Here is a 115,343-nt window from a genome sequence, read left to right on the forward strand (position 1 = left end):
ACGAATGGAACGACTTCCTCGACTGCTTTGTCGACGACGAGGAGCTGGTCGCCCGCTTCAAAGCGAAATCTCCGCGGTAACAATCGGTCGGTTACGTCGAACCCTGTCTCATCTGCCCCATCCTTGACGCACATGATCTTGAACGGCTCTTCGGGAAGATCCCCCTGAACGGATGCTTGATGGATTGATTCTCCAGTGATAATCGCCTCGCGCTCGCTCAGAGGTGTTTTTCGATCCGTGAAGATGCCATCGGCGGTATACCACATTGCGGAAAGACCTAGCCTCCTCGCTTCCGACATTGCCATCAACGCTATCTGCCGCGGGATTGTCTGCGAGGCCAGGGTTTCGCCATGAAGAGGACGACCGACCCAGCCCCCGTTGAAGCAAACGGCATATTCGACGGACAAAGCGCTACATACTGCGGCGACCCCCTTGGGAGAACGGGCCGTCGCTACAACCGGCCGGATAGATTTCCTACGCAGCAGCGCAAATGCCTCGACAATAGTTTGCGGCAATGCGTAATCGCCCGTAAGTAGGGTTCCGTCGACGTCGGAGAATAAGGCAGACATCGTTGTCAACGCGTTCGCTCCAGATTAGAAGAGGACTGAACCTCATTCGAGCAAGCGGGTCAAGAAAACGTTTACTTTCCCCCCGACGAGCTTAAAACCGTTTGCCTGAAAGGGTAACATTGCCCTGGCTAACACCGCAATGGACCCGCGTCATGCAAGTCGCAGATCAGCATGAAACCGCTTTAGCTCGTCTAGCGGCGTACCTCGGAATTGAGCGTGCCTGGCGGGACGTCAATGGCGAGATGAATGAGGTCACCGACGCAACTTTGATTGCGATCGCGACGGCTTTGGGATATCCGTGCAGCACTGACAGGGAAACGGCCAACAGTGTCGAGAGGTGTCAGCGGGAAGCCGCCGTAGCGCCTGTCCTTGTCACGACGGAAGTGGGAATTCCGACGCGTGTGGTGCTTCCGCGTCATGGGACTCTGAGAGGGGAGGGTGGAGGCCACCGGGATTTTCCCGTAGAGATCAACCTCCCACCGGTCCCGGCACCAGGCTACTACGATGTCGTCGTTGACGGTCATGAATTCAGGTTGGCGGTCTCTCCGGCGAGCTTCAAGAAGAACATTGACCTCGCACTTGGGCGGTGTTGGGGAGTGTGCGTGCAGATTCCGGCTCTTCGCAGCGCCACGTCGCGGTCTTTCGGCAATTTTGGTGATCTGTACGACTGTGTAGAGCGGTTTTCGGGTGCCGGTATGGACGCCATCTTGATCAGCCCCGTGCACTCGATCTTTTCGAAAGATGGCAAAGGCTTCAGCCCATACTCCCCTTCGAGCAGACTGAACGTTAACTCCTATCTGGCTGAGCCCAATCTTAACCCCGCGGCGGATGTCTCTACCATTCACGAGCCTTCCGAATTAATCGATTGGGAGTTTGGCCTTCCATATCGCATGCAAGAGCTGCACAAAGCTTTCAAAGCTTGTCAGCGAGATAGGTTGAGCGAGCAGGATGTCGCAAAGCGGAACGAGACAACGCATCACCATGCGGTTTTCGAAGTTCTGGATTCCCATTTTCGGCAACAGGGCTTGGTGGGATGGAGGAACTGGCCACTGGAGTATCAGCGGCCGACGAGTGAGGAGGTGCAGCGTTTCGCGCGGGAACGTCGCGACGAGGTCGATTTTCACGTCTTCCTTCAGACGCTTGCAACCCAGAATCTCAGCAGCATCCAGGAGCTCGCAGTCCATACGGGCATGCGAGTCGGCATAATCAACGATCTCGCAATCGGAGTTCATCCACAGGGAAGCGACACATGGCTCCTCGGTGATCAAATGTTGCGCGACCTTACGATAGGAGCGCCACCTGATCCACTAGGGCCGGTTGGACAGAATTGGTCGTTGACAACTTTCTCACCGCAGGGACTCCGTCGAAGCGGGTTTAAAGGCTTCATCGAGATGCTCCGCGCAAGCCTTCGAGGGGCTGGCGGATTGCGGATCGACCACGTGTTCGGGCTCGCCAGGCTTTGGGTTATTCCCGAAGGTCGCAAGTCGACTGAGGGAGCATATCTTAAATACCCGTATGCCGACCTTGTTCGGTTGGTTTGCCTGGAAGCGTATCTCGCAGATGCCGTTGTGATCGGTGAAGATCTCGGCACGAAGCCGATCGACTTTTCTCTGGATGCCGCGGCGCGGGGTCTGATGGGTATGCAGGTGATGTGGTTCGAGCGAGCGCTGGACAACGGCTTTGTTGGCCCTGAGCGCTACGACTCACTTAGCATGGCAACGACAAGCACTCACGATACCCCGACAGTGGCTGGCTGGTGGCGCGGGGACGACATTGCTTTGTCGGAAGATCTGCACCGCTTCCCATCCGGCACCGACAGGACCGCCGAGGAACACGCCCGTGCCTGGGACCGTGGGCTGCTGTGGTCCACTTTTGGCAAGCCAGACCCGAGACCATCACCCGCGGATACTGACATCGTTGTTGATGCCGCTCTTGCCCATGTAGCCCGATCGAACTCGGCGCTCTGCGTTTTTCCGTTCGAGGACCTAGCGGGACTGCGCGAGCAGACAAATGTGCCCGGCACTATCGACGAACATCCGAACTGGCGGCGTCGCTATCCGGCTGATACGCAGGACCTGTTGGATTGTGGGCGCGTGAAAGCACGTCTGGAAAAGATCAACGGACTGCGTAAAGGCGGTCATCGTTGAACGCCGGCTTGGACGCGTGGCTCTGGAGCGAGCGGCGCCGTCGTTTCTCCTAGAATAAGATCGGGCCTGAGGAGAAGCGGCACCTGGCGCACCGCGGCACGTTCAGCGATCCGCTCTTTTAGGAACTCCAGTAGGCTCCTCGCTGAACTATCGAGGTTAAGTTTGAGAGTTGTTATTACCGGCACCTCAGCATCCGCGGATGGCGCGCCATTGTCGTAGGCAATAACTGAAATGTCCTTTCCGGCCACTAGGCCGGCGGTCTCCGCATCTCGCAAGAATGTGCGTGCGTAGTGGTGGTCGCTGCAGAGTATACCCGACGGCCGCGCCTTGACTGAGTTGGCCAAGAGGTCTCCAAAATCCCTTGCTTCGACGACAGACACATCTGCGCTTTTCCCGTTGGTTCCCGACCAAGATAGGCGGGCTTCCATTACGCCTTGCAGGATCTCGCGATGCATCGTCTCCCTTCCCCTGCTGATTACGCCGAGGCGCGTATGGCCAAGCTGCAAGAGGAACCTCGCTGCTTTCAACGCGGACGCGCGATAGTCGATGTCTGCCAAGCAAACACCTACTGTTGAGCCTACGTGTCGGCCGAAAACCAGAATAGGGAACGAACAGTCCCCCACAAACGCTGGGAAATTGACTGGATTGATGAAAAACGCGGCGGCGATCGCTCCTGACGCATGTAGACGTCTCACGCGCGTCAGCCCGTTATCGGACCCGGGGGGAACCGATACGAGATGCAAGTCGCATCTTCCGGAGGCTTCCGTCAGCGCTCGGAAGAGCACCATTTCAAAGTTGCGTTCCGAGGCGTCGCGCGAGTATGTCCAAACCACGGCGATTGAATTCGAGCGACCGGCCGCCAGACGTTGCGCGTTTTGGCTGGGCTGATAACCGGTTTCGGCAGCTGCGGCCAGTACCTTTCGTCGTGTCGCCGCCGCTACCTCCGGGTAGCCATTCAGCGCCCTGCTCACCGTTGTTGCGGATAGACCGAGAAGCGAGGAGAGCTCTTTCAGGTTCATGGCGTTCCAAGGTCGAGGCGGCGAAGGAACCTGACGTAGCGTGCGGGATTAGAGCCGCAATTGCGCACCCACGATTTTAGTGAAGCGCTTCGACGCAACGTTTCAGCTCAGCTGTGGACGGTCAGCCGGGGCGAAAGCGGCTGGGCTTGGTCAATGACTTGACGTCCAGAACCAACTCAAGCAGATCTGCTGAGATCGAGCCCTGGTCGTTCAGGAGCTCGCGTAAACCGCGCCCAGTTGCAAGTATCTCTTTCGCAAGCTGCGCGGCCAGCTCGTAGCCGATGATCGGCGTAAGTGCCGTGGCAAATGCCGTGCTAGCCTCCAGGTGTTGGCGGCAGCGCTCCTCATTCGCGGTGATGCCGACGACGCACTTCTCGGTGAGTGCCCGGATCGCGTTGGTCATTAAGGTCATGGATTGCAATATGCTGAAGACGATAACGGGCTCCATCGCGTTCAGCTGAAGCTGCCCTGCTTCCGCTGCTAGCGTGACCACGAGATCCGCGCCAATGACCTGGAACGCGACTTGGTTGACGACCTCAGGTATGACCGGATTGACTTTTCCCGGCATGATGGATGAGCCGGCTTGTACCGCGGGGAGCGATATCTCCCCCAAGCCGCCGCGGGGCCCACTACAAAGAAGCCGCAGATCGTTGGAGATTTTGGACAGCTTCACGGCCGTGCGCTTCAACGTTCCTGAGAAGAGCACGAAGGCGCCTGTGTCCCAGCAAGCCTCTACAAGGTCCGAAGCGGGTACGACCCGCACCCCGGACACCTCGGCCAGTTTGGCAATGGCCAGGGCTGAATACGAAGGATCGGCCGTTATTCCAGTTCCGATTGCGGTGCCCCCCAGATTCATCTCCCGAAGCAAATCCGCTGAGTCCTTTAGGCGAAGAACGTCCTCGCGGAGTGTAACGGCGAAAGCTTTGAACTCTTGGCCAAGCGTCATCGGCACGGCATCTTGCAACTGCGTCCGGCCGAGCTTGAGAACGTCGGCAAACTCAACAGCTTTGGCCTCGAAGGCTGCCGCTAGGCCTTCTATGGCATCTGACAGTGCCTCGTAGCTTAGAAGAATGGATAGCCTGATCGCTGTCGGATAAACGTCATTGGTTGACTGCGAGAGATTGACGTCGTTGTTTGGGTGGATGACGTGAAACGCTCCCTTGCGTTCGCCCAGCTTCTCCAGTGCCACATTCGCCACGACCTCGTTCATATTCATGTTGGTCGATGTTCCAGCGCCACCCTGGAACACGTCCAATAAAAACTGTTCGATGTATTTTCCTTCGGAGATTTGATCACATGCCCAAATAATTGCCGCGGCCTTTTGTGGACTGAGATCGCCGATTTCCTGGTTCGCCAACGCGGCCGCCTTCTTGACGTACGCGAGCGCTTGGATAAGGGCGGGATAATGCCCGATTTGGATTCCTGAGATCTGGAAGTTTTCGAGTGCTCGAGCAGTCTGCGAGCCGTAGTAGGCTTCCCCTCGGACGTCTACAGATCCAAGCGCGTCGGTGTAGCGGTTAAACGCCACTTCAATGATCCCGTCTTCCAAAATATCCTCCTCCAAAACAATTCAGATCCGGGCGGCCGCTTTCCGCCAGCTCGCGCAGTTAGGCGGAACCCATTCTAGCGACGCTTCCGGCGCTTGCGTTCTTGCTGTCCTCGAGGATCAAATCGGCGCCCTTCATGGCAATCATGGCCGTGGGAGTATTGGTGTTCCCTGAAACGATGAGGGGCATGATCGAAGCGTCGACGACCCGCAAACCATCTATGCCGATAAACCTCAAGCGCTCGTCGACCACTGCATCCGGGTCATCACGCAGACCCATTTTCGCCGTGCTTGTTGGGTGGAAAATCGTGGTGCCGATGTCGCCCGCGGCTTTCGCAAGAGATGCATCGTCGTCTCCGACGGAGGGACCCGGCAAATATTCCTCGGGTCGAAGAGATGCCAACGCAGGCTGGCGCATCAGTCGGCGAGTGACGCGGATCGCATCCGCGGCGACTTGTCGATCGTCTTCGGTCGAAAGGTAGTTCGGCTTGATGATTGGGGGCTTGTCGAGCTCGGTCGTCGTTGTCTTGACATACCCGCGGGACGACGGTCTGAGGTTGCACGCCGCAACGGTGATCGCCGAGAAACGGTGGAGTGGATCGCCGAACTTGTCGAGCGAAAGCGGCTGAACGTGGAACTCGATATTAGCCCGCTCCTGAGAGGGGTCCGATTTTGTAAAGATACCGAGCTGCGATGGTGCCATGGTGAGTGGGCCGCGGCGTCGGAGTATGTAATCCAGCCCCATCATACCTTTCGATACGAGGTTGTGGTAGCTGTCGTTAAGCGTCTTTGCGCCGTGCACCTTGTAGATGGCTCGCTGCTGCAGATGATCTTGCAGATTACGGCCAACGCCCCGGCGGTTCAGCAACGTCGTCACGCCGATTTCGGAGAGCCACTCCGCGGGACCGATCCCGGTCCGATGAAGTATTTGAACTGAGCCGATGGCACCCGCGCTTAGGACGACTTCCGCGTCGGCGCCGGCGATCGCAGAGGAACCGTCCGCGCGGCGATAGCGCACGCCGACTGCGCGACCATCCTTTATCTCAAGCTTGTCTACCAGGACGTTGGTCTCGAGCGTGAGATTCTTGCGGTGCAGGACGGGTTTGAGGAAACCTCGTGCCGAGGACCAACGGCGTCCTCGCTTTTGATTGACATGGAAGTATCCAGCCCCGTCGTTTTGGCCGAGATTGAAATCGGATGTGGGCGGAACCCCGATTTCTCCTGCAGCCTTCTGAACCGCGTCCAGGATTGGCCAGGAAATGCGGGGTGCTTCTACTCGCCAACCCCCTCCCGCTCCGTGATACTCGCCATCCCCAAGGAAGTGGTCTTCAAGACGCTTGAAAACGGGAAGCACATCCTTCCATCCCCAGCCGGCAAGGCCCAGGTCGCGCCACGCGTCGTAGTCGGCTGATTGTCCTCGCATCGCAATCATGGCATTGATCGCGGAGCAGCCGCCGATCACTTTTCCTCGCGGATAGGCGAGCGATCTTCCATTGAGCCCCTCTTCGACTTCGGTGCGGAACATCCAGTCTGCTCTAGGGTTGCCAATCGCGAACAGGTAGCCCACAGGAATATGGAACCAGATCCAGTTGTCCTTGCCGCCGGCTTCAAGGAGCAGTACGCGGTTTCGGGGATCTTCTGACAGACGATTGGCAAGGATGCAGCCCGCTGTGCCAGCGCCCACTATGACGTAGCTGTAGGATGTCATGAGGCTTCCTCCGTTTTGCTCTACGGCCTGAATGATCCTTTTTGGAATTCGAGACAATCCGAATAAACGCAGATAAAATGTGCGGAAAAAGGTGTTGGAATGGACTGGGACGATCTGAGGGTATTTTTGCACATCGCCAGGACGGGACAAGTCAACGAGGCTGCCCGACTGTTGGATCTCGACCATTCGACCGTCAGCCGTCGTTTGACACGGCTAGAGGACGCGGTCGGTGCCAAGCTCTTTAACCGCGCGGGACGAAGGTTGAAAATCAACGCGTCAGGAACCGCTTTGCTTTCGATTGCGTCGCGTATGGAAGCGATACTATTCAGGGAGGTGGGCAGCGTCGCTGACGACGCAGGAGAGCTTTCCGGCTTCGTCCGAGTGGGCGCGCCAGAGGGATTTGGAGCGTCTTACCTGAGCGCGAGGCTAGATGAACTTCGCTCTGGCTACGATTCACTCGAAATCGAGCTTGTGGCCCTGCCGCAGAATTATTCGCTTGCGTCACGCGAAGTGGATGTAGCAATCACGCTCGATCGACCTAGAAGCGGCAACATTGCGACGCGCAGACTGACAAACTACTCCCTCGGTTTTTTTGCCTCATCATCATACATCGAGGAAATCGGTCGGCCCGACGCGTTGGCTGAACTGGCAAACCACCGCATCTGCGGGTACATCCCTTCACTCCTGCACACGCGAGAACTCGACTACCTCGACGCCGTAGGTTACGAACTGCGAGCGTCACTGAGGAGCACGAGCATCATCGCGCAGAAATCCATCATAGAAACGGGCCAAGCAATCGGCATCCTTCCGTTTTTCATGGTGGAGGATGAAAGCCGTCTTGAACGGCTTCTTCAAGATAGTTTCCAGCTAACCCGAAGCTACTGGCTTTCGGTGCACGACGACCTGAGACAACAAGCCCGCGTCCGCGTGGCCGTGGACGCGCTGGTATCGATCGTTCGTCGGGACGCAGTTCTGTTCAACGGTCCGAAACCCTGATCTGGCGCAATTGGTTGTAACATCGTGCGCAAGACTGCGCCACAAACACCTACGACTGCGAAATTGTTGGGAACGAACGCACTCATCAATATCACGCCTGGAAGCGCGATCCTGGTTTGCGTGGGCGGCGAAATATGCGCCAGACGCCCTGCGGGCGAGAGGCTCGGCTGCCAATAAATAATGGTGGGGTTCATGTTCGACTTCGTGATCGTTGGAGGTGGTTCAGCCGGCTGCGTGCTTGCGGCTCGCTTGACGGAAGATCCCTCTGTATCAGTTCTGCTGGTGGAGGAGGGACCGCGTGACTGGAGTCCGTGGATCCATCTTCCCGTGACATACTATAAGACGGGACAGGGAAAACTGGTTTCTCGATACCCCTGGAAGACATCGCCGGAGTATGTGGGTGCACCTAATCCCACCATGGTTCAGGCCCGAGTACTCGGCGGCGGAAGCTCCGTGAACGCAATGGTCTATCTGCGCGGTCAGCCGCGCGATTATGATCAGTGGGTCGAGGCCGGCGCGGAGGGGTGGGGCTGGGATGAGGTGCTTCCCTATTACAAGCGGTGTGAGTCGAACGATCGGTTCGCTAACGAGCTTCACGGGACAGACGGTCCGCTTCCCGTTTCAGACCAGACGTTTACTCATCCCATGAGCAAAATTTGGGTTCAGGCGTGCCAGCAGGCTGGCCTGGACTACAACCCGGACTTCAATTCCGGAGACCAGGAGGGCTGCGGTCTTTACCAGATCAACGCCCGTAACGGCAGGCGCGGAAGCACCTCCGTGAGCTACCTTGCTCCGGCGAGAAGAAGACCCAACCTGAAGCTGATGACGGGAACCAGGGTTGTACGAATCCTATTCGAAGGAACGCGCGCGGTAGGGGTGGAAGTTCAGCGGAAAGCTGGCCGCGCCACGATCCGGGCTTCGCGGGAAGTGATTGTTTCGTCTGGAGCAATCAATACCCCGCGGCTCTTGATGATATCGGGGGTAGGCGATGCGGAAATGATGCGGCGGGCCGGTATTCCGGTAGTGCAGCACCTGCCCGGCGTTGGCCAAAATCTTCAAGACCATATCGAGGTCTCGATCATCCACGAAGTGAATGGCCCCTTCAGCTACGACAAATACAAACAACCACACTGGCAAATTGCTGCTGGCCTTGAATACCTGTTCTTCAAAAAAGGTCCTTGCACAGCGAATGTTGTGGAAGGAGGAGCCTTCTTCCGCTCATCGCTAAATGAAGACAGGCCTGACCTCCAATGCTGCTTCATGCCGGGCGCCGGCGTCGAAGAAGGTGTTGACACCGTTCCGGGGGGCAATGGCACGACACTCAATATATGCCAGACGCGGCCAAGATCCGTTGGCCGGATCACGGTTTCCAGTGCTGATCCATTCGCAGCCCCCGTCATTCAACCTAACTACCTCCAACAGGACTACGACGTCCGCGTGATGTGCGAGGGCATCGAGTTCGGACGCGAAATCATGTCGCAGCCTGTAATCGCCAAACACCTTAGACGGGAATATGCACCGGCGTGCGGGAAGAGCAAGGATGACGTCCTCGCGTATGTTCGAAAGCAGGCGCACGCGGCGCTCCATCCTATGGGAACCTGCAAGATCGGAAAAGACGAGCTTGCTGTCGTCGATACACATCTGAGGGTACACGGAGTGCAAGGACTGCGCGTCTGTGACAACTCGGTCGGACCAAACCTTGTCTCGTCGAACACAAACGCGGTCGCTATCATGATCGGGGAAAAGGGCGCTGATCATATCCGACACGACAACGGCATGCGTCCCTTCCAGAACCGAGCTGGATAGCACCTTTAACCAAAACGGAGCGCTAAGATGAGCCTACCGCCTATCGACTTCCTGCATCGTCTGGCCGACTTGGCGGATAAGGAGACAATGAGCCGGTTCCGGGCCGATCTAGTCGCCGACAGCAAACCAAAAGAAGGTTTCGGTTTCGATCCGGTCACCGATGCAGATCGGGAAGCGGAGCGTGTCATGCGCGACCTCATATCGCAGAAATACCCCGACCACGCGATAATGGGAGAAGAGTTCGGCAGGCTCGGCTCGGGTCTATACGAATGGGTACTCGACCCGATTGACGGGACGAGACCCTACCTGCTCGGGTTGCCGGTCTGGGGTACGCTTATCGGACTACTCGTGGATGGCCGTGCACAACTCGGGTTGATGAGCCAACCGCTGACCGGTGAGCGATTTTATGCGGACGAGTCCGGAGCCTGGCTGAGATCACCGCAATCACTCCACCAACTGCGGGCAAGCGATTGCACAAGGTTGGCCGATGCTAAGCTGCACACTAACTCGCCGGAGAACGTTCGAAATTACCCGGCAATAGATTTCACGCTGCTCGAGTCACGCGTAAGGATGACCCGATACGGCGGGGAGTGCTACGCGTTTGCAATGGTCGCGGGAGGACGTATCGATCTCGCGCTCGAATACAATCTGCAGCCGTACGACATTGCAGCCATCATTCCGCTCATAGAAAAAGCAGGTGGTGTGATCACGACGTTGAGCGGTGGTCGTCCTGAAGCAGGCGGCGCTGTCCTTGCTTCAGGAAATCCAAAATTGCACGAAACGGCCCTTCGCGTCTTGATGACGGGCTAGTGTCGCGCGGAAAACAGGGATTTAATCCACTGAACGATTCCGATTTTGGTCGCGGAGGCCCCCTCATCATCCTGAATGCGGGGAGGGAGGGATTGCGAATAGGGCTCGCGTGTAAAGTAGGTCGGGGAAATGTAACCCAACGCCAACTGCATCCTATACATCGCTCGCTCCTCCGTCACGCGTTATACGTATTCACGAATGATGCTGAGCTCCTCTTGAGTGGTCAATTTCGCAGTATAGCGCTTGTTGACGCAGTATGACGCAGACCGCTCAGCCGGCAAGCTGGACCGAGTAGCCCGCCTTGATCAAATCGTTCTTTCTTGCGTCTGGAATATCTTCCTCCGCGATCACAAGATCAATGTCTGTGGCATCTGCGACCCGGAAAGGCGCGTGCATGTCGAGCTTGTCAGACAGCACCAAAACGATCTTGAGGAGGCTTCTTTTAATGAGGGTGCGTTTAAAAATTGCGTCGTCTTGGCGGTCCACAGAGATGCCAGTTTTCGCTGAAACACTGCATACGCCAAGAAAGCACCGGTCGATATTCATATTCTCAATCGACGCGACGGCACCGGCGTCGACAGAGCCACCCACATCCAAATCTACCAATCCGCCTATTTGCAATAGCGTGAGGCTCTTGGAGTAGAGCGCCGCGGCAATTGGAATCGAGTTTGTCGCGAAGGTGACCCGTACGCCGGGATCGATGTACTCAATCATCCGCAAATTGGTGCTGCTGCTGTCGAGGAAGACTAACTCCGCCGGCCTTATCAGTCTTGCCGCGCTTTTGGCTAACGCTGACTTGGCGACCCCTTGAACCAAGTTACGCTGATCAAAACTTTTGAATGCGGGGGTAACTGGAACTGCACCGCCATAGACGCGCGTACAAACACCAGCGGCGGCGAGCTGCCGTAAATCTCGGCGGATGGCGTCCTCGGACGTCTCCAATTCGGCAGCTAGTTCCGCGGCAATCACAGCGTTTCCGGATTTCAATCTTCCTTCAATAACGGCGCGCCGCTGATTTGGAAACAAGGTCCGCATTCTGCCTCTCGCAAAAAAACTCACTGCGATTTAAATTAGAATACGTATTCACAGCTCTTTCAAGTCGCGCTAGAAGTCGGACAACAATTTTTGAGGTAGCATGACTCAACATTCAGCTCACCGGCGCGCGCTTTTTATCATTTTCGGTCTGCCAGGGTTGGTGATATCAACGTGGGCATCCAGGACGCCGGGAATACGGGACGCCTTGACTGCGTCAACCCAGGAAATGGGCATCGTTCTGTTCGGCATGTCGGTAGGGGCGTTTGCAGGCGTCTTTTTCTCACCTCGATTTGTCAGAAGTTTTGGAACGACGCCCATCATCGGCTTTGGGGGATGGGGCTCTCTGGCTGGTCTCTGTGTCATCGCTCTCGCTTCGCACGTGGGGTACGCTTGGTTAGCCTTCTCTGGATTTGTGCTTGTCGGCGCTGGAATGGGGACGCTGGAAATCGGAGCGAATCTGCAGGCCGCGGCGCTCGAGGCAATCTTGAAGAAGTCTATCCTCACGACGATGCACGGCTATTACAGCCTCGGGATGGTTGTCGGCGCGGTCACGGGCATCGCATTTAACGCGATGCATATCCCGGTCGAGATGCACCTCTGGATGATAACCGTCATCTGCATACCGATGTGCATCTTTGCTCTGCGCCGAATACCTGCAAAAGGTTTTGACAAGTCTTCGGATGAGCCGCATCAATCCCTGCCATTCAAGTCCTTGCTGCGAGACGGACGTTTGATCGCGCTCGGCCTTGTTGTCTTGGCTGCCGCGCTAGCGGAAGGTGCCGCGAACGACTGGCTCCCTCTCATCCTCGTCGATGGTCACGGGTTTGACCAGACATTAAGCGCGGCGAGCTTCGCTGGCTTCGCCTCGGCGATGGCGATAGGGCGCTTCCTCGGTCCGGTGGTTCTAAGGTACGCGAAGAAGGAAACTGCGCTGCGTCTAAGTGTTTTCGTCAGTGCCATCGGTCTCGCGATTGTCGTCCTAGCGCCCTGGCCAGAGCTTGCGGGATTCGCAGTCATCCTGTGGGGCGCGGGTGCGGCGCTTGCCTTTCCGCTGACACTTTCGATTGCTGGCGAGGAAACGAATGGGGACGTAAAAGTGGGGGTAGTAGCCCAGCTAGGATATATCGCTTTCCTGGTCGGGCCGCCGATGCTCGGGTTTCTCGGCGAGCACTACGGATTGCGAAACGGGATGACCGTCGTTTTCGTCGCGCTCTTCGCTGCCTCAGCGGTCACTCCGAAGGCGATGAGATATCAGCCTGCACGCGATCTTTCCAGGCGTTTGCCGTAAAAATGCGCTGCTCGGGCAATTGTGCATAGCAGCAATTCGATAAATTGCATTCAAAATAGCCTCACGAGTGCGTATTTTATGGGCATCGAACAAGGAGATTTGAGATGTCCATCAGAAAGAAAATCTACGACTTCGCCGCCCGCGAACGAGCAATCCGCCAGCTGAGAGCTCTTGATGACAGGTCTTTGAGCGATATCGGATTGTCCCGTGGAGAAATCCGCTCGGCGATGAAAAATGGCAAAATCTAGAAAGCAATAGCTGATCGTCAGAGCCGCTATCTTGTCATAGCGGCTTGAAAGAGCTCCTGACGATCAGGGTTCCAGGTATCCTTACCTCGAAATTCCCGGCCCGGTCTTCGCTCTCAAGGATTTTCAGAGTCTGTTCGATCATGTCGTCGACGGGCTGCTTGATCGTCGTGATCGAATAGGCGGCCCAGCCCGCGCTGGGGATATCGTCGAACCCTACTACCGAGACGTCCTGAGGGACCGAGAGGCCGTGTTCCTTGAGGCTGTCTATCACTCCCATGGCAATGACGTCGTCGGCGCAGAAAACTGCCTCGACGCCTTGGTAGTGGCGTAGCATTCGTCCGGCGTTGTAACCCCATTCATGATTGAATTCGCCGTCTAGTGCGACGACTGGCTGTGCGCCATCCTCGGCTAGCCGCTGGAGAAATCCGTTGCGCCTGTCCAGGTTAGTAGACGATCCCGCGGCACCTCCCACGTATGCGACGCTCTTGAAACCACGCTTAAGGAATTCATCTGCTACCAGCCGGCCCCCCGCCAGGTTGTCGCATGCCACAGAGTTGCCTGAACTGATCGTCGAATACCGGTTGAGCATGACCGTAGGAATCTTGTGCTCTTCGAGTTTCTTCGCCATCCTTGATGACAGCGATGAGGTCATGATGATAGCAGACCGAACTTTGTACTGCAGGACGATCGGGACCAGTTCATCGATATCGCGGCCTCCGGACGCGTTCAAGAGGAGGACCTCGAACCCGCCGCTCTGAATCCGCAGGGTAAGCTTGTCCAAGATATACGGATAGAATGGATTCATAATGTTGGCGACCACTACGGCCACCATGTTTGAGGAGCCGCGCACTAAGGCTCTCGCTCCTAGATCAACGACGTAGCCAAGCTTCTCACATGCATCGATAACCTTTTTGCGCAGCGGTTCGGAAACTGAGCCGCCCGACAAGACACGCGATACAGCCGATTGTGAAACGTTGGCGAACTTTGCAACGTCGTGCTGGGTGGGTGAGCCAGCAGCAGCAACCTGCGCCGAAGTGGAAGCACTCCCGGCCTGTTTGTCCGCTTTCAATAGAATACCCCCACGAGAAAACGCTCGATTCGATTCGCAATTCGAGGTCGCCCGCGCGAGCGGCTCTCAAATCGTCGCCGGTCCTTCCTGCCAGCCCGATCCTGAATATGCAAGATGATTATCCGCATATTCGGGAAGGTGCCGTCGCTCCGTCAAGCCGCCTCACTTGCACTCCGGATGCCGAACTCGCTCTTCGCGATGTGCTCGCCCACCCTAATTGACTGCGCCGCGATCGTCAGCGCGGGGTTCACCGCTCCGGAGGATGGAAAGAATGAAGCGTCTACTACGAACAGGTTTGAGTGATCGTAAGAGCGACAATGGCCATCGAGTGCCGCAGTCTGAGGTGAAGAACCCATTCTAATGGTACCGCATTGCGCCGCCGTGAAGTTGACCGGAAGCGTCTTTGAAAGAACGAGGGGAAAACCAATCTCGCGAAGCAGCTTCGTCAGCTTCTTGTTGAGTCTCTTGTGGCCGGTCATATTGTTGGCAGTGACCGATATCTGAACCGTGCTGCCGTTCAACGAAACCTTATTCGCAGCATGCGGGAGATCCTCGGAGGTAACGAGCAGATCGAGGCTCCGCTTCGTCAACTCCCGGCCAATGAACTGGGGAAGATATTTCGCGCCAGCTACAAGCATGCCAGCCTGAAGCTTCCCGAGTGTCTGCACATTGCCCATCGGGAAACGAAATTCTTCGTCGCCGTCGTAGTAGTCGTTGAACGCCAATGTTTTCTGAAAGCGTGTTGGGTTCTTCTCCGACGATACGGCCATGAAGGTTGTCAGGTTGTGGGTCATGTAGTTCTTACCCACCACTCCCGAGGAGTTCGCCAGCCCATTGGGCATCGCGCCGTTAGCAGATCGAAGAAGAAGTAGGGCTGAATTGACCGCGCCAGCTGAGAGCACAATTACCTTAGCGGAAACACTCTTGATCATACCTTCGTGCTCGATCTCGACAGCGTGGATACGTCTGGTTTCAGTATCCATTATCAGGCGCGTAGCTTGGGCTTTCGTCCAGAGCGTCACACGTCCGGTTTTCAATGCTGGTTCGACGCACCTTGTCTCAGCGTCGTTCTTGCCGCCGGTGGCGCAGGGAAACCCGTCGCATGTGCCGCAGCGGATACATTTCCCCCCAGGATGTAGATCGACGGCCACGGGCAGGGGGAACGGGTGTAGGCCTCTTGCTTTCAGTTTCTCCGTTACCCGCGCGACGAATGGTTCCGATCCCACGGGACCGTAAGGGAGGGCGGTGGTTCGGAAGGGCTCGCTAGGATCCAGAGCGGGGTCGCCGTGGACGCCGAAGAGAAATTCGGCCTTGCCGTAAAACGGTTCCAACTCGTCGTAGCGGAATGGCCAAGCCGGCGACGTGCCTTCGGCGTGCTCGACTTCCTCGAAATCCCTTGCCCTCAATCTGGTCATCACCGTTCCGAAGAACTTCGTCGATCCACCTACATTGTACCATGCCGACGGCCGGAAAGTGTTGCCCCCACGATCAAGCCATGTCTCGAAGGGGCTGTATTTCTTCTTGTTGAAGACCGTATCAACTTGCCAGTTTTCGAACTCTCTCGGCACAGGTCCGCCCCGTTCCACCAGCAGAACACTAACGCCGAGATCAGCGAGCGTTTTCGTGAGAGTTCCTCCTCCCGCGCCGCTCCCAATGACGATTACATCTGGCCGTAGGTTCACATCACTCATCATTTTTGCGTCCGAACTCGCTCAGATAACCACGGAGGTGGCTGTCGCCCTGATATTCGCGGCAGCACTCTGTAGCTTCGAGGGTTCAAGGCGTCCCTGTTCCACCGCGTCAGCTATCGCGCGCGCTGTCACGTCGACCTGGGCTCCTCCCGCGAGGAGCAGCAGATCTATCCCGGCATTTAGTGACGCCACGGCGACCTCGGGGACTGAACGACCTCTCAAGGTCCCCGGCAGATCAATGTCGTCGCTGACGATCAGCCCACCGAAGCCAAGGGTGCCACGGAGAATCCGGACAACTGCCGCCGAGGTGGATGAAGGTTCGAGCGGATCGTACTGCGGAACTGGAATCGGCCCTGTCATGACAGATTTAACGCCCGACGCGATGGCTAGCTTGAACGGCTCCAGCGCAAACGCGAGTTGTCCATGGGACGCCTCCACGATGACGTCCGCGCTATCGAAAGGATCGACCACGACTTTCGGGTGCCCTGGAAAGTGCTTGGCGGTCGCGGCGATGCCTTCAGACTGCGCTCCCTTTATGAAGGCGCTGGTTATCTCGGAGACGCGTTTGGGATCTGCAGCAAGCGTCCTGTCCCGAAGCCAGGGATTTGGTCCGGAAAGCATATCGAGGACAGGCGAAAGTATGTAGTTGACGCCGAGCTCTCTAGCGGCCTTGCCTGCCGAAATTCCAAAAGCTTCGACTTCCGGCAAGGTCATCGCCAAAGCAACCTCTGGCTTATCCAATTGCGGAGCAAGCTTATGGAGCCGGTGGACGCCGCCGATCTCGTAATCGATGGCGATAAGCGCGTTTGGCACCAGATTACGCACTTCTTCGCCGAACTTGCGGAACAGAGCTGCATCTTCGCGTTCCTGGCGCTCAGAGCTCATTCTTCGGGCGACGTACTCTCGCCTGCTGCAACCGAGCAGTATGGAGGAGCCGCCTTGGTCCAGAAAATGGCGGACATCTTCGACATCCACACGATCATAGGCTGGCAACAGAACCGAGTACGCGTCACGCAAAATGCTTGCCGAACAATATGCTGCGTTGGAATCCTGATACATTCTTGAAGTCCTAGTTTGCGTAGTGGATGGCAGTGCTGGATACCTCTGGGTGCTTTTGTGGGACACGGTTGCCGAGAAGCATGTCTGACGCTTTCTCGCCTATCATGATGACCACTGAATTGAGGTTGCCCGAAACCACGTTGGGCATGACTGAAGCGTCGATGACTCTGAGGCCGTCGATACCGTGCACCTTAAGGTCGGGGCTGACCACGGACATGCCATCCACGCCCATTCGGCAGGTCCCGCAGGGATGGAGACCGGGATGGGCTTCGGACCTCACGAACGCCTCGAACTCCTCCTGCGTGCGGAGCGGTCGCTCAGGTGCATGGCCGCCTGCGATGTAAGGAGAAAGCGCTCGCTGATGCATGATTTCCTGACCGAGGCGCGCGCCCTCTGCCATACAGGCCAGGTCTTCAGGCTCCTTGAGATAGTTTGGCACGATTACGGGAGGGAGTTCGGGATCTGCGCCGGAAAGCTCTACATACCCACGCGACTTTGGTCTCGTCTGGGTGATGCTCAACGTGCAGCCGTTGCCGCCTGGAACCGTATCGACGCCTTCCTCCACTCCGGCTCCGGCAAGAAAGAACAGTTGAAGATCGGGATGAGGCAGACTGGGTTTGCTGCGCCAGAACGCACCGCCCTCCGCGACGTTTGAGGTTACAGGACCACTGCCGAATAGGGCGTACTGCATTCCCGCCAGTGCCTTCCAGCCCAGCTTCTTGTATTTGTCATAACTGTGAGGGCCGCTAAGGCGATAAACCAGCGACATCTCCATGTGGTCCTGATAGTTCTTGCCGACTCCTGGCAGATCCTGAACAAGGGGAATGCCATGTCTCCGAAGATGCTCGCCGGGGCCGATGCCGGACAACATCAACAGTTTCGCGGAATTGAACGACCCTGCGGAAATGATGACTTCACGGTCGGCAAACATCTTCTTGATCTTGCCCCCCTGCTTATATTCCACACCGATTGCGCGGCCCCGTTCGACAATCACGCGCGCGACGGTGCAGCCCGTCATAACGGTGAGGTTAGGTTTTCCACGCGCTGGCTTTAAGTAAGCAACAGCGGCGCTCGAGCGGCGGCCGTTTTTGGTGGTGATCTGATAAAGCCCGCAGCCGGTCTGGTCGCCGCTGTTAAAGTCATCGTTGTAGGGAAGCCCTGCTTGCTGGCATGCCTGCAACCAAACCTTCGTAAGTGGGTGGGTGTAGTCCTGGTCCGATACTCCGAGAGGCCCGCCGACTCCGTGTGTGTCGTTGCAGAACCTGTTATTGTCCTCGGCCTTCTTAAAATACGGCAGCACATCCCGGTAGCTCCAGCCGGTAGCACCCAAGGACTCCCACTCGTCATAGTCGGCTGGAACGCCACGCACATAGAGCATAGCGTTAACCGAACTGCCTCCGCCGAGAACACGAGCTTGGACCATGGTCGGAGACTGCTGGAAGGCTTGAACGTCACTCCGTACGTACTCGTAGCGCTTGAGCAATGGGCCTTTAGCGGTTTTATAATAAGTGACCGGAAAATGGATGTACGGATTCCAGTCTTTGGGGCCTTCCTCGAGAAGAGTAACCCTCACATCGGGGTTTTCCGTTAGTCGGCCGGCGAGCGTCGAACCCGTTGATCCGCCACCGATTATGATGAAATCCGGTTTCTCTTTGCTGCTCATGATCTTTCTGAATGCTCCCTGCGATATTAAACGTTGTGGGGCGCGGTTCAGCTTTAGACAGAGAATGCACACGGCCTGCCGAGCCCTTGGAAAGGCTTCGGCCTCAGCTGCAATTCGGAGAATTTGAGCTTGCATAGGGCATCGCTTCTCCTCCCGATAGATCTATGAATACGTACCCACACAATAGACGGCTTACGCGCGAATGCAAGGTTATTTCTCGACTTCAGCTCAGATGGCGTGAAATTATGCCGGAATTACCGCAATGCGAGGCTCACGGGCATGAATATGGGCGAAATATTTGAGGCGAGGGCGAGCCTGGGCCTTCTAATTAATTGGAAACTGCGGTAATTAGTACATGTGCCGAGGGAGCTAAGCCGAGAAAAGAAATCGGCCGCCAGTGTGCCTGGAGTTCGCCTCAACGATATCGACACGTCCTCCCAGGGACACCGAGCCGGGCGCTAATGCCCGGAACGGTCTTAAAGTGGAATAGCCGCATGAGTAGCAATATTGAGAGAGAGCTCGCGTTCGCGGGAAAGTTTGTCGAGGCCAAGCTCATCGAAAACGTCGAAGATTACGAAGCGACGGGATCTGTTACAAATCTTTCCAACAGGCCGATGTACATCGGCGGTGATATTCCGGGCGTCGTGCCGCCGTGGAAGTCGACAATCCTCAAGGGAGGACGCATCGCGAGGGCCGAGAGGGTCTCGATCGTCAATGTGCCAGACGAAACGAATCTCGGCGGGGTCGTTCTCGATGGATGGGACTGGTTCGGAAACCGGTACGATGCTTTTCCGCGCACCAATCCACTATACATCTCGCCGTATGATGTGGTTGGCGAGGTCGAGGTCAATCCTTACCGCTTTGCCAACATGCCTTCCGATTCAAAGTTCGTCGACAGATACGATATCAGGCTGAATCTCTGGTGGGCACCCGCCAAAACCGACGCGTTTCTGCATAACGAGCATACTTTCCTCGAAATACACACGCAGATCTTCGGGTTCGGCCGAATTCAGATCTATCGAGAGAGAGACCTCAACACGAAATATCGCGAAATCACGGTCGCGCCTGGTGAGACGCATGATCCAATCGTCAGAGTGTTAGGCGATCGCGATTTCCGATATCCGTGGCACCGCGGTTGGACAGATACCGATGCCATCTGGATGGCAATTGAACTCCATCCTAAGGGGTGAACGAGAAGAGGCCACAACGAAAGTTGCGGCCTTTTGCTTTCGGGGGAGTGCCAATGCAGCCTTCTCCCAAAAAATACCCGGCGGGAAGCCGGGCCAGTTGGGGAATTCGGTTGCCACTAAATAATGCGGTTTTCCGTCGCCGGGTCGAACAAGATAGTCTTCGTCGCGTCCACCGTGAGAAGCGCGGTCTGCTCGGCCTTGACGCTTCGCGGCGGCAAGCGTGCAATGACCTCCTTATCGCCCAGATTGAAAAACACCAGCGCGTCCGGCCCTGTCGGCTCGACGACTTCAACACGCACGTCGAAGCCGGCCGTCGGATCGACAGCCGTCCTGAAGTGTTCCGGTCGCATACCAACGAGGACCTGCTTCCCAACGTGTTTCTCGACGCTCTCAGCGGACAGCTCGATTGGTCCGACATCGACGGGGGAAGCGCCGGATCGGTTCAGTCGCACTGCGGCCGATCCGTTTTGTGTCCGAACGAGCGTCCCGTTGAGAATGTTCATGGCAGGCGAGCCAACAAATCGTGCGACGTAAACTGTCGAAGGATAGTTGTAGATCGTCTCTGGATCCGCCAACTGCTGGACCATGCCGCCCTTCATAACAGCGACCTTGGTGCCAAGCGTCATTGCTTCGATTTGATCGTGGGTAACGTAGACGATCGTCGTCTTCAGTCGTTGATGAAGCTTCTTGATCTCAGTCCGCATGTCGTCGCGGAGTTTTGCATCCAGGTTGGACAGCGGTTCATCAAAGAGAAAAAGCTTAGGATTGCGAACCAAGGCGCGTCCGATAGCTACGCGCTGTCGCTGACCTCCCGAGAGCTGCGAAGACTTTCTGTCGAGGAGCGCCTGGATCTGAAGAAGGGATGCAACGCGATCAAGGGCTTCTTTCCTTGCGGGCTTCGGCACCTTCCGCACCTTCATGCCGAACTCGATATTTTCCCGCACCGTCATCGTGGGGTAGAGTGCGTAAGATTGGAAAACCATTGCGATATCGCGATCACGGGCCGGCCGATCGTTAATGCGCTGGTTGTCGATCCTAATTTCTCCCTCGGAAATGTTGTCTAGCCCGGCGATTAGATTCAGCAATGTTGATTTGCCGCACCCGGACGGTCCCAGCAGGATCAGGAAGTCGCCGTCGTCGATTTTGATGTTCACGTCGTCAAGCACCGAAACCTGACCGTAGGACTTACCTACGCCGTCGATCTGCAAGGTTGCCATTGTATTATCCTTTCACTGCGCCGGCTGTCAGGCCGCGGACGAAGTAGCGCCCGCCAAAAACATAAACGAGAAGGGTAGGCAGCGCGGCTATCATCGCGGCTGCCATGTCGGTGTTGTATTGCTTCCGCCCCAGGACGACGTTCACCATGTTGTTCAACGCCACGGTGACGGGCGTCTGGGAGCCGGATGAGAATGAGTTTCCGAATAGGAAGTCATTCCATACCCCAGTGAACTGCCAGATGCAGGACACGACGATGATCGGCAAGGCGGCAGGCAGCATGATCGAAAAGAAGATCCTGAAGAAGCCGGCCCCATCAATGGTGGCGGCTTTTACGAGTTCCGTAGGTATCGTGACGAAATAGTTCCGGAAGAACAATGTCGTGAACGCGATCCCGTACACGGAGTGTACGAGGATCAGTCCGTACACGGAACCAGCAAGACCCAGTGACCCGAGAACGAAAGCGATGGGAAGGATGACGGCTTGCAGGGGAAGGAAACACCCGAACAACACGAAGCCGAAAAGCAACTCGGAACCTTTGAAGCGCCACTTCGTCAGAATGTAGCCGTTGAGCGCGCCGAGCATTGTCGAAATCAGCACGGCGGGAATGACCATCCGAATACTGTTTAGGAAATATGGTTCCAGGCCGACGCAAGCGGTGCCGATACAGCCTTCCGACCATGCAACCCTCCATGCATTGAACGAAGGATTAGGAGGTGGGCTTATGAATGTGCCGGCGTAAACCTCGTCGAGTGATTTCAAGGACGTGAAGATCATTACCACGAGCGGCATTAGGTAGAAGGCCGCGAAAAGGAGCAGGATCGCGTAGAGAAACACGCGGCGCCAGTGAAATTTGTTAGCCATCGCGTCGGTTCCTCAGTTCTGAATAAAGATAAGGCACGATGATCGCCGCCACGGTCATAAGCATCATCATCGCGCTAGCTGCGCCTATCCCCAGTTGGTTTCTCTGGAAAGTCGCCCCGTACATGAACGTGGAGGGCATCTCCGTGGCCACGCCGGGGCCACCATTGGTGAGCGCCAAAACGAGCTCGAAGCACTTGATGGCAATGTGTCCGAGCAGGACGAGGACGCTTAGGAGAGCCGGACGGAGCATTGGCAGGATAATGCTTGTGTAAATACGGAAGGGCCCTGCACCTTCAATCTGCGCAGCTTTGATCAATGATCCGTCGATCCCGCGAAGTCCCGCTAGGAAGACTGCCATTGCAAAGCCCGAAGACTGCCAGACCGAAGCGAGTACAACGGTGAAGATTGCGTACTCCGGGCGCACGATCCAGTCGAACGTGAAAGACGTCCAGCCAAGGTCGTTGACAACTCGCTGGATTCCGAAGCCAGGATTGAGAATCCATTTCCACGCAGTGCCCGTCACCACAAACGAAATCGCCATCGGGTAGAGGTAGATGTTCCGAATGAAACCCTCGCCCCGGACGTTTTGGTCGAGCAGGATTGCCAGGAACAACCCAAGCGACGTTGTGATCACCAGAAACAGACAGGTGAAGATGCCGAGGTTGTACACGGCCGTGTGCCAGCGGGGCGTGGTCCAAAGCCTTACGTACTGCTCGAAACCCACGAAATTGTACACGGGCATCATTTTCGACCCGGTGAAGGAAACAACCCCGGTCCAAAGGGAAAATCCGTACACGGCGATCAGAACGAGGGCCAGCGTCGGCGCCAGCACGAGCTTAGGGAGATGCCGCTCGAACGCCGAGTTGAAGCTGTTTTTTTGTTTCATTGGTTCTTCCAGACAATAGGGGTGGGCAGTAGGCGTCGCCTACTGCCCTGTCAGGTGAGCCGTCACCCCAAGACGGGCTCAGCGCGCATTTTCGATGCCAGATACAAGCAGATCCACGGCTTCTTGTGAGGTCATGTTGCCGACGAAAAACTTCGCCCCGACTTCCGAGAAGACTGCCGTGAACTCGGCCGATGTCGCCGAGGTGTTCGACAGGTTGCCGACGAGAGTATTGTTCTTTGATGCTTCCTCGAGCGCAGCCTTCTCGTCGAGAGAGCATTTGTCGAAGCCATTCATATCGACGTCTGAGCGAGAAGGAATAGAGCCCTTAACGATATTGAAGTCATGCTGAACCTTTGGGTCCATAATGACGTCTGCGAGCGTGAGGGATGCTGCTTTCTGCTTTTCGTCGTCGTTCTTAAAGTAAACGAACACGTCAGAGACAAACTGGTAGATGGTTTGTGGAGCTGGCGTGCCGATGCAAAGATAGTCTTCCTCGGCCTTGAGCCCTTTGCCGGCGAACTCACCCTTCGCCCAGTCACCCATCAGCTGCATCGCCGCCTGGCCGTTCGCCACGAGCGCCGTGCCATCGGCCCAGTTCCGACCCACGAAGTTGTCGTCGACGATGCCGCGGACCTTCCGCAAAGAATCGAAGACCTTGAGCATTTCCGGGCTCTTGATTGCGTCTTCATCCAGATCGATAGCGACCTTCTTGTAGAAGTCCGGTCCGTTCAAGTCGGCAAGTAGGGAGTCGAAGATGAGGGCAACCTGCCAGGGCTCATCGCTGGCAGCGAGAGGAATGATACCAGCGGCCTTGAACTTCTCGCCTGCCGCGATCACGTCGTCCCAGGTCTTGGGCGGCTCGATTCCCTTTTCCTTGAAAAGCTTTGCGTTTAGCCAAAGCATGTTGGTGCGCTGCATGTTCACGGGCGTGGCGATCCAGTGACCGTCATATTTGGACAGGGCTTGGAGCGCGGGGGGCACTGTCTCGTCCCATTTTCCTTTCGCCGCCAGGTCGTCCAGATTGAGCACTTCATCTTGCTGAGCCCACGTGATCGGCTCGAAGCCATACATCTGCATTGCGGTGGGCGGATTCTTTGCGATGATACGCGCGCGGAGCGCTTGCGACGCATTTACGCCTGATAGGCCGCCGATGGCCGAATCCTTGAAACCAACTCCCTTGGCAGCGAGAGCGTCTTTGATCTTGCCCAAAGCTGCGGACTCGCTGCCCGACACCCAGTGGCTGATCACTTCCGCAGATGGTTCTTCTGCACGCGTGACTGCAGCCGACGACATCAGGGCAGTAGCGAGCATCAGTACAGACTTCACTCTCATCATAATCTCCTCATTTTGCGCTGCTAGGCGCGGTTCCCCAGATGACCGCCTGCCCAAGGCGGGCGGCTGGTTCTTTTCACGGCTTGAAACGCCGTTGAATAGCTATTCATAAAAACAAAATTCACGGCAATTTCGCAGCTGCGGCGAAATTGACGCATCATGAAGCAGTCAACCCAGCGCTTCGTCGCCCTTGTCTGTGCTTTACGGGGAAAAGTTCAATTTTATTACATGAAATCAATTGCAGTCCGGAGTGCCGGTTCGCAGGAACGATATTGGCAACCAGCAACTGCGAGATAAGCGATCGTGTAATTTCCTCTTTGCTTTTTTGCATTCGTATGCAACGTTCGCGACATCTGGGAGGAACGAGATGGATAACACCTTGCTCAACGAGGGCCGCCAAGTCACGCGGGCTGCAGCGGCAACGCGAATCGTGTTTCTCATAGCAGGCACGGCGATCGCGGCTTGGTCGCCTCTGGTCCCCTTCGTCAAGTCAGGCCTCGCGCTCGATGAAGCTCAACTTGGATTGTTTCTGGGGCTGCTAGGCTGCGGCTCGCTACTCGGTATGCCCGTAGGAAGCGCTGTCGCTTCTAAGTATGGATGCACGAAGCCGATCGCGGTGTGCGTCCTGCTGCTTGCGGCATCGCTCCCCCTCTTGGTCGTCAGCCGGAATATCGAGATCTCGGCTGCGTTGCTGTTTGTCTTCGGGGCTGCGCTTGGCGGCCTCGACTGTGTGATGAATATCCACGGCCTCGAAGTGGAAAGGCGAGCGGCTAGGACTTTGATGCCAGGGTTTCATGGAATGTATAGCCTCGGCGGAATTTGTGGGTCAATTGCGTCAGTAGGTATGCTCGCCGGAAACGTCTCCCCGTCGGTTATCGGCATGATCATAGGGATCGTGTTGCTAGTGGTTTACGCGCCAATCTCGAACAGGTTTTTGAAATCGAGGAGCTCAAGAGGGCTTAGCTTTTCCGTACCGACGAGATTCATCATTATTGTCGCCTTTATCTGCTTCTCGCTTTTCCTGATTGATGGCGTCCTGCTGAACTGGAGCGCACTCCTGACCGTAGCGAGTTGGGCGGTCGATCCTCGGTACGCGGGCTATGCCTATGTTATCTTTGCTGTCTCGATGACGTGTACCCGTCTAACGGGAGACGCGATCGTAACGAAGCTGGGAGCCAGAACAACGGTAACGTTGGGTGCATTGTTCGCCGCGTCCGGTCTGCTTGTGATCGTCTTCGCGCCTCAGCAGTGGCTCTGCGCTATCGGCTATGCAATTGTTGGGATAGGTTCGGCGAACATAGTTCCTGTGGCGTTTTCATCGATCGGCACGCAGCACGATGTTCCGCACGGTTCGGCTGTCTCCCTCGTCACGATGTGCGGATATTCGGGAGCGCTCACGGGACCTGCCGTAATAGGAGTGATTGCCGCTAAAACGGACCTGCGAACCGCATTTCTCTATCTCATTTTGCTGCTGCTTTGCGTAGCGGGTTTGGGGATCGCGCAGCGATGGGTCCGTCGCGCCTAAGGCGTCGGCGTGGAGCCATATCGCGCTTACATTGGATAACCGGCTCATGACGCTGGTTGGAATAAACTGGAGATCGACCAATGGCAGGCACTAACACCCTGGTATTCAATACCACGGTTGCGAAACATTCGAACCTGGTGATGGAACTCGACATCGCTAGACAGAGCAACTACGGCGCGATTGAAATCACAGCCAACAAAGTCCGTGAATTTCTTGCATCAGGACGCTCAAGAGAGGAATTGGCGCGCGCTCTCGATGGCCTGTCAGTGTACGGGGTTGGGACCATAATTGACATCGAAAGACACGGTCCGGATCACGCCGCGTTGTTGACACAAGCAAAAGAGGTATTGGATATCGCGGCCATGGTCGGCGCGAGGGGCGTTCAGGTCATAAACGGTCCGCTAGACTACAAGGCGGTCGAGGCTCACCGAGCAGGTCGCCCGATGAAGGGGTACTCCGGGGTACTCGCTTATGACCGGGAGGAGCAAGTCTCGATTACCGCGCGGAATCTAGCGCTGCTTGCTGATATGGCTAGAGAGCGTAACATCGTCATCTATTTGGAGGCACTTGCGTGGTCGCCCCTGAACACATTGAAAGATCAGATTGAACTCCTGGACAAGGCCGACCGCGAGAACCTAAAAATGGTGATCGACTATTGGCATTGCTATACGTCCGGAGACACCCCAGAGGACGTCACACGTATCGCTCGAGAGCGGATTTTTGGAGTGCATGTGTGCGACGCGCTTAAGTTTGAAGGCGGGGTGCCCAACGAAGTTTTGCTTCGTGACGTCCCTACAGGCCAGGGCGTGCTTGATCTGAAGGAATGGACCGATGCTGTCAAAGCTACTGGGTACAATGACTGGTGGTCTTCGGAGACCTTTTGCAAAAAGCAGCAGCAAGACGATTGCTACGCAGTGTCGAAGCAACTCCACGCCCAGCTTGAGAACTTGGTCCTAGCGTAGATCGGGTCCTTCGTTCGAAAGGACGGCGGAATTTCCGGCACGAGCACCGAGTGTTCTTAACGAATATTATACTTGCATACGTATTAATGTCCCTGCCGATGGACTAGCAGGCAGGGAGGGGTCGGCGATGACCTGCCACAGCGCGGAAGCAATTATATGAAGAACGTGAGGATTGTAGGTAAATTCAGCCTGCTGCTCGTCATTGCAGGTGCGGTCTCGTTAGTCGCTGGTTTGTCGGTGGGGATGCAGATGTCCCACATCGTCACGAGCTATACCGGTTTGATCGACAAGGAGATGGGCGCCAGCGTTGCATTGGGTCAGGCAAATAGATCGCTGCAAGGGGCGAGAGCAACCATCGGCGAACTGGTGGTTGCTAGGAACGCCGTAACGGCAGCCGCAGCTTTGAAAGAGATTGGCGAAAACAAAGAAGAGTTCGTGGGCTTTATGGATGCCGCAGCGGCCGCCCTGCCTGAGAATCTGCGGATACAGGATCTCAAGGCCGAGGGCCTGAAGATAATCGACAATTTCTGTTCCGAGACGATTGCGCAGGCCGGACAGGCCACCGATGGAAAATCGCGTTCCGCAACGCAGGCGCTTTTTTCCAAGGACTGCCAGCCACGGTTCAAGGCGGTTACGCCGCAAATCAACACCCTGCTCGCGGAAGTTTCGAACGGGGCATCTGCGCAAAGTCAGAGCCTTTCCGCTCGATCGCACAAGGCGACGGTCCTCACGATTGGCGGAATGTTGACTGGCTTAGCGACCGTTCTTGTCTTCGGCTTCTACGCCATGCGGTACTGGCTCGCCCAACCGATCCAGAGACTTGCACTCGATATGGAAATGCTTGCGAACGGCAACTTCGACCTGGAAATTAGCGGTACGGACCGGCGCGACGAAGTTGGCGGGATGGCGAAGGCCGTGCGGGTATTTCGCGACAACGGGCTTAGGACGGCCGAACTTGAGCGCGACGCAGCGCAAGCACGAAGGTCTGCCGACGAAAAGGAAAGCTTCCAAGCAGCGATCGAGAAGCGGCGAGCTATGGACATGGTGGAAGCCACCGACACTCTGGCTGCGGCGCTTAAGCGCCTGTCGGTTGGCGACCTAAGCCGATCCCTGGAAGATAGACTGGCCGATGATTTCGAGCCACTAAGGCAAGACTTCAACGAGACAACCGAGCGGCTCAATAGCGCTTTCGGCGACGTCGCGTCCGCCGCTATATCGATCGACACTCGCGCCCGGGAGGTCAGTCGCAGCGCGAACGACCTGTCGCGTCGAACAGAGACGCAGGCGGTCTCGCTCGAAGAAAGCGCCGCAGCCCTGGATGAAATCACCAAGAACTTGTTCGATTCGGCCAAGCGCGTTGATGAAGTGAGGCTTACAGCGAGCGATGCCAACAAGCGCGCTCAGAAATCAAGTGTCGTTGTCGGCGAAGCGATCAAGGCGATGTCTCAGATCGAAGAGTCGTCAAATCTGATCTCCACAGCGGTTGCCGTGATAGATGACATTGCTTTCCAAACCAATTTGCTGGCTCTGAACGCTGGCGTCGAAGCATCTAGAGCCGGACAGGCTGGTAAAGGCTTTGCGGTCGTCGCACAGGAGGTCAGGTCGCTCGCGCAACGCTGTGCAGCTTCGGCAAAAGAGGTCAAGGGTCTGATCCATCAGTCACATCAAGACGTGGCGAACGGGGTGGCGCTGGTAACGGAGGCGGCAACCGCGCTAACGCTTATCGATCAGAGCATAGGGGAAATCGGATCGCATATCGAGGTGCTTGTAGTCTCTTCCAGAGAGCAGTCGGCGAGGTTGTCAGAAGTCAACGCGGCGATCACCGAGATGGATATCGCCACCCAGAGAAACGCCACCATGGTGGAAGAGGTGAGCACGGTGGGAGAAACGCTCGCGATGGACGCGAAGCTGCTGCGAGACAGGATCTCACAATTCAGCTTGCGCGGGGTGGACCATAGTGACGGCAAATTTGACCGTGATCGGTCGGCGGCATGACCATTGAGGCTTACTGCGGGTCAGCGGGTCCGATCTTGATGCTCTGAGAGGCTAAGAAGGGTGAAACGGGCCGACGGGAGCGGGAATGAGTTTGTCTTTAATACATCGGTCAGTTTGACGGCTTCCAGAGCGACCGGCAGGATTGGCGCAGCGCGGCCACCGCGGCGGTATTCGTGGCAACGTCGGCCAGCTCGAAGAACCTGCGCCTCGCACACGACCAGCAGAGGGCCTGCGTCAAGGGCCCCGATCGTTTACCTCAACGCACTTGTGATCTGCTTCTGCCTAAGCCGTCGTAATCTGAGTTCAGCGGGTCGGGAGCAAGCCGCTCGATCCACAGAGAGAAGCTGTTCAGAAATCCGGAGAGAAAGCCCTTGGTCGCTTCGTTTTCTATCCCGCCAGATGAATCGAAGTCGTCGTCGCGTAGGCTGAGATAGACTTCCGGCAGGGCGAGCACTGCCATGCCTACCGTCAAAGCTACATACTTGAGGTGTGCTTGGCCAACGGACGTTCCGATGTTGCCGGGGCTTGCGCCGGCCACCGCCGCGGGCTTGCCCTCCCATATGCTGGATCCTTTAGGACGGCTTCCCCAGTCGATTGCATTCTTGATGGCAGGGGAGATCGACCGATTGTATTCGGGGCCGACGAAGAGCACAGCATCCGCCGCAGCGATCGCGGACTTGAAACGAACAATGGATACGGGTGGATCTGCCCATAGGTCGTCGTTGTAGAGCGGCAGATCTCCTATGGGGACGAAGCGGACTGTCATGGGCGAGGGTGCGAGGCTTTCGAGCGCGAGCGCAAGCTTCATGTTTAAGGAGCCTCTGCGAAGGCTGCCGACGATGACCGCAATGTTCATGATTTGACCCAGCATTCACTCATGTGAAGAAGCTGCCGTTGTCCAGCGAGAAATACTGCCCAGTAATCGGATCGCTCGCACGGGAGCAGAGGAAGAGGAGCGTGCCGATCAGATCCTCGGCGGAGATGTCCCGCTGGATCGACCGAGCCTCGAGGACTTGCTTGTGTAGCCCCGGGCGTTCGGACATCGCTCTCTCCACGGCGCGGCTCATGACGAAGCCGGGAGCAAGGGTATTTACACGGATACCGTCCTTGCCCAGCTCTTTTGCGAGCGCCCGTGTCATCGCCTCAATCGCGCCCTTGGCTACGACGTAGTGAAGTCGCTGGTCCAGGCCCTGACGCGAGACGGTCGACCCGATGTTGACGATCTTGCCGTATCCTGCCTCAGCCATGAGCCCCGATGCGACCTTCGAACACAGGAAGGATCCGCGGACGTTCACATTCATCGCCTGATCCCATGTCCACTCTGCCAGCGCAGACACCGGCACGGGCGGAATGTTAGAGCCGACCGCGGCGTTATTAACGAGAATAGTCGGTTGCCCGATCGCGGCTCGGAGTTCGTTGAACGCCCGGGCGACTTCCTCCTCGGAACTCACATCGGCGCAAACCGCCACGGCTTTTCCGCCCGAGGCGTTAATTTGGTCCACAACGGATGCGCAGCTATTGATGTCGACCAGCCCCACCTGGGCGCCTGCCGCTGCAAGGCTGCGGGCGAAGGTCGCTCCCAGCGAGGCCTTGGGGCCGTCGGCAGCGCCCGTGATGTAAGCCACCGACCCTTCCAGGTCGAACAATGACGGGTGCTTCATGTCAGGCCCTCGTGCCGTAGAGACCGTGGGAGTTGTCCTTGACTGTGAAGAAAACGAGGTCGCTGTCTGGTCCCGCCTTTCCACCGTGCAGGATGTTGGCTGGCTGATAGACCACGCTACCCGGTCCGACCGCGAATTTCTCGTCGCCGATCTCGGCGAGGAATATCCCCTCGACGACGAAGGTCCATTGCTCGTTCGGATGGGAGTGGGTTTCGGTGGCCTGTCCGGCGGCGAGACGCATCAGCCCCACCATCATCCGGTCGCCCTTCACCACCCGCCCCGCCGCGGAAGTGTATCCGGGTCCTGCGGCGATGGCATCGCCTTTGGACAGATCGAAAACGTACTCACCTGGAGCCGGGACAATCAGTTCAGGCTTCGCTGCCACTTGGTCTGCCATTAAACTCCTCCTAACGCGTTTACACGACTGGTTGCGATAGCAGAGCGGGTACGACGAACGAGCCCGCGAAATAGCCGAGGGCGGTATCCCCGCGAGACTTCGATACCGTCCGGACGCGCCCGATGAATATACGGTGCGAGCCGCTGTCGATCTCCTCGGTGACCTCGCAGTCGAAGCTCGCCGCGCTGCCCCGAAGGACCGGAACACCCGTCTCCAGAACGGTCCACTCACCGGCCGAGAAGCGATCTTGCTGATCCGCAGCTGCACTGGAAAAGGCACCTGCCAGATCGACATTTTCAGGATTGAGCAGGTTCACTGAGAACAAACCGCTTTCGCTGACTGCCGCGCAGGTGCTGCCGTTCCTGTTCAGGCACACGAGAAGGGTCGGCGGATCCGCAGAGACTGAGCAGACGGCCGTCGCCGTCATGCCATAGGAACGGTCGCCGCTCCTCGTGCAAATCAGCGTCACGCCGCCGAGAAGCTTCCGCATTGCCATGCGAAAGTCGTCGCGGCTGCAGGAAGGCAGCTCATCCGAAATCTCCATGGTTTTCATCGTCGCCTCCTCAGAGCAACAGGTCGTCGGGCTGACGGCCCAGCATGACGCGTGAGAAAGATTTCCCGGCTGCATCAAAGTTAAGGACGATCTGGCCCGCGACGGCATGCATGTCGCGGAAAGCCTGCTGCATGCTGTTGCCTTCGTAGAGAGCGTATGCGCCTGCGGCAGTGTAGAGACGGTCAACCGCCGACGTGCTGAGACGGGTGGCGAACGCCTGATCTCGGCGGCAGCGCGCACGGGTCTCGAGCGTGAGAGTTCCTGTTGCAGCGACCTCGGCCATAGCTTCCGCCGTGTTACCCTTAAGGGCGCGCAGGGCGGCTTCGGCTTCTGCAGCCGACTCCGAAATCTTCAGCTGGATCGTGTCGAGATCGGCCATCGACGCACCGGTCAAGATTTTACGCTCGCGAACGTATTCAGCGAACTTGTCCACGAAGCCGAGTGCGATGCCCGCGCCTACGGCAGCTAGGCCTGACGGAGCCCATGCATGGCGCGGTGAGCGATAGTAGGGCGTCTCGTAATCCAATGCGCCGACGGCATTGCCGTCCATGATCTGCTTGAACGGAAGCGTGCGGTGCTCTGGAACGAAAACGTCGGCCGCGTGCAGGGACTTGCTGCCCGTGCCCCGGAGCCCGAGAACCCGCCAATCGTCCTCGATCCTTAGCTCCTTGAAGGAGATGAGCGTGAAGATCATGCCTGGGGGCTTGCCTTCGCCGTTGTTGACGCGGGCTCCGGCCAGAGCCCACTGGGCGTAGTCGCAACCGCTGGAGAAGCTCCACTTGCCGCTGACGATATAGCCGCCTTCAACCGTACGGGCGGTTGCCGTGGGCGCGACCGCGGAAGATGCTACTGCAAGTGGATTTTCATTCCAAATCTCGGCTTGGGCTTCACGAGGGAAACAGGCGATGGCCGTGGCGTGGGCGGTTAGGACGCTGTAAACCCAAGCCGACGAGCCACACTCCCGGGCGAGCTCGACGATAAGATCGAGCCAATCGGTGTTCACGATCTCGGCTCCGCCCCAGCGCGCGGGCTGCAAGGCCCTTAGCAAGCCAGCCTTTTCAAGCTCTGCGATCGTGTCCGGAGAGATGACTCGCTCCTGATCCGTCTGGGCGGATCTATCGCCCACCCGTTTTGCGATGGCCTTCATCGAGGCCTTCAGTTCTGCTGCTCGCGACTGGGCGAGCGATGAAATCGATATGGTCTGGTTCATGGGTATCCTCCTGATGAAAGGACCCTATCAGGTCTCTCACGAACTCGATTATGCTCCTTTGCGATAGCGTTATGCAGAGCGGCTACGGCCCGCATAACTCGCAGTCGAGCTATTCGCTCGCTCCCGCATCGGCGACAAAGCCGGCTGTCTGCACTCCGTGTATTGCAGCGGCTTCGTCTCGATCCCCCCTGTCTCCGGAAATCCCGACAGCGCCAAGAAGCTGGCCGTCGGCGTTTCTGATAAGCACTCCGCCGAGGTGCGGGACGATGCCACCCCGGATCGTTGTTGAAAGGGACTGAATGAAGTGCGGCGCGTTGATCGCCGCCTTCGCGAGGTCGCGAGAACCCATTCCCATCGAGAGCGCGCCATTGGCCTTGGCCAGTGCAATATCAGGACGGGCCAGGCTCGCCCCGTCCTGGGTCCCGGCGACTTTGAGCACGCCGCGCTGGTCAAGAACAACGACGCTTAGCGGCATGAGCTGCCGGGAGGTTGCATAGGTGAGGGCGGCGGACGCAATTTCCTGCGCATCCTTGAGTGCGAGCATATCAGGCCGCCCGGACGGCCACGTTCATCTCGCCGATGCCGTCGATCCGGCAGTTGAGGATGTCACCCGGTTCTACGGGCGCAACTCCTTCCGGCGTTCCCGTCATGAACACGTCGCCGGGTTCTAGCGTATACGCCTCGGAGGCGTACGCGATCAGCTTCCTGCAATCGAATATCAGATCGCGGGTGTTGGCTTTCTGACGCGTCTGTCCTGCAATTTTCAACTCGAAGTCGACCGCGGAGGGGTCGCCAAACTCGTCGGCGGTCACGAGCCACGGCCCGAATACCGTGAACGTGTCGCGCGACTTGCGATAACTGCGCTCCTCCGGGCCTCGGATCGTCATGTCGAGACCGATCATGAATCCTGCCACGTAGTCGAGAGCGTTGTCCTCGCGGACATGCCGCGCCTTCTTGCCGATGACAAAGCACAGTTCGATCTCGTGATCCGTGCGTCTGTCGGAGCGGTCGGAAACGACGGGATCGGCCGGGCCGATCATGGAGCTGGTCGCCTTCAAGAATACTCCGCATTCCTCGATCGTCTTTACGTGCGAGCCGAAGTGGATGCCCTGGTCGGCACGTGCCTCTTCGAGGTGAAGTTTGTAGTTCACAGGTGCGGCAACGATCTTGCCAGGCTGCGCCACAGGACTGAGAAGCTTGACCTCAGCGAGCTTGAGGCGGCGGCCATCGGCAGCGATCTTCCGCATCTCTGGCATCAGGTCCGGAAGATTGGCGATAAACGCGTCGCCACGGGGGTAGGGCCATTTCACGGGCGGGAGCCTATCCAAGATCGCGGAGACATCGACGATTTCATCGCCCTCCACAACGCCAACCCGATTGTCATCAAAACGGCAAATGCGCATTTTCGATCCCTATCTTTATTCGGTAATTTTGAGTGCTGGTCTCATTCCGGCGTGAGGGTCGAAACCATCGAGGTGCGCCTTGAGAAGGTCGCCCGTGTGCCGATAGTGTTCCACGAGAAGGCTTCCTGCGAGGTCGCCGTCGCGCTTCAGCGCCGCGTCCGCGATCCGCTTATGCTCTTCGATTGCTCCAGACCTCGATCCGCGGCCAAGGCGAGCGATGTAACGATACCGGTTGCTCTCGTTGTAGAGCTGCTCGCAGAAGCGCAACAGGGGTTTCGACGGGCATGCTGAAATCAGGACGGTGTGAAATTCCTCGTGGGCGCGTTCCCACTGTTTAAGCGCATCGTCGTCAGCAGCCTCAAGGCGGTTGGATTCGCGCTGCAGATGGTACTGTGCGAGCACGACCTTCTCTTCCCATTCGCGTCCGCCATGGAGCACGGCTTCGCGGATCGCACGTTCCTCGACGAAACAGCGTGTCCACAGAATTTCTGCATAATGCTCGGCGCTGACGACCGCTACCCGGAAACCGCGGTTCTCCATCCGCTCAACGAGCCCTGTAGTGGAAAGGATCGATAGCGCCTCTCGCACGGGCGTAGCCCCGGTGTCGTATTTTTCAATGAGCAATTCGATCTTCAGCTTTGAGCCGGGTTCGAGCGCGCCATGGAGGATGTCGCTGCGAATTTGCTCGAAGACGGTCGTCGTCTGAGAAACTGGGGAGTTCTTGTCCCGGGGTGGTTTCGGAATTCCTGACACGAATGTCCCTTCCCATCAAATTGATTGCGCCATTTCATCCAGAATTTTTGTCCTGTCAAGAAAATATCGACAAAATAATTTTTATCGATATATCTTGCGGACACAAAAAATATCGATATAGATGGCGCTGCAGATGAGGAGTGGCCTTTCCATGACCGTACCGATTACCAACATGTCGCCAGCGTTCTCCATCCGGCGCGCTAGCCACGTTTCGGTTGCTGTTTCCGATCTTAAAGCGAGCGTTGCCTTTTACACGGGCGTAATCGGACTCGTCGTTTCAGCCGAGGGAGAGGGCGTTGTTTACCTTCGCGGCGTCGAGGAAAGCGCCCATCATAGTTTGACGCTGGTGCAGAAGAAGGACCAGCCCGCGTGTCAGCGGCTCGGTTTCCGAGTGGACAGCGACGCGGATCTCGACCGGGCATTCGATTACTTCTCAGAAACGGGCCGCAGTCCGGCGTTTGTAGATGTGGCTCACCAAGGACGTACGCTGCATGTAGCCGACAGCATCGGCGTGCCGCTCGAGTTCTGCGCGACCATGCCTGCGCAGCACAGGCTTCATGACAACTTCCATGTCCAGAAGGGAGCGGCCGCACTCCGTTACGATCACGTCCAACTGCTCACGCCGAACGTCGCAAAGGCAAGCGAGTTCTACACTGATCTTGGGTTCCGGATCTCCGACTATTTCGTCGACGGCGAACACGACGAGACACCGCTCGGCATCTTCATGTACCGGAAGAACAATCCTCATGACATCGTCTTTCTGGCCCGCCCCGGTCCGGTTCTCCATCACTTCGCTTACATCGTCGCCGACTCGACCTACCTCTTCCGCGCACTCGATACTGCTAGCTCTCTGGGTTACGCCTCGAATTTAGAGCGTGGCCCGGCGCGGCACGGCGAGGGCCATGCCCTCTATGTCTACTTCAGGGATCCGGACGGCCATCGAGTGGAAATCATGTCGCCGCCGATTCAGATGGGCGATGCGGAAGATGTCCCCATGCGCTGGCATCGAGGGAACAGGCATTCGTGGGAATACCCTGCTCCGAAGAGCTGGCTCTATGAGGCGTCGAGGTTCGAAGGTGTAGAGATCCAGGGGAAGGGAACGGCCTCGAAACTTCGAAGCCTCGAGGATTTCTTGGCGAATCGTCCGCTTAACGTCCCGGAGTGATCATGTCGGAGCGGCAATCCCTTCAGGGGTTCGAATATCACGTCTTTGGAAAGCTTAACGAGGGCAGTCGTCCGATCCTGGCCTTCCACAAGACAGGCGGTGACGAGAACGAGCTTGTGCCGCTGGCAAGGATCGCGGATCCAGATGCCCCCATCGTTGGTCTGAGAGGCCAGGTCGTTGAGGATGGGAAGCTGCGCTTCTTCAAGCGGCTCGGGACAGGGCAGTTAGACGAGGCCGACCTCGAGCGGAGGGCGGACAATCTAAACGCATTCATTTTGGAGTTCGTCGCGAATTACCGAGTGAAACCACCCGTGGCTATCGGTCTCTCGAATGGTGCGAATATCATCGTGGCTGCGCTGTACCGCGGCGCTCCGCCTCTTAGTGCGGCGCTGCTCCTGCGTCCGGCGGTTCCTTTCAAAGAAGCCCGTCCTGTGCCGATCAGCGGCACCAGGGTGTTCGTCGTAGGCGGAATGTCGGATGAGGTCGTAACACCCGCGGAAACCATGAAGCTCACGAACGCACTGAGGGCCGCGGGCGCTCATGTGGACCTTTCGATGGTTGCCGCCGGGCATCGGCCTTCCGTGGGAGATGAAGCCGCCATCCGGGGATGGCTGAAAAGGATTTAGTCGACCATGTCGGCAAGAGGAGGTTCAATGCAGGCGCAAATGCTCGATATTTCCAGTGGCCGGAACACTGGTGTCACGACGCTGATATCCCTTTCCGATGTGAACGTCAGCCTGGGCCGCCGCCCGGTCCTCACGGGAATAAACCTGGACATCGCAAAAGGCGAGTTCCTGTGCATCGTCGGAGGCTCCGGATGCGGCAAGACGACCTTACTCCGCACAGTTGCCGGGCTGGTCCAGCCAAGCGGTGGGTCTGTGAGGATCGATGGCAATGCCGTCGTCGAGCCGCGTCAGGATGTGGCTGTCGTGTTTCAAGACTATGGAAAAGCGCTGCTGCCGTGGCGCACCGCCTACGGAAATGTCGAGCTCGCCCTTGAGGCAAACAAGACGCCGAAGGAGCAGCGAAAGGCCATCATTGAGGATCTCCTGACGAAAGTCGGGCTAGGCGGGCAGGGGGCGAAGTACCCGTCTGAGCTGTCAGGCGGCATGCAGCAGCGGCTTCAGATTGCGCGCTGCCTCGCGCAGTCCCCGACGGTGCTGTTGATGGACGAGCCTTTCGGTGCCCTCGACGCTATGACGAGGCAGGCGTTGCAGGACGAAATCCTGCAACTGGTAGCGAGTACGGGAATGACGGTTTTCTTTGTCACCCACGACCTCGAAGAGGCCGTCTATCTCGGCGACCGTGTTATCGGCCTACGGCCCAATCCAGGCCGCATCGGCATCGAAAAGGACGTCTCGCTCGCTCGACCGCGCAATCAGCTCGCCTCCCGCGAGGACGCGGAGTTCTTGCACCTTCGCCGGAAGCTCTTCGACTTCATCCAGGAAACCGAGGCATGAACCAGCTTACGATGGCGATAGAGGAAGAGGCTCCTGCGGCTCGCTTCACCTTCCCGCGGGGGCTTGTCATACCCGTCCTGCTGGTGGCGGCTTGGGAGCTGGTCTTCAGCGTTGGTGGGTTCCAGAGTGACAGTCTCGCTCCGCCGAGCAGGGTTGCGTTGGCGTTGGCTCGCGGCCTGGCAAACGGAGAGATTCTCCGGGCGACCGGTCAGACCCTCTCCGCAGCCATGATAGGGCTCGCCATTGCGGGCGTGATCGGTCTCATCATGGGGATCTTCCGGGGCCTGTTCTGGCGGCTCGACTATGTTCTCGACGTTACGACCGAAGCGCTGCGGCCGATCCCGTCGTCAGCGTTGATTCCCGTGATGATCCTGATCTTCGGCTTCGGCTACCGGCTCGAGAGCGCCTGCGTGGCATTCAGTTGCACCTGGACGATCTTCATCCTTGCGCGCACGGCCGTGATGGGCGTGGAGCCGCGGCTGTTGGAAGTGGCGAAGGTCCTGCAGCTCGGTCTCATGGACCGGACCTTCAAAATCATCCTTCCAGCCGCGCTGCCTCGTATTTTCGTCGCCTTCCGACTAGCGGCGGGTCTGTCCCTCATCGTCGCCGTCACATGCGAGGTCACGGCGAACCCTCTAGGCATGGGCTTCGAGATGATGTCGGCAAGCCAGTCGCTGCGGCCGGAACTCACGCTCGCCTACCTCGTCTGGATCGGCTTCATCGGCTGGTTTCTCAACGCAATCCTCGTATACGCTCAGCACCGCTTCTTCGGTCCGGCTGCTTCTGTGGGAGCAGTTAGATGACCGACACCCGTTTCGTCTGGCGCGTTGGCGGCTTCGTCTTTACCGCTCTGGTCATCGCCTTATGGCAGATCCAGGCCAATCTCGGCCTGATCTCGCCGATTTACCTGCCAAGCCCGCAGCGAGCCATGAATGCGCTCATCAACGGCTTCTCAGGCGGCCTTCTGCTTGATCGGCTCATCGCCACCATGGAGCGGATGATCTTTGGGTGGGTGCTTGCGTCCCTTCTTGGGGTGGTGCTCGGTTCGATCATCGGCATCTCCAAAGTGGCGCGGTCATATCTTGAGCCGATGCTCGACTACCTTCGGCCAATGCCTGCGTCCGCCATCATTCCGGTAATGATCCCAATCCTCGGCCTGACGGAGACGATGGTCCTGACCGTGATCGGCTTTTCGGCTCTCTGGCCGACACTGCTCGCCACGATCCACGGGTTCTCGTCTATCGAGCCCCGTCTGAACGAAGTGGCGCGCATCCTCAAGTTGGGCCGCACGGCGTTTATCTGGAAGATCGCGCTGCCGAATGCCCTGCCTGACATAATCGCCGGATCACGCATCAGCCTGACCTACGCGCTGATCCTGTCGGTCGTCGGCGAGATGCTTTCCGGACGCGAAGGTCTCGGACAGTTCATCCTGTCGTCGGCGCGACTGTTCAAGGCACCGGACCTGTTCGCGGGCGTGCTCCTACTCGGTCTGCTCGGCTACCTGTCCGCACTGCTCGTCGCCCAGTTGGAGAAGCGTCTCCTGACCTGGCGAAAGCCGTAATCGGCCAAAAAACACGAAAGTCTTTGAGGAGGAAGAAAGATGAAGAAAACAGTTCTCGCATTTGTAATGGCCTTAGGCCTGGCAACCCCCGCGTTATCGCAGGCGGTAAAGGTGAACGTGGGCTTCACACCCGTCATCGACTACCTTGGCGCCTTCGTCGCGAAGGACCAGGGGTTCTTCGAAAAGCGCGGCCTGGATGTGACCATCACCCAGATGCCAAACAGTCAGTCCATGCCGCCGGCGCTCTTGGCTGATAGTCTTCAGGTAGGTGCGGTGACTGCGCCGAGCCTCATCCAGTCGAAGGCGGGCGGCTTCCCCATCAAGATTATTTCCGGCGGCACGTTTGTCACCAAGACGAATCCCAACGGAGCTATCGTCGTGCGCAACGGCGTGATCATCAACTCCCCGGCTGACTTCATCGGCAAACGGGTCGCATCCGGTGCACTCGGAAGCTACTTCAACGTGCTCTTCCGGCAGTGGCTGTCCGACGGCAACGTCGACCCCGAAAAAGTGACCTTTGTCGAGGTGGGATTTCCGCAGATTGGAGACGTGATGCGCAATGGTCAGATCGACGCAGCCACCATCGGTCAACCCTTCGTCTCACGCATCGAGGCAGCAGGCATCGGGAAGGCATATAGCTGGTTTGTAGGTGATTTCCCCGAAGGCCTGCTTTCCAACGTTTACACGGCAACCGAGGACTGGGTCGCAAACAACCCGAAGGCCGCCAAGGACTTCAAGGAAGCGTTGGTCGAGGCAAATGCCTTCATCAAGAGCAACCCGGACAAGTCGCATGAAATCGCCGCCAAGTACCTCAAGCTGCCGCCTGAAGCGATGAAGAACGTGCCGTTCTCCAACTATTCGGTCGACATCACCGACGCTCAGGTCAAGGCGTGGAATGACATCATGAAAAAGAACAAGTTCACAGATGTCGATGTTGAGGCTGCATCCGTGATTGTGAAATGAGCATGCTCTTTTCCGGAGGATCGGCTGCCGCATGCATTGGGTAACCCTCAACGGCCTCATGACCTTCCATGCGATCGTTGAGCTGGGCAGCATCAATCGTGCTGCCCATGCTCTCAACGTCTCGCAGTCTTCGCTGACCAGGACGCTGCGGCACCTCGAAGCGAGACTCGGTGGAATCCTGGTGACCAGAAGTCCTAAGGGGATCGAGCTCACTGCCTTCGGCGAACTGGTCTTCGCACACGCCAACGACATCAAGAAACAGGTCGGCCGGGCAGAAAGCTTCATCAAGTCTCACCATGACGCTTCGGCACAGCTTCTCAGGGTGGGAGTCGTCATGGTCCATCCTCTTATTCCGTTCTGCAAAAGTATTGTCAGCCTAGTCGAGAAACATCCGGAATTCCGTGCTGAACTTCGGTTCGGGTCGGCTACGGAGATGCTGCAAGCTTTGCAGCAAGATAATCTCGACATCGTTCTCTACTACACGCTGACCGGGCCGGAGGCGGAAGGCCTGGTTCAGGACGTCCTCGCCGAGGAGGAAATAGCGATCTTCGCTAGTCCGTCGCACCCGCTTGCCGACAATCCCAGTCCATCGGTCGAAGACCTTGCCAACGCTCGTTGGACGCTCGGGCCAGCCGACGTGTCCATTACACGGATGATTGCGGCGGTGTTCGACGACTCTGGAATTCCTGGACCCAATGTCGCGATAGAGGTCGACATGATCCCCTTGCGACGCGCGATCACCCAGAATTCGCGTTTCCTCTCAGCATTCCAGACCCATCATGTCAGCCCCGAGCTTGCGAACGGCAAGCTGGTCAGGATCCGTTATCCGCTGGAGCAGGAGCGGCGGTCGATCGGGACTATCCGAGTCGGCCCGCATTCGAGCCTAACACGCACGTTCGTGTCCATACTCAAGGACCGCTACCAGCGCGAACTGGGGCGCTCGGACGAAGGCGAGTAGCGTGGACATCACCAAAGCCACAAGGCCGACGGCGTTTCTGCCTGCTTTTGAAAAGCATCGGGCGACGCTGTTTCAATGTCGCTTCGTCATTCACTGTACCGTACGACGACCATCAGCAATCAGGCCGCTTGCTTCGCCTGCTGGTCATCCTTAGCTGCGCCTTCGATACGGAATTGTTGCAGAAGGCTCATAAGAATTTCCGCTTCCTCGGCCAATCCACGGCTTGCTTCCGTCGCGTCCTCCACCATCGCTGCATTCTTTTGGGTCATCTGATCCATCGAGTTGACGGAGCTGTTGACTTCCTGCAAGGCCGTAGCCTGATCGCGGCTAACTGTAGCGATAGCCTCAACATGCTTGCTGATCGCAACAATTTCCTGGCTGATCGAAGCCAGCATGCCACCTGTTTTCTGCACGAGTTCGGAGCCTGTCGTAACTTCCCGACTTGATTGTTCAATGAGGCCTTTGATCTCGCTCGCGGCCACCGCGGAGCGCTGTGCCAGTTCACGCACTTCTTGCGCGACGACGGCAAAGCCCTTGCCTGCCTCTCCAGCGCGTGCTGCTTCGATCCCAGCATTGAGTGCCAGCAAGTTTGTCTGAAATGCGATATCGTCGATCAGCTCGATGATTTGTTCGATTTTCTTGGACGCCTGTTCGATACGGTTCATCGCGGCAACGGCATCGCCTACGACTTTGTCGGAGCTGTCGGCCGTTTTTTTGGTCAACGCCACGGCATTGTTTGCCTCGCGGGCGCGGTCAGCCGAGGATCGGACCGCAATGGTGATTTCCTCCACGGCCGCAGCTGCCTCTTCCAGATTGGCAGCCTGTGCCTCAGCGCGTTTCGAAAGTTCGCCGGCCGAGAAGCGCATCGCGTTGCTATCGTGCTGGATTGCCGTTGCGCTGTCGCGGATAAAGGTGAGGGTATTCTGCAGGCGGACAAGCGAGGCATTGAAATCGATGCGAAGCTGCTCAAGACGGCCGACAAATGGAGTTTCGATCGTCTGAGAGACGTCACCTTGTGCCAGGCGACCAAGGCCAACTGCTATTTGGTTCACCGCGAACTCGATCTGTTCGTCAAGCGTGCGCTTGTCAGTGTCGTTGCGGCTGCGTTCGACCTCGGCGAGAACGCGTTGTTCGGCTGCCTGCGCCTCTAGATCATGGCGCGCGCGGGCGTTGTCGCGAAAGGCCTCCAACGCGCGGCCAATCTTTCCGAATTCATTATTCTTTTTCAGGCAGGGAATGTTGCCGTTGAGATCGCCTGCTGAGATAGCATGAACCGTCGCAGTCAAAGCCTGCAGCGGCTTTATTGTCTGGCGGGCCGCAAAGAAGGCGAAGAAGCCGACGAGTGCCATCACCACTCCGCCGGCCGTCAGAACAAGCAGCTGCAGATGGTTTAGTCGAGCGAAATAAACCTCCATTGGAATGCCAATGAACAGAATGCCGACAGTGGTCCCCGCAGAATTCTTTACGGGGTAGTAACCCGTCATGAACTCACGTCCGAACAGCTGAGCCGGACCATAATAGGCTTCGCCCTTGGCAAGGACGGATTGAGCGGGATGATCGGCGGCGAGCTTGGTACCGACCGCCCGGCTGCCATCCTGCTTCCTTACATTTGTCGAGAGGCGGACATAGTCGCTTCCCTGCTTTTCGAAGATCGTTGCTACCCCGGCAATCGACTGCGCGACCCGATCCACAAGACCATGATCGTTGAAGGCCGGAATTTTCTCCTCGGTGACAGAAGCAAGCTCGGCATCCTGGAAAGCTACTTTCGCACCATCTTCGTTCTCAGTGTAGAGAATTGCCATCGCCCGACTGGCATCTTTCGCGTCGGCCACTGCACTGTCCATGACGTCTCGGCTGAGATTGTAGTAGGTCACAGCAACGATTGCTGCGGTGCTGATGACAAGGAAGCCGAGGGTGAGCGCGACGACTTGGCGTGCGATTGATGTCGATAGCAGACGCAGCATGAATGTCTCCGGTCATAACAGGCGGATTGAGAATGGTCGGAAGTCATCGGGATTCCGGACAGGTCCATGGAAATAGGTTCAGCAACGCTAGGTGACCGAGCCGTCTGAACGGGCGATAAGGCACGCGCGTAGCGCTTCGAGATAATTGGTGATTTCGATCAACTCCAGGCGGCCTTGCTCCAGGCGCTGCAGATCTGCATTTTTGGAGCAATCTACGCCGGCATCCGTCTCAGCCTTTCGACCGAAATTGATTGCGATAACTTTAGACATTTGCGAACTCTCATTGAAATCATGAAATGCTCCGCGGCCCTCAGGAGAGGCCGCAGAGCAAAAGTGGCAAAATTCTGCTAGGCAACTGCGATCCGGTTATCGATGCTGGCAAGCATGTGATCGAGATTAAGGAAGCAGACCATGCCCGATTCGAGTGGGATGATGCCGTAGGAGAAGGCGGGATCGAAGGTTGCGCCCAAGTCGGGAACCGGTTGGATGCGCTCGCCGCTGATCGACAAGATATCTGAGACTTGATCAACAACCAGGCCGATGATGCCATCTCCCACTTCCACGACGACAATGGCGCTGCGGCTGGTGTCGAGGGTGCTCGTTACCCTGAGCTTGGCCGCAAGGTCGATCACCGGAATGACAGAACCGCGCAGATTCATAACGCCCAGCACATGCGGTGGGGCGTGGGGCAGCGGTGTTGCCGCTGCCCATCCCCGGATTTCCCGGATCGACGTCGTCTTAAGGCAGAACTGTTGGTGGCCAAGATGGAAGGCGATGATTTCCTGCGTTGCACTGTTGATCGCGCCGTCCATCAAAACTCTTCCCATTCACTGGTTGCGACAGCGGCTGCAGTGCGTCCGCCGAAGGCGCCGGCAAGCTTTTGGGTCAGGGCGCGCGCTGGCGAGGCGACCGGCTTACCGTCGCGGTGGGCAACACGCGGTGCAGAAGCCGGACCGCCGAGCCTGAAGCGCGCAATGAGCTGCGCCAGATTGGAAGCCTCATCCGCCAACCGGTTGGTGGCCGCCGTCGATTCTTCCACCATCGCCGCATTCTGCTGGGTTGTCTGATCCATCTGGTTGACCGCGGTGCTAACTTCCGCCAGCCCGGTCGACTGCTCACGTGCTGCCGTCGCAATCGAGTGCACGTGCTCATTCACCTTAATGACATGGTCCTGGATCAGCCCGAGGGCGTCGCCCGTCGCTGTTACCAGCTTGACGCCGGTGTTAACCTCATCACCTGACCTGTTGATTAGCGCCTTGATGTCCTTGGCTGCGGTGGCCGAGCGTTGTGCCAGTTCACGCACCTCTTGTGCGACAACGGCAAATCCTTTTCCGGCGTCGCCGGCACGAGCCGCCTCGACACCCGCGTTGAGCGCCAGAAGGTTGGTCTGGAAGGCGATCTCGTCGATGACGTTGATGATCTGGCCGATTTCACCTGATGCCTGCTCGATCCGCCCCATGGCAGCCACGGCGTCCTTGACGACGGCACTGGACTGCTCGGTGCTTCTGCGGGCTTCATCGACCATATGGCTGGCTTCCGTCGCCCGTTCGGTCGAGCTCTTTACCGCAACAGTGATTTCCTCAAGTGCGGAAGAGGTCTCCTCCAGAGCCGCGGCTTGCTGTTCCGTGCGCTTCGACAGATCGCCGGAGGCGATACGCATCTCGCCAGCCCCGCCATTGATCGTGTCAATCGCCGAACGAACCTCGCCCAATAGGGACCGAAGATTGGCCATGGTGGCGTTGACGTTATTCTTCAGCTCGCCAAAGACTCCCTGGAATTCGCCGCGCATGTTTTCCGTCAGATCACCATCGGCAAGCGCTGAGATAACGCGGCGAGTTTCCGCAATACCGCGGTCGACGGAGGTCACCAGCTCGTTGACGCTTGCTGCAAACCGGTCGAGATCAGCATTGTCGTAGCGTTTGGTGATGCGCCGTGTGAAATCGCCGGCGACCGCCGCCGATACTACTTCGCCGATGCTCGACTGCAGGTCGACACTCTTGGCCTGCAACGCCGCTTCCTCGGCGTTCATGTCGCGAACCTTGATGGCGTTCTGCTTGAACACTTCCACGGCCCGAGCCATCTCACCGATCTCATCACGACGATCAGCAAAAGGGACTTTCGTGTCGAGATTCCCCTGCGCAAGAACGGTCATGCTCGCCCCGATTTGGCCGATCGGTCTTGCGATCGCGCGAGCACCGAAAATTGCAGCAGCGATCAGCGCGATAATCGTGACCAGACCGGCGCCGAGATTGAGGCGCAAAGCCAACGCCGAGGCAGTGGTCGCATCTTTCTCCGCCTGGACCGTTGTCGATTTCAACGATTCCACGCCTTCGTCGAGCAGATTTGCTGCTTCGGTCGCGGCGACGAGCAGTTTCTCCATAACTGACGCTTCGCTTGCCTTCAGAGCAGGATCTTCGGCGCTAGCTTGCACCTTAGCTGCCATGATCTTCGTCATTTCCTGGCTCAGGGAGAAGTAGGTCTCGACCAAAGTCTTGACGTTGGCTAGCCGCTCTCTCTCATCATGGGATTGCATCCCGTTTAAGGTTACGTCCAGAAACTTGCTCGCAGTCTCATGACGTTCCGCGATGCTCGAGCTGGCTTTTGCAATGCCCTCTGCGGACGTACTCAGGCGTAAGTCACGTACACCGATCTGCATCCCGCGCACTGCTGCTTTAGCCTCGACCATCTCACGTGATATGAGCAGCATGTCTCTTTGATATGCCGTACGCTCATGAACGTAGGCGCTGCCTTGCCAGACAGTGACGATCATGACAGTTACGAGGAGAATGCCGAGCACAGAAAGCATTGCTAGTTTAGTACTGATGCGCGAGAAGATGCTTGGAGGCATTAATCAATGTCCTAGATTATTGCGCATGGGGTCTTCATTACCCAATTGCGCGTTTTAATAGTCGGGTCACTGTCATCTGACCGCCAATTCATGCGCCCCGCGTCTTTGCTCGTCTTCGATTCTCAAAAATAAGAGAGCTAGCGCAGTACGTATGGTCGACTAGCGCGGTATTAACTTAACAAAGTACTTACCGCTCCGAAGCTGCAGTTTTTAATCGCGCATCTTGGACGAAGAGGCACTTAAAACGGATGAGAGAAACTCGCTTTGACAAAAAAGGGGGCCGCGAATTCAACGTCGCACACGCACTTGTCGAGGGCGTATCAGGGCCAAAAAGGTTCTGGCCGACAGCGGTTTCGATGCCTCTACAGACGATACCGGATGAAAAATATGTTCGTCAGTATCAAGGACTGGAGCCGTGTCGCGACCTGATACGATCGATGCGCCCCACCTTGCTTCTCCGCAATCCTGTCGCCGCCACAGGCTGCTTCTATTTCAATTGGTGAGCTCAGCACCAAGCAAGCTCGCAGTGGGATTTGCTCGTGCGTGTAATCGCGGCTTGTCGTGACATCGGCTTTCGTCAGAGCATGAAAGTTGCTATGTCAGTGGAAATATATGGTGGAGGAAAAATGGACGGATTTCGACTCCTTACATCGCCTGAGCGCGCTCGGGCGCTCAACGAGATCCACGCTAGGCCGTATCTGCTGGTCGAAACCCCACGAGTCATTATTCAGCTCGCATTCCGAAGAGACAAAGGTGATGCGGTGGATCGCGCGTGCATCGCCTCCGTTAGTCATTCCTTCGACGAAACCGCACCCGGACCCGATGCAAACCACTATGCTGCAACAAATGGCAAAGGCTCTTTACGGTGGGAGAGGCATACTGAATTTTCCACTTACTTCTGGGATACGCTGACGACGGAAACCTTTGGGGGACATATATCGTATCTGCCGTTTGACGAGGGGGCCATGCCGGGAGTCTTCATTTCCGGAATTCGGCTAGAGTTACGGGCAGGGGACCTGCCCATCGAGGAAGCGCTTACCTACTTCGATCCTCAGAGTTTGTGCTACAGCCAGGTCAAGGCGAACCAGGCGACGATCCTGACTGATTTTCGTCAGGATGAAGATGGGCTCACCCGGATTCTCGTGATTGATCATTGTCTCACGAGCGCGGGCCGAGGGGCTCTGGTTCAGCGTCTCCTTGACATCGAGACATATCGCACCTTCGCCATGCTCGGTTTACCTGTCGCACTTGCGGCTTCTCCGGCAATTGCAAAGATCGAGGACCGTTTCACAGCAATCACACAACGCATGAACAGCCATGCCAGAGACGAGGCCGATGAACTCCTTGTGGAGATGACGCACCTCGCCGCAGAATTGGAGGCAAGTGCCGCTTCCTGCCTCTATCGCTTCGGCGCAAGCCGCGCCTATTACGACATTGTCCAAGAACGAATCAAGGTGTTGGGCGAGGCGCCGATTTCGGGATACGAAACATTTGGCTCGTTTCTAGAGCGCAGGCTTGCCCCGGCCATGAGGACGTGCAGATCGGTGGAGAGCCGCCAAGCGGAGTTGTCGCGAAAGCTGGCGCGCGCGACAGGACTTCTTCGCAGTTGGATTGAGGTCGAACTCGAACGGCTGAACACAACCCTTCTCAATTCGATGGACCAGCGAGCGCGACTACAACTTCGCTTGCAACAAACCGTGGAGGGTCTCTCCGTAGCGGCGATTTCCTATTACGTAGTCGGCCTCTTCGGCTATGTCGCGAAGGCAACACATGAGGTCTTCCACATCGAGGCGGAAACAATGACCGCGTCTGCCGTGCCAGTAGCCTTAACAGGCGTTTGGATGATTGTTCGCAGCATTCGTCGCTCCCATTCAGATCACGAGATCGCTGAGAAAAATAGGTAGCGCGGTGGTAATTGACCCATCATTTCTAGACGCGCCACGTGAAAAATTCACGGTTCTGCCATTGAAAGTTCCCTTAGGGAATTGCATCAGCGGCCATGAGGTCTCCGAAAGCCAGTCGCGGCGGGGCATAGGCGTTTGGGCTAGACTGCTAGCGCCTCAACGTATGTGACGGCGGGCAACCGAAGCGCTTTCTGTATTCGGCTGCAAAACGACCCAGATGCCGAAAACCCCAGTTTGTAGCGATTTCTGCAACTCTTCGTTCGGTCGGACCGTCGAGCAGATCATGATGAACCGCGGCCATCCGCATTTCCTGCAGATAGGCCATTGGGCTAGTGTTTCTAAAATGGCGGAACCCCTGTTGCAGGGTTCGGACGCTGACCTTGGCCGCGTTCGCAATATCGATAAGCGATATTGGCTCGGCAATATGCTCCTGCATGTACTCGATAGCCCACCTTATCTGACGTGGAGCCGGGGCAGGAGCAGATTGCGCTAGCTCGTTTGAATAGCGATGCTGACAATTTTCGAGGATGAGGTAGGTCACCGCGTCACAAAGAGAGGCCAGTGCCAACGGCGATTGGCGTAACGAGGCGCCCTCGCGAAGACCGCGATACAGCTGACCGCTCAGATCCACTACGGAACGCCCCAGATCCGACGTCAAATCGAAATGGGGACGGATGTCGATCCTTCCCGTGATGCTCCGACCAAGCATATGGCTAAGGTGACCGGCAATTTTCGCCTTATCGATGAGCAAACTCAGGTGACGCCGCATGCCGGATATGCGGCCACCGTTGCTGGGGTCCCCTTCCAGAATGGTACCCTGCCCAGGTGCAGAATGTATGGGATTCCGAGGGAAGTCGAAGACTAGATCGCCTTGCCGCGGCAGAAAAATGATCATCTTGTCGCCGGGCGCCTCCCGCTGAACGAGAAGCGATCCATCATAAGCGCAATCGGCTATGGATATTGGCCCAGCTGATAGAAAGTTGCAGCGGAATGCAACGGGGCTGCGATCGAGCGGCTCGACCTTGATGGGCGAATTAGGCGTCGACAGTAGTCCCGAGAGTTCATCCGGATCTGTTCCTATCAGCATAGCTTCTCCTCCATTATATCCATCCTTCTGTGACGGCATCTCCAAGGAATTCTTCTTGGCCGCGCGAACTAATGATATTTTCACACCTCGTGATCTCCCACGCTCAGACGGGCGATTGCAGCGTACTGATGCCCACGCAAGGAGAGTTCCATGAGTTCGATCCGGTTCCCTTCGGGGTCTCTGACCCAGGACTGTCGGTTGCCGTCGCGTCCACGCGTGATTGCAGCTCCTTGGACTTCGAAGATACCTGAGAGATCCTCCCGCCAGAGGCACATGGTAGCTCCTCGGCAACGAAGACTTTCCACTGTCTGGTCGAGGTCTGCCACGTCCAGGCAAAGATGCTGCCAACCTCTGGCATCGGGAGACGGAGTTTCTAAGCCCAGAGCGCCTGGAAAGAGTTCGAGATACTGTCTGTCGTTAATCCTCATGTAGACAAGAAAAACGCTTCCGTTGTCGTTGTGCAGCCGGAACATTTCCTTGAAACCCATTATGCCGCTGTAGAAGTCCAGCTGTGCCTGGAGGTCAACGACTTTGAGTGCAAAATGAGTGACGCCTTCGAACATGAAGCCGTGTCGCAGGGAGGCAACGCGATCGTAGCCGATTTTCCAACGCGCCAGTGAAAGCGCACTATCAGCGGCTGCGACCCGGGTCGACAACCGCGGCATCTTGTTGATGTACCTGAACATCTTGGACAGATCGGTATTGCCCCAGCCCAGCACTTCCAACTTCCCCGTGCCTTGATCGAAGTCACTTATATGAGCCGAAACTATTCTTCCGCGGTGAGCGCACAGCCATTGTTCGGGATCATGGCCACTTCGTAGGATCTCTCCCAGGTCGATCTGCCAGTCCACCCCGGTCGCATGGCTAAGTAAAATTTCCATCGGCGTCGGGCCGTAAGCCCAAGCCGTTGTTTCGCCGCTTTGATTCCTCCACGCGATCCTCAGGCCAAGTCGCCTTACGTCGGCCTCGATCTTGTTCAGACGATAGGCAAGCTTTCGCCAACCCTGAATGGTTGTCGGTCTTTCCTCATCACGTGGCCGCGAAACGATGATCGTATGAATGCCAAGGGTCGCACAGATCTCTTTGAGCGAGCCTGGATTCGATTGGACCTCAGACATCTCGAAGTGCGCTTGCGGCATGTGCAAACCCGACCTTCTGAGTTCATTCGTGAGCATGGATGGATTGACAAAGGATTCGGCCTGTCCTTCGACACCATCGAAACCTGCGGCAGCAATCTTGTCGAGGGTCGAAGCCAGAGATTGCTGGTCTTCAGTCGAGGTGAGTGTAGCAAGAACAGACACAGTTAGGTCCTGAAAAGGTTCCAATCCAACGCCGCATGCGCAAAAGTGAGGCCCTGGCGTGAGGTAGGCAGCGCGATCTCACCGGCATGCCGAAAGCAGACCTCGTCCTCGATGAGGACCTTGGCGGCGACACTGCAGACGATAGAAAACGGACGCCCGCCGGATACGCGGACGCCCTTCACATGTTTGGAGAGAGGTCGCTCAGACCACGCCTCGTGAGATGCGGCCTGATTAGAAGCCGCGGCCCTTCACGTATTTGGCGCGGAGGTCGCCGAGGTACGCAGGCACGGTTATGTCCCACCAGCCAGTGACGTGCATGTTCGAGTACGGGCGTTCGATCGCGCAGATCGCATCGATCAAGTACGGCTTGCCAGATGCGAGTGCTCGTTTGATTGCCGGACCGATTTCGGCCGGATCGGTGACCCGTTCTGCCTCACATCCGAGAGACTTTGCAACGCCTGCCGCATCGGCCATCCAAGGTTCGCCGTCTGGCGTCTTGAAGTGCGTGATGATCTCGCGATCTTCACCGAACATGTTGAGCTGCAGGTTGCGGATCGCGCCCCAACCGCCGTTGTTGATAACGAGGAAGATCGCTGCCGTACCCAGCATTGCGGCGGTGGCGAGTTCTGTACCGGTCTGAAGGAAAGCGCCGTCACCGAAGATCGCGCACACCGGCACCTCCGGTTTCCCGAGCTTCGCGCCGATGGCCGCTGGCAAGGCAAAGCCGATGCCGGACATGCCGCCGGGCGTGATGTGCTGCCGCGGGCCGTAGACCGGAAACTCGTTGAACACTTGGTTCTGCGGGTTCGAGCTGTCGGTCACCACGATCGTGTTTCTTGGAAGGGCCTTGCGGGCCTCGACAAGGACCTGCGACGCAGTCATCGGCTGGACGTTGGCGGTGCGAAGCGGGCGGAGGAACTCTTCCCACTCTACCTTGCGTTCGAGTAGCTCCTTGAACTGTGCGGTCTCCTTGTACGCGCGCGGCTTGCCCTTCTGCTTGAGGGCCGCGAGGATTTCCGTCAGGACCGCCTTTGCGTCGCCGATAATACCTACTTCCACCGGATAGTTCTTGCCGATTTCGAAGCCATCGAGATCGACCTGGATAAGCTTCGTCTTAGGAATGTCGAACGTTACGCCGGGTTGGTAGGACGACGTGATGCGGTCCGAGAAACGGCACCCGATCGCGAGGATCACATCGGCAGAACGTGTCATCGCATTTCCCGGGATCGATCCAAGGTCACCGCAAGCACATGCAAACAGCTCATGATCCTCAGGGAACGAACCCTTGCCCATGAAGGATGTCGTAACCGGAGATCCGAGGAACTCGGCGATTTCCTTGAGGAGGTCGGTTGCTTCGGACGTGATCACGCCGCCGCCAGCGAGAATAACCGGACGCTCAGCCGAGAGCAGGAGGCTCACCGCTTCAGAGATGTATGCCGGATCACCGTATGCCTTAGCGGCAGTGCGGCGCTTCTTTCCGTCCTTGATTACAACCTTGCCGGATTCGGCCTGGACGTCCTGTGGAACGTTCACGAGAACCGGACCCATGCGGCCTTCAAGCATCGAATTGAATGCCTGCTCCATCATGTTCGGAATCTGCTCGACATGGCTTGGGTTAAACCAGCGCTTTACAACCGGCTCTGCCATGCGCGGGAAATTGTCGGAGTGGGGACGGTCGATTTCCTGCAGGACACCGCGGCCCATCATATACGTATGGACGCCGCCGGTGATAATCAGCTGGGGGAGGGAGTCGGCATAAGCCGTCGCGATGCCAGTGAGGGTGTTTGTGGCACCCGGTCCAATTGAAGTGACGACCGCGGCGACCTTGCCCGAGGAGCGGTAGTAACCGTCGGCCATATGCGAAGCGTTCTGCTCGTGCATAGCCGGAAGAAGGTTGATCTCATCTGTGCGATCAACGAACGCATCCATAAGGGCGGTATCGCCGTGACCCGGAATACCGAACACATGGGTAACGCCTTCCCGGATGAGGTGATCAACGATGATCTGTCCCCCGGTCATTTCCTGGGCGATTTGATCCCCTTCGACTTTCTTATCGATTTTCATTTCGTTACCTCCAGTGCTTTCTCTGCTAGGCCGGGCTCAACGGCGGTTGCATATTCTACATTTCGCTTGCCGTAGCGACGAACGCGAACATTCGCTTGCTCGGCATGACCTACAAATCCCTCCATCATGCACAGGCGGGAAGCGTATTCTCCGACTAATGCGGAAGCTTCGTCGGTCAGTATCCTCTGATAGGTGCAGGTTTTGAGGAATTTCCCTACCCATAGTCCACCAGTATAACGCGCCGCACGCATCGTGGGCAGCGTATGGTTCGTGCCGATTACCTTGTCGCCATAGGCGACAGTCGTCCTCGCTCCGAGGAAGAGCGCGCCGTAGTTCTTGAGGTTGTCAAGGAACCACTGGTCGTCACTCGTCATCACCTGGACGTGCTCGGAAGCCACACGATCGGCTTCGGAAAGCATCTCCTCACGGGTCTCGCACAGGATGATCTCGCCGTAGTTCTGCCAAGCCTCTCCGGCGATCTTCGCCGTGGGGAGGATCTTCAGCAGGCGCTCGATCTCTGCGAGCGTATCGTTGGCGACCTTTTCGGAGTTCGTGATGAGTACCGCAGGCGAGTTCGTGCCGTGCTCGGCTTGACCAAGGAGGTCGGTCGCCACAAGCTCACCGTCTACGGTGTCGTCGGCCACTATCAATACCTCGGTCGGACCTGCGAAGAGGTCGATGCCGACACGACCAAAGAGGAGGCGCTTGGCTTCGGCGACGTATGCATTGCCTGGACCGGCGAGGATGCTAACAGGCTGGATGGTCTCCGTACCAACCGCCATAGCGGCAACAGCCTGCACTCCGCCGAGTGCGTAGATCTCATCAGCACCCGCGAGGTGCTGCGCGGCAACGATGAGCGGCGCGGGAGTGCCCTTGAACGGCGGCGCACAGGTGATGACGCGGTCGCACCCGGCTACCTTCGCGGTCAGCACGGTCATATGGGCCGAGGCAAGAAGGGGATACTTGCCGCCGGGGACATAGCATCCGACGCTGTCAACTGGCACTTGCTTGTGACCCAGAATCACGCCTGGAAGCGTCTCGACTTCCAAGTCAGTCATGGTGTTGAGCTGTGCTCTTGCAAAGTTGCGAACCTGTTCTTGGGCAAACTCTATATCATCGCGCTCTTGTCGCGAGATGCCGTTCACGCAGGCATCGATTTCCGCCTTGGTTAGGCGATAGTTCTCGCGATCAAGACCGTCGAATCGCACCGCGAGCTTTCGGATAGCTTCATCGCCTCCGGACTCGATCTCGGCGATCAGTTCCTGGACGGTTTTCGTTATGGCTTCGTCGTGGAAGTTGGCCGCCTCGGCTAGCGGGCGTTTAATATGTCTGATCATCGCATAATCCTGCTCTTCATCCGAGTTTCCCGCCGTTTTCGGCAGAACCGCCCTGGCGCCTCGTGATCGCAAAACACTGGTGCAAGGACGTGGCGCGGGCAATTTCGCAAGGACTTGATACTTGGCGCAAACTGACGCATGTTGCATAGAGCATGAGGCATTAGGTGCAATCTTGAGCAATGACGTAAATGAGCCTGCTCAGGCTCACAATTTTGGATCAAATCTGCGTTTCCTGTGTGAACGGCAGGGCACGGTCTCCAACATCTGTCGCAAGATCAAAATCAACCGGCAGCAGTTCAATAAATACCTGTCGGGCCTTCACCTTCCATCGGTTCAGAACCAAAGGCTAATCGCCAACTTCTTCGGGCTGAGCAAAGCTATAATGTTCGCGGATCCCGAAGAATTCAGGACGTTGATGGAAGGCAATTACTTCTACGCGATCGACGCTCTCCGGAACTCCAAGAGGATGATACCGTTCCTCGATACGCTCCTGATCGACGAGAAGGCGTCGGGCGACCAGTACGTTGGGGTATATGACCGCTATCAATATTCCAGCATCTACAAGGGCAAGATCCTGCGGTCGGCTTACTGTATTTATCGAAACCGCGATTTTCTCCAGCACTATTACATAGAACGGTTTCCGAGCTTGGAGAATTCAGACAAAATTGAGTACGTTTTTAAATATCACGGTTTTACGGTGCCTCTCGGTGGGCGGCTTTTCTCGCTCGACTTCGAAGCAGTCCAGAAGAACGAGATGACGTTTGGCATTTACGCGCCAGTTCAGCGCAGTTCCAGGAGCTTCTTGATGGGGATCACCAGCGGTATCGCGGAGACAATGCTGCGCCCCCCATACTCGACGAAAGTCGCCATGCACTTTCGTGGCCCAGGCCTCCTCAAGAAGGAGAACCTAGAACGGGTGACGACGCTGGAGACGGGGGATCGATCGATTCCCACTGAGGTCCAGCAATATTTTAATAGTGTTGACTAGCCCGCCTTTAGATCTGTCGCCAGAATATGCTCCGACGCTCGAATGGCTTGCGCCGCGATTGTCAGTGCGGGATTGACGGCTGCTGAAGACGGGAAGAACGAAGCGTCGATCACAAAAAGATTGCTGTGGTCCCAAGAGCGACAGTACTGATCCAGAGCCGACGCTGCCGGATCGCTTCCCATCCGCACTGTACCACATTGGTGGCCGGTTGCGTGTGCTACGAGCGACTTCGTCACTACTATGGGGTAGCCTGACCGCTGCAAGGCCTTCTTCATTCGTTTTACCAGCTGGAGATGGCCTTCCATATTATTTAACGTTACCGAAAGCTTTATTGTGTCGCCGTCCAAGGTGACGCGATTATTCGGATCGGGGAGATCCTCCGAAAGCGCGATCCAGTCCATTCCGTGACGCGCCATTTCATTGCCGATAAATCCGGGCAGGTATTTGACGTTAGCCGTTAGCATGCCGCCTTGTAGCTTACCTAGCATCTGCATGTGTCCCATCGGCCATCCGAATTTGTCGTCGCCGAAGTACCAGTCGTTGATCGCCAGCGTCTTTTGAAATCGCGTGGGATTCACCCTGTGCGACAATCCCATAAGTGCCGTCTGATTGTGCACCATGTAGTGTCTGCCGACTACTCCAGAGCTGTTCGCGACACCGTTCGGCGCAGCGCTGTTAGCTGACCGAAGTAGTAGGGCGGAACTGTTTACGGCGTTGCACGACACGATGAAGAGCGGAGCCGAGTAACGGACAGTCTCCCCGCGGTGCTCGACCTCGACAGCTTCGATGCGCTTTCCATCCGCCGAAAGAAGCAGACGCCTTGCTAGCGCGTTAGTCTTGAGGTCGACGCGCCCCGTCGCCAACGCAGGGTTCATGCCACAGGTTTCAGCGTCGTTTTTCTGCCCGATCTTGCAGGGGAAGCCGTCGCAAGTATTGCAAAGAATGCACGAGCCAGCGGCTCCGGAATTAACGCCGTTCGGCATTGCGGATGCTATGATGCCCTGTTCGGACAATTTTTCCGCTAACCTGGCGACGATCTTTTCAGAGGGCACTGGCGGGTAGGGGTATGGGGCGCTTCTGCGGGGCGCTGTCTTGTCGGCGCTGTCGTCTCCGTGGACCCTGAACAAGGCCTCGGCCTTTACATAGTAGGGTTCGAAGTCGTTGTAAGAGAGCGGCCAAGCTGGCGACAGACCGCCATGGTGTTGCAGCTCCTCGAAATCCCGCTCTCTCAATCTGAAAAGAGCCGCCCCGTAGAACTTGGTGGCTCCCCCAACGTTATAATACATGCCGGGATCAAAGGGCCGCCCGTTCTTGTCCAGCCAAGTGTCCCTGGCCTTGTATTTCTTTTGGAAGAAAACGGCGTCGACGCTCCAGTTATCCGCCTCGCGTGGAATGAAATCTCCCCGTTCCAAAACAAGAACCCGAACGCCCGCCTCTGCTAGCTTTCTCGCCGTGATGCTGCCGCCGACACCGCTGCCGATGATTATTGCGTCGTATTCCATTGCCATTCCGAATTTTTGATTGATTGCACTGCGTACGCGGCAACTCTATTTTGCGTTTCTAACACCGAGTTTGCGCCCCGAGAAGCGGGTTCAAGCGGGTATGCGTCAGAGTGCTTCATATATCGAATGTCTGCTGAAATAGTTCTGGGATGTGTTTCTGTCACCGTTGCCTTCCGTCATACTCCTAAAGCTCTGGGGAACACGCAGATTGCGTCAGACTGCGTCTCAAATCCGAGAGCATGCGAAGTTGACCCTGCCCCGGCGGGCGGTTGACCACTGAAACAATCGACGTCAGTGCGAGTTCGTTTGGAGGCGAAGCCTGACCAATTTCTACTGCTTGGAGGAAGACAGATGACAAGACTTCTTGATGATCTTGTAAAAAGAAAGAAGCTCAGGGCCGGTATGGTTGGCGGCGGGGCAGGCGCCTTCTTCGCCTCGATACATCGTGCGGCAATGCGCTTGTCAAACCGCTTCGAGCTCGTGGCTGGAGCTTTCTCCTCGAATCCGGAGCGCTGCCGGGAGGCGGGAGACGCGTTGGATATATCTTCCGACCGCGTGTACGCCTCTTTCCAGGAGATGGCGGAGAAAGAAGCTGCTCGGAGCGATCGGATCGACGCGGCTATCGTGGTGACGCCCAACCACCTCCACTTCAAGCCGTGCCGTCTGTTCCTCGAGGCAGGTATTCCGGTGATCTGCGACAAACCGCTCGTCAATTCATCTTGGGAAGCGCGCGAGCTTCAGCGCATCGCCGAGGAAACCGGGGTCTTCCTCGGCGTGACCTACACGTATACGGGATATCCAATGGTACGAGATGCAAGAGCCAGGATTTCTCGTGGAGAACTCGGCGACATCAAGTTCATGCACGTTGAATATCTACTTGAATGGCTCGCGGATCCCAATGCGCATATCGGCGCCGGTCGCGCTTGGCGCGGGGATCCAGCGAAGGCGGGCCCGACGGGAGCGTTGGGTGACATCGGAACACACGCGTTCAATATCCTCGAGTTTGTGTCCGGTCTCCGGTGCACTGCCTTGTCGGCGAAGTTGACCAGCCGGATCGCAGGGTGGGAACTCGATGATACCGATGTGCTTCAACTGGAGTTCGGCGACAAGGTCGATGGGCTTCTTTGGTCGAGCTTGGCATCGCCGGGTCATCGCAATGGTTTGCGTTTCAAGATCGTTGGCTCGCTGGGGACTATGGAGTGGCGGCAAGAGGCTCCCGAAACCCTCCACGTCTCGAGACTTGCTCACAGCGATCTCATCTACAGGCGAGGCCAGAAGGACATGACCCTTGAAGGCCTTGCAAGCGTCAGCCTCCCTGCGGGCAATCCCGAGGCATACCTCGAGGCCTTGGCTGTTTTATACACCGACTACGCACAAGCAATCGAAGCAGGTGCCGATTGGAAAAACGCTGCGCTAGCTCCTATTGCCGGGATCGAAGAGGGGCTGCGCGGCGTCCTACTTTCTGAGGTCAGTGTTGAATCAAACGCCCGCAGGTGCTGGCTTCCGTTTCCAACTTCATGATGACATTCGGTGGCCAGGGCCATCGGCAGCGGGAACGTTTGGCACTACGTGGTTAATGCCGCGGCTGGCCGTCTGACCCTAGCTTGGGAAACAGGCAACGCCTGGACGTCTCGGCGGGATGCTGATCAGCATCCCTGACGCGCCATCGGTGCCTGAATATCGACCTCACCGTTGGCCCTTGTCGATCGTGCCCGTTCTCCGGTCGTTACAGCTGGTTGAAACCTGGGCGAAAGTGATGCCACTCCAGTCAGTGTCTTCCGGGATCGCATGATGGACGGCCTCTTCGATCCGTCGCTTATGAACTTGACCCGTCCGGTCCTTGTAGCCCGGATCGTCGCTCGGCATGGCGAGAACGTGGAGATCGCCGGTGTGAGAGTCACCGCGGCATGCGTTGCTGCAAGGTTCCCTTCTACGTGGCCTCGGTGAAGCCGGATAAAAGGCCTTCCTCTCCATCTCCGCTGACGTTCGAAAGCCTTGCCTGAAGCTCTGAAGTTAGCCATCTCGCCGCCGGCCCCGGCGGGTTGGCGACGTTGCGGATCGCGTGGATCGGATATGCACCTTGGTCGAAAGGAGGAAACTGGAGACGGACGAGACGGTTGCCGGCGAGGTCATCCCTGACGAGGGCCGCCGGAAGTCCGCCCCAGCCCAGTCCGCCGCGGATAAACAGATGCTTCGTCGCATTGTCGCTGACCCGCCATGTCCTCAAAGAGAACACGTTAAAATCCCGGCCCTTCGTCAGTCCGGAGGCGTCGTACACCACAAGCTGGGTTTCGTCTCGCACATCGGCGAGAGTCAGTGGCCGGCGCAGCAACGCCAAGGGGTGGTCCGGTGCTGCGACCGGAACCATCATCGACTGGCCGATCCGTTCGAAAACGATCTGGTCATTTCGCGTCGTCATGGCGCCCCCGAAACCGACGACGGCCTTGCCGTTGATAACCGCATCCATGACTATCCCGAGCGTGCCGACCGTCACGTTCAGGGAGACCAAGGGATAGTGACTGCGGAAGGCATGCAAAACGTCGACAACGATATCAGACGGTACGATGGCGCTCATCGCGACATTGAGCTCTGCTTCCAGGCCGTCGCTCAGGGCCCGCACGCGAGCCCGCATTAGGTCGAGATCCCCCAGTAATCGGCGTGCATCCTCGAGGACTGATCGGCCGGCCTGCGTTAGCTGCGGCCGCTTGGTGCCGGAGCGGCTAAAGAGAACTACCTGCAACTGCGCTTCGAGATTGGCGATCGTATAGCTGATGACCGACTGCGTTCGGTTGAGCGTGCGGGAGGCGGCTGAAAAACTGCCTTTCTCTACCACGGTCAGAAATACCTCGAGTTGATCCAAGGTAGGACGGGGCTGCATGTCTCATCGATCCTATCGATAACTTTTCGCGAAGATATAACGGTTCACGCGATGAGTCTCCACCTTTATCTATTCGCATAGTCGCGACCGCGCGTCGCTATTGTTCAGGAGGTTCGAATGTCCAACACGACGACAATTTTGCCCGCATCCCGTCCAGGGAAACTGCTTCAAATCGGATTATGGACAGCCCAGATGTTGATCTTTGCCGCCTTCACCGCGTTCGGTGTCATGAAGTTTTTCATGCCGATCGATCAGCTGGCGGCGATGTGGGCATGGCCCGGTGAAGTTCCGGCGTGGTTTCTTCGTCTGATGGGCATAATCGATTTTGCGGGCGGGGTGGGCGTGCTGTTGCCGGCATTGACCCGCATCCAACCCCGTTTGACCGTGCTTGCCGCGCTTGGATGCGTTCTGCTGCAAATCTCCGCGATGATCTTTCATCTTTCCCGCGGGGAAGCGCCGGTCCTGCCGCTCAATGTCATCCTGCTTGCTCTGTCGGCGTTCATCCTATGGGGCCGCGGCAAGCGTGCGCCAATCGCACCGCGCGGATAGAGCGGCACCGGACCGATTCATGGCAGCCCGGAAACTGCAATCTGCAACTATGAAAGCAGGGTTCGGATCGTCTGCAAATGCCGGGGTCACAATGGTCGGGTTCACCCGTCGGTCCTTTGGCGCGGCAAAGCCGTAAAGAGAGCGGCTCGCGCGCGCCAAAGGGACTTTGTAAAGTCGGCGGCTGTGATCAATGCACCAACAAGCGCAACTCACTGATGGATGCGATGTTGATCCGACCGATCGGCGTATGATTAAAGTCGCATCCCCAGAGCAGGGAATATGGAAACACGTCTCCGGTCCTCCCACGAAAATAATGAAGGCTCGCGTCTGACATCACCGCGTTTCCCAATTCAGTCTCCGACACCTCGATCGGCCAGCACGATCGGGATATCGCAGGCGGCCGGTCTGGCGCTTCACGCATTCATCTCGGCCGTGAGACGACCGGCTTCCTCGCGGGGCCTGATGAAGCCGACCAGCAGCAGGGCTGGGTGCTCAGCGGTGCGCTCGGATCTGCTGCGTCTCATTCGGCGTGCCCCAGCAGCGAAGTAGCTTCGTCATTACGCCCTAAGCCTCTGACAAATCACGCAAAATCATAACATGCTTCAGTCTGCGTCACGAGTCGAGCTGTTGCGAAATTGTCATATTGTCGCATCTCGGCGATTCTGTGCAAATCCAACAGCATCCATGGCTGGGTGCACTTCAAAGTAAAACAGGGGAGGTGGATATGACAGTTGTCACCACAGTTCGGCCGGTAGCCGACAAATCGGGAGCCCTCCGTCGGTTCTTTTCGCCGCAGCACCCTGCTGTAGTCGTCCAGCGCGTGATGCTGCTAGTCTTGCTCGTCAGCATCATAGGGTTGGCGGTCGCTAATCCGAGCTTCCGTAATCCCGCGAACCTGCTTAACATCGTTCAGCAAGCTTCGATGGTTGGAATTGTCGCCTGCGGCATGCAGCTGATGATCATATCCGGCGGGTTCGACTTGTCGGTGGGAGCCACCGCGGCTGCGGCCGGGTGCCTTGCCGCAACGGTTTCACTGGCATTTGGCGTTCCCGCTGGGCTGCTTGCTGGTATGCTCCTCGGCCTCGCCATCGGCATCGGAAACGGCTGGCTTATAGCTAAAGTGGGTATGAATCCGTTCGTGTCCACCTTTGGTACTCAAGCCATCATTCTCGGGACGATGTACGCCTTGACCGAAGCTCGTCCTATCGCCCCGCTGCCGCGCGAGTGGCGAGAGCTTGGGTTCTTCCACATTGGTGGCCTCACCTTCCCAAGCATGGTCTTCATTGCAGTTGTTGTCGTCCTGGCAGCTGTGCTCCACTTCACCCGTTACGGCCAGCACGTCTATGCCGTGGGCAGCAATAAGGTCGGGACAAGCCGCGCTGGCGTGAACGTCGACCGCGTCCTCATCGCAACGTACGCCATCGGCGGTGTCACGGCTGCGATCGCTGGTCTTCTTCTAACCTCGATCGCGGGCATCGGCAGCCCTCAGGCGGGAACGACTTGGGCGCTCCTCTCGATCGCGGCGGTCGTTATCGGCGGCACCCCCCTGTCCGGCGGTCTGGGCGGCATCACGTCTGCCGTGATCGGTATCTTTGCCCTCACCATTTTGAACAATGCGATGACCCTCTACAGCATCTCCGCTTTCTGGCAGCCCGCCTTTATGGGAACGGGCGTGCTGCTAGCCGTAGGCTACGAAGCGGTGCGACGGGGACATAAATCCTAAGGCTTCACAACCGGCGAGAAAATCGCCTCAACTGGGAGAAACTGAGATGAAAATGACAAGACGCGTTCTAGGAGCAGCGGCGTTGTCCTTCCTGGCGGCAACAGCATTGACGGCTCCGGCTAATGCCGAAGGAAAGAAAATCGGCGTTATGGTTTACAACGTCGGTGTTGACCCATGGATGAACGTCGCCGTCAAGGCCATGGAAGACAACGCGAAGAAGCTCGGTTACGACATCACGATTACCGATGGGCACAATGACATCGGGCAGATGAGTTCGGCAATCGACCAGTTCGTCCTTCAGGGCTACAACGCCATCATCGTGGCGCCGGCCGATCCCGACAGTCTCGTAGGCAGCATCTCCAAGGCGGTAGAGGCGAAGATCCCCGTTATCGCGTACTCTCTTGCTGTCTCTCCTGATGCAAATGCGACATCGTTCGTCGGCTCCAACGAAGAGCATATCGGCAAGCTGCATGCCGATTACGCAATCAAGGAACTCAACGGCAAAGGCAATGTTGCAATCATGACGGGGATCCTGGGAACCGCGCCGCAACTCGGCCGGGCCAAGGGAGAACACGACGCGCTGGCCGCTGCACCTGGGATCAAGATCGTCGAAGAGCAGGCTAACGACTGGGCTCCGGATAAAACCGTTGCTCTGATCCAGGATTGGTTTTCCAAATACCCCAAGGGTGAACTCAACGCCGTTTTCGCTCACGGCCCCGAACTTGTCGCCGCAGCTGAATATGCCAAGTCGCAGGGTCGCGACGAGGTAAAGTTCTTTGCAGTTGACTACCCCGAAGATGCGCGTCGTGCTATCAAGGAAGGAACGCTGACGGCGACCGTTTCGCAGAGTCCGGCGAAACTCTCCGAGCTGGCGGTACAGGCCGCTGACAAGGCGATCCGCGGTGAGAAGGTCGAGCCAAAGATTATCATCGACAACACGCTTATCACCAAAGACAACGTCGAACAAATCCAGGCCGATTATTAAACTTGGGGGATGTCTGCGTCTCAGGGTGCGGCATCCCACTGTTTTGTGGGAGGAGAATAACAATGCATATGTCTGTCGTGAAGCGGGACGAAGAAACCACTAGCCCGAGCGCTGTCGTACCGATAGTCGAGGCCGTTGGCATTGCGAAACATTACGGCGGGGTCACAGCTCTGTCAGACGCAAACCTAAAGGTATTACCAGGAGAAGTCGTCGCGATCGTAGGCGATAATGGCGCAGGGAAATCCACGTTCGTCAAAATCCTTTCGGGCGCACAGCCAAGTTCAGAGGGGAAGGTGCTCGTCTCTGGGCGGGAGATTACTTTCCATCGTCCTAGTGACGCGCGTGAAGCAGGGATCGAGACGGTCTACCAGGACCTTTCTCTTGCCGAGCACCTGGACGTTTTGTCGAACCTGTTCCTGGGCCGCGAGGAATTCTACTTCAAGTTCGGCGGCCTCAGCATACTTAACCGAAAGAAGATGACGGCTCGGGCACAAAAGCTGCTAAGCGAGATTGGGGTCAATGTTCCTGGTGTCCGCGATCTCGTTGGTGGTCTCTCTGGTGGCCAACGTCAGGGTGTTGCGATCGCCCGTGCCGCCGGATGGGGTTCGCAGCTAATCATCATGGATGAGCCGACCGCCGCTCTTGGTGTGCAGGAAACCGCTCATGTCCACGACATTATCAGGGGCCTTCAATCGCGTGGGGTGGCCGTACTCCTCGTAAGCCACAACATGAAGCAGGTCATGGAGCTTAGCAACCGTGTGTATGTCTTCCGGCGGGGGAGGATTTCCGCGGAACTTCAGACTGCCAACACAACGACCGACGAGATCATCTCATACATAACCGGGGCGCGTGGCTAGGTTATGCTCCACCGGAATATTGCCTGAAAGGCTAGAATGGAAAGCTGATGCCGATTGCTCACGTAGCGCTTTGGACGACCGATCTTGAGGGTACCGCTTCGTTCATGCGGGAATATTTCGACGCTGACGTAGGTGAGCTGTATGAGAGCAGGCGCCGGGCCGGATTTGCCTCTCGGTTCGTCGCGTTGCCCTCCGACCCCGTCAGGATCGAGCTGATGTCGGGACCGTGGGTCGAAGAAGTGGATTATGCAGAGAGAAGGGGTTGGGATCATATCGCCATTTCTCTCGGCAGCGCATTAAACGTTGATGAGTTGGCGGCTCGTTGTGAAGCGGAGGGGATGCTTATCTCTGCCCCACGCACCACTGGCGATGGGTTCTACGAAGCCGTGATCGAAATGCCTGGCGGAATCAGAATAGAAGTCACTTCGTAGTGGAGTGGTAGGTTTCCAGGGACGTCACGGCGACGCACAGCCGTTCCCCGACAAACGTTTAGCGAACGGCGCCAACCGACGGATGTTCTCGTTGATTTCCCGACTATCAAGTCGAGCTGAAGAGCTTGGAAAACCGCCAATCAACCTGGAGAGACACGTTGTTCGGATTGGTTTGCGGTGGCCTGCTCTAATACAATCTCTTTGACGAGCGGCTTGGATATGAAGTATTTTCCATCATCGGAAACGGAAGCCCAGGAAATTCTCGAGGAGAGGCTTGCAGCGCGCGACCCAATCCGAATTGTCGGCGGCGGCACCCGAGGGAATTACGATTTCACAGCGTGCGACACGATATCGGCATCTCTGATGACCGGAATTGTTAAGTACGACCCAGCCGACGGTATAATGACTGCGAAGGCGGGCACACCGCTCCGGCACATCAACGAAGTTCTGGCGAAAAACGGGCAGTGCCTCGCCTTCGAGCCTATGGACCATCGTCCTCTTTTGGGAACTCGTGGTGAGCCGACAATTGGCGGCACTTTCCTTAGTAATAGCTCCGGACCTGCTGCCTTCACAGCGGGATCTGCGCGTGACCATTTGGTGGGAATGCGCTTTGTGGACGGTAGGAGCCGTATAATCACCTTCGACGGTCCGCGTATGAGCGAAATGGATCGAAACTTCCGCCTAAAGTCTATGGCAGGCTCGCGCGGTGAGCTGGGCTTCGTGACAGAACTAACGTTCAGGGTGACGCCGCGTCAAGCCTTCAGCAGCACCGTTGCAGTAGTATGCGCTAATGATGAGCGCGCGGCGGAGATCATGGCTCACGCTGTGAGATTGCCCCTGGCGATCGACGGCGCGGCTTTCGTTCCGCCCGCAACCTCGGAGGTCCTACCATCGGCGGTGGGTTACCGCGGAGCGGTCTTGCTAAGGATCCGGGGAGCAACAGGAGAGATCAAGGCTCAGCGCTCGCTAGCGCTCAGAGATAATCTGAAGCCGTATGGCGATTTACATATTTTTGAAGGTGAAGGATCCGACCGATTGTGGGAGGCAGTCGGGAACGTCCGCGCTTTCGCCAGAGATCCATCCACTCATCTTTGGCGAATAGAGGTTAATTCGGCAGCCGGACACAAGTTCTGCTTGGCTATGAAACGTATTGCTAAAGTTGAGGTGATTTACGACTGGCAGGGCGGACTTGTCTGGCTGCAGGCCGCTCCGAACCTCGACGGTTTGACTATTGGTTGCGAAGTCGCGGCCGCCGGGGGGGGACACACAGCCTTGGTCAGAGGGCGGGCTCATATGCCGCGTTTCGACGATCTTACTGGTCAGGCTGGCGATGTGTTCAGCAGAATGAAGGCGGAGTTTGATCCGCATCGCCTCCTCGTTCCCGCGTATGATTAGCTCTCCGCTAGCGTGTGCCCCGAGAGTGAGGCCTTGACCACCCGTTTGAGGGCGGCCGAATGCATTCAAAGCCTTTCCGAAGCAGCGGCCGCGGTGGCGCCCTTTGGGTGATGTCCTCTCGCAATAAGATGATCCTCAGCATGTGATCTGGACGAGGCTTGCATACGGGCAGCAATTTTAACAAGGCTCGCTACATTGCTCGCAGTGTGTGAGGTGGTATCGAAGCGGCTCGCGAGCTGGTTTAGCCTTCGGGCTTCTTCGTCGAGTGCCCCACTGGCCGCGGTAGTCTCCTCGACCATTGCCGCATTCTGTTGGGTAACCTGATCCATGTGATTGATGGCCTGGTTTATTTCCTTCAAGCCGTGAGCTTGCTCGTTGGTCGACGTCGATATCTGATTGATTAGCGTGTTGATCGACATCACTTGGTCGGAAATATCCTTTAGCGCGCTTCCTGCCTTGCCGACTAGGTCCACCCCATACTTTACCTGGGCGGCGGACTTCCCGATCAATTCCTTGATCTCCTTAGCCGCCATTGCCGATCTCTGTGCCAGCTCCCGTACTTCTTGTGCCACCACAGCGAAACCTTTACCGGCTTCGCCTGCACGAGCAGCTTCGACCCCGGCGTTCAAAGCGAGCAGATTCGTCTGGAAGGCGATCTCGTCGATGACACCGATAATTCTCGAAACTTCGACTGAAGACTGTTCGATCCCGTGCATAGACGAGATCGCTCGACTTACGACGCCGCCGGACGTCTCCGCTTCCTGGCAGGCCAGATTAACGCTTTCGGCCGCCTTTTTGGCATTTCCCGCGCTCGATGTGACCTGCGTGGTGAGTTCGTCAAGCGCTGCGGCGGTTTGTTCCAAGCTTGCAGCCTGCTGTTCAGTACGTCTCGCAAGATCTGAAGCGCCGGTGGTTATTTCAGCTGTACCGGAAGCAATTTTGGACGCGCTTTGAGAGAGAGTTCCTATCGTTTCATCTAAACTTTGGAGCGCACTGTTGAAATCAAGTTTCAGTCTCCCGTACTCTCCCGGGAAATCCTCGTTGATGCGGTAGGAAAGGTCGCCGGCGGAAAGCGCTGCCAGACCGTCGGCGACTGCCGAAACGATACGACGTTGCAGAGCTACGGAGCTTGCTCTGTCCTCTTCCGATCTTTTCCGCTCGTATTCCGCCGCCGCTCGGTGGGTGCTCGCTTCCGTTTCGAGGCGGCGACCATCGGCAAGCCCGAAGCGAAAACGTTCAAGTGCTTTAGCAACCGAACCGATTTCGTCCTCTCGACCGACACCGCGTATATCCTCGTCGTATTTGCCCGATTCGAGACGCTGAATGTCTGCCATCAAAGTGGTCAGAGGAGTTTTTACAAATGCTCTGGCAGCCGCATAGAGCACTGCAACAGCGGCAAAAAGAACGAGCAAGCCACCGAGTGCCAGTATCAACGTCTGTTGGTTAACCGCAGACGCCACTATCGCGTTTGGGACATCCACGATGACCACCCAATTGGTCTCAAGACCGGAGATCGTGAACGGATAAAGGATGCGCGTGTAGCTGGCGTTTTCCACCTGCTGCATTACCGCTGGTTCGAGTGTACGAAGAGCCGCTCTGACTTCCTCGGTTCCCTCGCCGGAATATGGTGTTAGCGACTCCGCTCCTGACGGCGCGACCAGCCAGTTGTTGTTTTGAGCCACCAACAACACTCGGCCTTCACCGAATGGCCGCTTTTTGCCAACGTGCTTCATCAAGGCATCGAGAGAAATATCGATTCCTGTGATGCCCAGAAGTTTTCCGTTTGCTTCAATGGGAAATGAAATGGTTGAAAGTGGCAGTTTCAAATCCAGAGCCATATAAGGTGCCGTCATCAATGGCTTCATCGTCGATGTAGCTTTGGTCCACGATTCCTCGCCATAGAAGTCATCAAGCGCCAGCTGCGAAATAGTGCCGTCTTGACCCTTCAGCCACCCAGTAGCAAAGGTGCCCTTGGCGTTCGAGCCCTTTTGTAGATTGCCAGCATACTCTTGCGCCTTGCCGTCAAAAGCTCCAGGTGCTTCCATAAACCAGCTCTCGAGCGCGAGGGAATTATTCGCGGCTACTGGTTTCAACATCGCGATCAGCGCTTCTCGCTGCAGTGTCCCGCCAGAATATATCGACGATATTGTGCTCGCGGCTGACCTAGCGCTCGCAGAAAGAACGCCCAGCTCCGAGTTAACCTCGAAAGCTATCGCTTTTGCCTCCGACTCGGCCTTCGCGATGGCGTTAGCCTTTGTCTCGGACCGCGTCTTTTCGACAAGCACGTAGTCGGACGCACCGAGGAGGACCGCGATAGCTGCACCCGTCACGAACAATAATTTGCTTGATATTGATCTCGTGATCAATCTTCCCGTTTTCATTTGCTTGCTCCAAAAACCCGCGACTGACCGACGCTGGATCAAACATTAGAATACAATACATAAATTACAGTAAACGTTTACTTGTTTGCGACAGGCGAAGTGGCGATGGCTCAAAGCCACGACCGAGAAGCCTCGACGGCGGCGTTGTCAAGCGCCGTAGTCGTCCACCGGGATCCCGGTAGTGGGGAATACGCATTCCCTTTGAGGCTACTTCGCCTTCAAAATCTCCGCTTGGCGAAGAAAAGCTTTGAACTGTTCCTCCGGAACGAAGGACCCCCCTGTGGTCCAAAGAACGTGTGTCGCGCGGTTCATTTTATCGGTAATGTGCTGTTCGCTCTGAAAACGTTTACCCTCCGGGTGATGAACAAGAAACTCCGGACCGAGCAGCGCGGCGGCCGCGGACGGTTCAAGTTTCTGGTGCTGCGCAGTCCAAGCCATGCGCAGGAGCTTGAAAAGGTCGTCGTCCGCCACGGTGAAAACACCGGCCAGCATCTCCCGCATAACGGTCGCAACAAAGGCGGACATGCGCGCAACAGCCATGCCGTCCGCTTCCGTCTTGTTTGTGAGGCCGACATCGTAGACCGAGACCAGTTTCTGCGAGCCGGACATCATGTGGACCAGCGCGCACGGCGATTGGACAGGCTCTACGAAGAATGCATGCACGTTGTCACCGAAAATCGCCTTGGCTCCGAAGGCTACGCCACCGGGTGCGCCACCGATGCCGCAGGGCAGATAGAGGAACAGCGGCCTCTTGCCATCAACGATGATTCCGCGCTCATTAAGCTGCGCCGCCAGCTCGGAAGCTGCCGCGCTGTAACCCAGGAAGAGGTGCCGGGACTGCTCGTCATCCACGAAGTAGATCGTTGGATCGGCATCGGCGACCTCTCGGGCGTTCTCCACGGCAGTCGTGTAGTCTGCTTCATGCTGCACAACCTCGACACCAAGCTTGCGAAGACGCTCGACCTTCCACGGCTTCGCATCTGAGGACATGTGGACGGTGGACTTGAAGCCGAGGGAGCGCGAGGCGATGCCGACGCTAAGGCCCAGATTGCCCGTGCTGCCGACCGCGACCGTGTATCTCGAAAAGAACGCCCGGGCTTCTTCGGAAGCCAGCTTCCGGATGTCTTCGCCTTCGGCGAGAAGTCCGTTGTCCCGCGCCAGACCTTCCGCGAACAGGAACACCTCGTACACGCCTCCGCGGGCTTTGACCGAGCCCGCAACGGGAAGGTGGCTGTCAGCCTTGATGAAAACGTTCCCGAATTCCCGACCGCGATAACCAAGTGCGTCGCGGAGTTGCTGGAGCTCGACCAACTCGGAACGGATTTCGCCGTGTGTGGCCCGTAGTTCGGGGAAGCAGGTGGCGAGGAGCGGCGCGAGGCGCTGCCAGTTTACCCGGGCGCGCTGGACGTCCGCAGGTCCGATCGGCAATTGCGCGGACTCGATCGCTTTCGGACGATATTGCGGATTGAGCCAAAGTGTTGGACGGGCGGCTAGCACGTCGTCGAGGACAGGTTCGGCAGGCAGTGTCGCGTTCATTTGCATCTTATTTGCTTCCGTAGTGGGACCGATGTCTCTGCGATCAGTGCTTCAGCACCCGCGCTAAGAAGGAGCGCGCTCGGTCGTTCTTAGGATCGTTGAAAAACGCGTCAGGCTTGCCGATCTCAAGAATCGATCCCTGGTCGATGTAGACGACGCGGTCGGCTACTTCCCTCGCAAAGCCCATCTCGTGCGTCACGACCATCATGGTCATGCCGGAGGCCGCAAGCTCGCGCATTACATCGAGGACTTCGCCCACCATTTCGGGATCAAGGGCGCTGGTCGGCTCATCGAATAGCATGAGGTGCGGTTCCATTGCCAAGGACCGGGCGATTGCCACGCGCTGCTGCTGGCCGCCAGATAGTTGGGCAGGGTATTTGTGAGCCTGCGATCTCAGGCCGACGCGGTCGAGAAGCTTAATCGCTGTCGCCTCCGCTTCCTCGCGGCTTTTCTTGCGAACCCGCATAGGGGCGATGGTAATGTTCTCCAGCACCGTCTTATGCGGGAAAAGCCCGAACTGCTGGAATACCATGCCGACGCCCTTGCGAATCGCGGCCAGCTCGCGCTCGCCGCCAAGCTTCCGATCCGCTTCCACGGGCATCTCGAAACCATCCACGACCAGGCTTCCATGCTGGAACATTTCGAGGCCGTTCACGCAACGGATCAGGGTCGACTTACCAGAACCGCTGGCACCGAGGATAACCATGACTTCTCCGCGGGTAACCGCCAAATCGATGTCCTTCAGCACATGGTGAGCACCGTAGAACTTGTTCATGCCCTTCATTTCGACGATAGCGTCCATCTGGTGTCTCCATTTTTCATCGGCTCAGCGACTACCCGTCGCCATGTGGTCCTCGAGCTTGCGCGCCGCATAGGTGATCATCGAGCCGATCAGAAAATAGGTTACGAGGAGAAATGAAAGGACTTCGAACGTTCGGTCCCCGTATTGCGGGTTCGCGAGGATCATTTGCCCGGCACGCAGGAAGTCAGTCAGGCCGATGATGAACACTAGAGGTGCGCAGTTGAAGATGTCTAGGACGTTACCGACGAGAGGGGCGACGACAACACGCAGCGCTTGAGGCAGAACGATCGAGCGATTGATGTCGAACTCGCTCATGCCGAGCGAGCGCGCAGCTTCCGTCTGGGCGCGAGGGACTGCCTGAAGGCCACTTCGAACGTATTCAGCCACGTAAGCGGCATAGAAGAGCGTGAAGCCGATCATGCCCCGTCCTACGTCCGCCAAGCCCCATTGTGGCACTAGCACGGGCATGAGAATCCAGATCCAGTAGACGACGAGGATGAGAGGCACCGAACGCATCACTTCGATGTACCAGGTGCATATAACCCGGAGACTCGACAGGCGGCTCTGTCTGCCGAAGGCGAGCAGAATGCCGATCGGCAGCGAGAGAACTGATGTCACAAGCGTCAGGAGAACACTTAGCAGCAGACCGCCCCATAAGCCGACCCCGGGAGGCGCCATGATGGCTACGATGACGATGGAGCCCGTAAACGCTACTGCGGGAAGTGCTTTCCTGGACAGGGGTACATACGATGTGAGGATCCAACTGAGAACGGTCGCTCCGACGATCCCGGTCGCGGGCAGGGCATTTCCGATGCCGCCGTCTATGATCAGAAGCAGCGTGGGCACCAGCAGCAGGACGAAACCGTGGTGTGGTCTGAAGAAAAAGACGCAACCGAGCCCTGCGCCGAGAATTGCCCCGATGATTGACGATGCGGCCCATGCGCGCCAGGCCTGGTCCGCAGGAAACACGCCGATCATAAGGACGCGAAGGCTCTGCACGATGATGTCCCAGTTAGCCGATGCGAACGCCCAGTCCGCAACGGAGTAGGCGAGCCAGAGGAACCCGGGGATGACAAGGAGCGACAGGACGACGTCTAACGGATCGGCGAAGAGGTTATGACGCGCCCATTTGATCGAGGTGGTGATCATGGTGAAACTCCCATTGGATTCAGACGTCGACTGGTCCAGGAGACGATGGTGCTGATGATCCAGCTGAGGATTAGATATGACAGCATCACGATGATGATGCCCTCGAGGCTATGACCCGTCTGGTTGGCGATCGTTCCGTAGATGTTGAAAAGATCGGGATAGCCAACAGCGATGCCTAGCGCCGTGTTCTTAGTCAGGCTGATATACTGATTGCCGAAAGACGGCAGGACGACCCGGAAAACTTGGGGAAGTACGATGTCGTTGATGGTGTAGCGGCGGCTCAAGCCTAGCGAGGCTGCGGCTTCCCACTGCGACTTCGGAAGGGCGTCGATCGCACCGCGGACGGTTTCCGCGATGAACGAAGCGCTGTTCACGACAATCGCAACCAGGAGCGCCGCCATTTCGGGGCTGATGCTGGTTCCGCCGCTGGCCCTGAACTTGTTGGCGATAGGAAAGTTCACCGCCATGCCACCCGTCACGAAGAGGAAGACGAGGAATACGACGGCTGCAGCGACACAAGCGCGACGCATGCCCTTGATGGGGTCGAAGATGGCTCCGAGTACGGAAACCAGGGTGAGCGTTACGAGCGCCAATGAACCCGTGGAGTCGCTGCCCGCCCACGAAAGAGCAGGGACATAGACGCCCTGCTGACTCACAATCAAGCCGTAGAAGTGTGCGGCCGAAGCCATAGGGGGAAAGCGGAGAACGACGGCGAAGTACCAGAACACAAGCTGGATCAGCAGGGGCGTGTTGCGCACGAACTCCACGAGCCAAAAACAAAGGTTCCGCACAACCCAGTTGGTGGAGAGGCGGCCCACGCCGAGCATCGTGCCGAGAACGGTGCTAAGGAAAATTGCGAGGATGGCGACCTTAGCGGTGTTGAAGATGCCGGTGGCGAACGCCGAGGCGACCGTCATGTCAGGCGAAAAGAGCTTGAAGTCAGGAAGGGTGTTCTCACCTGAGGTCAGCGTCCAGCCTTCGCTGATGTCGAAACCTGCGGTGTTGGCGAGGAACGAGAAGCTGAAGCGAATTCCCTTTTCGGCAAGACCTGACCGAACCGCATAGGCCAGAAGTCCGAGGAGCGTTACGAAGACGGCGATGATACCGAACTGAATGGCCTCGTGTCGGATGCGGTTGCGCAGGCGCCGCGACTTCAGGGCATCATGGTCTACCATGCTGTGCACCGCACGCGAGTCTTGGATTGTCATTTTCAGCTCCCGTAACCGGTGGGTCGGAGAGGTTGCCCCGACCCTCGGCATGCATCAGTTCCAGAGCGGGGAGTAGATTGCTCCACCCTGCGTCCACAAGGCGTTCGGCGTGCCCTTGCGATCGAGATACATCTTGGTCTTGGGACCAAGGTTGCGGTCGTAGATGTCGCCATAGTTACCGACGGCCTTGATCGCCTGAGCAATGAAATCGTCGGAAATGCCGAAGTCCTTGCCGTAGCCGCCGCCGACGCCAAGGAACTTCTGAATGAACGGATCTTCGCTCTTCAGCTTTTCGGCCAGATTGGCCTGGGTGATCTCGGACTCCTCGGCCTGGAAGAGACCGTATTCGATCCAGCGCAGCGCGTTGCGCCACTTGGAGTCGTTGGCAGCCACGAAGCCACCGAACGGCGACTTGTCCAGCGTATCCGGGAGGATCAGATAGTCGGCGGGCTTCGGTGCATTCCCCGCCCAGGCGGCAAGGGCTGATTTGTCGGTGCTCATCGCATTGCAACGACCCGGGTTGAGGGCGGAGAAAAGCTTCTCGAGATTTTCATAGGTCAGGACCTTGGAGTCCTTCCAACCACGCGCCTTGAATGCAGCAGCCAGAACGGTCTCGGTGGCGGATCCCTGGGTGGTGCAGATTGTTGCACCATCGAGATCTGCGAATTCCTTGATCCCGGCATCGGTTTTCACCATGAGGCCGGTACCGTCGTAGAAGTTGATCGGCAGGAAATCGATCGCGATTGACGATTCGCGCGCCGGTTTGATCGTGGTGTGGGCGAAGACTACATCGACCTGGCCGGTAAGGACTGCGTCAAAGCGGCTCTTGTCGGTCACCGTGATGAACTTGACCTTCGAGGCGTCGCCGAGAACGCCGGCGGCAACCGCTTTGCAGAAGTCGACGTCGAGCCCTTCCATCTTACCCGAGGTCGTATTCAGGTAGCCGAAGCCAGGAGCGGTGTTGTCAGTGCCGCAGTTGAGCACGCCACGCTGCTTGACGGTGTCAAGTACGGAAGCGGACGTATGTGTCGCTGTGAACGCAACGCCTGCAAAGACGCCCGCGGTAAAGATTTTCAGTAGATTCATCAAGGTTCCCCTTTCGGACGCGATAGCGACGGTGACGCCAAGTAATGAGCGCTGGCCCTCATCGAAAGTCACGGTTGGACGCAGCGGCGTTGTCGCCGTTCTGAATGCGCCGTCCCCACTGCGAGCCACGGTCCGCGTGCTATCTTCGCTCCCAGCCCACCATTGGCATAAAGACCATAGAAAGCGCGTCCATTCAAATCTACTTAATTCTCCTTGTGGGATACATTAGCAAATCTGATCGTTCTGGAATTTGCGGAAGTTGCCTATGAGAGTGGCGGCTTCTCGGCCATACGCGCAAGAAAGGCCTGCAGGGCAGGGCTGCGCTTCTCCTCGCGCCGGAAGGCGATAAAGATTCGCCGCCTGATCTCTGGCACTACGCGACAAACCCAGACGTCGTCCAGATCATTGCTCGCTCTCAGGCCTGGGACGATCGAGATCCCGTAGCCCTTCCGAATAAGCGCGACCGTTACTTCAAACCCTTTGCAACGGGAGACGATGTTCGGCTTGAAACCGACATCCTGGCAGGCTTCGACGAGCATTTTGGTATAAGTATCGGAGGCAGTATCGATAGCCCATCTCTCGTCCCTCAGCTCTCCGAGGCTGACAGTCGGCTGACCCGAAAGCCTGTGTTCGTTAGGGACCATAACATTGAAAACGTCCTCCATCAGGAAGATCGTTTCGAAATTTGGATCGAGAGCTCCAGGCGGCATATTTAGGTCGTCGATGATCGCGACATCCGTCTGCCAGCTCCTTAGCGCTGCCACGCTTTCGGCTGGTTCCATTTCGTCGAATTGGATTGTAAGATGTGGGTAGCGTTGAGCAAGGTCGAAAACGACCTCCGGGATGACTGCTGCTGCCACCGAGGGAAACGCCGCTACCCGAAGTTCGCCGGATACAACGCTCTTAAGTTCAGCTATATCGGCTTTTGCGGCTTCAACCTCGATAAGGATCCGCTCCGCCCTCTGAACCAGTTGATAACCAGCGGGAGTCATCACGACGCCCCGGCCGCGTCGCTCCACAAGTCGGATACCCACCTCATCTTCGAGCAACGATATTTGTTGCGACACGGCGGAAGGAGAGACGTGGAGTGCTTCTGCAACCGCGGCCATCGTCTTTCTGATGGAAAGTTCGCGCAAAGCCCTCAAGCGTCCGATGTCCATATTGCCTCGCTGATCATTCATTAGTATCTCTGAACGTATAAGGAAATATTATTAACTTTTTCTGGTGTTTTACAACTACTAGGCTCCCCGTCATCACATGAGAAACGGAGAGCCCAATGACAAACGCCCCGGCCGCGCATTTCACGACGACGGTTCGCGACACCGATCCTCTGATAGCCGACGCATTGGAGGCGGAACGGTCGCGTCAGCAAAATCAGATCGAACTCATCGCGTCGGAAAACATCATTAGCCGGGCGGTCCTCGACGCGATGGGCCATGAGATCGCCAACAAGACTCTTGAGGGATATCCGGGCAACCGTTTTCACGGGGGAGGGCAGTTTGTCGATATTGCCGAGCAGGCTGCAATTGATCGCGCCAAGGAGCTATTCAAATGCGGCTACGCCAATGTGCAGCCTCACTCGGGGACTCAGGCTAACCTAGCTGTCTTCTTTCTTCTGCTCAAGCCAGGCGAAAAGGTCCTTTCACTCGATCTGGCAGCAGGCGGCCACCTGTCCCACGGCATGAAAGCAAACCTCTCCGGCAGATGGTTCGAAGCCCACAACTATGGAGTCAATCCCCAAAACGAAGTCATCGATTTCGACGAAATGGAAAGGATAGCGGATGTGGTCCGCCCGAGACTCCTGATCGCCGGCGGGTCCGCATATCCTCGGGAGCTCGATTTCGAGCGGATGTCGAAGATCGCGAAGAAAGTCGGCGCATATTTCTTGGTCGATATGGCGCACATCGCAGGCCTCGTCGCTGGCGGTGTTCATCCGTCGCCATTCCCGCACGCCGATATCGTGACCTGCACGACAACGAAGACCCTTCGTGGCCCTCGCGGTGGCCTCATCCTCACCAACAATGAGGAATGGTACAAAAAGCTGCAGGCGGCCGTTTTCCCCGGGGTCCAGGGCTCGCTGCACAGCAACGTTCTGGCCGCCAAGGCAATATGCCTCGGCGAAGCCCTTCGCGACGACTTCAAGATCTATGCGCGGCAAGTTGTTGCCAATGCAAAAGCGCTCGCCGAAACGCTTGCCGACCGCGGCGTCCGTATCGTTTCCGGCGGCACAGACACGCATATCGTGCTGCTGGACCTCTCCAGCAAGGGACTTCTCGGCAAGCAGGCCGAAGATCTGCTCGCTCGGGCGAACATCACGTCGAACAAGAACCCGATCCCTGGCGACTCGCCGCGTCCGCCGGAATGGGTCGGCATGCGCCTCGGTTCTTCCGCTGCGACGACACGTGGCCTCAAGGAACAGGAGTTCCGCGTTCTCGGGACAGTGATCGCCGACCTTATCGATGCGGAGACTCAGGACAAGACCGACGAAATCTTCGAGAGCGCCAAGGCGAAGATCGCTGAGCTGACGAGTAGGTTCCCGGTCTACGGACACTGATAGCTGTATGAGCCAGACGTAGATCACGCCGCGGCCAAATGGAACGCGCGGCTTCTCTCTTCGTAGACACAGCTTGCCGAACAAAGCTTTGATCCAATGGAGACGCATCCCGATGAGCATGGATAGATTTGCACGCGCCGCCAGCATCGATGGTAAGCAGTTCGCGGCCGGGCTGCTTGAGCGTATCAAAAAGGATGTCGAAATCCTTAAAGCACAAACGGGTGTTGTTCCTGGTCTTGCCGTCGTGCTTGTTGGTGATGATCCGGCAAGCTCTGTTTACGTCGCCTCCAAGCATCGCCAGACGGTGGCAGCAGGCATGAAGTCTTTCGTACATCAGCTGCCTGCAGAGACAAGCCAAAATGAGTTACTGGGCTTGGTCCACCGTCTCAACGTCGCTCCGGAAGTACATGGAATCCTTGTTCAGTTGCCGCTTCCTGTCCATCTGGATCCGAATGCAGTGATCCAGGCGATCCACCAGGACAAGGATGTCGACGGCTTTCATGTGTCGAACGCCGGCCGCCTATTCACTGGAAACCCCGTGCTCGTTCCGTGCACGCCTCTCGGATGTATGATGCTCCTCAAGGATACTCTCGGTGAGAATCTATCGGGCCTGCACGCGGTAGTCGTCGGGAAGTCGAACATCGTCGGCAAGCCGATGGCGCAGATGCTCATGAACGCCCACTGCACGGTGACGGTCGTCCATTCGCAGACGAGGGACACCGCGGAGCTTTGCCGTGCTGCAGACATCCTCGTTGTTGCGGCGGGCCGTCCGGGTCTCGTTCGCGGTGATTGGATTAAGCCCGGTGCTGTCGTCATCGATGTCGGAATCAACCGGATACAGGATGGTGGCAAATCGAAGATTGTCGGCGACGTCGCGTTCGGCGAGGCGGGTCATGCCCGCGCAATCACTCCGGTGCCGGGCGGCGTCGGTCCGATGACTATCGCATGCCTGCTTTCGAACACGCTGACCGCCTTCCGCGGACAGCATAACTTGGCCATCGCGGCCTGATATCGACAAAGGACCTCCGAAAATGACCGCTACGTATCCTCGCTACGCATTGCGCGTTGCCTGCCCTTCGATCCGCGGCGTGACAGCGGCGATCGCCACGTACCTTTCGGCGAACGGCTGCAACATTTCCGACAGTGCGCAATTCGACGACGATGACACAGGCCGATACTTCATGCGCATCAGCTTCCAGCCGGAGGAGGGTCACACACTCGAGCAGCTCCGCGAAGGCTTCAAGCCGATCGCTGACAAGTTCGAAGCAAATGCCGAGTTCTTCGACGAGACGAAAAAGAAGAAGGTTATCCTGATGGTGAGCCGCTTCGGCCACTGCCTGAACGATCTTCTGTACCGCTGGCGGATCGGCGCACTGCCGATCGATATCGTCAGCGTGATATCTAACCACATGGACTACCAGCGGGTCGTGATGAACCATGACATCCCGTTCCACTGCATCAATGTCACCAAGGACAACAAACCGGAAGCCGAAGCGAAGCAAACGAAAATCGTCGAGGATTCAGGTGCAGAGCTGATCGTGCTGGCCCGTTACATGCAGGTCCTCTCGGACGAGATGTGCCGGAAGATGTCAGGGCGGATAATCAATATCCACCATTCCTTCCTGCCGAGCTTCAAGGGCGCGAATCCTTACAAGCAGGCATTTGAGCGCGGCGTCAAGCTGATCGGCGCAACCTCGCATTATGTCACCGCCGACCTCGACGAGGGTCCTATCATCGAACAGGATATCGTGCGTGTCACGCATGCCCAGAGCGGCGAAGACTATGTCAGCCTCGGCCGCGACGTCGAGAGCCAGGTTCTGGCACGCGCGATCCACGCCCACATCCACGGGCGCGTGTTCATCAATGGAAACAAGACGGTCGTTTTTCCCGCGTCGCCCGGTTCGTTCGCTTCTGAGCTTATGGGCTAGTCACCTGAGTCTGAAGTTCGCCTCATTGTCTTCTGGCAGAAACGCTTGACCGAGGCGAGGATTTGGTCGGCGGATTTGATTCACCTGTATGGCGCTGGGTTATCGTTGTGGGCTTTGATGAAGGCGTTGATGTCGGCTTCCAGTTCCGCGTTGGAACGATGGACGCCGCGTCGCAACTGCTTTCGCGTCAGCTCTGCAAACCACCGCTCGACCTGATTGATCCAAGATGCCGAAGTTGGTGTGAAGTGAACATGCCAATGTAGACGGCGAGCGAGCCAAGCCTTGATCCTTGGCGTCTTGTGGTGGCATAATTGTCCATCGCCAGATGCACATCCGGCCCCATAGGCATTTCGGCATCAATCCGCTTCAGGAAGTCGAGGAATTCAGTGGCCCGGTGACGCTTGTAACACTGCCCGATCACCGCACCAGTGGCAATGTCGAGCGCGGCGAACAGCGATGTCGTGCCGTTGCGGACATAGGTATGGGTACGCCGTTCGGCGACGCCCGGCGCCATGGGCAGAACAGACTGCTCGCGATCCAGGGCCTGGATTTGCGATTTCTCATCCACGCAAAGCACGACCGCCCGGTCCGGCGGCGACATGTAAAGGCCGACGATGTCTTGCACCTTGTCGACGAAGAGTGGATCGGAAGACAGCTTGAATGTCTCGGCGCGGTGCGGCTGGAGACCAAACGCCGTCCATATCCGACGAATGGTGGTGTGCGACAGCCCGCTGTCGGCAGCCATCGAACGGATGGACCAGTGCGTGGCATCCTTCGGAGTAGTGTTCAATGTACGCTCGACGACCTCGGCAACCTGAGCATCAGAGCCAGTTCGTGGCCGACCTGCCCGGTATTCGTCAGTCAGCCCGTCAATACCATACTGTACGAACCGGCGGCGCCACTTGCCAACCGGGTGCTCGTGGACCCCAAGCCGCTCAGCCACATCCTTGCTCTGCAGACCCTGGGCGCACAGCAGAATCCGACAGCGAGCGGGGCGCTTTATGCCGACGCACCTGAGATTCGAGGAAACTTCTATCCTCGTCGCTCAGAACGACGAGATCCGCTTGCCTGCCAACCAACAATCAAACTCCTGCTCATATGACAGAAGCCTAACAAAATGATGCTTATTTTTGTTCCAGGTGACTAGCAGCTTTCCGGACCTGGAGCACGGAGACATCGTGAAACGTTCAAAGACTGCCGTCAAAGAGCGGCCGAGCGCAGACAGGTATCCAGACCGTCGCAGAGTACGTCAACTGAAAAAGCCAGTGCCGCCACGTTCGTCGGTTCGGTAGAGAGCAAGCTCTCAACGGATTCGATCAAATCTGAAGGCCGGACGTCCAAATGCGACGCGATTTGTAAAAGCCTTTTTTCTCCAGGGTGATAGACATGGTTCAAGGCGAACAGCACATCGAAATAGCTGGATAGGAAAGCCGCCGATCTATGGTTCACCGAAACCCGATCTGCTCGCGACGCCGCCAATACAATCTGATGCTTGAACGATCCAAGTTTTTGGCGAAGCAAGGGGTAATTCTTGTCAATTATCGCGCTCCTCAAAGCGGCCGGGTAGGGCGAATCCGTCAACAGCTTGATCTGCTCGTACCAGGCGTCACGATCAAACAGAACTATTGACGTCGATACATTGTGGCAGATGCAAGTTGAGTAGCCAGTCCGCGCGGCGCATTCCTTCAAGGTTCTCGCTACCTCATCCTCAAGCCATCGCGGGTCTCGGAACATGACGTCGACATGAGTTCCGCTACCGGAGTGGATCCATTCGTCTCCGTCCTCGAACGCGGTGTTCCCGATTTCTGCGAACCTGTCATGCTTCGCCGCGAGCTCAGCCCGAAATTCCAGGTCTACGCCTCCGTTCGCATATACATAAATGTCGATGTCTGACTCTCTGTCGCCATACCCTGTGGCGGTGGATCCTCCGAGTGCTACCGCCAAAACATTGTCTAACTGCGCGAAGGTCTCGGCGATCCTCTCTGAGAGCGGGTTATCTTGTTTCATTTTAGACTGTTAACTTCTCATATAGTTGGAGGGAAGCTGGCCACTCGGAGACAAAGCCCCTCGAACGGATCCAACTTGATCAACAGCGACCCATCAGGTCCCAGATCGCCTTCTACAACCTGATTGATCATGTCTACGACAGGACCAGGGTTCGTGTTCTTGAGATTGATCGTTTCGGCGTATTACCGCTCCCAGTGATCAATGACGCCGGGTAGGGAATTAAACCACGCCGAGGCAACTGAGGAGGCTGCGCCAGGACGGGCCAGTGCGTAGGGCCTCTGCCACATCCGCCCATCACCTCCGTAGCTCGGCGCAGCTTCGCGAGCTTGATGTAGCATCGACATGCCGACAAGCATTTCTACGTCGTCTTCAGCAGCTACCTGTCCCTCCTGATGTTTGAGGTTGCGTATGCAGGAACTTAGGTGCGCCGAATATGTTTCACCTCTCGGCCGCAGACTCTTGAAGAGACGTTTCCGGAGGTTGTCGGACGAGGGCCATTTCTCTGGGAAACAAAACGCCTATTTGCAGGTTCTGCATTGGAGGAGTGGTTTGAAACTGAGGAGGTTTCATGCCGAAGATATTCCATCTCGAAGATGTCCTTAGGTTGGCCGATAACTCGCCGTTGCTGTCGGCCCGCTCCGACCTGGCCCACCAATATGGTCGGGTTGTGGCCGTTGCGCCGACAGACAGCGGTCTTCAACGGATCTCCGTGGAATACCAGCATGTTCTGGTCTTCAGCGATGCGTACGAGGATTTCTTCGAACTGGTCTCGACAGAGGACTCGAACAGGTGACAACAGGTCGAATTGCGCTGTGTGGGCGGGTTGACAGCGCGGGTGCTCAGAACCGTTTCTAGAAAAACAAGCGTACAACTATCGATGTGACGACAGCGTTAAGACCCATTGCGAGCCCCGAGAACAGACCAGCAATAGGATCTACCGAATATGCTCTCGCCGTCCCGATACCATGAGACGCGAGGCCTACCGCAAAGCCGCGAGCGCTGTAGTCACGGATTCTCATAGCATTCATGAGTGGTGTTACGATGATGGCGCCGCAGATCCCAGTCGCGATCACCACAGCCGCTGTCAATGCCGGGTCGCCATGAAGGCTGTCGGCGATAGCCATAGCCACTGCGGTTGTCGCCGATTTAGGTGCGACAGAAGCAAGTAGCTGGTGAGGGAAGCCAAAGAGCCTGCCGAGGAAAATTGTTGATCCGATGGCTGTCACGCTACCGATGACAAGAGATATTACCAGCGGCAGAAGGTTCTCTTTGACGAGCGAAAGCTTCTCGAACAGGGGAATTCCCAAAGCCACAGTGGCAGGGCCTAGTAGGAAATGGATGAACTGTGCTCCGGCGAAGTACCTGTCGTAGTCAATTCCGGTGAAATACAATGCCGCGGCGATGGCCGTGATGGATACAAATGCAGGATTGAGAACAGGGTTGTTGGGCTGAACGCTCGCCAACCGGACGGCAACCGTCCACATCACAAGCGTTGAGGAGAGCCACAAGAGAGGGGACGTCGCCAGGTAAACCCATAGCCCGCTAGCCATCGCGTCGTCCGCCCTGAAGTCGTTTAACCAAAATGAAGGACCAAACGGTCACGCACAAGGTCACGGTTGTAGACAAGACGATGACCGCTAGCAGCGCAACACCATGTTCCGCGACCAGGTCAAGATGCTTGACGATACCGACCCCTGCAGGAATAAACAGCAGACCTAGATTTGCCAGGATCAGCTTCGAGGTAGCGACCGTACTTGATTGCAGGCTTGTAGCGCGTCCACGGGTGGCGCTTAGAAACACCGCTATCATCGCCATACCTATGACCGGTCCAGGCACAACGCCGCTCGTCAAGTAAGCGGCGGTTTCGCCGAGGAGTTGGAAAAGCAGGAGTGCGGCAATACCAACAATCATAGGTTGAATCCTATTATTCGAGAGCAGTTAGTTTTCATACGAAAGGTTGTGGTGAATCCAACGGTTTGCACGAGGACGAGACCGCGCGGAACCACTGTCAGTCCATCATTCAATGGGAGGCCCCAAATCCACATTTGGCCTCTCCTATCCCCGGTGGATACTCGATTTGCTCAGGCGGCACAATCGAAACTCCTATGTGAATTGCGCTTGGCCAAGAGCGTGTAAGCATGTCGAATGATGTAAGACCAGCCCCGGAGGTCAAGCGACCGTTTCGCGGGCTTCATCGCTGCATCAGCAAATCATGCAGGCGTATCTGGACCTCTTGCGCAGACACGTTCCTGTTATTGAAGAAGTCGCCCACTACGGCGATCCAGCCTTCCGAAATCTGGGTCGGCATGGACTGGGATTGGGCGCTGACTTCGCCTTTCTTTGCCTTGATCATCTCCAACCCCAACTTGCCGCAACGATCGAGCCCGGACGGATCGACATCGGTGCGCACCGGCAACGACCCCTTGATCCGGCTAAATGCAACCTGATTGTCGCGATCAAGGACCATGCGGGCGAAAGCCTGCTGCGCTTCCGCCGTGCCGTCCCGATTGGTCAGCGGAAAGGCAAAGGCATCGATTACCATGAAATAGGCAATCGACGTGCCAGGAACGAGGCTGCAATCGAAATCCTTGTCGACGCTGTAGCCGCGCGCGACAAGCTCGCCCTTGGCCCAGTCGCCCATGAACTGCATGCCGGCCTTGCCCTGGCCCACCGCCGCCGTGGCATCGGCCCATGTCTTGTCCTTGCGCTGCTCGATCGGCTCCACATAGTTGGACAGGCGCAACAACAGTTCCAAAGCTTCGATCATGCGCGGGTCCTGCACCAAGGCGGCATCGCCGCTCATGAGACGGGCGTAACCCTCTGGCCCGAACTTGTGATAGATGATGTCGTTGAAAATGAGCGACACTTCCCATCGGGAGCCGCCGAGCGCAATCGGCAGACGTCCTGTCGCCTTGATCTTGTCAGCCGCGTCGAAGAGCTCGTCCCAGGACTGCGGTGTCTTCACGCCGGCGTCTGCCAGTGCCGCCTTGCTTGTCCAGAGCCAGTTTTCGGCATGGATATTGGTCGGCGCGAAATAGACCTTTCCCTTGAAGGAAATCCGGTCGAGAACCGTGGCAGGAATCACGTCCTGCCAATGATCCGCCTTCGCGACGTCATCTATATCCTGCACGATGCCCATTTCCGGCAGTTCGCGCGACCCCTCGTTGGCATTCCACTGCATCACAGCTGGCGCATATCCGTTGGCGATACGGTCGCTCACAGCTCGCTGGACGGCGACCTTGTTCTCCGCCGGCATGTCAACCCATTGGTTGCCGGCCGCTGCCCAGGCGTTGCGGTAAACGTCGAGCGCCGCCGCCTCGCTTTTCGATACCCAGTAATGCACGACGTCGACCGCCATGCCGTCTCCCGCGAAAGCACGCGCCGCAGGAACTGCTGCTGTCACGGCCGTTACAAGCCACACCTGTATGATTGCCCGTCTCATTCGCTATCCCTCTTTCCTCAATGATTGTGCAGTGCAGTTCAGGAGACCGTTTGAACCGGCAATTTGCGGGATCGGCCAGATATTCCGCGCGCCGCGGGCTGGCGAATCAATCGATCGACCGCCACGAGAGCCGGTTCCGGCTTGCCAAACAGATAACCTTGGCCAACGTCACAACCCGCGTGCAGAAGGAAGTCGCGCTGGACCTCTTTCTCGATGCCTTCCGCGACGCATTGCTTGCCGAGGTTGCGGGCGAGATCGATGATCGCCCTGACGATCTGTTCCGATCGAACATCCTTGCCGATTTCGGCAACGAAGCTGCGGTCGATTTTGAGTTCGTCGAAGGGGAAATCGCGCAGATGCACGAGAGATGCGAAGCCGGTGCCGAAATCGTCGAGCGAGACCGACACTCCCTGTTTCCGGAAGCGGGAGATGGTCTCGGCGATCTGATCGGCACCGCGATTGAGAAAAACGTCTTCGGTGACTTCGATGGCAAAATCGCGCCAGTCGAGCCGGTTGGCGTTGACCGCCGCCGCAATGAGGTCATAGCCGTCCCGGCTGACCAGCAGGGCTTCCGGCAGATTGATGGCGATCGACCCCACATGCAGCCCCGCCGTCTTCCACGCTCTCAGATCACCAGCGACGATATCGACGATGCAGCGCGTCATGCTTTGTATGAGATGGCCCTCCATGAGCGGCAGGAAGCGGCCGGGCGGCAGAATGCCGAGCTGGGGATGACGCCAGCGCACCAGCGCTTCGAAGCCGAGATGTTCGCCGGTCTGCAGATTGACCTTCTGCTGGTAGTAGACGACGAACTCGTCGCGGTCGGCGGCGAAGGCGAGGGCGGCTGCAAGCCGGTTCTGTTCCAGGCGCTGGGCGAACGATGATTCATCGAAGATGACGGCCGTGTTGCGTTTGGCCTTGGCGGCATAGAGCGCCAGATCGGCGATGCGCATGAGGGTCACCTCGTCAGACGCATAGCCAGGCACGACGGCGCCGCCGACACTGGCCGAAACCGATATCTGCCGGCCCTCGAAATTGCATTCCGCCGCAATGGCGGCAACCGTGCGCCCGGCAATGTCCTCCAGCTTCGCCGCATCGGAAATTCCGGGAAGGAGCGCGGCAAATTCGTCGCCGCCAAGCCGTGCGACGAAGTCGCCGGCACGGAACGTCTTCCGCAGCGCGGTTGCGACATGGCTCAGAACCGCATCCCCGGCCGGATGGCCGAAACTGTCGTTGGTGGCCTTGAAGTGGTCAAGGTCGACCAGCAGCATTGAGAAGCCCGCGCCCGTCTGCCCGAGTGAAGCAAACAGCCCGCCCAGCACGTCATTGAATGAAGATCGGTTGCCGAGGCCGGTCAACGTATCCGTTTGAGCAAGATGCGTCAGCTTGATCTCGAAGTCGAGAGTCCGGCGATGCTCGATGCGTAGCTTGACGAGCAGCGGTATGAAGAGAATGAGGGTCCCCAGGATGAGCGTCGCGGCGGTGAGGCTGAGCAGCACGGCACTGATAAAGCGTGCGTGATCGATGCTTAAATCGCTTCGGTCATGCGCGCTTTCGATCAAGGCGCTGAACTGGCGCATGAGCATGCTGTCCGACGAAACTGCAAAGTCGATTGGTCCCCAGAAGCTGTAACGTTCCCGCCGATCCTGCAGTTTTGCGGACACGACGCGTTCGGCCCTCTGAAGGAAGTCCTCCAGCCGCCCGTCAAGCTCGAGCCGCAATTTCTCGGATTCGCGGTCCCGTCCATTGAGCCGTTCGAGAAGGTTAGCCTCGACCTGCGTATTTAGTCCGTTCAACTCCAGGCTCATGGAGCGGATGTCGTCGATTGCCCTCTGAACGTCCTCGACCATATGTCTAACGATGTACTCAGGCATATTCGGCTCGGCCGAAGCGCGCATGATGGCGCGCGTCTGAGTGGTTAGCTGCTGGAATCGGATGAATTGGCGTCCGATCATATAGCTGATGTTCTGCTGCAGCGAGTGGCGATCGAGAGCCACCTTGACTGTCAGGAAGGTTGCCCCGATTAGAACTGTCATCACGACAACGACGATGACGTAATGGCACCCGATGGAGCGGATATATTTCGCTACGGAAGAATGGGACTCGCCTGATGGCATCACCGTATTTTCCAAACCCAGAACCCTCACCATTCGCGCTTCGTTAGAACAGGACAGCCGGCAGAGCGGCCTCCGGCCTGCGGGACAACTGCTTCACAATCATTTTCCGGAGATCGGCCATCATGGCCCAGTCCCAGGCGTCGAGTACGGCACGCTGGGAGAATGAAGTTCACGTCGTTAACGTGTGCCCTGAAGTGATCTCGTGATCGACGTCCAGCCGGCAATTGTAGTAGCAGGCTTCAGCAGGGCAGGGCGGCGAGAGCCGCGGTCAACAATTCCAGGTTGCGGGTATGTTCAAATACGGCGAAGTCGCGGCACCTTCGCAGCACCTGAGTATGGGAATGCGTGCTAAAATTATTTCCACCTCTCAACGCGCTTTCACAACCCGGATGTGGCTCGTCTCTGCCCCCGTCTTCATGGCGGAGAAGTACAAGCACCACCTCATTCGGTGACTCAGGTTGGAGTTCCGCTGGTTTAAGAAGGGTAAAAAAAATCAACGAAACCAGATTGTTGCCACGAGCGCGAACGAAACCGTCGTGATCTGGCCAGAGGGTTCAGATTTCGGATAATTGCCCGCTTGATTTCAGGCTCAATCGCCCGGGCTCTCAGATGTGCCATTTGAACTCAGCGCAAAGTCAACGTTGCCGATACGGCGAGACTTAATGCCGTTTACGAAATCTCGGGAGCGCAGAGGCAAGTCGAAGCGATACATGACACTGGAAACCATCGCTACAATGAGCGATGATCCGCTTATCACCTTGCCCGCTGCAAGTTGACCAGTTCCCGGCCCTGCCCGGAAAGCTCGACGATCGAACGAGCTACACTACTCCCAGGGACATCATCTCGCCGCCTATGGTCCAGAGTCTCCGACATCTCCAGAACCGACAAACGCCTTTGCCAACTGCATCTGACGCGGTGTTTTTGCAATCCGCTTCGAAAATGACTGGCCCACGAGGACTGCCCACGGACGCGATTGGCGGGTTCGCCCGACAATGCTTAAAGATCGAGGGACGTAAGGTGCCCGCAGCTCCGATGGCCGACGAGGTCGAATGCGCTTAGCTCCATGTGATTGAGATTTGTTTTCATAGAATCATCTTATGCGATTACGGCGAGTGAAGCCTCGTCCCTTGGCCGCCGCGATACCATCCGACGCTGCCAGCGGCCCAGGATCTACCCCGGCTTCCATAGGAAACTGTGTTCAACGACGCCTGTCGGCGCTACCGCAATCTTTACACGAGTCCGCTCATCGGCTACCGCATACTTTAGGACTTTTTCCAAAAGCGATGATCCGGGATGCAGGATGAAGGTTTGGCAAAGTTCCATAAATCTGCTTATGCGATTTTCAATCACCGATTGAACTAGTCCACCGCTCGTGCTTTAGCGACGCGGGCCTCGGCCCAACGTCGGTAAGCCATTCTTACATCACATTTTCTTTACCATTTTCGGATCACATTATCGCGCATTTCGGCACACGCAAGAGATGTTTTTTCTTTTCGTGTTGGCATTTCCCGTATATAAAGCTGTCATGAAGCAGCGCCGACGTCGCCCTGAAGGACGCCGAGACTAATCGTCGCTTTGCGGCGGTTTCGCCATGGCTTCGATGAGGACGAGAACAGATTCCACGGCATTAACCGGAAGGCCTTCACATAGGCGGAGGGCATGCCGCGCATATGGGAAAACTGAGCACATTTGAGCGTTTGAACCATTGGAAAAGAATGGGAAGATTTTTGTCGCCCCGCCCAAGGACGGAAGCGACTTCAAGGAATTGTTCAAGCAGTTAGCTGCGGTGGGTGCCGGCCGTCCGGTAGGCACCGACGGTTTTCCCCAGGGGCCATGGACTCCGGAGCTTCTGGCAGAGGCGATTACGCAGATCGACTCCAATCGGGCCGGGATCGATTTACGCACCGTGCAGCTATGGTTTCAAGAGAACGATAAGGGGATCAGTCCTTCTAACATCGCGTGGCTGGCACGGATCTTCGGCTGCGATGATAAGGAGGCGACGAGCGAATGGCTCCTGGAACTCAGCGCGGCGCAATCGCGCCTCACTGCCAAGAGGCGAGATTCGAGGAAGACGGCGACTAGTACAGCGCTGCCGGATATGGTTCGGGCTGTGACTCTTAATAGTCAGACGCCGATCTCGGACGAGCCGGCAGAATGGGGTCAAGTCTCTCAGCACAAAAAGCGATTCAACTTGGCACGACGGTCGGAGGCCCTTTTTGGTAGCGGATCTCCGCTGAACCTCCCCGCGCTGACCTTCGCCGGTGCCTCTGCCCTCGGATTTCTTTCGTATATCGTGGGGATTCACAGCGTGACCTATAGTCGACCCGATGGGATCTCAAAGCAGGTCGGCTTCCTGTGGGCGCCGAACTGGACGCTTCTGTTCATGATACTCTTGCCGTTATTCTTTTGGCTTGTGATCGAGCTGATGCTTTTTTGGAAAAGGGATGCGCGGTTCAGTCTGCTGGCACAGGCCGACCGGTTTGAAGCCAACGCTACCTGGACTCGAAACATCGAGTCGTATTCTCATACATACTGGGCGGTTTTCGTTATTTGCGTGCTCTTCGCGGGTGTTCTCCAGTGGATCGGCGTGTGTTTGATCCCGCTGCTGAAAGGCGGTGGCGACTACGCGACAAGTTGGGGCACGATAGCCGTTGTGAAACCCGATCTTATATCAGTGCCGATGGAGATCGCTTTCACTGGGCTGGCTTACCTGTATATGTGCTTCTGCTTCTATCTGTTCTTCGCAGGCCTTATTTTGCTCCACACGATCATCGACGATTTCGGGAGAATTGAAGAAGGATTGATGCTGCGGCATGGCGGGAAGCATAGTGCCGAGGGCGGCGAAATCCGCATGAAAGTAATGCGGAGCATTTTCCGGTGCACAATCCTTGGTGTCCTGATTGCAATATGTATGAAGGTTCAGAGCTCCTATCTGAGCTCGAATGGAGGGGACATCGTGACCTGGATACTGCACGATTTCGTTTCGGTGGTTTATCGTAACCATCAAGCAGCCAACAGCTTCGGCTATCGGATGCCGACGCATTTCAGCAGCCTCCTTGTGGCCATTTCGGCCTGTGTCGTTTTTCTCTACGGTTCCATCCGTCTGAATGTCGGATCGCGGTTTCGTGAAGCTTTGTGGAAGATGTCGGCGGTCGAGGGCCTACTCTTTGCCGCCTATTTGTTGATCGATGCCTTTGACGGCTTTTCAATCCTCCTCGTCGCCGGAGTGCTGGTCGGGACGTACGGCCTCTTTGATCCCGAGTTCGCGCTGCCGCGATCGCGCAAATCGGAGAGCAATCATGGTGTTTCATAGGTGGCTGGATCGTTGGGACGAACATCGCGCTCAACGCGGTGAAGAAGCGAAGAAAGCGACGGATTTCATCCTCGACGCGGGCCGTGCCTTTCCGGGCGCGGGGGAGATAAAGTCCCTGGAGGAGTTTTGTGTCCTTGCCGAACACGCTGTTTCTGATCCAGGCTTTTACGATGAGCCGTCGGGGGGTGCACAAGGCTTTGAACTGCATGATGGGTGGCTTAAATTTCCTTCGGATATCGTCACCGATGTGGACGAGAACAACACCGTCTGGGCAAAAATTACCGAACGTGGCTCGCGCAACCAGGCTCTGGTGATTTTCCATCATTGGAATGCCGGCGCCCGAAATCGTCAGATCGCCGGATTCTTCTCGCAGCGTGGGATCACGGTCGTGGAGATTGCTATGCCCTACCATTTCGAACGCAGCCGACCAGGCGCCCTGTACGCCGATTATATGCTCAGCTCAAATCTCGGCCGCACGATCCAGTCGTTAAGACAGGCCGTATGGGATGGGCGAAAGCTCATCCGGTGGCTGAAGAGCGAAGGCTACGATGAAATTTCGGTTCTTGGCATGAGCTTGGGCTCATGGGTGGCAGGTCTGATCGCTGCGCATGACCCAGCCGTAACGAAGGCTTCGCTGTTTTTGACGGCCGGGAGTCTCGCAGACATGGTTTGGACAGGACGCGCGACGCGACCGATCCGCGATAGCTTTGAACCGGCAATCGCGCTCGCGGATCTGCGGAGGGCATGGGCTCCGCTGAATTTGGAAAATTTCGCGCATGATCTCGCACGGCCCGACCTTGCGCTTCAACTGGTGTTCGCGACCAGAGACAAGGTGGTATTGCCCGAGCTAACGAAACACTTCATCGAAAAACTCCATCAGGAAGGGGCCACGCCAGACGTTCTCAAGCTGAACTGTGGTCACTACTCGCTCGCTACGCCGCCGTACATTTTGTTAGCGGGCTGGAGTTTGAAGCGCTTTCTATCGCGCCCAAAAGCTCGGAACGGCATTATCCAATCAGCGATTGGGCAGTCCAGAATCTAACGGACGAGACCTTCGTTTTTCCGACTCCGCCTTTCGCGTGAACCCAGGAAAAATCCCCATACCAATCTCGCTTGGCCGCAAGCTAAGAACTTATCGGGGCTCGGGAAATCAATGTTCTCCGGCTGTGGCCTCGATGCCTTCCATGCAAAAATCGTCGTTTTTAAACAAGCACTTGCTGGCACCGTTTCGTTTCGATTCGGTTGGTTTCGCATGACATCGTGCAATCTGCGGTAATCGTCCCTTTTATCGATTGTCAGAAATCGCAAAGGCATCTCGCAGATCAGTCGGAGCTCGGGCACGCCAACCATGGATTCAGGACTTAGGGAAAGCAAAGTCGGCATGAAAGCAGCTATGGAGACTGACGTACTCGGCGTTCACGGCATCCACAGGCAAGAGGGCTCGGTTGGCCTAGTCATTTTTGAGCGCGACGACATTCTGCTGCGGCATAGGCCGCAGTTCGCAGATCATACGCTGGGAGATATCGACACCGAATTCTTGGCAATGCTCCAGGATATGCGCGAGCTCAGCGTTCGCTTCGGATTTATTTGGCGGCATTCCACGTTCCCATCCAATCGTGGTGCGGGCATTGACAGTGCAAGGCTTACGCAGCTGCTCGACGATCTTCTGAAGGTCTCGGGTGCCTCGCCCGACTTCTGGGTGGAGGCGATTCATTCCCCGGGCCTAGATCAGCCCCCGCGTTGGCCCGGAGCATCTGAGCTCGATGTGATATTGAAGCTAACTGAAAGGTACGAGGTGGATCCAACAATGACGGTCCTGGTGCGCAAAGGAGAGTTCCATCACTACAGCTCAACGACGCCAGCTTTCACGGGAGTTCTTTATCCAGAATTGAGCGCCGGCGGCCGCGACAGCGACCGGCGAGCAGCACTGGTTTGGCTTAAGACGGAGATCAAGCATGCTTTGAAACTGCCATGAGTTGGATCGGCAATCGAGATGAGATCTACAAAGCCGCGTTTGCCGAGCCGATCTACTCAGCTACCGGCTTCGATCCCGGTCCTTATCCTGCGGAGGCCGAAGTTTGATGGATTTCGACTGATCGCGTTCCCGTCGCTGGTTGCGTTCGCGATTCGTCCGACTGTTCTCGGAACTCTCGTGCTCCGAATTTGAGCGTGCTATGCGAGATTGGTCGGCAGTACGGTTGCTCGAAGTCCTGTTATCTATCCCCTGCTCCGCGACGTGGTCGCGACCAGCCGATGACTTCGTTTCCAGGCTATCAGAGGAACGCTTGGCCTTATCGACGTCCGCGCGATCGCGATCCTTAGTTACGCGTGAATCGAGCTGCAGCCCGACCACCGTGCCGATAACTTTGGTCGCCTGCTCGAAGAGCAGCCGATCGGTTGGGTTGAGGATCTTCGCGGCGACGCTGATGGCGGTGGTCGCCAGTGTCTCCTTTGCCGCTTTTGCCTGAGCGGCGCTGATCGGTGTAGATCGCAGCATGTGTTCTTCTCCTTTCATTTTAGTGGGATCATGTCCTCGGCGAACGGCCGTTTCCAACCGACGGTACTCGCGCTGCAACCCGATCGACAGATCGTGACTCAGTTCGCGCGCTGTGCTGGGTGCGCTTCGGTCCTTAGCAATGCCTTCCAACATTTGGATGACGCGCCCAATTGAGCGCTGGGTCTGATCGAACCGCCGCCTCGCCTCTTCCAGCTTCGGGGCCGTGGGCGTATCGCGAAGCTTGGAGATTACCTTTTCGACGACATTAGGCGGTGCTGTCGCACCCATGCGCTGAAACATTTCCCATTCCCACCGTTTGACGGGCGGGGGACCTGCACGTTCGACACGCTTTTGCCGATCAATAGCTATCCCGCGTTCCCGCGCCTTTTCGGCAAACCGAGTGCGCCACTCTGTGAAGTCGCGGACATTGGGATTGAGCATCTTGCCGCTGCTGTTACGCAACCCGACGATCACATGCAGATGCGGATGCTTATCAAGGTCATTGCGGTTGTGGACCGCATAGGCATAACGATGACCGAAAAATTGCTTTCTCAGGAAATCGCGGCCGGCGAGGACGAACTGATCCCGGTCGACATTGGCCGGCCCCGACAGCAATAGATGCATGAAGTCTCGAGGCTGGCGTGTCTGCATGAGCGCCCCGACGATCTTGCCCTCCGCCGTGAGCTGCTTGTGATCGCTTGTTCTCAGCTCGCGCCGTGCGACGCTTTGATGATAGCGGCCGCTCTTTCCCGGACGTTCCTCTATGTGCGTCTTAGTCGAAAGCGTCACTTCCGCGCCTCGGCGCTGCATCGCATGCAGCGCCGCCGTGAACCCCTTCGGACCACTCGAAAACTCCACCGGATAGCGCGAGACCGGCGTGATCCCCTCCGCACGCAATGCCTTGTCCACCCGTGAATCGATCGCATGCACGTCATCGATTTCAGCCGCAATGCGATTGTCGCTGCTGCGGTCTGATCGGTCCCGCTTCTCATGCGCAATCACCAGCGCGAGGTTCAGACGGGTTTGGCCCTTCACGCCTTCGCTGACGCTGAACGCGTAGGTCCGATCCGTATCACCAACGTCGCGGAACCCCTCTGACGTGAGCGAGCTCAATGCGTGCGCAACGCGGTCCCGATCGGTGCTTTCGAGCTCATAGGTCAGCCGCAGCACGTCCTTGCTTCCTTTCCGGTTTCCGAACTCCCTCTCCCAGGATCGGACTTCTGCGCTGAGATCGGAGACTTCGCGGCCATCCTGATCGTGTGCTTTTTCTTCCTTGCTTTGATAGGCAAGAACGTTGCGTGCCGAGGCAGCACCTGCTCCATACGACAACACCTTGACGACAACCGCGTTGTTTCCACTCGCCCTGCTGAACGCTGTCGCTGCGCCGGCGTTGCGCGCTAACGAGGGCATGCCGGTATTTGCCCTCGGTGGCGCTTTTCTCGCTCCACCGCCCCCGCCGCCGCGCCGTCGAAGCTCATCCTCGATGAGGTCGAAATAGCTCGGCAGCCTTCGGCCTTCACGCCTAGATCCGGAGCGATTTCTGGAGAGGTCGTTCATCGTGTCTCCTGATCAGATCGGCGACAAAGGTCGAAGGTCTCACGAAAGCTGCATCACGAATTGAGTCCAGGGCGCTAATCACCTCGTCCAGCTTCGCCATGATGGCCGCGCCCAGCACAGCCTGGTCGCGCTCTTCCGACAGAAACTCCTCGTTGTGAAAGGCAAGCTCGCGGAGGAACTGATGCATGTTTCCCAGCTGCCGGTCATGCTCCTCCAGCATCGCCGGCACATGCATTATCTCTCTGGTGACGATGAGCTTTGCAACAAGGTTGACAGAGATATCGAGACGGCTGGCAAGCAGCTCCACGTTGCTAAGGACATGGGCAGGTAGACGGAACATGACGGCCGGTCCACGCATCTGCCTACATCCCCCTCGCCTTCAAGGCTTCGAGGATCAGTCGGTGGGTCGCCGATGAGAGTTGTTCGTGCCGTTCCAGCGATACGCGGAAGATTTTCGTCAGCACGTCGTCATCGAGGTAGAGGGAAATACGCTTTCGCTTGACCGATCCCGCGTTCACATCGGCTTGGGCCTTTACTGACCGCTCTTCGCGAAGTTTGCTCTTCCCTGGAGAACGACGGTGCTCTGGCCTCGTTTCCTGCTCGACGCTCGGCTCCTGCGCCTGGGAAGGATCCTGCGGCATGAGCTTGTCGAGATCGAGGCCGGTCGGCATGTAGGAGGTCGCATCCTCCTGCACGTCCCTCGCCTGGTCTTCTCTCGATCGGGAAAGAGCGAGTATGTTGCCGGCTGGCGTTCGTTCCCTCGACATCGCGCTCAGGCAGCCTCGGCCTGCAGAAGGCCGATGAATTCGTTGTTGATATTTTTGACCAGATCGATCGCGTCGAGCACGCTTTCTGAGGCACGCCGTTTGGCCGACGGCGTCAGCGCCGGATTGTTCTCGATGCTGGCGAGCTTGGAATAGAGCGACCCGAAGCCGGCGCCGACGTCGCTGAAGTGATTGCTCTTTCGGACTACCGTGTCCACCATCGGAATCTGGCCGCTCGTCAGGATAGCATGGACCTCCGGGAGGGAGCGATTGTGCTTGAGGGCGATCATGTCCACATAGTTCCAGATCGCCGCGTACGGGATTGGACCTTGCGCCCGTTTCCTGGAAATCTCCTTTAAAATCGTCGCCACCTTGATTGCTGAGGTCGCAGCCGTCGGCTCGGGTATGACAGGAATGAGGACTGCATCGCATTCGTGGTAAACTTCGATTGCCCGTTGGTGGACGTATCCGCCAACGTCGTAGATCCGGATATCGGCCGCGGGCGCCTCCGCAAGGCGATCTACGAACCGATCGTCCGGCGCTACCCGCAGATGCAGCAGCGTACCGTCGCTCGGGAGCAGCCCTCGTTTCATCGATACATTGTACCAGCGCGTCGATGATTCCTGCTCGTCACAATCGATGAGCAGCGTCCTGTGTCCCTGCTGTGCGAACTCGGCTGCGAGATTGACGTTCAGGGTCGATTTCCCAGCGCCGCCCTTGAAGGTTGAGATCGCGAGCGAAAGTGGTTTGCCTGTCATGGATCCCTCAACCTCGGAATTTTGCTTGCGCTTGCGTCCGCTGGCGAACCGCGATCAGATCGTCGTTGATCCTCACCGCTTCGCGCTCGCGGGCTGTCTCCTCCTTAAGATCTCTGCCCGGCCAGAGTTTCAGGATCGGCAGAAGAAGGAGCACGAAAAAGGTGATCGTCGCGCCTTTGAACCAAGGGGACTGCGCATAAAGGTTGGCCGCCCACTCCCATAGCCCCCGCGTCGATTCTGCGGGGAACAAGAGATACGAAATCGTCAGCGCAAGGGCGTAAGCGACAAAGGCCGCAACCAAGACACAGGCGGCCGAGATGATCAGAAAGTTGATGATCAAAATCAGGAACCATAGGGCCCTGAAGGGGAAGATCACAATCCTGACGGCCGTCTGCTGTAGCGACATCTGCCTTTCTCCATGTCCCAATTTCGCGTTTGAAAATACATATCGCAATCTCTCCGACTTTTCCAGACTTGCACTTCAGTATAATTTTGTGCATCATTTTCAGAGCCAATTTGATCACGGACGCAAGCATGAAACCTGGCGCACGACGGCTCGTTCAACTCCTCTTCTGCACCATTGCGTGGGCGACAAATGCCCTGGCGCTTACGGGCGAAGAGGATGTGGTCTCAAGATTTGTCAGCTATTATCAGAAGGCTTACGCAGAAGGGCGCGATCTGATCCCTGCCCCTCAAAAGCCTCTCGATATCTCTTCGATCGCCGAGCAGCTCGACCTGCAAAGTATCACACCTGAAGGTGCACTGAGCGGGAGCGCCTTTCTCGACTCCGACGGGACCATCGTCAAGTTGGCCGGCGCCCAAGGCTGCCTCTCGACCGAGGAGATGGAATTTGCCGGTGTGCAGACCACATGCTCTATGGTCTCGCTCGCCGGTCTAACCGCCATGCTCGAGGAGGCTGAGGCCGGCGCCGGCGACGCCTTCCCGTGTCATTTCCTCGGCCAAAATTCCGGCTCTCCAACCGTACGTTTTGCCGAATGCTTCTTCGTGAAGGACGGTGAAACACGATCGCTTTCCGAAGTGCTCATTACCAAGGGAGTAGCGTTCGCCTCACGCGATCGCACCGGCCGGGCAGTGTTTCCAGAATATGCACAGGCAGAGACACGCGCGCAGAAGGCAAGAGCCGGAATATGGGCAAACGCGCAGTTCCTGCATCCTTACGGTGAGCGCTATCGCGCCAATCCTTCCGTAAACTGATTGCGATGAGGTTCCTGATGTTGATATCCACGCTTGCAGCCTCCGGACTTTTTGCAGGCATATTGATCATGCCCCTGCTCTCCGGCTCGAACCTCCCAGACCCTCCGCGCCACCAAGATCCGATTATCTTGGTCCAGGCGACTAGGAGCAAAACGGCTGCCGTAGATACCCACGAAAACGATGGAACCGAATTCGCGCCGTTTCCAGCACAGGCTCAATTCGAAACCGGCGACACCTGGATTTCCGGCGGGCGGCGATATCGTCTCTATGGCCTGCAAGCGTGTCTCCGCGGGACACCCGTCACAATTTCTCCCGGTGTTGTCAGGGATTGCGGAGAGCTCAACCTGATCATGGTACAGGCCCTGATTAGAGATACGAAGCCCGTCTGCACCACCATCAAGGACATCGATCAGAACAATGCCGTGGTCGGCTGCCAGACGACAACAGGCAAACGGCGCTATGATCTCGCAACTTACATGATCGCTGAGGGGTGGGGATTCGCCGCCGTCGACACCACCGGCCATTTGATCGTTCCCGGCTACAGGGTGGCGGAAGAAAGCGCACGAGCCGCACGTGTCGGGCTGTGGGCCTATTCGGACATGCCTCACCCCGTCTCAATCCTCACGGATCAAGGGAGCGCACAACGATGAGACTTGTTTCGCTGTCAATCATGTTTTTGACGATGACAGTGGCGGCCCCGAGGGCACAAGTCCGGCCGGCTGATATCCCGCGTCAGATCTATGGAAAGGTCCAGGTCATCGATGCGACCACTCTTGAATTCAGAAAGAGCGCGCAGACCGTGCGGCTTGCGGGATATGAAGCCCCTCGCCTTGAGCAAACAGCGACGAGTGATGGGGTTGACTGGCCCGCTGGCCAGGTCTCGCGGGCCTGGATGATCCTTCGCACACTTGGGCAGGACGTCAACTGTGCGCCTATTAGTCGCGACGCCAACGGTGTGATCCTCGCCCATTGCTTTGTCGGAGAGACAAACCTAGCCGCCACGGCGATCGCGGAAGGCATCGGCTACGCATTCAATTACCGCGGCGAACCTCAGGTTCCCGCCTATTTCGATATCGAAAGGAAGGCGCGGGGCCTCGGATACGGCGTCTGGTCATCGCCAGATCTCCTTCCTCCCTGGCTCTATACCGCGTCGACTGCAAATGGGGAGAAGGTCAGGGGTTCTTCACCGGAACCTGACAGCGGCTTGCCCCTACCTTTACCCGTTGTCCCCGCCAGATCGCTCACTCCTAACGAAATGCATGGAGGTTAAATGAACCGCATTGTTGCAGCCGCTGTAGCGGTCATCATGCTTTCCGGATGCGCGTCGATAGCGATCGCCGAGGACGGCGCTACCCAGAAGCAGATAGACCAGCGCGATCCGGACTTTTGCGGGGCCGGAGGCGCTGGTTGCGATCCGGCTGAGGTGCAGCGATGGAAAGCTGTCGGCAACAAGCTTGCCGATCTCTCGTCAGCCGATCTCAGCCAATACGCGTATGCTTGCGCCAACCACCCGGATTGGAGAAAGGACTGCCAAACCAATCCGGCTGCCATCCTGAAACGCCTTGGGATTGAGGGATACTGAGGTGGCGATGAACAAACCTTCCGGTGGCGCGGTCCTGGCGGCGGCGACCGCCTTTCTGGTTGGCACCGCCGGCGGCTATGCGGTCACGCAAGTGATCAGACGCGGCCACGAGATCGATCTCGAAAACGAGCTCGCTCGGCTGAAAGACGAAGTGTCACAAAACACGAAGCCAGACGTCCCAAGTGACGAGGAGGCAACCGCCGCGCTTGCGAAATCCGGGCGATCGATGCGCATTTCGGAATGCAAACCGCGTCAGTTTGTGCCGGGTGTGACCTGCTCCGGCATTATCACAACGACTGCAGGATCATTTGCCGGTGTTATCCAACCCGGTGTGCTCTCCTTTGCTAAAATTGAGGGCGTCTGGAGGCAAATCCAATGAACACCTCGAAGGGGCGGACAATGAGACAGACACTGATATTGGCAGCAATCATGGTGGGTTCGGCCCTTGCGCCATCAGCGACGCCCGTAAGGGCCGACGAAGCATCCTGGGGATGCCAGGTTCTGCTTTGCGCTGCTTCACAGAACCCGTCCTGGCACGGCGTCTCGTACTGCGTTCCGCCCATGACAAAGCTCATCGCAGCGATGAAGGAACCGGGATTTTCGTGGCCTATTTGCCATGAAGCCAATGCCGGCAAGCCGGGACGCGAGACCTACGAAGATTGCCCGTCAGGCACCACAGTTGGCAGCAGTTCGCAGACTGGCAATGGCTGGAGCAGTGAGCCTGACCAGTGCATCAGAACTGTTGATGTTTGCCGATCTCCAGGTCAGCGCGCTTCCGGCGGCAACCAGAGCAGTGTTGTGATACGAAGGAGCTTCGGCGATCGCGGCGATAGCTGCATCCAGCAGATTGCGACGCCGCGGCCGCGCCGCGGAGACCCCTATTACTTCGATATCCCTAACGAACAAGGCGTGAAGCAGAGGTTCTGGTTCAACCTGAACCATTAATCCACGTCGAACCAGTGTCACACTGGAAGAACTTTACGTCGGCTCGTCGGTTGTCTTCTTTTTCCTTCGACGGGCGCGCCACGCGGCGATCCGAGCAAGATCACTTTCCGAGATTCTGAACAAATCCTCAATCGTGACATTCCACTCGCGCTGCATCTTGTCGAGGGTCGACAGCTTGACATCCCGCATGCCGCGGGTGACTTGCGACATGTACGCTTCCGACACTCCAAGTTGGTCGGCGAGATCCTTGTTCGTCAACCGCCGTTGAGCCTTCAACCGCATCAGACCGATGGCGAGCCGTTCCTGGAAAGAGAGAGACGTCAGGTCGATCGCATTCGAAACTTGGTCGGCGCCATCGTCCTTCAACCGCGACATCGAACGACACCCTCGCGCGGAGTTCTCATCAACGCGCTCCCGAGCCATACGGGCCGACAGCCAGGCGCATGAGCGCGCCGACAGTCACGGGGATGTTTCAAAGTTCTACCGCTCATCCGATGCATCAGGCTGTCCAGAGACCAAAAAAGTTAAGCGTTACCGTTCTCATCTTCGTGTGCGGCTTCAATACACCGCAGCGGGCAACCTGTGCAAGCGGCCCCCCGACGCCTCTCGAAGTGGACAATTATTCTCCTTGTAGACCTATCTCCGATTGCTCCAAACTTTAACTGCGGTTAAATTTTTTTTGATCTGTTTCCTATGAATGGAGAACACGCATGGGATCGCTCGAACGGTTTGGCTATCGGATCGACCCGCGGCGACTAGGAATGGCGATCCTATTCCTGGCGCTCGCATTCGTCACCGCTCGGATCGCTTTTCGAGACAGCATGACCTTGGGCTATGCGATGGTCATCCCGACCTACATCTTCCTTTCGGTCGTCATTGAAGGTGCTCGGTTGGCGAGAAGCAGCTTTTGGGGCATTCGCGGTTGGGCGGAAACGACCTTTGCTCTCGCTCGCTCCGCGGGCGTCGGATATCTCGGCTTCAGCCTATGGTCGATCGGGTACTGACGGCGAACGATGCGTATCGTGGTCCGCAACAGCCCGACGCATATGTTGGCTGAACTAACCGACAGCGAGGCCGTCGCGTTGCGCGCCTGGTACGGCAACGCTGCCTCAAGCGCCGATGAGGCGGTTGCGCTTTCAGTTATCCGCCGCGTCAAGGTGATGAGTGGCTGGATCGAATGTGATTGCCTGGAGGCACAGCATCAGCCACTGCTTGCTCCGATCCAACAGGAACGCACCTTCACGCTGCGGCGGCTGACGCCGAAGGACGATGCCCCCGATCGGCATGAGGAGCGACCAAACCACGCCCTCACCTGTCCGTTTCACGTCGACAAGGACGCCAGTCCCGCCCTCATTGACCGCGGCTACCATCTTCGACCCCTGTCCAGATCCAAGCGTTCGTACATTGATGCCCTTCCTGCCATTCCCGATCGCCTGGCGGATGTCTCAGGTCATGATCCCTCCCGCTCGAGCGAACGAAACGACCGGCCGTCCAGACTGGGTGGCGTGCTGTGGCGGATGCTTGATAGGGCGGGTATGAACGTAATCCCGCCGCTGCAGGCTGATGTTGATTTCAAGCTCGCCGATCAGCTCTTCCGGTTGCGCTCGGCCGCACGGGAGCTGAGGGTACTCAGAACCTGGACGTTGAACGCTCTTTTATCGACTTGGGGCCCCGACTATTGGGATCCGAAGAGCCGTTGGCAACGGCTGCTTGCGAGCTCGCGCGGCGACTGGCCCGAGGGACTTCGTCGAACCGGCTTCATGCTATTGTTTTCGACCAGCGTTTCCACGCAAGCCGTCATGCCGGCATCCACCTCGCGGACAATCGATATCCTCTCCAAGGTGCGCCAGCCGCTTCGGGGGGACCCGGCAAGCCGAGGACCGTTCCTGACGCTGCTGAACGTGGATTTTCAGGAGGACGATGAAGGCCCGGTTCGGGCTGTGCAATCCTACGCCCAGCCGGTCTATAACGGCGATACGCTCTTCCCCGTCGAGTCCGGATTTGAGCGTGACGTTTCCCATCTGCTTTTCTGGCTTCAGCAATCGCTCTTCGATGCTGCTCCAGAACTGCGGATCTCCATTATCAAGCCCCTCTTCGCCATGGAAACGTCCATCGGCCTTTGCAGGCCAGACTTTGTATTGGAGATTGCCTATAGAGATCAGCCACCGCGCAGACTGCTCGTCGAAGCCTTCGGGATGGAGACCGAGGAATATCGGCACGCCAAGGAAAAATCGATCCCGCGAATGAAGTACCTTGGGCCGATCTTCGGGATTTTTCCAGAGGATCTTACCGAAGCGAATTCCGAGCGCACCGGGCGCCGGCTGCAGGCGTGGGTCATCGACAAACTGGGCGGCGGCTGAAACTGCGGCGCAACTGTTGGTCGATGATCGGCGTAGGAGATGGCTGGGCGGCGGGGTTCGCCTTCTGCTATGGCTGTGCCGAGCCGCCATCAAGCTCGGATTCGGCTGCCTTGAGCAGAGCGAGCCGAGCACGAGATCCGATCTCCGGGGGGCAGTTCCCAAACATGGTGGACACGAGCTCATCCGCGAGTTCGGCAATCGTCGGCGTCAAGCGGGTGGGAAACAGCCGGTCCAGGTCATTTGCATCCGCTCCCCGGCGTTTGAGTTCGGCCTTGATAGCGCGCTTTTCGACGGCACGCTCCTTGACCATCAGCCAGAGACCAGCGTTAGCCCTGGCTGCTGCAACAATCCGCTCGACAACATCGTCTTTCAAGAGATCTCGAGTTGCGAGGTACCTGATTTCGCCCACGGAATCTTCCTCCTTCTGCTGGCTTTCACTGAAACTGCAAATACCGCTCCGCCATCGCGAAGCGGAAAGCCGTACCTTTGCGCATATGCTTTCGGCCTACGCTAACCGGTCATTAGCGTCGTCATCTTGCAGCCCCTCTTCGCGCAGAGGATCGCGCGCACGATCGGCAAATTCGCGCAGAAACGCTTTTGAGCTATCTTCGGTCAGGCGCTCAGAGAGCGTTCCGATCAAGAGCTCGACATCCTCATTCAGCTCCATCGGATCGAGCGAGCCTGCGTCCGCCTGCTCAAAGATTGCGTCGTTCAAGGCCTTGATGTCCGAACCGAAAGCGCCACGGACGTCCTGGCGCCGCAGGATGGCTGACGCCGGGAGATTTTCAGTCTCCTCCTGAAATTCCGTAGTTCGTTGAACCCGAGTCCGTGGTCCGCGCGGAGAGCCCGGATAGACACTGCGGTCCAACTTCGCCTGATCTATCTCGATATCGACACCGTCAATCTGGACGGGGCCGTAAGCGCGCGTCGCGTCCCCATCTCCTTGGCGACCGCCTCTCGGAGAAGATTGCTTTTTCTGCGCCGGTGTCTTCTCGTCATCTCGAAGTTCTTCTTCCGTCCGTCCAGCCTCGCGCGTTTCGTCGAGATCCAGACGCTGGCGAAGCTCATCGAGCGACGAAATATAGACGTGACGCACGCCCTCCTTGACGATGAAACGAATGCTTTGTGGCTGCTGTGGCCGGGTGACGACGGCCAAATCCATCTCCATCCCAGAGGCCGGCGAGTAGTTCTCCTTTCTCCTTGGTGGCGCGGTTCCAAGCTGTGGCGCGCCGGGCATGAGGGCTTCGCTGTCGGCAATCGTCCATTCGACCGGCTGTATGCACGGTTTGGTCACCGGCTTGAACTTCCGCACGTTCGAGAACATCCGCTCGCCGCCGGAATCGAGCTTCATGATGCGCATGAGCGGCATGCCGGTGACCTGGAGGATCGCCTCCTCCGGCTTCATCATCATCAATGTGTTGACGGGAAGCAGGTCGACTGACACCGGCACCTTCGAGATTGAACGCTGCCTGCGACCATGGCGATGGGAGTAAGAGGACTGCTCGACCCACTCGGTCGTCCTGCCGGCTGCGGCAGAGACGGCGGCTGCGTCCTCCTGGTTCTGGAAGTTCATGAACAGCTTGATCGTGGACGCGCCCATCAGAATCTTCTGCCCAGAGCGCTGATATAAACGTTCGAGTTGCGCACCGTCCTGCAGGATAAAGACGAAGCGAACGCCGTTCTTGCGGATCAAGGGCGCAAGCGTCAGGACAGTGTCTATGCGGCCACCATTGCCGAACTCGTCGAGCATCATCAGCACTTCGTGCTCGCCGTTGCGCAACGGTCCCATCTGCACGAGCTTGTCAGCCATTTGCTGGATGAACATCGAAATCAGCCGCTCGTAGATCTGCATCGCATTCCAGTCGGCCTGAATGAAGATCACCAATTTGCGCTTTCTGATTGTGTCGATCGGGATCGTGGTGACGGAGGTCAGCGCCTCGACGAGAGGGTTTTGCAGAAAATTGAGCTTGGCGACGATCTCAGCCGCGATCCCCTCCCCAAGTTTTTCGTGCCGGCCGGCGAACTTCGTCAGCTGCATGCGGGTCTGATCGGAAAGAACCGCCTCATAGTTTTCCAGCAGCTGGATGATCGCCTTGCGCTCGTCCGACATCGAATTGAGGATGCGGTAGAGCTCGCTCAGCGTTTTTCGGGTGTCAGGGCATTCGAGCACGAAGCCAAGCATGGCCGTCAGCAATATCCTGGCGCTCTCTTCCCAGAAGTCGGAGGAATCGGAGCGCAGACGCTCTGGCAACAGCATCTGCGTCAGCTTCTGCAGGTCGGTGATGCGCTGGTTCGGGTCGGCGCTGATGAGGTCGAGAGGATTATAGCCGTCGGTAAATTTCGATCCCGGCGCCAGCAGGAAAATCTCGTAGCCCTGGTCCTTCAAATAACCGGACGTCTCCTCGAACAGTTCGCCGCTCATGTCGAGGACCATCTGCGATCCCTTAAAACTCATCATCGTCGGAATGACGAAGCCGCGCGACTTGCCCTGTCCCGGCGAGCCGATGACCATCACATGCTGGTCGCCGTCGTTGCGCAGAAGAAGGCCCTGCTTGAGGCCGAGGACGATACCGTGCTTGTCGCGCAGCCGGAAATCGGCGGCATCCTTCAAGGTCGCCAACCGCGCCTTGCCCATGATCATGCGCTGGCGTTTCTGGATCGCCGCCCCAATCGGAAACCCGACCAGAGCTCCAGCAGCCACCAAACCGGCGAGAGCGGCGAACACAGTCTGTCGCGAGGGCCGCTGAAACGTACCGGCCACGTCGGTGGCTCCAAAGGGTGCCTGATACATCGCCGCAAGATGAGCGCCATAATAGTCCGCTACTCCGGCTAACCCACCGGCCTTGCTTGCAACGAGATAAAAGACGATTCCGTAGACAATGACGCCGACATAGGCGCCAGCAAAGATCAGCGCCGTATGCGCGATCAGGGTGAACATCGACCTCACATGCAGGAGGTAGAGGATTTTACGCGACAGCGCCCTTCCACCTTTCAGCATCCACAGACACAGAAGAAAAAACAGAAACGGTGAAGCAAGAACGAACGCCAGGATCGAAAGCCCAAAAGTGTTTCGCGTACGGATGATCGACCATGTGTAGGCAATACTGTCGAGAATGCGGGCCTGGGCAACATAATCGTAATAGGATGTCGATCCGAAGGATGTGACATAGGCGTCGTAGATCAGCGTGAATAACAGCAACCATATCAACGCGGCGCCGAGAACGGCGACCGGGAATGTAAAGGCCGAGACCTCCTGAAGCTTCGTCCATTTCGGGCGTTCAGCCTCTGCGTCCGTGGATACGCTTGCCATCTTTGTCCACCTCGTCTGCAAAATAGATCTCGCTGACGCCGCGGCCGCCGGCGGCATCGCTTTTTTTCAGTTGGACCACGATCGGGATGATCGAGCGGATGTAGCGGATGATATCGTCACGCTCCATGCGGACATTGCTGTTAAGGACCAGCGTCGACAGTCGGTTGAAGGCATGGTGTGGGGAGTTCGCGTGGATGGTCGACATCGAGCCCGGATGACCAGTGTTGATCGCATTGAGGAAGTCGAAAGCCTCGTCGCCACGCAGTTCGCCCATGAAGATTCGGTCTGGTCTGAGACGCAGTGCGGAAGCCAAAAGGTCTGTCATCGTGACCCTAGCCTCGCCCTGGGCACCCTTCGAGACCAGCAACGAGACGACGTTTTCCTGGCGGGGTTCCAGCTCCGCCGTATCCTGCATGAGGATGAAACGCTCATAGTTTGGGATCGCCGTCAGCATCGTATTGAGGAATGTCGTTTTGCCGGTGGAGGTGCCGCCGGAGATCAACATGCTGCGATGATTGGCGGCCGCGAACTCCAGAAACGCACGCGCCTTCCCAATACGCAGCAGGCGCGACAACTCGATATCGACATCGTCGATGTAGTCGTCTCCCGTGACCTTGGTGAAGCGGAAGGCTCCCGCTTTCTCATAATCGTCGAGATCGAAGAGCCGGATAAACTGCTTGCGGATCGAAAAGGCGTGGCCAGTGGCAGAGGTGGGGTTAAGCACGAACTGGACGCGCTCACCGTTGGTGAGCGTTGCCGAAAGCAGCGGATTCTCCGCATTGATGGTCTGCTTCGTGAACGACGCCGCGCGCGACGCCATATGGCGGATCGCCTCCTGGTCGAGCCCATCGACCTCTTGCCTGACCATGCTGAGCTGGCCGATCCGCTCGAGCCAGATCTCGTTGCTGCGCTGGCAGGAAATCTCGACGACCGCGGGATCGTCGAGAAATTGTCTGATGGGCTCGAGCGCCTCGGAAAGAAAGTGCTGCTCGGCGGAGATCGATGGGTGCGCGTTCATTTGCCCGCCCTCTTTCTGCGCAAGCGATCGAACTCTTCACGCACCGGGTCCGAATAGAGATCCGAGAAATCCAGGTCTCGGGTAACAAAGACGGTGATGTCGGACCCCTGGGCGATATGGATTGTGGGGCGGATGTTGCGGCTGTCCTGGAAAGCCTCGCTTGCGAGTTGCTGAATGCCCGACGCGATCGTCTCCGCAGCGATCTCGCGCGCCCGATCCTGCGAGGTCGTTCCGTTATTCTGCGGAATGCTGGTCACGCTTCCGTCCGTGTTGATCACCGTGATATTTCGATCCTGTTTCTGACCGAGTTGAGCAATGTATTGGGTGACCCCGCCGATCATCGTCATCAGCGCCGGTGGCCCGAACCGCTCCCAATATTTCCGATCGACGACACCTGTCATGCCGGAGCGGCCGAGACGATCCGTGCCGTAAGAGCCAAGCTGAACCGAAACACCGTCGCCACGGATCATGCGCGTCCACACGATGAACAGGCGCTCCTGCCCGCGTTCGACACCGGATTTATAGTCGCCAATCAGTGAGGAGCCGGCAGGAATGAGGATGCGCCGGCCATCGAAGGAATAGACATCGTCCCGAACGATTGCTTTCACCATACCGGCGAGGTCGGAATTGATCGCCGTCTCCAATGTGCCGCGGATCATCGTGCCCTGCGGGATCCAGGCATCGATACGGCGGTTCTCGGCGGCAACTGACACCTGTACCCCCTGCCCGCCCATGGCCTTCAGGAAGGCGCGATCGCCATCGACAGCACCTGCTGCGTCGGAGGTTGCGCCGGCGGGCGTGCCTGTCGAGCCGTTCGCGCCGAACAATCCGGCTCCCGTAGCGTCGGGCGAAGCGCTTGCGGGCCCGCTTGCGCGTTCCGACTGATCGAAGACGACAGCAGTGGAGCGCACGCGCTCAAGCAGTTTTGCCTGCCGGGCGAGCTCGATGCACTTAGGATCGTCAGGATTTTTGCCTCTCGAGCAATCGACATCGACCAGTGCGATCTGGGCCGGCGCCGGGATGACGGGCGCCGGCGGCGGGGGTGGCGGAGGGGGTGGCGCCTCCGGCACCTGCACTGTCGGCAAGGGTGGCGGCGCTGGCGGATTGAAGCCTTCGTTTCTAGGCGCTTGCACCGGGCGGAACTCTTCATGCGGCGTATTGTCGATCGCCGGTTCCCGCTCGCCGCCGGAGAGAAGGAAATAGAGGACCACACCAACGCCGGCGATTGCCGCCACCACGGCGACCGGTCGCATCAGCCCGACCCCGGAGCGCCTCACCTGACCGCCGATGGCGGCGTCGTTGTCTATAGAATGATAGTTTGGATCAGACATCGTGCCTCCCTATCGAGATTTTGATGGTGAGTTAGCGCCAGCCGAGCCAAGGCGCTTCGGCGCCACGGCACCCTCGATCGGCGCCGGCACATCGGCTGGAGAGGTCCTGAGATTGAATAGGCAGGTCTCGTTCTCGGTCCCAAAACGAAGCGTCCACTGCCGCGAGACCGTGTCGATAACGATGTAGTCGGCCTCACGGCGATAATTGACGAGGCTCTCTCGCCGTTTGGCATCGACGATGAAGATAGCCGGCACGTCGCCGGTGAACTTCATGAAGGTCTTCAAGCCGTCATCGAACACCCACAAAGGCTTGGCGGCATCGCTGCCCTTGAAGCCATAGTCGTAATTGACCTTGTCACGACGGATGTTCTTGATGTTGGGATTGCGTTCTGCATCCTGCGCCTGCTTCCACAATTCGGCCGTGCCCTTCAGCCCGGCGTCTTCCGGATAAATGAACCGCAGCTTGAAGGTCTGGTTCTGGATGGACCTGCTATCGTTGACCTCAAGGTCGAACGAATAGGTTCGTTTCGTCGTCACCACGGAGAGGTTTGTCGGCGCGTCTTTTTCCATCGGCTTCAGGGTGAGTGAGCGCCGGTCGGCAGATGTCAGGATCTGCCAGGAAACGGTGTCACCCGCGACCACCTGGGTGACCTCTTCGTCCGTACCGAAGAGGATGGTCGTCACCATGCCGTAAGTTCCGGTGACGACGAAGACCTGTTCGGCCGAATAGGGCAAGGTCCGAACCCGCGGATCGAGCCGGCCAGGCCGGGCAGTCAATTCCGCATGAACCGAAGAGGCCGCCAGCAGCAGTGACAGCGTTATTCCGACGCACGCTCGCCTCATGGGACGAGCCCCGACGGCATGGTCTCGGGAACCTTGACATATTCGGTCACGACGAAGCCAAGGGGATTGTAAAGCCGGACCCTGTTGCTGGCTGGCAGATTGATCTGGCGGTAGCGGACCGTCGCCGACCAGCGATTGACGACATCGCCGCCGCGCCGGCGCTCCCTGGTCTCGAAGCGCACTGCCATGGTCGTTGCGTTGAGCGGATTGACGGACAGGATTTCCGGTCGGATCTCGCCCGATGTTCCCGTGGTCCTGACCGGACCTCTCGGATTGGAAGGGTTCATCCATTCCGAGTAGTCTTTGAAAGCCGGCGAATCCGGGTCCGACCAAAGGGCGATCATGTCGAAGTTTTCCGAGAGGTAGCGCGGATCGTAGGTCTCGCGGCGGATGACGTAGTTGCCGACGAAGGAGGCACGAACGGCCTGAATTTCGGAAACGTTTGCCCGGTCCTTATCGAGCGTCGTGACCGTTTCCATGTAGCCGGTATTCTTGTCGACGATGAGCGGCACGACCTCGGTTCGGACGAGCGGGAAGAGCTGCGCGACGGAGAAGGACAGCACGCCTGCCACGATCCAGCCCGCCACCGCAAAGACCAGAAGGATGAGCCCGATCAGGGTCCGCAGGGACCGGTTCTTCTCCCCCCACGAGAGGTGTTGATCGTAGATGTCTTGCGGGCCGGGGACACGATCGGCCGGCGCCGGCTTCAATTGCCTTTTGAACAATACCAAATCTCAAACCCCGAAGTCGCAATAGGTAAAATGTGAACGTTATCCTCGCAGCCGGTCGTCATTCGCTGTTGCGACGGCGATTGGTGAGCATTCGACCCAGCGCGCCAGCGCCCGCGATACTGCCGCGGCCTGCAAGCGCCGCAGCGGTGACGGCGCCCCGCGGTCCGGCTAGCGTGCCGAGCGCTATGGCCGCAGCCTGGCCGGCACGGGAATTGCTGGAGGAAAGGCCCCTGCGGGCGGTGCTGTAGGCGGTGTCGACGCCACCTCCGCCCGGGACGCCAGAGAAAGCCGCCCCGTAGGCGAAGGTCCGCGCAAAATCCGGCACCTGGAAGATGAAATAGGAGATCAGCGCGAGGTAGAGCACCATGGCGAGCACGATCGCCAACGCATTTTCCTTGGTCGCCATGTCGCCGTTGATCGTGTCCATCATGCCGATCAGAAAGCCGAACGACAGGCCTGCCATGATGTAGGTGAAAAGAAGCATGAACATTCCATAGGCCACCCCCCTCACCCAGGCGTCGAAGACAAAGCGGGTGATGCCGAAGAAATAGCAGAGAATGGCGATCGGACCGATCGCCAGCATCACGGCGGTGATCATCTTGGCAAAGAGCGTGACGCCGGTGAGGATCAGCAGCATCGGCAGAAGGCCGAACACCAACACGATAAAGACGACGACAGCGCCAGTGACATTCGGCAGCCAGCCGGACTCGTAGGAATTGAAGAGCTGCATGGCAAAGTCGTAGACCTTGCGGGCCATGCTGGCGACTTGTTGGGCGATGTCCGCTCCGGCCGATTGACCGCCCATCGCCGAAGATATGGCCGATCCGAGATCTTGCGGCGCCGACAGCACGAACTGGCCGATATTGTCGTAGAAGAGCGCCCAGGACATAATGAGCGTATAGGCGAGCGTGATTTTGAACGCGGTGATCGCCATATCCTGAAGCGAAACGCTAGACAGTCCGAGCGCGCCCCAGAGGAAATAAAGGATCAGGAAGATCGCCAGGATGCCGGAAACGAGGTTTCTGTTTTCGGCAAACAGCCCCCAGGCCCGTTCCAGCGACGCCTCGTTGATCTTGTCGAAATATCGAAGCGCGTCGCCATAGAAGTTTATCGCGTAGCTGACGGGATCCATGTCTCTTCCTGAAAATTATTGACCGGTCGCATCGGGCCGCAATCGTCCTTGAGGGCATCCGCGAGCGCATCCTCAGCGGCCGTGGTCTTGGGCTCGGATACCAAGCCGAGAGCCGGGACCGGATTTTCGTCAGCCGAGCATTTCGCCAGCTGTTCGTACTTCCCGGCGCAACCGGCAACGACCGCGAGGCTGACTATCAGCACGAGAACCGCCTTCACTGGTTCTGGTCCTCGAATGCCTTCAGCTGATCCCGAACGGAAGTGCCTTGCGGTTGCGTCCCACCGTCACGCATGACGCTGTCCGGTAGGGGCGCGAATGTCTTGAGGTTCTGCGATGACGTTGCGAGGGCGGCTTTATATTGCTGGTTGAGCAGCATAACCTGGTTGTTGAGCGAGCCGACCGCTTCGTTGGCGGTCTGATTGCCCTGCAGCACCATCTGGGTATTTTGCTCGAGTGCTCCCTTCAGGTCCTTCGCGGTCCCGATCTGCTGTGTCGCCTGCATGAACGAATTCTGCCGGTCCTTGGTGGCGCTGTTCATCGCGTCGGTCAGCGCAGTCAACGTTGTCAGCGCGTTGATCCCTTGCGAATAGGCTTGATTGGCGCCCGAGAGCTCACCGCCCTTGACGGTATCGACCACCATCTTCACCAGGTTGAGGCCATTGATGAGCTTGGCTGCGGTATTCTGGAACTGACCGCCAATGCCTCCGAACACGGCTGCGTTGCTGGACAGCACCGTGCTGAAATCCGGCGCCTGTCCCATGGTGAAGCCATTGCCGGTTGCAAGCTTGGCGAACTGGCTCGCATCCCGCGTCCGGTCGCCGGTGATCGCCTGTAGAGTTTTCGTGGTGTTGTCCTTGACGACTGAGGTGTCCTGCTGGATCTCAGACGACAGGCGCTTGATGTCCTCGCTGATCGAGATGTTTTCCGAGTCCTTGACCGGGACTTGCGCATAAGCGTGAGGGACGGAAACAATGGTGAGCGTCGCTGCGATCACTGCTGTCTTCATGTGCCTAACCTCTCTCGTTCTCAATTTGACGTCGGCCTGGAATCAACGACCGTGACCAGGCCGAGCGCCGGATCCTGCAACGCCGTGAAGGTCGCAACCGCGCCATTTGCCCGTGCCTCATCCTGGAGGTCGGAGAGCCACTGCTGGATCTGTGCCGTGGTGGCGTTCTGCGGAACAGCGAAGCAACGCGTGCCACCTGTATCGATGATGTTGGTCGGGCACCGGATCTCGGCCATGACAAGTGAGCCGTCATGGTCTTTCGAATTACCGCCACCACTGCCACGAAGGCTTGCCGACGACGATTGCAGGCCAGACTGAAGGCGCTGCAGATACTGCTGGTTGGCAGCGATCGACTTTCCGAGCAGCTCGTTCCAGACCGAACCGCGTTCGATCTGCGCTTGAGTGTTTCGATCGACCGCCTTCTTCAGCTGCTCGCCGCAGCCGTTTGCGTAGCTCGCAGTTTCCGGCTCGGCTGTACCTTCCGCCGGGGGGTTGTCACCGTTCTGGGCCTTGTTACGGGCGTAGTAAGCGGAGACCTTTTTGACGTAGTCCTGTGTCTCGGGGATGTTAGGGATCTGACCGTTCTGCAGCGACTGGCGATACGGACCGGCATTATAGCCGGCAGCGATCAGGTCATAGCGGTCACCGAACATGCCCTGGAGCTGCTTGATGTATTTGACGCCGCCACGAATATTGTCACGCGTGTCATAGGGGTTGGCGCCAAGTTGTGCGGCGGTGCCCGGCATCAGTTGCATGACACCGGTGGCGCCAACCGCCGACCGCGCCGACTGGCGGAAGCGCGATTCCTGCTCGGCGATGGCCATCGCGAAATTCGGATCGACGCCCTGCCGGATTGCCTCCTGTTGCACCATGCTGGCAACTTCCTGCTGGCTCGGCGTCCGAGACGATGGCGCTGCGGGCGTGGTGTCTCCCCCCATGCCATCGGCGGAGCAATCGGCCGGCGCGCCCGAGCCCTGGCCGGGCGCGACACTATCGGTCGTACCGCCCGAGGCGCCTTTGACCTTCCGGGTATCGGCCTGATAGGACTGATACCAGTTCAGGGTGGCCTGCTGGATCTTCTCGCGGGCGTTGTCGATGACCGGCACCTGCGCGTAGCCCGTGCTGACGGGAATGATGAGAGCGAGGGCCAGAGCGCCGGCCGCGGCTCCCTCAAGGTGCTTTGCGTTCTTCATCGACCGTCACCCCATTCCAGTCGCAGAATTTCGAGAGCCAGTACTTCGGATCGTCGCCGTACTCGTCGAGCAACATTTCGACTTCGCGTACCGTCTCCTCGCGGCCCGAGAGCACCTTGATGAACTCCGGCATGTGGGACATGTCGACGCGAGCAATCACGCTGCTCTTTGCCTGCTTGATCAGCATGAAACGCGAGCTCGGATCGCCGTTCTTGACCCAGTCGAATTCTGCTCGCGACAGCCCGAAATGCTCCATGTAGGAGCTTTCGTCAGCTTTCGGATTGGCAAAGAAGATATTGGTCGATGTCTGTTCGATGATCGTCCGGCTGACGCTCGAGCGCACCACATCGTCGGCCGACTGCGTGCCGAAGATGACGAGACCATTGCGCTTTCGAATGGTCTTGAAATAGTCCTTCATGGTGCGCTTGAACTCGTCGTCGTCGAGCAGCTTCCAAGCTTCGTCCATCAGGTTGATGATCGGCGCCTTGCCGTCGTAGATCGCGTCCAGCCGATGGAACATGTAGAGAAGCGCTGCGGTACGCACCGTCGGATCATCAAGGATCGACGTCATGTCGAAGCCGATCATCGGTCGCGAGATATCGAGATCGTCGGCCGCGTTGTCGAAGAGCCAAGCGTACGGCCCCTTGTCGACCCATTTGTCGAGCCGGGCAATTAGGCTGCCTTCCGTTCGCTCGCTACCGGCGAGAAGTGCCCTCAGCGACGAAAGACGGCGATATGACCGGTCCTTCGTCTTGAGGACGGACTTGATCGCGTTACGGATGATCGCCTCTTCCTGCGGCGTCAGGCTTTCGCCTTCCTTGGAAGGCTTCAGCATGAAGCTCAGGAGCCCATAGAGGAAAACGCGGTTCTCCTCGGTGTCGTCCAGCAATAGTGGATTCCATCCCGACGGCTGGCCGGGCTCCAGCGACATGTAGGTTCCGCCCGCTGCCCGTACCATGATGTCGAGGCCACGGTCCTTGTCGAAGACGATCGTCTTCAGTCGGGGGCTGACGCGATAGGCTTGCAGGATCAGGAAGGCCATGATGACGGTCTTGCCGGAACCGGTCGGACCGAAGACGGTCGTGTGTCCGACGTCGCCCTGGTGGAAGTTGAAGAAGAATGGCGTGCCTGAGGTCGTCTCGAAAATCGTGATCGCCGGCCCCCAGTGGTTGCCGTCAGGTTTGCCATAGGGATAGGCGTGAAAGCTGCTCAACCCAGCGCAGTTCAGCGTGGAGATCAAGGCACGCCGTGCGATATAGGCCTGATTGCCCGGCAGTTGCGCCCAGTAGGCCGGCTCCGCATTCAGGTCTTCGCGGACATAGGAGGCGCCGAGCGCGCCAAGTTCGTTGCCGATCAAGGCCACCGCATCGTCAAGCTGGGCGGTGGTTTTGGCCACCGGCATAACAGTGAGATGATGCTCGGTGAACGCAACCCGTTTGCGGGCAAGTTCGTCCCGGGCAATATCAAGATTGGCCTGGACGCTCGATCCGCCTTCATCGGCCTTCGACATCTGCCGGTCCAGCCGTTCGATCCGGCTGCGCGCCGCCATATCGTCGACAAAGGACATCGACTGGCTCAGCACCAGCTCGAATGGGAGCTTGAGGATATAGTCGAGCATGCCGGCGCCGGTCTCCGGCGGATACTCCTTCAAGGAGACCATCGCCGCGTAGCGGTCATCGTCCGGTATGTCGCCCTGCAGGTGGATGATGCGGTTGCCGATCGACGTTCGGCGCGCCGGCAGCATCTCGTCGATTGGGATGTTCCCAAGACGGATCGGCCGGACGCGTCCGCCGTTCAGCAGTGTGTAGAAGAACTCACATTGCTCGGAGAACCAGACTTTGCGTGCGGTCTCCTCGACGACCATGTCTTCCAGCACGTCGCGGAAGATCGTCCTGTTGTCGCCGACGTCGACCTGTACGCGTTGTACGTCGCGAAGGACTTTCGGCCCATAGACAGAAAGCGACTTCTCCAGCGCTCGTGTTGCCTCGACCAGCTTGTCGCGCATCGCGCGGAACTGTTCCTTGCGCACGATCGTGCCGCCGGCGCCCATGAGGCGGGAGAGCGCGGATCCCTTCCGGAACATGGGGCGCACGACCAGAGAAACATAAGTGTCGTTCACGAACATCTCGTTCTTCGAGATGCTCGACTGATAGACGTGATCGAGACGATCCATAAAGGGATCAGCGAAGGCTGACGGCAACGACGGTGCAACCTTACGTCTGATCACATGGGTATAAAGCGCGAAGCTGCCGATCGAGGAGATCGCGCGGAAGGCGGCATTGCGCTGCCGCTGCAACATGTTGATCGTTTCGATATCGGCCGTCTCGAAGGAAAAGCCGGTGAGCTTTAGGGTCGAGACGAGGCAGTCGTTCTTCAGGCGGATAATGCCGTTTTCGATCGGGACGTAGAAAGGAACATGCGTCGCGATATTGCGATCCGCAAAGATCTCCCAACCCTTCGACAAACTGCCTTTCAGCGATCTCGCCATCGTGTTCATCGTTTACACCCCGTAGGTTCTGACGCCGCCACCGAGTTTCCGGCCAAGAGGGTTGACACCGCACATGCTGAGGCGCCCGACGATCTCAAAAAACCAGAGATCAAGCTTGACGGTGAGCACGTAGAGAATGCTGTGAAGGACCACGAAGGAGACCGGGAACCAAAGAATGGATCCCAGGATCATGTAGACCATCAGCGAGACAAAGCATTCCGCCAGGAAGTAAGTGTACGGAATTCCCATCACCGTCGGCGGCCGCGTCAGAGCCAATATAACGGGATGGGATTCGATATATTCGTCGCCACCATCGGCGGTGTTGCCTGCTCCCGCCATGATCAAGATCCGCTACCAGCGAGGAAGTCGACGAGCTCGGCTGCAGCAAACATGCCGGCAAGACTTCCTCCAACCCGAAGCAGGGCTCCCCAGGACCAGTAACCGAAGGCAGCGGCGAGAAACATGCCGATGAAGGCGATCGCTCCTACGGATCGACCGAACGGACCGGTAAAGAACTGCACGAGGCGGTCGGCGGCGTTTTGCAGCGCGTCGAGGTTCTGTGCCGCTGCCGGCTCGTACTGGCTGACAAGCAGGATCAGGGTTGCCGCAAGCACGATCGCCGCATTACCGACCCATTTCCTCCGGGAGAGTGAGGACCAGGCAACACTACCAAAGAGAACGGCTGATTGGACTGCCAACGCGATGGGATTCATTCAAACACCTCTTCCTTGACGATTTTGACCGGCCCGCCGGTGTCCGTCTGTGCTTCCTCACGCTGAGGACGCACGTCGGGCGGGAACGGTGTTGCGGCTGAGAAAACAAGCATGGGGGATTTGGCCCGGTCGGCGCGTCCGGTACGGCGCTTGGAACTGGGCACGAACTCTGACGACGAGCCGACTCGTGGGATGGTCGGACCGGCCGATGTGCCGGTATAGTATCCGACGACACGCGTTACATAGTCGGCGGTCTCGCGGATCAGCGGCATCGAATGGCGAAGGTCGACATTCGGCTCGCCAGCATTATATGCGGCGGCGATCAGCACGGGATTTTTGTACTTGGCGATCAGGACACGAAGGAACCGCGTGCCGGCGCGGATGTTCTGTAGGGGATCGGTCAGATCAGTCGCACCGAAGGCTTCGCCGATCCGTGGCATGACTTGCATCAAACCGATGGCGCCAGCAGGACTCACCAGGTCTGGATCGAATGCGGCATTTTCGGCCCGCATCACAGAAAGCACCCAGTTCGGATCGACCTCCTCCTCACCGGCAACCTTCAATGCAAGGCCGGCATAGTCCGCGGGGACGCCGGACAAAAGATCCGGTCGGGTCTGTGCTAGTGGCTCGCTGACATTGACATGATGCGCGGTTGCCGGCTCGGCAAGCTCGGGGAAGGCGGTTGCCTGCTCAAACGAGTAGACGCTGACCAGCGAATGTACAGCGCGTTCCCGACGGTCATTCGTGCTCCCGGCCGCTGATCCTGATGATCGCCCCGCGATGTCACTAAACCCTCCGATGAACTCCGACGCGCGAGCGCTAATTCGAAGCCCGTCAGTGACCGGGCCGCCAAATCGATCATTGAAGCTGGCAGAATCGATCGTTGGGATATCGAGCGTCGAAGCAGCGGCGGATGCCTCCGGATTTGGCGGCACCGCCGCCACCTCGTCAGCCTTCAGCTCCATCCGGTTGGCAGCATGCTCGGCCTGCGTCGAGTTTCCCGAGACGATGTAACCGCTGCTGTCGTCTGGGCCGGAGGCGAAACCGGTGAGGAGAAAAGCCGACGTGCCGGCGATCCACAGCGCGCTCCGCGAGGATATCTTGTGCGGTCTATTCACTGGCGAAAGCGGAAAGCTATCCATGACTGAACCAATGCCAACTTATACTGCGGTATAAGTTTTTGAACCGTATTCAGCCGTGGAAATCAACCCTAAAGTTTAACTGGAGTATAATTAATGTGACGCAACGATGCGTGATGACGAGAGCTTCCTCAAGGGATTCAGTCATTTAGCCGTGACCATTCATCCGGGGTCCAGCGATACTGAAGCTGTTCGCGGTCTCCCAAAATGCGAGCAAGACGGACCGCGGTTCCACCCTTCACCAGTATCGAAGCCGCTTCAGCGCCCGAGCTCCCGGAAGAGATTCGGCAAACGAAATTGGGCAATTCCCTCTTTATCCTCGCCACTGGATAGCAGGACAGGATCTGGTAGCGCTCGCCGTTGCCGGCAATCGTCAGGCTCCTCTGCTGGACGGGACCAACACGCTGGCGTCCGAAGTCAGTGCCATATTCAAGTTGGCAATCGACGATGTTGTCGCGATAGGCTCTGCAAGCTGTGAGGCTGAGATAAGCAAACGGCGCTGGCGGCTGTGGTCGCGGCCGCTCAATCTGGTGACCACATCCGGCCAGCACCATCATCGTGGCCAGAGATCCGAAGAGCTTCGTGAACAAACGCATAGTATCGCTTTCTAGCTTGCCTGCCGGTAACCGGAATGTTCGAGGGCTTCGAGGAAAAGATCGCGGGCGAGAGCGCAATAGGGCGACGATGCCTGAGCGATGTGAAGCTGGGTGAGCACCAG

Annotated in this window: 105 protein-coding genes and 2 pseudogenes (1 of these 107 running past the window's edge); 41 read left to right on the forward strand and 66 right to left on the reverse strand. The window is 57.6% G+C overall.

The genetic code is table 11. The features are described from left to right. Positions 1-188 precede the first annotated feature (188 nt). Positions 189-569 (reverse strand): annotated as a pseudogene (locus FHT71_RS31610) (HAD hydrolase family protein); the annotation flags it as partial. A gap of 152 nt (positions 570-721) precedes the next feature. Between FHT71_RS31610 and malQ the strand changes: the two are divergent. Beyond that, a complete protein-coding gene (malQ, locus tag FHT71_RS12740; protein WP_183719822.1) occupies positions 722-2,716 on the forward strand; it encodes a 4-alpha-glucanotransferase in 1,995 nt (664 codons plus the stop codon). Here the strand turns inward: malQ and FHT71_RS12745 are convergent. The 3 genes from FHT71_RS12745 to FHT71_RS12755 form a co-directional block, all read right to left on the reverse strand. After that, the gene (locus FHT71_RS12745; protein ID WP_183719825.1) at positions 2,707-3,735 is read right to left on the reverse strand and encodes a LacI family DNA-binding transcriptional regulator; all 1,029 of its coding nucleotides are present in this window, start codon (positions 3,733-3,735) and stop codon (positions 2,707-2,709) included. The two genes, malQ and FHT71_RS12745, sit on opposite strands and share 10 nt — an antisense overlap. Before the next feature lie 121 nt (positions 3,736-3,856). Beyond that, positions 3,857-5,284, reverse strand: coding sequence for an aspartate ammonia-lyase (locus tag FHT71_RS12750; protein WP_210294158.1), 1,428 nt, complete (start codon positions 5,282-5,284; stop codon positions 3,857-3,859). A 58-nt stretch (positions 5,285-5,342) separates the two neighbouring features. Then, on the reverse strand, positions 5,343-6,989 hold the full coding sequence (locus FHT71_RS12755) for a GMC family oxidoreductase N-terminal domain-containing protein (RefSeq protein WP_183719828.1): 1,647 nt from the start codon (positions 6,987-6,989) through the stop codon (positions 5,343-5,345). Between the two features lie 99 nt (positions 6,990-7,088). Here FHT71_RS12755 and FHT71_RS12760 point away from each other — a divergent pair, with 99 nt between their 5' ends. The 3 genes from FHT71_RS12760 to hisN all read left to right on the forward strand — a co-directional run bounded on the left by FHT71_RS12760 (position 7,089) and on the right by hisN (position 10,601). Further along, on the forward strand, positions 7,089-7,985 hold the full coding sequence (locus FHT71_RS12760; protein ID WP_183719830.1) for a LysR family transcriptional regulator: 897 nt from the start codon (positions 7,089-7,091) through the stop codon (positions 7,983-7,985). Positions 7,986-8,177: 192 nt separating this feature from the next. Continuing rightward, complete coding sequence (locus tag FHT71_RS12765) at positions 8,178-9,791, forward strand: GMC family oxidoreductase N-terminal domain-containing protein (RefSeq protein ID WP_183719833.1); 1,614 nt, start codon at positions 8,178-8,180, stop codon at positions 9,789-9,791. A 27-nt stretch (positions 9,792-9,818) separates the two neighbouring features. Continuing rightward, positions 9,819-10,601, forward strand: a complete 783-nt coding sequence (hisN, locus tag FHT71_RS12770) for a histidinol-phosphatase (RefSeq protein ID WP_183719835.1) — start codon at positions 9,819-9,821, stop codon at positions 10,599-10,601. 270 nt (positions 10,602-10,871) lie between these two features. Here the strand turns inward: hisN and FHT71_RS12775 are convergent, their stop codons facing one another. After that, entirely contained in the window at positions 10,872-11,636 is a 765-nt protein-coding gene (locus FHT71_RS12775; protein WP_183719838.1) for a DeoR/GlpR family DNA-binding transcription regulator, read from the reverse strand. Between the two features lie 100 nt (positions 11,637-11,736). Here FHT71_RS12775 and FHT71_RS12780 point away from each other — a divergent pair, with 100 nt between their 5' ends. Both FHT71_RS12780 and FHT71_RS12785 read left to right on the forward strand, forming a co-directional pair. Further along, on the forward strand, positions 11,737-12,924 hold the full coding sequence (locus tag FHT71_RS12780; RefSeq protein ID WP_281412149.1) for an MFS transporter: 1,188 nt from the start codon (positions 11,737-11,739) through the stop codon (positions 12,922-12,924). Between the two features lie 104 nt (positions 12,925-13,028). Then, on the forward strand, positions 13,029-13,172 hold the full coding sequence (locus FHT71_RS12785; RefSeq protein WP_183719844.1) for a DUF1127 domain-containing protein: 144 nt from the start codon (positions 13,029-13,031) through the stop codon (positions 13,170-13,172). 34 nt (positions 13,173-13,206) lie between these two features. Here FHT71_RS12785 and FHT71_RS12790 read toward each other — a convergent pair whose 3' ends face one another. The 4 genes from FHT71_RS12790 to FHT71_RS12805 all read right to left on the reverse strand — a co-directional run bounded on the left by FHT71_RS12790 (position 13,207) and on the right by FHT71_RS12805 (position 18,654). Continuing rightward, complete coding sequence (locus FHT71_RS12790; protein WP_183719847.1) at positions 13,207-14,241, reverse strand: LacI family DNA-binding transcriptional regulator; 1,035 nt, start codon at positions 14,239-14,241, stop codon at positions 13,207-13,209. 152 nt (positions 14,242-14,393) lie between these two features. Continuing rightward, complete coding sequence (locus tag FHT71_RS12795) at positions 14,394-15,932, reverse strand: GMC family oxidoreductase (RefSeq protein ID WP_183719850.1); 1,539 nt, start codon at positions 15,930-15,932, stop codon at positions 14,394-14,396. A gap of 21 nt (positions 15,933-15,953) precedes the next feature. Beyond that, on the reverse strand, positions 15,954-16,991 hold the full coding sequence (locus FHT71_RS12800) for a glycoside hydrolase family 3 protein (RefSeq protein WP_183719853.1): 1,038 nt from the start codon (positions 16,989-16,991) through the stop codon (positions 15,954-15,956). Positions 16,992-17,001: 10 nt separating this feature from the next. Next, a complete protein-coding gene (locus FHT71_RS12805) occupies positions 17,002-18,654 on the reverse strand; it encodes a GMC family oxidoreductase N-terminal domain-containing protein (protein WP_183719856.1) in 1,653 nt (550 codons plus the stop codon). Positions 18,655-19,148: 494 nt separating this feature from the next. On the opposite strand from FHT71_RS12805, the gene FHT71_RS12810 reads away from it, so the two are divergent. After that, positions 19,149-19,844 (forward strand): hypothetical protein, encoded by a 696-nt coding sequence (locus FHT71_RS12810; RefSeq protein ID WP_183719859.1) that lies wholly within the window; start codon positions 19,149-19,151, stop codon positions 19,842-19,844. A gap of 116 nt (positions 19,845-19,960) precedes the next feature. Here the strand turns inward: FHT71_RS12810 and FHT71_RS12815 are convergent, their stop codons facing one another. The 4 genes from FHT71_RS12815 to FHT71_RS12830 form a co-directional block, all read right to left on the reverse strand. Then, positions 19,961-21,061 (reverse strand): ABC transporter ATP-binding protein, encoded by a 1,101-nt coding sequence (locus FHT71_RS12815; protein ID WP_183719862.1) that lies wholly within the window; start codon positions 21,059-21,061, stop codon positions 19,961-19,963. Between the two features lie 4 nt (positions 21,062-21,065). Then, positions 21,066-21,923: a carbohydrate ABC transporter permease gene (locus FHT71_RS12820; RefSeq protein WP_183719865.1), complete on the reverse strand. Its 858-nt coding sequence runs from the start codon at positions 21,921-21,923 to the stop codon at positions 21,066-21,068. Beyond that, entirely contained in the window at positions 21,916-22,809 is an 894-nt protein-coding gene (locus FHT71_RS12825; protein WP_183719868.1) for a sugar ABC transporter permease, read from the reverse strand. The genes FHT71_RS12820 and FHT71_RS12825 overlap by 8 nt, the downstream gene beginning before the upstream one ends. Before the next feature lie 78 nt (positions 22,810-22,887). Beyond that, on the reverse strand, positions 22,888-24,141 hold the full coding sequence (locus tag FHT71_RS12830) for an ABC transporter substrate-binding protein (RefSeq protein WP_246717986.1): 1,254 nt from the start codon (positions 24,139-24,141) through the stop codon (positions 22,888-22,890). A 238-nt stretch (positions 24,142-24,379) separates the two neighbouring features. Here FHT71_RS12830 and FHT71_RS12835 point away from each other — a divergent pair, with 238 nt between their 5' ends. The 3 genes from FHT71_RS12835 to FHT71_RS12845 all read left to right on the forward strand — a co-directional run bounded on the left by FHT71_RS12835 (position 24,380) and on the right by FHT71_RS12845 (position 28,623). Further along, entirely contained in the window at positions 24,380-25,666 is a 1,287-nt protein-coding gene (locus FHT71_RS12835) for an MFS transporter (RefSeq protein WP_183719874.1), read from the forward strand. Positions 25,667-25,746: 80 nt separating this feature from the next. Beyond that, positions 25,747-26,628, forward strand: a complete 882-nt coding sequence (locus tag FHT71_RS12840; RefSeq protein ID WP_183719876.1) for a sugar phosphate isomerase/epimerase family protein — start codon at positions 25,747-25,749, stop codon at positions 26,626-26,628. Positions 26,629-26,784: 156 nt separating this feature from the next. After that, positions 26,785-28,623 carry a methyl-accepting chemotaxis protein gene (locus FHT71_RS12845; protein WP_183719879.1) on the forward strand — a complete coding sequence of 613 codons (1,839 nt, stop codon included), beginning with the start codon at positions 26,785-26,787 and terminating at the stop codon, positions 28,621-28,623. A 256-nt stretch (positions 28,624-28,879) separates the two neighbouring features. On the opposite strand, the gene FHT71_RS12850 is transcribed toward FHT71_RS12845, so the two are convergent. The 8 genes from FHT71_RS12850 to FHT71_RS12885 all read right to left on the reverse strand — a co-directional run bounded on the left by FHT71_RS12850 (position 28,880) and on the right by FHT71_RS12885 (position 34,600). Continuing rightward, complete coding sequence (locus tag FHT71_RS12850) at positions 28,880-29,479, reverse strand: NAD(P)H-dependent oxidoreductase (protein WP_246717987.1); 600 nt, start codon at positions 29,477-29,479, stop codon at positions 28,880-28,882. A 19-nt stretch (positions 29,480-29,498) separates the two neighbouring features. Further along, positions 29,499-30,284 (reverse strand): SDR family oxidoreductase, encoded by a 786-nt coding sequence (locus tag FHT71_RS12855; protein WP_183719885.1) that lies wholly within the window; start codon positions 30,282-30,284, stop codon positions 29,499-29,501. A 1-nt stretch (position 30,285) separates the two neighbouring features. Further along, positions 30,286-30,681, reverse strand: a complete 396-nt coding sequence (locus FHT71_RS12860) for a cupin domain-containing protein (protein ID WP_183719888.1) — start codon at positions 30,679-30,681, stop codon at positions 30,286-30,288. 19 nt (positions 30,682-30,700) lie between these two features. Next, a complete protein-coding gene (locus FHT71_RS12865; RefSeq protein ID WP_183719891.1) occupies positions 30,701-31,234 on the reverse strand; it encodes a flavin reductase family protein in 534 nt (177 codons plus the stop codon). Between the two features lie 10 nt (positions 31,235-31,244). Continuing rightward, positions 31,245-32,444: an acyl-CoA dehydrogenase family protein gene (locus FHT71_RS12870; RefSeq protein WP_183719894.1), complete on the reverse strand. Its 1,200-nt coding sequence runs from the start codon at positions 32,442-32,444 to the stop codon at positions 31,245-31,247. A 109-nt stretch (positions 32,445-32,553) separates the two neighbouring features. Next, the gene (locus tag FHT71_RS12875; RefSeq protein ID WP_183719897.1) at positions 32,554-32,988 is read right to left on the reverse strand and encodes a heme-binding protein; all 435 of its coding nucleotides are present in this window, start codon (positions 32,986-32,988) and stop codon (positions 32,554-32,556) included. Position 32,989: 1 nt separating this feature from the next. Next, positions 32,990-33,847: a fumarylacetoacetate hydrolase family protein gene (locus tag FHT71_RS12880; RefSeq protein WP_183719900.1), complete on the reverse strand. Its 858-nt coding sequence runs from the start codon at positions 33,845-33,847 to the stop codon at positions 32,990-32,992. A gap of 15 nt (positions 33,848-33,862) precedes the next feature. Next, positions 33,863-34,600 carry a GntR family transcriptional regulator gene (locus FHT71_RS12885; protein WP_183719903.1) on the reverse strand — a complete coding sequence of 246 codons (738 nt, stop codon included), beginning with the start codon at positions 34,598-34,600 and terminating at the stop codon, positions 33,863-33,865. Positions 34,601-34,751: 151 nt separating this feature from the next. On the opposite strand from FHT71_RS12885, the gene FHT71_RS12890 reads away from it, so the two are divergent. Genes FHT71_RS12890 through FHT71_RS12920 form a run of 7 tightly spaced genes read left to right on the forward strand, consistent with a single transcriptional unit; the run spans position 34,752 to position 40,707 of the window. After that, a complete protein-coding gene (locus FHT71_RS12890; RefSeq protein ID WP_246717988.1) occupies positions 34,752-35,765 on the forward strand; it encodes a VOC family protein in 1,014 nt (337 codons plus the stop codon). Positions 35,766-35,767: 2 nt separating this feature from the next. Next, the gene (locus FHT71_RS12895) at positions 35,768-36,391 is read left to right on the forward strand and encodes an alpha/beta hydrolase (protein ID WP_183719909.1); all 624 of its coding nucleotides are present in this window, start codon (positions 35,768-35,770) and stop codon (positions 36,389-36,391) included. Between the two features lie 39 nt (positions 36,392-36,430). Beyond that, positions 36,431-37,225, forward strand: a complete 795-nt coding sequence (locus FHT71_RS12900) for an ABC transporter ATP-binding protein (RefSeq protein WP_246718005.1) — start codon at positions 36,431-36,433, stop codon at positions 37,223-37,225. Beyond that, positions 37,222-38,028, forward strand: a complete 807-nt coding sequence (locus tag FHT71_RS12905) for an ABC transporter permease subunit (RefSeq protein ID WP_246717989.1) — start codon at positions 37,222-37,224, stop codon at positions 38,026-38,028. The genes FHT71_RS12900 and FHT71_RS12905 overlap by 4 nt, the downstream gene beginning before the upstream one ends. After that, positions 38,025-38,786, forward strand: a complete 762-nt coding sequence (locus FHT71_RS12910) for an ABC transporter permease (protein WP_183719914.1) — start codon at positions 38,025-38,027, stop codon at positions 38,784-38,786. Before FHT71_RS12905 ends, FHT71_RS12910 begins: the two co-directional genes overlap by 4 nt. Positions 38,787-38,825: 39 nt before the next feature. After that, on the forward strand, positions 38,826-39,749 hold the full coding sequence (locus tag FHT71_RS12915) for an ABC transporter substrate-binding protein (RefSeq protein WP_183719917.1): 924 nt from the start codon (positions 38,826-38,828) through the stop codon (positions 39,747-39,749). A gap of 31 nt (positions 39,750-39,780) precedes the next feature. Continuing rightward, the gene (locus FHT71_RS12920) at positions 39,781-40,707 is read left to right on the forward strand and encodes a LysR family transcriptional regulator (protein WP_183719920.1); all 927 of its coding nucleotides are present in this window, start codon (positions 39,781-39,783) and stop codon (positions 40,705-40,707) included. Positions 40,708-40,826: 119 nt separating this feature from the next. Here FHT71_RS12920 and FHT71_RS12925 read toward each other — a convergent pair whose 3' ends face one another. The 4 genes from FHT71_RS12925 to FHT71_RS12940 form a co-directional block, all read right to left on the reverse strand. Next, complete coding sequence (locus FHT71_RS12925; RefSeq protein WP_183719922.1) at positions 40,827-42,671, reverse strand: methyl-accepting chemotaxis protein; 1,845 nt, start codon at positions 42,669-42,671, stop codon at positions 40,827-40,829. A gap of 87 nt (positions 42,672-42,758) precedes the next feature. Further along, the gene (locus tag FHT71_RS12930; RefSeq protein WP_183719925.1) at positions 42,759-42,941 is read right to left on the reverse strand and encodes a hypothetical protein; all 183 of its coding nucleotides are present in this window, start codon (positions 42,939-42,941) and stop codon (positions 42,759-42,761) included. 77 nt (positions 42,942-43,018) lie between these two features. After that, positions 43,019-43,483: a chemotaxis protein CheW gene (locus FHT71_RS12935; protein WP_246717990.1), complete on the reverse strand. Its 465-nt coding sequence runs from the start codon at positions 43,481-43,483 to the stop codon at positions 43,019-43,021. Continuing rightward, on the reverse strand, positions 43,483-45,519 hold the full coding sequence (locus FHT71_RS12940) for a methyl-accepting chemotaxis protein (protein ID WP_183719931.1): 2,037 nt from the start codon (positions 45,517-45,519) through the stop codon (positions 43,483-43,485). The genes FHT71_RS12935 and FHT71_RS12940 overlap by 1 nt, the downstream gene beginning before the upstream one ends. Before the next feature lie 626 nt (positions 45,520-46,145). Here FHT71_RS12940 and FHT71_RS12945 point away from each other — a divergent pair. Next, positions 46,146-47,423 carry a DUF3422 family protein gene (locus tag FHT71_RS12945; RefSeq protein ID WP_183720341.1) on the forward strand — a complete coding sequence of 426 codons (1,278 nt, stop codon included), beginning with the start codon at positions 46,146-46,148 and terminating at the stop codon, positions 47,421-47,423. Between the two features lie 148 nt (positions 47,424-47,571). Here the strand turns inward: FHT71_RS12945 and FHT71_RS12950 are convergent, their stop codons facing one another. The 4 genes from FHT71_RS12950 to hisD form a co-directional block, all read right to left on the reverse strand. Continuing rightward, on the reverse strand, positions 47,572-48,510 hold the full coding sequence (locus FHT71_RS12950; protein WP_183719934.1) for an AraC family transcriptional regulator: 939 nt from the start codon (positions 48,508-48,510) through the stop codon (positions 47,572-47,574). A gap of 80 nt (positions 48,511-48,590) precedes the next feature. After that, on the reverse strand, positions 48,591-49,811 hold the full coding sequence (locus FHT71_RS32335) for a VOC family protein (RefSeq protein ID WP_348649302.1): 1,221 nt from the start codon (positions 49,809-49,811) through the stop codon (positions 48,591-48,593). A gap of 231 nt (positions 49,812-50,042) precedes the next feature. Continuing rightward, positions 50,043-51,875, reverse strand: coding sequence for a thiamine pyrophosphate-binding protein (locus FHT71_RS12960; protein WP_210294159.1), 1,833 nt, complete (start codon positions 51,873-51,875; stop codon positions 50,043-50,045). Then, a complete protein-coding gene (hisD, locus tag FHT71_RS12965) occupies positions 51,872-53,212 on the reverse strand; it encodes a histidinol dehydrogenase (RefSeq protein ID WP_183720349.1) in 1,341 nt (446 codons plus the stop codon). Before hisD ends, FHT71_RS12960 begins: the two co-directional genes overlap by 4 nt. A 172-nt stretch (positions 53,213-53,384) precedes the next feature. On the opposite strand from hisD, the gene FHT71_RS12970 reads away from it, so the two are divergent. Beyond that, positions 53,385-54,200 (forward strand): helix-turn-helix transcriptional regulator, encoded by an 816-nt coding sequence (locus FHT71_RS12970; protein ID WP_183719937.1) that lies wholly within the window; start codon positions 53,385-53,387, stop codon positions 54,198-54,200. On the opposite strand, the gene FHT71_RS12975 is transcribed toward FHT71_RS12970, so the two are convergent. Next, positions 54,197-55,702: a GMC family oxidoreductase gene (locus FHT71_RS12975; protein ID WP_246717991.1), complete on the reverse strand. Its 1,506-nt coding sequence runs from the start codon at positions 55,700-55,702 to the stop codon at positions 54,197-54,199. The genes FHT71_RS12970 and FHT71_RS12975 overlap by 4 nt on opposite strands. A 351-nt stretch (positions 55,703-56,053) precedes the next feature. Between FHT71_RS12975 and FHT71_RS12980 the strand changes: the two genes are divergently transcribed. Then, positions 56,054-57,223, forward strand: coding sequence for a Gfo/Idh/MocA family oxidoreductase (locus FHT71_RS12980; RefSeq protein ID WP_183719943.1), 1,170 nt, complete (start codon positions 56,054-56,056; stop codon positions 57,221-57,223). 409 nt (positions 57,224-57,632) lie between these two features. On the opposite strand, the gene FHT71_RS12985 is transcribed toward FHT71_RS12980, so the two are convergent. Next, positions 57,633-58,580, reverse strand: coding sequence for a LysR family transcriptional regulator (locus tag FHT71_RS12985; protein ID WP_183719945.1), 948 nt, complete (start codon positions 58,578-58,580; stop codon positions 57,633-57,635). 117 nt (positions 58,581-58,697) lie between these two features. Between FHT71_RS12985 and FHT71_RS12990 the strand changes: the two genes are divergently transcribed. The 6 genes from FHT71_RS12990 (at position 58,698) to FHT71_RS13015 (ending at position 64,520) form a co-directional block, all read left to right on the forward strand. Beyond that, positions 58,698-59,129, forward strand: a complete 432-nt coding sequence (locus tag FHT71_RS12990) for a DoxX family protein (protein WP_183719948.1) — start codon at positions 58,698-58,700, stop codon at positions 59,127-59,129. Between the two features lie 724 nt (positions 59,130-59,853). Further along, positions 59,854-60,852 carry an ABC transporter permease gene (locus FHT71_RS12995; protein ID WP_183719951.1) on the forward strand — a complete coding sequence of 333 codons (999 nt, stop codon included), beginning with the start codon at positions 59,854-59,856 and terminating at the stop codon, positions 60,850-60,852. A 46-nt stretch (positions 60,853-60,898) separates the two neighbouring features. Then, on the forward strand, positions 60,899-61,837 hold the full coding sequence (locus FHT71_RS13000; protein WP_183719954.1) for a sugar ABC transporter substrate-binding protein: 939 nt from the start codon (positions 60,899-60,901) through the stop codon (positions 61,835-61,837). 62 nt (positions 61,838-61,899) lie between these two features. Then, positions 61,900-62,694 carry an ATP-binding cassette domain-containing protein gene (locus FHT71_RS13005; RefSeq protein ID WP_246717992.1) on the forward strand — a complete coding sequence of 265 codons (795 nt, stop codon included), beginning with the start codon at positions 61,900-61,902 and terminating at the stop codon, positions 62,692-62,694. A 47-nt stretch (positions 62,695-62,741) separates the two neighbouring features. After that, positions 62,742-63,125: a VOC family protein gene (locus tag FHT71_RS13010; RefSeq protein WP_183719957.1), complete on the forward strand. Its 384-nt coding sequence runs from the start codon at positions 62,742-62,744 to the stop codon at positions 63,123-63,125. Between the two features lie 219 nt (positions 63,126-63,344). After that, entirely contained in the window at positions 63,345-64,520 is a 1,176-nt protein-coding gene (locus FHT71_RS13015) for an FAD-binding protein (RefSeq protein ID WP_183719960.1), read from the forward strand. A 65-nt stretch (positions 64,521-64,585) separates the two neighbouring features. Here FHT71_RS13015 and FHT71_RS13020 read toward each other — a convergent pair whose 3' ends face one another. The 7 genes from FHT71_RS13020 to FHT71_RS13050 form a co-directional block, all read right to left on the reverse strand. Continuing rightward, complete coding sequence (locus tag FHT71_RS13020) at positions 64,586-66,901, reverse strand: methyl-accepting chemotaxis protein (RefSeq protein ID WP_183719962.1); 2,316 nt, start codon at positions 66,899-66,901, stop codon at positions 64,586-64,588. A gap of 207 nt (positions 66,902-67,108) precedes the next feature. Further along, positions 67,109-68,437 (reverse strand): D-serine ammonia-lyase, encoded by a 1,329-nt coding sequence (locus tag FHT71_RS13025; protein WP_183719965.1) that lies wholly within the window; start codon positions 68,435-68,437, stop codon positions 67,109-67,111. Between the two features lie 43 nt (positions 68,438-68,480). Further along, positions 68,481-69,239, reverse strand: a complete 759-nt coding sequence (locus FHT71_RS13030; RefSeq protein ID WP_210294160.1) for an amino acid ABC transporter ATP-binding protein — start codon at positions 69,237-69,239, stop codon at positions 68,481-68,483. A 24-nt stretch (positions 69,240-69,263) separates the two neighbouring features. Continuing rightward, positions 69,264-70,388, reverse strand: a complete 1,125-nt coding sequence (locus FHT71_RS13035) for an amino acid ABC transporter permease (RefSeq protein ID WP_183719968.1) — start codon at positions 70,386-70,388, stop codon at positions 69,264-69,266. Next, complete coding sequence (locus FHT71_RS13040; protein ID WP_183719971.1) at positions 70,385-71,596, reverse strand: ABC transporter permease subunit; 1,212 nt, start codon at positions 71,594-71,596, stop codon at positions 70,385-70,387. Before FHT71_RS13040 ends, FHT71_RS13035 begins: the two co-directional genes overlap by 4 nt. 54 nt (positions 71,597-71,650) lie before the next feature. Beyond that, positions 71,651-72,682: a transporter substrate-binding domain-containing protein gene (locus FHT71_RS13045; RefSeq protein ID WP_183719974.1), complete on the reverse strand. Its 1,032-nt coding sequence runs from the start codon at positions 72,680-72,682 to the stop codon at positions 71,651-71,653. Between the two features lie 263 nt (positions 72,683-72,945). Beyond that, complete coding sequence (locus FHT71_RS13050; RefSeq protein ID WP_183720358.1) at positions 72,946-73,842, reverse strand: LysR family transcriptional regulator; 897 nt, start codon at positions 73,840-73,842, stop codon at positions 72,946-72,948. A 116-nt stretch (positions 73,843-73,958) separates the two neighbouring features. Between FHT71_RS13050 and glyA the strand changes: the two genes are divergently transcribed. The 3 genes from glyA (at position 73,959) to purU (ending at position 77,164) form a co-directional block, all read left to right on the forward strand. Next, on the forward strand, positions 73,959-75,236 hold the full coding sequence (gene glyA, locus FHT71_RS13055; protein ID WP_183719977.1) for a serine hydroxymethyltransferase: 1,278 nt from the start codon (positions 73,959-73,961) through the stop codon (positions 75,234-75,236). A 112-nt stretch (positions 75,237-75,348) separates the two neighbouring features. Further along, positions 75,349-76,245, forward strand: coding sequence for a bifunctional methylenetetrahydrofolate dehydrogenase/methenyltetrahydrofolate cyclohydrolase FolD (gene folD, locus FHT71_RS13060; RefSeq protein WP_183719980.1), 897 nt, complete (start codon positions 75,349-75,351; stop codon positions 76,243-76,245). A 22-nt stretch (positions 76,246-76,267) separates the two neighbouring features. Beyond that, positions 76,268-77,164, forward strand: coding sequence for a formyltetrahydrofolate deformylase (gene purU / locus FHT71_RS13065; RefSeq protein WP_183719983.1), 897 nt, complete (start codon positions 76,268-76,270; stop codon positions 77,162-77,164). A gap of 80 nt (positions 77,165-77,244) precedes the next feature. Here the strand turns inward: purU and FHT71_RS13070 are convergent. Both FHT71_RS13070 and FHT71_RS13075 read right to left on the reverse strand, forming a co-directional pair. Continuing rightward, positions 77,245-78,246 (reverse strand): annotated as a pseudogene (locus tag FHT71_RS13070) (IS630 family transposase). 118 nt (positions 78,247-78,364) lie between these two features. Next, positions 78,365-79,171 carry a nucleotidyltransferase domain-containing protein gene (locus FHT71_RS13075; protein WP_183719986.1) on the reverse strand — a complete coding sequence of 269 codons (807 nt, stop codon included), beginning with the start codon at positions 79,169-79,171 and terminating at the stop codon, positions 78,365-78,367. A 568-nt stretch (positions 79,172-79,739) separates the two neighbouring features. Between FHT71_RS13075 and FHT71_RS13080 the strand changes: the two genes are divergently transcribed. After that, a complete protein-coding gene (locus FHT71_RS13080) occupies positions 79,740-79,964 on the forward strand; it encodes a hypothetical protein (protein WP_183719988.1) in 225 nt (74 codons plus the stop codon). 58 nt (positions 79,965-80,022) lie between these two features. Here the strand turns inward: FHT71_RS13080 and FHT71_RS13085 are convergent, their stop codons facing one another. The 4 genes from FHT71_RS13085 to FHT71_RS13100 all read right to left on the reverse strand — a co-directional run bounded on the left by FHT71_RS13085 (position 80,023) and on the right by FHT71_RS13100 (position 84,730). Then, a complete protein-coding gene (locus FHT71_RS13085) occupies positions 80,023-80,721 on the reverse strand; it encodes an LrgB family protein (RefSeq protein WP_183719991.1) in 699 nt (232 codons plus the stop codon). Next, complete coding sequence (locus FHT71_RS13090; protein WP_183719994.1) at positions 80,714-81,082, reverse strand: CidA/LrgA family protein; 369 nt, start codon at positions 81,080-81,082, stop codon at positions 80,714-80,716. Before FHT71_RS13090 ends, FHT71_RS13085 begins: the two co-directional genes overlap by 8 nt. A 280-nt stretch (positions 81,083-81,362) precedes the next feature. Further along, positions 81,363-82,613, reverse strand: a complete 1,251-nt coding sequence (locus FHT71_RS13095) for an ABC transporter substrate-binding protein (protein ID WP_183719997.1) — start codon at positions 82,611-82,613, stop codon at positions 81,363-81,365. Positions 82,614-82,651: 38 nt separating this feature from the next. Further along, entirely contained in the window at positions 82,652-84,730 is a 2,079-nt protein-coding gene (locus FHT71_RS13100) for an EAL domain-containing protein (RefSeq protein ID WP_246717994.1), read from the reverse strand. A 1,705-nt stretch (positions 84,731-86,435) separates the two neighbouring features. On the opposite strand from FHT71_RS13100, the gene FHT71_RS13105 reads away from it, so the two are divergent. The 3 genes from FHT71_RS13105 (at position 86,436) to FHT71_RS13115 (ending at position 90,018) form a co-directional block, all read left to right on the forward strand. After that, positions 86,436-88,043, forward strand: coding sequence for a hypothetical protein (locus FHT71_RS13105; RefSeq protein WP_183720003.1), 1,608 nt, complete (start codon positions 86,436-86,438; stop codon positions 88,041-88,043). Next, a complete protein-coding gene (locus FHT71_RS13110; RefSeq protein ID WP_183720361.1) occupies positions 88,033-89,085 on the forward strand; it encodes a dienelactone hydrolase-related enzyme in 1,053 nt (350 codons plus the stop codon). Before FHT71_RS13105 ends, FHT71_RS13110 begins: the two co-directional genes overlap by 11 nt. A 306-nt stretch (positions 89,086-89,391) precedes the next feature. Then, positions 89,392-90,018 (forward strand): hypothetical protein, encoded by a 627-nt coding sequence (locus tag FHT71_RS13115; RefSeq protein ID WP_246717995.1) that lies wholly within the window; start codon positions 89,392-89,394, stop codon positions 90,016-90,018. 60 nt (positions 90,019-90,078) lie between these two features. On the opposite strand, the gene FHT71_RS13120 is transcribed toward FHT71_RS13115, so the two are convergent. From FHT71_RS13120 to FHT71_RS13140, 5 genes are all read right to left on the reverse strand, one after another. Further along, complete coding sequence (locus tag FHT71_RS13120) at positions 90,079-92,097, reverse strand: hypothetical protein (RefSeq protein WP_183720006.1); 2,019 nt, start codon at positions 92,095-92,097, stop codon at positions 90,079-90,081. Next, a complete protein-coding gene (locus tag FHT71_RS13125; RefSeq protein ID WP_183720009.1) occupies positions 92,063-92,455 on the reverse strand; it encodes a hypothetical protein in 393 nt (130 codons plus the stop codon). Before FHT71_RS13125 ends, FHT71_RS13120 begins: the two co-directional genes overlap by 35 nt. A gap of 4 nt (positions 92,456-92,459) precedes the next feature. Further along, on the reverse strand, positions 92,460-92,792 hold the full coding sequence (locus FHT71_RS13130) for a hypothetical protein (protein WP_348649303.1): 333 nt from the start codon (positions 92,790-92,792) through the stop codon (positions 92,460-92,462). A 77-nt stretch (positions 92,793-92,869) separates the two neighbouring features. Next, positions 92,870-93,619 carry a ParA family protein gene (locus FHT71_RS13135; protein WP_183720015.1) on the reverse strand — a complete coding sequence of 250 codons (750 nt, stop codon included), beginning with the start codon at positions 93,617-93,619 and terminating at the stop codon, positions 92,870-92,872. 7 nt (positions 93,620-93,626) lie between these two features. Beyond that, positions 93,627-94,025 carry a hypothetical protein gene (locus tag FHT71_RS13140; RefSeq protein WP_183720018.1) on the reverse strand — a complete coding sequence of 133 codons (399 nt, stop codon included), beginning with the start codon at positions 94,023-94,025 and terminating at the stop codon, positions 93,627-93,629. A gap of 128 nt (positions 94,026-94,153) precedes the next feature. Between FHT71_RS13140 and FHT71_RS13145 the strand changes: the two genes are divergently transcribed. From FHT71_RS13145 to FHT71_RS13170, 6 genes are read left to right on the forward strand one after another with little or no spacing between them, the layout of a single operon-like run. Beyond that, positions 94,154-94,834, forward strand: coding sequence for a nuclease (locus FHT71_RS13145; RefSeq protein WP_183720020.1), 681 nt, complete (start codon positions 94,154-94,156; stop codon positions 94,832-94,834). A 17-nt stretch (positions 94,835-94,851) separates the two neighbouring features. Then, positions 94,852-95,484: a thermonuclease family protein gene (locus tag FHT71_RS13150; RefSeq protein WP_183720023.1), complete on the forward strand. Its 633-nt coding sequence runs from the start codon at positions 94,852-94,854 to the stop codon at positions 95,482-95,484. Next, entirely contained in the window at positions 95,481-96,104 is a 624-nt protein-coding gene (locus FHT71_RS13155) for a thermonuclease family protein (RefSeq protein WP_183720026.1), read from the forward strand. Before FHT71_RS13150 ends, FHT71_RS13155 begins: the two co-directional genes overlap by 4 nt. Further along, positions 96,105-96,416: a lipoprotein gene (locus FHT71_RS13160; RefSeq protein ID WP_183720029.1), complete on the forward strand. Its 312-nt coding sequence runs from the start codon at positions 96,105-96,107 to the stop codon at positions 96,414-96,416. A gap of 7 nt (positions 96,417-96,423) precedes the next feature. Beyond that, positions 96,424-96,795 (forward strand): hypothetical protein, encoded by a 372-nt coding sequence (locus FHT71_RS13165; RefSeq protein ID WP_183720033.1) that lies wholly within the window; start codon positions 96,424-96,426, stop codon positions 96,793-96,795. Positions 96,796-96,815: 20 nt separating this feature from the next. Next, complete coding sequence (locus tag FHT71_RS13170; RefSeq protein ID WP_183720036.1) at positions 96,816-97,361, forward strand: hypothetical protein; 546 nt, start codon at positions 96,816-96,818, stop codon at positions 97,359-97,361. A gap of 33 nt (positions 97,362-97,394) precedes the next feature. Here the strand turns inward: FHT71_RS13170 and FHT71_RS13175 are convergent, their stop codons facing one another. Next, positions 97,395-97,736: a helix-turn-helix transcriptional regulator gene (locus FHT71_RS13175; RefSeq protein ID WP_113430970.1), complete on the reverse strand. Its 342-nt coding sequence runs from the start codon at positions 97,734-97,736 to the stop codon at positions 97,395-97,397. A gap of 335 nt (positions 97,737-98,071) precedes the next feature. On the opposite strand from FHT71_RS13175, the gene FHT71_RS13180 reads away from it, so the two are divergent. Together FHT71_RS13180 and FHT71_RS13185 are read left to right on the forward strand one after the other, a co-directional pair. Next, complete coding sequence (locus FHT71_RS13180) at positions 98,072-98,365, forward strand: hypothetical protein (RefSeq protein ID WP_183720038.1); 294 nt, start codon at positions 98,072-98,074, stop codon at positions 98,363-98,365. A 9-nt stretch (positions 98,366-98,374) separates the two neighbouring features. Next, positions 98,375-99,721, forward strand: coding sequence for a hypothetical protein (locus FHT71_RS13185; protein ID WP_183720041.1), 1,347 nt, complete (start codon positions 98,375-98,377; stop codon positions 99,719-99,721). Between the two features lie 67 nt (positions 99,722-99,788). Here the strand turns inward: FHT71_RS13185 and FHT71_RS13190 are convergent, their stop codons facing one another. The 16 genes from FHT71_RS13190 to FHT71_RS13265 form a co-directional block, all read right to left on the reverse strand. Next, a complete protein-coding gene (locus FHT71_RS13190; RefSeq protein WP_183720044.1) occupies positions 99,789-100,130 on the reverse strand; it encodes a hypothetical protein in 342 nt (113 codons plus the stop codon). A 96-nt stretch (positions 100,131-100,226) separates the two neighbouring features. Continuing rightward, a complete protein-coding gene (locus FHT71_RS13195) occupies positions 100,227-103,031 on the reverse strand; it encodes a type IV secretory system conjugative DNA transfer family protein (protein WP_183720047.1) in 2,805 nt (934 codons plus the stop codon). Continuing rightward, positions 103,000-104,049 (reverse strand): P-type DNA transfer ATPase VirB11, encoded by a 1,050-nt coding sequence (gene virB11, locus FHT71_RS13200; RefSeq protein ID WP_183720050.1) that lies wholly within the window; start codon positions 104,047-104,049, stop codon positions 103,000-103,002. The genes FHT71_RS13195 and virB11 overlap by 32 nt, the downstream gene beginning before the upstream one ends. After that, entirely contained in the window at positions 104,046-105,380 is a 1,335-nt protein-coding gene (gene virB10, locus FHT71_RS13205) for a type IV secretion system protein VirB10 (RefSeq protein WP_183720053.1), read from the reverse strand. Before virB10 ends, virB11 begins: the two co-directional genes overlap by 4 nt. A 9-nt stretch (positions 105,381-105,389) precedes the next feature. Next, on the reverse strand, positions 105,390-106,223 hold the full coding sequence (locus FHT71_RS13210; protein ID WP_183720056.1) for a TrbG/VirB9 family P-type conjugative transfer protein: 834 nt from the start codon (positions 106,221-106,223) through the stop codon (positions 105,390-105,392). After that, a complete protein-coding gene (locus FHT71_RS13215) occupies positions 106,220-106,954 on the reverse strand; it encodes a type IV secretion system protein (protein ID WP_183720058.1) in 735 nt (244 codons plus the stop codon). The genes FHT71_RS13210 and FHT71_RS13215 overlap by 4 nt, the downstream gene beginning before the upstream one ends. Before the next feature lie 58 nt (positions 106,955-107,012). Then, positions 107,013-108,086 carry a type IV secretion system protein gene (locus FHT71_RS13220; RefSeq protein WP_183720061.1) on the reverse strand — a complete coding sequence of 358 codons (1,074 nt, stop codon included), beginning with the start codon at positions 108,084-108,086 and terminating at the stop codon, positions 107,013-107,015. Further along, entirely contained in the window at positions 108,062-108,289 is a 228-nt protein-coding gene (locus FHT71_RS13225; RefSeq protein WP_246717996.1) for a hypothetical protein, read from the reverse strand. The genes FHT71_RS13220 and FHT71_RS13225 overlap by 25 nt, the downstream gene beginning before the upstream one ends. An 11-nt stretch (positions 108,290-108,300) precedes the next feature. Beyond that, positions 108,301-109,092 (reverse strand): conjugal transfer protein, encoded by a 792-nt coding sequence (locus FHT71_RS13230; RefSeq protein ID WP_183720067.1) that lies wholly within the window; start codon positions 109,090-109,092, stop codon positions 108,301-108,303. A gap of 20 nt (positions 109,093-109,112) precedes the next feature. After that, on the reverse strand, positions 109,113-110,285 hold the full coding sequence (locus tag FHT71_RS13235; RefSeq protein WP_183720070.1) for a transglycosylase SLT domain-containing protein: 1,173 nt from the start codon (positions 110,283-110,285) through the stop codon (positions 109,113-109,115). Continuing rightward, positions 110,263-112,782, reverse strand: coding sequence for a VirB4 family type IV secretion/conjugal transfer ATPase (locus FHT71_RS13240; protein WP_183720073.1), 2,520 nt, complete (start codon positions 112,780-112,782; stop codon positions 110,263-110,265). The genes FHT71_RS13235 and FHT71_RS13240 overlap by 23 nt, the downstream gene beginning before the upstream one ends. 3 nt (positions 112,783-112,785) lie before the next feature. Beyond that, positions 112,786-113,112, reverse strand: coding sequence for a VirB3 family type IV secretion system protein (locus tag FHT71_RS13245; protein WP_183720076.1), 327 nt, complete (start codon positions 113,110-113,112; stop codon positions 112,786-112,788). Between the two features lie 2 nt (positions 113,113-113,114). Beyond that, a complete protein-coding gene (locus FHT71_RS13250; protein ID WP_174166703.1) occupies positions 113,115-113,486 on the reverse strand; it encodes a TrbC/VirB2 family protein in 372 nt (123 codons plus the stop codon). Then, entirely contained in the window at positions 113,483-114,628 is a 1,146-nt protein-coding gene (locus tag FHT71_RS13255; RefSeq protein WP_183720079.1) for a transglycosylase SLT domain-containing protein, read from the reverse strand. The genes FHT71_RS13250 and FHT71_RS13255 overlap by 4 nt, the downstream gene beginning before the upstream one ends. 137 nt (positions 114,629-114,765) lie before the next feature. After that, the gene (locus FHT71_RS13260; protein WP_183720082.1) at positions 114,766-115,182 is read right to left on the reverse strand and encodes a hypothetical protein; all 417 of its coding nucleotides are present in this window, start codon (positions 115,180-115,182) and stop codon (positions 114,766-114,768) included. A gap of 50 nt (positions 115,183-115,232) precedes the next feature. Further along, a protein-coding gene (locus FHT71_RS13265) for a hypothetical protein (RefSeq protein ID WP_246717997.1) crosses the window boundary here: on the reverse strand, positions 115,233-115,343 show its end. Its footprint extends 672 nt past the window's final position; only the last 111 of its 783 coding nucleotides appear in the window; its start codon lies off the right edge, out of view — the gene reads right to left on this strand; the stop codon is at positions 115,233-115,235.

Origin of the sequence: Rhizobium sp. BK060 (assembly GCF_014193145.1) — a bacterium.
Lineage (GTDB): Bacteria > Pseudomonadota > Alphaproteobacteria > Rhizobiales > Rhizobiaceae > Rhizobium.

Excerpts from the sequence above, each read along its gene's own strand:
- malQ (WP_183719822.1), top strand. The coding sequence starts at position 722 with ATGCAAGTCGCAGATCAGCATGAAACCGCTTTAGCTCGTCTAGCGGCG.
- FHT71_RS12745 (WP_183719825.1), bottom strand. The coding sequence starts at position 3,735 with ATGAACCTGAAAGAGCTCTCCTCGCTTCTCGGTCTATCCGCAACAACG.
- FHT71_RS12755 (WP_183719828.1), bottom strand. The coding sequence starts at position 6,989 with ATGACATCCTACAGCTACGTCATAGTGGGCGCTGGCACAGCGGGCTGC.
- FHT71_RS12760 (WP_183719830.1), top strand. The coding sequence starts at position 7,089 with ATGGACTGGGACGATCTGAGGGTATTTTTGCACATCGCCAGGACGGGA.
- FHT71_RS12765 (WP_183719833.1), top strand. The coding sequence starts at position 8,178 with ATGTTCGACTTCGTGATCGTTGGAGGTGGTTCAGCCGGCTGCGTGCTT.
- hisN (WP_183719835.1), top strand. The coding sequence starts at position 9,819 with ATGAGCCTACCGCCTATCGACTTCCTGCATCGTCTGGCCGACTTGGCG.
- FHT71_RS12775 (WP_183719838.1), bottom strand. The coding sequence starts at position 11,636 with ATGCGGACCTTGTTTCCAAATCAGCGGCGCGCCGTTATTGAAGGAAGA.
- FHT71_RS12780 (WP_281412149.1), top strand. The coding sequence starts at position 11,737 with ATGACTCAACATTCAGCTCACCGGCGCGCGCTTTTTATCATTTTCGGT.
- FHT71_RS12785 (WP_183719844.1), top strand. The coding sequence starts at position 13,029 with ATGTCCATCAGAAAGAAAATCTACGACTTCGCCGCCCGCGAACGAGCA.
- FHT71_RS12795 (WP_183719850.1), bottom strand. The coding sequence starts at position 15,932 with ATGAGTGATGTGAACCTACGGCCAGATGTAATCGTCATTGGGAGCGGC.
- FHT71_RS12800 (WP_183719853.1), bottom strand. The coding sequence starts at position 16,991 with ATGTATCAGGATTCCAACGCAGCATATTGTTCGGCAAGCATTTTGCGT.
- FHT71_RS12805 (WP_183719856.1), bottom strand. The coding sequence starts at position 18,654 with ATGAGCAGCAAAGAGAAACCGGATTTCATCATAATCGGTGGCGGATCA.
- FHT71_RS12810 (WP_183719859.1), top strand. The coding sequence starts at position 19,149 with ATGAGTAGCAATATTGAGAGAGAGCTCGCGTTCGCGGGAAAGTTTGTC.
- FHT71_RS12815 (WP_183719862.1), bottom strand. The coding sequence starts at position 21,061 with ATGGCAACCTTGCAGATCGACGGCGTAGGTAAGTCCTACGGTCAGGTT.
- FHT71_RS12820 (WP_183719865.1), bottom strand. The coding sequence starts at position 21,923 with ATGGCTAACAAATTTCACTGGCGCCGCGTGTTTCTCTACGCGATCCTG.
- FHT71_RS12825 (WP_183719868.1), bottom strand. The coding sequence starts at position 22,809 with ATGAAACAAAAAAACAGCTTCAACTCGGCGTTCGAGCGGCATCTCCCT.
- FHT71_RS12830 (WP_246717986.1), bottom strand. The coding sequence starts at position 24,141 with ATGAGAGTGAAGTCTGTACTGATGCTCGCTACTGCCCTGATGTCGTCG.
- FHT71_RS12840 (WP_183719876.1), top strand. The coding sequence starts at position 25,747 with ATGGCAGGCACTAACACCCTGGTATTCAATACCACGGTTGCGAAACAT.
- FHT71_RS12845 (WP_183719879.1), top strand. The coding sequence starts at position 26,785 with ATGAAGAACGTGAGGATTGTAGGTAAATTCAGCCTGCTGCTCGTCATT.
- FHT71_RS12850 (WP_246717987.1), bottom strand. The coding sequence starts at position 29,479 with ATGAACATTGCGGTCATCGTCGGCAGCCTTCGCAGAGGCTCCTTAAAC.
- FHT71_RS12855 (WP_183719885.1), bottom strand. The coding sequence starts at position 30,284 with ATGAAGCACCCGTCATTGTTCGACCTGGAAGGGTCGGTGGCTTACATC.
- FHT71_RS12860 (WP_183719888.1), bottom strand. The coding sequence starts at position 30,681 with ATGGCAGACCAAGTGGCAGCGAAGCCTGAACTGATTGTCCCGGCTCCA.
- FHT71_RS12865 (WP_183719891.1), bottom strand. The coding sequence starts at position 31,234 with ATGAAAACCATGGAGATTTCGGATGAGCTGCCTTCCTGCAGCCGCGAC.
- FHT71_RS12870 (WP_183719894.1), bottom strand. The coding sequence starts at position 32,444 with ATGAACCAGACCATATCGATTTCATCGCTCGCCCAGTCGCGAGCAGCA.
- FHT71_RS12875 (WP_183719897.1), bottom strand. The coding sequence starts at position 32,988 with ATGCTCGCACTCAAGGATGCGCAGGAAATTGCGTCCGCCGCCCTCACC.
- FHT71_RS12880 (WP_183719900.1), bottom strand. The coding sequence starts at position 33,847 with ATGCGCATTTGCCGTTTTGATGACAATCGGGTTGGCGTTGTGGAGGGC.
- FHT71_RS12890 (WP_246717988.1), top strand. The coding sequence starts at position 34,752 with ATGACCGTACCGATTACCAACATGTCGCCAGCGTTCTCCATCCGGCGC.
- FHT71_RS12895 (WP_183719909.1), top strand. The coding sequence starts at position 35,768 with ATGTCGGAGCGGCAATCCCTTCAGGGGTTCGAATATCACGTCTTTGGA.
- FHT71_RS12900 (WP_246718005.1), top strand. The coding sequence starts at position 36,431 with ATGCTCGATATTTCCAGTGGCCGGAACACTGGTGTCACGACGCTGATA.
- FHT71_RS12905 (WP_246717989.1), top strand. The coding sequence starts at position 37,222 with ATGAACCAGCTTACGATGGCGATAGAGGAAGAGGCTCCTGCGGCTCGC.
- FHT71_RS12910 (WP_183719914.1), top strand. The coding sequence starts at position 38,025 with ATGACCGACACCCGTTTCGTCTGGCGCGTTGGCGGCTTCGTCTTTACC.
- FHT71_RS12915 (WP_183719917.1), top strand. The coding sequence starts at position 38,826 with ATGAAGAAAACAGTTCTCGCATTTGTAATGGCCTTAGGCCTGGCAACC.
- FHT71_RS12920 (WP_183719920.1), top strand. The coding sequence starts at position 39,781 with ATGCATTGGGTAACCCTCAACGGCCTCATGACCTTCCATGCGATCGTT.
- FHT71_RS12925 (WP_183719922.1), bottom strand. The coding sequence starts at position 42,671 with ATGCTGCGTCTGCTATCGACATCAATCGCACGCCAAGTCGTCGCGCTC.
- FHT71_RS12930 (WP_183719925.1), bottom strand. The coding sequence starts at position 42,941 with ATGTCTAAAGTTATCGCAATCAATTTCGGTCGAAAGGCTGAGACGGAT.
- FHT71_RS12935 (WP_246717990.1), bottom strand. The coding sequence starts at position 43,483 with ATGGACGGCGCGATCAACAGTGCAACGCAGGAAATCATCGCCTTCCAT.
- FHT71_RS12940 (WP_183719931.1), bottom strand. The coding sequence starts at position 45,519 with ATGCCTCCAAGCATCTTCTCGCGCATCAGTACTAAACTAGCAATGCTT.
- FHT71_RS12945 (WP_183720341.1), top strand. The coding sequence starts at position 46,146 with ATGGACGGATTTCGACTCCTTACATCGCCTGAGCGCGCTCGGGCGCTC.
- FHT71_RS12950 (WP_183719934.1), bottom strand. The coding sequence starts at position 48,510 with ATGCTGATAGGAACAGATCCGGATGAACTCTCGGGACTACTGTCGACG.
- FHT71_RS12960 (WP_210294159.1), bottom strand. The coding sequence starts at position 51,875 with ATGAAAATCGATAAGAAAGTCGAAGGGGATCAAATCGCCCAGGAAATG.
- hisD (WP_183720349.1), bottom strand. The coding sequence starts at position 53,212 with ATGATCAGACATATTAAACGCCCGCTAGCCGAGGCGGCCAACTTCCAC.
- FHT71_RS12975 (WP_246717991.1), bottom strand. The coding sequence starts at position 55,702 with ATGGAATACGACGCAATAATCATCGGCAGCGGTGTCGGCGGCAGCATC.
- FHT71_RS12980 (WP_183719943.1), top strand. The coding sequence starts at position 56,054 with ATGACAAGACTTCTTGATGATCTTGTAAAAAGAAAGAAGCTCAGGGCC.
- FHT71_RS12985 (WP_183719945.1), bottom strand. The coding sequence starts at position 58,580 with ATGCAGCCCCGTCCTACCTTGGATCAACTCGAGGTATTTCTGACCGTG.
- FHT71_RS12990 (WP_183719948.1), top strand. The coding sequence starts at position 58,698 with ATGTCCAACACGACGACAATTTTGCCCGCATCCCGTCCAGGGAAACTG.
- FHT71_RS12995 (WP_183719951.1), top strand. The coding sequence starts at position 59,854 with ATGACAGTTGTCACCACAGTTCGGCCGGTAGCCGACAAATCGGGAGCC.
- FHT71_RS13000 (WP_183719954.1), top strand. The coding sequence starts at position 60,899 with ATGAAAATGACAAGACGCGTTCTAGGAGCAGCGGCGTTGTCCTTCCTG.
- FHT71_RS13005 (WP_246717992.1), top strand. The coding sequence starts at position 61,900 with ATGCATATGTCTGTCGTGAAGCGGGACGAAGAAACCACTAGCCCGAGC.
- FHT71_RS13010 (WP_183719957.1), top strand. The coding sequence starts at position 62,742 with ATGCCGATTGCTCACGTAGCGCTTTGGACGACCGATCTTGAGGGTACC.
- FHT71_RS13015 (WP_183719960.1), top strand. The coding sequence starts at position 63,345 with ATGAAGTATTTTCCATCATCGGAAACGGAAGCCCAGGAAATTCTCGAG.
- FHT71_RS13020 (WP_183719962.1), bottom strand. The coding sequence starts at position 66,901 with ATGAAAACGGGAAGATTGATCACGAGATCAATATCAAGCAAATTATTG.
- FHT71_RS13025 (WP_183719965.1), bottom strand. The coding sequence starts at position 68,437 with ATGAACGCGACACTGCCTGCCGAACCTGTCCTCGACGACGTGCTAGCC.
- FHT71_RS13030 (WP_210294160.1), bottom strand. The coding sequence starts at position 69,239 with ATGGACGCTATCGTCGAAATGAAGGGCATGAACAAGTTCTACGGTGCT.
- FHT71_RS13035 (WP_183719968.1), bottom strand. The coding sequence starts at position 70,388 with ATGATCACCACCTCGATCAAATGGGCGCGTCATAACCTCTTCGCCGAT.
- FHT71_RS13040 (WP_183719971.1), bottom strand. The coding sequence starts at position 71,596 with ATGACAATCCAAGACTCGCGTGCGGTGCACAGCATGGTAGACCATGAT.
- FHT71_RS13045 (WP_183719974.1), bottom strand. The coding sequence starts at position 72,682 with ATGAATCTACTGAAAATCTTTACCGCGGGCGTCTTTGCAGGCGTTGCG.
- FHT71_RS13050 (WP_183720358.1), bottom strand. The coding sequence starts at position 73,842 with ATGGACATCGGACGCTTGAGGGCTTTGCGCGAACTTTCCATCAGAAAG.
- glyA (WP_183719977.1), top strand. The coding sequence starts at position 73,959 with ATGACAAACGCCCCGGCCGCGCATTTCACGACGACGGTTCGCGACACC.
- folD (WP_183719980.1), top strand. The coding sequence starts at position 75,349 with ATGAGCATGGATAGATTTGCACGCGCCGCCAGCATCGATGGTAAGCAG.
- purU (WP_183719983.1), top strand. The coding sequence starts at position 76,268 with ATGACCGCTACGTATCCTCGCTACGCATTGCGCGTTGCCTGCCCTTCG.
- FHT71_RS13075 (WP_183719986.1), bottom strand. The coding sequence starts at position 79,171 with ATGAAACAAGATAACCCGCTCTCAGAGAGGATCGCCGAGACCTTCGCG.
- FHT71_RS13080 (WP_183719988.1), top strand. The coding sequence starts at position 79,740 with ATGCCGAAGATATTCCATCTCGAAGATGTCCTTAGGTTGGCCGATAAC.
- FHT71_RS13085 (WP_183719991.1), bottom strand. The coding sequence starts at position 80,721 with ATGGCTAGCGGGCTATGGGTTTACCTGGCGACGTCCCCTCTCTTGTGG.
- FHT71_RS13090 (WP_183719994.1), bottom strand. The coding sequence starts at position 81,082 with ATGATTGTTGGTATTGCCGCACTCCTGCTTTTCCAACTCCTCGGCGAA.
- FHT71_RS13095 (WP_183719997.1), bottom strand. The coding sequence starts at position 82,613 with ATGAGACGGGCAATCATACAGGTGTGGCTTGTAACGGCCGTGACAGCA.
- FHT71_RS13100 (WP_246717994.1), bottom strand. The coding sequence starts at position 84,730 with ATGCCATCAGGCGAGTCCCATTCTTCCGTAGCGAAATATATCCGCTCC.
- FHT71_RS13115 (WP_246717995.1), top strand. The coding sequence starts at position 89,392 with ATGGATTCAGGACTTAGGGAAAGCAAAGTCGGCATGAAAGCAGCTATG.
- FHT71_RS13120 (WP_183720006.1), bottom strand. The coding sequence starts at position 92,097 with ATGAACGACCTCTCCAGAAATCGCTCCGGATCTAGGCGTGAAGGCCGA.
- FHT71_RS13125 (WP_183720009.1), bottom strand. The coding sequence starts at position 92,455 with ATGCGTGGACCGGCCGTCATGTTCCGTCTACCTGCCCATGTCCTTAGC.
- FHT71_RS13135 (WP_183720015.1), bottom strand. The coding sequence starts at position 93,619 with ATGACAGGCAAACCACTTTCGCTCGCGATCTCAACCTTCAAGGGCGGC.
- FHT71_RS13140 (WP_183720018.1), bottom strand. The coding sequence starts at position 94,025 with ATGTCGCTACAGCAGACGGCCGTCAGGATTGTGATCTTCCCCTTCAGG.
- FHT71_RS13145 (WP_183720020.1), top strand. The coding sequence starts at position 94,154 with ATGAAACCTGGCGCACGACGGCTCGTTCAACTCCTCTTCTGCACCATT.
- FHT71_RS13150 (WP_183720023.1), top strand. The coding sequence starts at position 94,852 with ATGTTGATATCCACGCTTGCAGCCTCCGGACTTTTTGCAGGCATATTG.
- FHT71_RS13155 (WP_183720026.1), top strand. The coding sequence starts at position 95,481 with ATGAGACTTGTTTCGCTGTCAATCATGTTTTTGACGATGACAGTGGCG.
- FHT71_RS13160 (WP_183720029.1), top strand. The coding sequence starts at position 96,105 with ATGAACCGCATTGTTGCAGCCGCTGTAGCGGTCATCATGCTTTCCGGA.
- FHT71_RS13165 (WP_183720033.1), top strand. The coding sequence starts at position 96,424 with ATGAACAAACCTTCCGGTGGCGCGGTCCTGGCGGCGGCGACCGCCTTT.
- FHT71_RS13170 (WP_183720036.1), top strand. The coding sequence starts at position 96,816 with ATGAGACAGACACTGATATTGGCAGCAATCATGGTGGGTTCGGCCCTT.
- FHT71_RS13175 (WP_113430970.1), bottom strand. The coding sequence starts at position 97,736 with ATGTCGCGGTTGAAGGACGATGGCGCCGACCAAGTTTCGAATGCGATC.
- FHT71_RS13180 (WP_183720038.1), top strand. The coding sequence starts at position 98,072 with ATGGGATCGCTCGAACGGTTTGGCTATCGGATCGACCCGCGGCGACTA.
- FHT71_RS13185 (WP_183720041.1), top strand. The coding sequence starts at position 98,375 with ATGCGTATCGTGGTCCGCAACAGCCCGACGCATATGTTGGCTGAACTA.
- FHT71_RS13195 (WP_183720047.1), bottom strand. The coding sequence starts at position 103,031 with ATGGCAAGCGTATCCACGGACGCAGAGGCTGAACGCCCGAAATGGACG.
- virB11 (WP_183720050.1), bottom strand. The coding sequence starts at position 104,049 with ATGAACGCGCACCCATCGATCTCCGCCGAGCAGCACTTTCTTTCCGAG.
- virB10 (WP_183720053.1), bottom strand. The coding sequence starts at position 105,380 with ATGTCTGATCCAAACTATCATTCTATAGACAACGACGCCGCCATCGGC.
- FHT71_RS13210 (WP_183720056.1), bottom strand. The coding sequence starts at position 106,223 with ATGAGGCGAGCGTGCGTCGGAATAACGCTGTCACTGCTGCTGGCGGCC.
- FHT71_RS13220 (WP_183720061.1), bottom strand. The coding sequence starts at position 108,086 with ATGGATCCCGTCAGCTACGCGATAAACTTCTATGGCGACGCGCTTCGA.
- FHT71_RS13230 (WP_183720067.1), bottom strand. The coding sequence starts at position 109,092 with ATGAAGACAGCAGTGATCGCAGCGACGCTCACCATTGTTTCCGTCCCT.
- FHT71_RS13235 (WP_183720070.1), bottom strand. The coding sequence starts at position 110,285 with ATGAAGAACGCAAAGCACCTTGAGGGAGCCGCGGCCGGCGCTCTGGCC.
- FHT71_RS13240 (WP_183720073.1), bottom strand. The coding sequence starts at position 112,782 with ATGAACACGATGGCGAGATCGCTGAAAGGCAGTTTGTCGAAGGGTTGG.
- FHT71_RS13245 (WP_183720076.1), bottom strand. The coding sequence starts at position 113,112 with ATGGCGGGAGCAGGCAACACCGCCGATGGTGGCGACGAATATATCGAA.
- FHT71_RS13250 (WP_174166703.1), bottom strand. The coding sequence starts at position 113,486 with ATGAATCCCATCGCGTTGGCAGTCCAATCAGCCGTTCTCTTTGGTAGT.
- FHT71_RS13255 (WP_183720079.1), bottom strand. The coding sequence starts at position 114,628 with ATGGATAGCTTTCCGCTTTCGCCAGTGAATAGACCGCACAAGATATCC.
- FHT71_RS13260 (WP_183720082.1), bottom strand. The coding sequence starts at position 115,182 with ATGATGGTGCTGGCCGGATGTGGTCACCAGATTGAGCGGCCGCGACCA.